The 115,343-nt window shown below is 69.4% G+C and carries 61 protein-coding genes and 1 tRNA gene (2 of these 62 cut by a window edge); 34 read left to right on the forward strand and 28 right to left on the reverse strand.

What is annotated here, in order from left to right; genetic code table 11:
• The 4 genes from F8M74_RS01470 to nadC all read left to right on the forward strand — a co-directional run.
• Positions 1 to 88: the end of a chemotaxis protein CheW gene (locus F8M74_RS01470; protein ID WP_141252811.1), read on the forward strand. The gene continues 728 nt to the left of window position 1, outside the view; 88 of the gene's 816 nt are visible here — the last part of the coding sequence; its start codon lies off the left edge, out of view; the stop codon is at positions 86 to 88.
• A 116-nt stretch (positions 89 to 204) separates the two neighbouring features.
• A complete protein-coding gene (gene romR / locus F8M74_RS01475) occupies positions 205 to 1,467 on the forward strand; it encodes a motility regulator RomR (RefSeq protein ID WP_141252810.1) in 1,263 nt (420 codons plus the stop codon).
• Between the two features lie 64 nt (positions 1,468 to 1,531).
• Positions 1,532 to 5,356, forward strand: a complete 3,825-nt coding sequence (locus F8M74_RS01480) for a valine--tRNA ligase (RefSeq protein WP_141252809.1) — start codon at positions 1,532 to 1,534, stop codon at positions 5,354 to 5,356.
• An 11-nt stretch (positions 5,357 to 5,367) separates the two neighbouring features.
• Positions 5,368 to 6,252 (forward strand): carboxylating nicotinate-nucleotide diphosphorylase, encoded by an 885-nt coding sequence (gene nadC / locus F8M74_RS01485; protein WP_141252808.1) that lies wholly within the window; start codon positions 5,368 to 5,370, stop codon positions 6,250 to 6,252.
• A gap of 153 nt (positions 6,253 to 6,405) precedes the next feature.
• Here nadC and F8M74_RS01490 read toward each other — a convergent pair whose 3' ends face one another.
• Positions 6,406 to 8,019, reverse strand: a complete 1,614-nt coding sequence (locus tag F8M74_RS01490) for an alkaline phosphatase family protein (protein ID WP_171410131.1) — start codon at positions 8,017 to 8,019, stop codon at positions 6,406 to 6,408.
• A gap of 98 nt (positions 8,020 to 8,117) precedes the next feature.
• On the opposite strand from F8M74_RS01490, the gene F8M74_RS01495 reads away from it, so the two are divergent.
• The 4 genes from F8M74_RS01495 to F8M74_RS01510 all read left to right on the forward strand — a co-directional run bounded on the left by F8M74_RS01495 (position 8,118) and on the right by F8M74_RS01510 (position 10,599).
• Positions 8,118 to 8,546 carry a thioesterase family protein gene (locus F8M74_RS01495; RefSeq protein WP_140798907.1) on the forward strand — a complete coding sequence of 143 codons (429 nt, stop codon included), beginning with the start codon at positions 8,118 to 8,120 and terminating at the stop codon, positions 8,544 to 8,546.
• 31 nt (positions 8,547 to 8,577) lie between these two features.
• Complete coding sequence (gene glpX, locus F8M74_RS01500; RefSeq protein ID WP_011554453.1) at positions 8,578 to 9,543, forward strand: class II fructose-bisphosphatase; 966 nt, start codon at positions 8,578 to 8,580, stop codon at positions 9,541 to 9,543.
• Between the two features lie 41 nt (positions 9,544 to 9,584).
• A complete protein-coding gene (locus F8M74_RS01505) occupies positions 9,585 to 10,010 on the forward strand; it encodes a type II toxin-antitoxin system RatA family toxin (RefSeq protein WP_141252806.1) in 426 nt (141 codons plus the stop codon).
• A gap of 412 nt (positions 10,011 to 10,422) precedes the next feature.
• Entirely contained in the window at positions 10,423 to 10,599 is a 177-nt protein-coding gene (locus F8M74_RS01510; RefSeq protein WP_002639449.1) for a hypothetical protein, read from the forward strand.
• A 99-nt stretch (positions 10,600 to 10,698) separates the two neighbouring features.
• Here the strand turns inward: F8M74_RS01510 and F8M74_RS01515 are convergent, their stop codons facing one another.
• Complete coding sequence (locus F8M74_RS01515) at positions 10,699 to 11,769, reverse strand: ADP-ribosylglycohydrolase family protein (RefSeq protein ID WP_171410132.1); 1,071 nt, start codon at positions 11,767 to 11,769, stop codon at positions 10,699 to 10,701.
• A gap of 79 nt (positions 11,770 to 11,848) precedes the next feature.
• On the opposite strand from F8M74_RS01515, the gene eno reads away from it, so the two are divergent.
• From eno to F8M74_RS01540, 5 genes are read left to right on the forward strand one after another with little or no spacing between them, the layout of a single operon-like run.
• Positions 11,849 to 13,147 (forward strand): phosphopyruvate hydratase, encoded by a 1,299-nt coding sequence (gene eno / locus F8M74_RS01520; RefSeq protein ID WP_011554450.1) that lies wholly within the window; start codon positions 11,849 to 11,851, stop codon positions 13,145 to 13,147.
• Positions 13,148 to 13,151: 4 nt separating this feature from the next.
• On the forward strand, positions 13,152 to 13,940 hold the full coding sequence (surE, locus tag F8M74_RS01525) for a 5'/3'-nucleotidase SurE (protein WP_141252805.1): 789 nt from the start codon (positions 13,152 to 13,154) through the stop codon (positions 13,938 to 13,940).
• A gap of 2 nt (positions 13,941 to 13,942) precedes the next feature.
• Entirely contained in the window at positions 13,943 to 14,878 is a 936-nt protein-coding gene (locus tag F8M74_RS01530) for a M23 family metallopeptidase (RefSeq protein WP_141252804.1), read from the forward strand.
• 30 nt (positions 14,879 to 14,908) lie between these two features.
• Entirely contained in the window at positions 14,909 to 16,030 is a 1,122-nt protein-coding gene (locus F8M74_RS01535; protein ID WP_141252803.1) for a hypothetical protein, read from the forward strand.
• Between the two features lie 15 nt (positions 16,031 to 16,045).
• Positions 16,046 to 17,188 (forward strand): lipopolysaccharide assembly protein LapB, encoded by a 1,143-nt coding sequence (locus F8M74_RS01540; protein WP_141252802.1) that lies wholly within the window; start codon positions 16,046 to 16,048, stop codon positions 17,186 to 17,188.
• Between the two features lie 43 nt (positions 17,189 to 17,231).
• On the opposite strand, the gene lexA is transcribed toward F8M74_RS01540, so the two are convergent.
• Positions 17,232 to 17,900: a transcriptional repressor LexA gene (gene lexA / locus F8M74_RS01545; RefSeq protein WP_090490846.1), complete on the reverse strand. Its 669-nt coding sequence runs from the start codon at positions 17,898 to 17,900 to the stop codon at positions 17,232 to 17,234.
• Between the two features lie 196 nt (positions 17,901 to 18,096).
• Between lexA and F8M74_RS01550 the strand changes: the two genes are divergently transcribed.
• The 7 genes from F8M74_RS01550 to F8M74_RS01580 all read left to right on the forward strand — a co-directional run bounded on the left by F8M74_RS01550 (position 18,097) and on the right by F8M74_RS01580 (position 34,816).
• Entirely contained in the window at positions 18,097 to 21,426 is a 3,330-nt protein-coding gene (locus tag F8M74_RS01550) for a response regulator (RefSeq protein ID WP_141252801.1), read from the forward strand.
• Positions 21,423 to 23,270: a sensor histidine kinase gene (locus tag F8M74_RS01555; RefSeq protein WP_141252800.1), complete on the forward strand. Its 1,848-nt coding sequence runs from the start codon at positions 21,423 to 21,425 to the stop codon at positions 23,268 to 23,270. Before F8M74_RS01550 ends, F8M74_RS01555 begins: the two co-directional genes overlap by 4 nt.
• A 40-nt stretch (positions 23,271 to 23,310) precedes the next feature.
• On the forward strand, positions 23,311 to 24,273 hold the full coding sequence (locus F8M74_RS01560) for a FecR domain-containing protein (RefSeq protein ID WP_141252799.1): 963 nt from the start codon (positions 23,311 to 23,313) through the stop codon (positions 24,271 to 24,273).
• A 248-nt stretch (positions 24,274 to 24,521) separates the two neighbouring features.
• The gene (locus F8M74_RS01565; protein ID WP_216619745.1) at positions 24,522 to 26,183 is read left to right on the forward strand and encodes a hypothetical protein; all 1,662 of its coding nucleotides are present in this window, start codon (positions 24,522 to 24,524) and stop codon (positions 26,181 to 26,183) included.
• Between the two features lie 36 nt (positions 26,184 to 26,219).
• Positions 26,220 to 28,121, forward strand: coding sequence for a hypothetical protein (locus tag F8M74_RS01570; RefSeq protein WP_141252798.1), 1,902 nt, complete (start codon positions 26,220 to 26,222; stop codon positions 28,119 to 28,121).
• Positions 28,118 to 31,714 (forward strand): flagellar motor protein, encoded by a 3,597-nt coding sequence (locus F8M74_RS01575; RefSeq protein WP_141252797.1) that lies wholly within the window; start codon positions 28,118 to 28,120, stop codon positions 31,712 to 31,714. Before F8M74_RS01570 ends, F8M74_RS01575 begins: the two co-directional genes overlap by 4 nt.
• Before the next feature lie 9 nt (positions 31,715 to 31,723).
• A complete protein-coding gene (locus F8M74_RS01580) occupies positions 31,724 to 34,816 on the forward strand; it encodes an MYXO-CTERM sorting domain-containing protein (RefSeq protein WP_141252796.1) in 3,093 nt (1,030 codons plus the stop codon).
• An 8-nt stretch (positions 34,817 to 34,824) separates the two neighbouring features.
• On the opposite strand, the gene F8M74_RS01585 is transcribed toward F8M74_RS01580, so the two are convergent.
• Positions 34,825 to 36,213, reverse strand: coding sequence for a response regulator (locus tag F8M74_RS01585; RefSeq protein ID WP_141252824.1), 1,389 nt, complete (start codon positions 36,211 to 36,213; stop codon positions 34,825 to 34,827).
• Positions 36,214 to 36,225: 12 nt separating this feature from the next.
• On the opposite strand from F8M74_RS01585, the gene F8M74_RS01590 reads away from it, so the two are divergent.
• Both F8M74_RS01590 and F8M74_RS01595 read left to right on the forward strand, forming a co-directional pair.
• Positions 36,226 to 36,612, forward strand: a complete 387-nt coding sequence (locus F8M74_RS01590) for a VOC family protein (protein ID WP_141252795.1) — start codon at positions 36,226 to 36,228, stop codon at positions 36,610 to 36,612.
• A gap of 65 nt (positions 36,613 to 36,677) precedes the next feature.
• Positions 36,678 to 37,961: a general secretion pathway protein GspE gene (locus tag F8M74_RS01595; RefSeq protein WP_141252794.1), complete on the forward strand. Its 1,284-nt coding sequence runs from the start codon at positions 36,678 to 36,680 to the stop codon at positions 37,959 to 37,961.
• A 27-nt stretch (positions 37,962 to 37,988) separates the two neighbouring features.
• On the opposite strand, the gene F8M74_RS01600 is transcribed toward F8M74_RS01595, so the two are convergent.
• From F8M74_RS01600 to F8M74_RS01610, 3 genes are all read right to left on the reverse strand, one after another.
• Positions 37,989 to 39,248, reverse strand: a complete 1,260-nt coding sequence (locus tag F8M74_RS01600) for a trans-acting enoyl reductase family protein (RefSeq protein WP_141252793.1) — start codon at positions 39,246 to 39,248, stop codon at positions 37,989 to 37,991.
• An 84-nt stretch (positions 39,249 to 39,332) separates the two neighbouring features.
• On the reverse strand, positions 39,333 to 41,525 hold the full coding sequence (locus F8M74_RS01605) for a PEGA domain-containing protein (RefSeq protein ID WP_141252792.1): 2,193 nt from the start codon (positions 41,523 to 41,525) through the stop codon (positions 39,333 to 39,335).
• Between the two features lie 68 nt (positions 41,526 to 41,593).
• Positions 41,594 to 42,940 (reverse strand): trypsin-like peptidase domain-containing protein, encoded by a 1,347-nt coding sequence (locus tag F8M74_RS01610; RefSeq protein WP_141252791.1) that lies wholly within the window; start codon positions 42,938 to 42,940, stop codon positions 41,594 to 41,596.
• A gap of 243 nt (positions 42,941 to 43,183) precedes the next feature.
• On the opposite strand from F8M74_RS01610, the gene F8M74_RS01615 reads away from it, so the two are divergent.
• Entirely contained in the window at positions 43,184 to 44,179 is a 996-nt protein-coding gene (locus F8M74_RS01615) for a response regulator (RefSeq protein ID WP_141252790.1), read from the forward strand.
• 43 nt (positions 44,180 to 44,222) lie between these two features.
• Here F8M74_RS01615 and speB read toward each other — a convergent pair whose 3' ends face one another.
• The 3 genes from speB to F8M74_RS01630 are packed head-to-tail and all read right to left on the reverse strand — an operon-like array spanning position 44,223 to position 47,427.
• A complete protein-coding gene (speB, locus tag F8M74_RS01620) occupies positions 44,223 to 45,260 on the reverse strand; it encodes an agmatinase (RefSeq protein ID WP_141252789.1) in 1,038 nt (345 codons plus the stop codon).
• Positions 45,261 to 45,303: 43 nt separating this feature from the next.
• Positions 45,304 to 46,407: an ankyrin repeat domain-containing protein gene (locus F8M74_RS01625; RefSeq protein ID WP_141252788.1), complete on the reverse strand. Its 1,104-nt coding sequence runs from the start codon at positions 46,405 to 46,407 to the stop codon at positions 45,304 to 45,306.
• 30 nt (positions 46,408 to 46,437) lie between these two features.
• The gene (locus F8M74_RS01630; RefSeq protein WP_141252787.1) at positions 46,438 to 47,427 is read right to left on the reverse strand and encodes an NAD(P)H-quinone oxidoreductase; all 990 of its coding nucleotides are present in this window, start codon (positions 47,425 to 47,427) and stop codon (positions 46,438 to 46,440) included.
• An 82-nt stretch (positions 47,428 to 47,509) separates the two neighbouring features.
• Here F8M74_RS01630 and F8M74_RS01635 point away from each other — a divergent pair, with 82 nt between their 5' ends.
• The 3 genes from F8M74_RS01635 to F8M74_RS01645 are packed head-to-tail and all read left to right on the forward strand — an operon-like array spanning position 47,510 to position 49,532.
• On the forward strand, positions 47,510 to 47,719 hold the full coding sequence (locus F8M74_RS01635; protein ID WP_141252786.1) for a DNA gyrase inhibitor YacG: 210 nt from the start codon (positions 47,510 to 47,512) through the stop codon (positions 47,717 to 47,719).
• Positions 47,716 to 48,447 carry a tyrosine-protein phosphatase gene (locus F8M74_RS01640; RefSeq protein ID WP_141252785.1) on the forward strand — a complete coding sequence of 244 codons (732 nt, stop codon included), beginning with the start codon at positions 47,716 to 47,718 and terminating at the stop codon, positions 48,445 to 48,447. Before F8M74_RS01635 ends, F8M74_RS01640 begins: the two co-directional genes overlap by 4 nt.
• Positions 48,448 to 48,464: 17 nt before the next feature.
• Positions 48,465 to 49,532, forward strand: coding sequence for a lysylphosphatidylglycerol synthase transmembrane domain-containing protein (locus tag F8M74_RS01645; protein WP_011554425.1), 1,068 nt, complete (start codon positions 48,465 to 48,467; stop codon positions 49,530 to 49,532).
• Between the two features lie 46 nt (positions 49,533 to 49,578).
• Here F8M74_RS01645 and F8M74_RS01650 read toward each other — a convergent pair whose 3' ends face one another.
• From F8M74_RS01650 to F8M74_RS01660, 3 genes are all read right to left on the reverse strand, one after another.
• Positions 49,579 to 50,070, reverse strand: coding sequence for a hypothetical protein (locus tag F8M74_RS01650; RefSeq protein ID WP_141252784.1), 492 nt, complete (start codon positions 50,068 to 50,070; stop codon positions 49,579 to 49,581).
• A gap of 87 nt (positions 50,071 to 50,157) precedes the next feature.
• Positions 50,158 to 50,331 (reverse strand): hypothetical protein, encoded by a 174-nt coding sequence (locus F8M74_RS01655; protein WP_163884310.1) that lies wholly within the window; start codon positions 50,329 to 50,331, stop codon positions 50,158 to 50,160.
• Positions 50,328 to 50,585: a ribbon-helix-helix domain-containing protein gene (locus F8M74_RS01660; protein ID WP_141252783.1), complete on the reverse strand. Its 258-nt coding sequence runs from the start codon at positions 50,583 to 50,585 to the stop codon at positions 50,328 to 50,330. Before F8M74_RS01660 ends, F8M74_RS01655 begins: the two co-directional genes overlap by 4 nt.
• 381 nt (positions 50,586 to 50,966) lie before the next feature.
• Between F8M74_RS01660 and F8M74_RS01665 the strand changes: the two genes are divergently transcribed.
• The 3 genes from F8M74_RS01665 (at position 50,967) to F8M74_RS01675 (ending at position 52,735) form a co-directional block, all read left to right on the forward strand.
• Positions 50,967 to 51,539 (forward strand): TMEM165/GDT1 family protein, encoded by a 573-nt coding sequence (locus F8M74_RS01665; protein WP_140793004.1) that lies wholly within the window; start codon positions 50,967 to 50,969, stop codon positions 51,537 to 51,539.
• Positions 51,540 to 51,658: 119 nt separating this feature from the next.
• Positions 51,659 to 52,189, forward strand: coding sequence for a hypothetical protein (locus F8M74_RS01670; RefSeq protein WP_141252782.1), 531 nt, complete (start codon positions 51,659 to 51,661; stop codon positions 52,187 to 52,189).
• Positions 52,190 to 52,300: 111 nt separating this feature from the next.
• Positions 52,301 to 52,735: a VOC family protein gene (locus tag F8M74_RS01675; RefSeq protein WP_228559505.1), complete on the forward strand. Its 435-nt coding sequence runs from the start codon at positions 52,301 to 52,303 to the stop codon at positions 52,733 to 52,735.
• Positions 52,736 to 52,757: 22 nt separating this feature from the next.
• On the opposite strand, the gene F8M74_RS01680 is transcribed toward F8M74_RS01675, so the two are convergent.
• A complete protein-coding gene (locus F8M74_RS01680) occupies positions 52,758 to 53,582 on the reverse strand; it encodes an aspartyl/asparaginyl beta-hydroxylase domain-containing protein (protein ID WP_141252781.1) in 825 nt (274 codons plus the stop codon).
• Between the two features lie 205 nt (positions 53,583 to 53,787).
• Between F8M74_RS01680 and F8M74_RS01685 the strand changes: the two genes are divergently transcribed.
• Together F8M74_RS01685 and F8M74_RS01690 are read left to right on the forward strand one after the other, a co-directional pair.
• Positions 53,788 to 55,149 (forward strand): MFS transporter, encoded by a 1,362-nt coding sequence (locus F8M74_RS01685; RefSeq protein WP_228559503.1) that lies wholly within the window; start codon positions 53,788 to 53,790, stop codon positions 55,147 to 55,149.
• Positions 55,146 to 55,949 (forward strand): GNAT family N-acetyltransferase, encoded by an 804-nt coding sequence (locus tag F8M74_RS01690; protein WP_011554416.1) that lies wholly within the window; start codon positions 55,146 to 55,148, stop codon positions 55,947 to 55,949. The genes F8M74_RS01685 and F8M74_RS01690 overlap by 4 nt, the downstream gene beginning before the upstream one ends.
• 35 nt (positions 55,950 to 55,984) lie before the next feature.
• On the opposite strand, the gene F8M74_RS01695 is transcribed toward F8M74_RS01690, so the two are convergent.
• The 5 genes from F8M74_RS01695 to F8M74_RS01715 form a co-directional block, all read right to left on the reverse strand.
• Complete coding sequence (locus F8M74_RS01695) at positions 55,985 to 56,620, reverse strand: cephalosporin hydroxylase family protein (protein ID WP_141252780.1); 636 nt, start codon at positions 56,618 to 56,620, stop codon at positions 55,985 to 55,987.
• Positions 56,617 to 64,125 carry a non-ribosomal peptide synthetase/type I polyketide synthase gene (locus F8M74_RS01700; protein ID WP_141252779.1) on the reverse strand — a complete coding sequence of 2,503 codons (7,509 nt, stop codon included), beginning with the start codon at positions 64,123 to 64,125 and terminating at the stop codon, positions 56,617 to 56,619. Before F8M74_RS01700 ends, F8M74_RS01695 begins: the two co-directional genes overlap by 4 nt.
• On the reverse strand, positions 64,118 to 75,790 hold the full coding sequence (locus F8M74_RS01705; protein WP_240462274.1) for a non-ribosomal peptide synthetase: 11,673 nt from the start codon (positions 75,788 to 75,790) through the stop codon (positions 64,118 to 64,120). The genes F8M74_RS01700 and F8M74_RS01705 overlap by 8 nt, the downstream gene beginning before the upstream one ends.
• A gap of 102 nt (positions 75,791 to 75,892) precedes the next feature.
• Positions 75,893 to 77,293, reverse strand: coding sequence for a hypothetical protein (locus F8M74_RS01710; RefSeq protein ID WP_141252777.1), 1,401 nt, complete (start codon positions 77,291 to 77,293; stop codon positions 75,893 to 75,895).
• A 27-nt stretch (positions 77,294 to 77,320) separates the two neighbouring features.
• The gene (locus F8M74_RS01715) at positions 77,321 to 78,562 is read right to left on the reverse strand and encodes a 50S ribosomal protein L11 methyltransferase (RefSeq protein WP_228559501.1); all 1,242 of its coding nucleotides are present in this window, start codon (positions 78,560 to 78,562) and stop codon (positions 77,321 to 77,323) included.
• 315 nt (positions 78,563 to 78,877) lie between these two features.
• Here F8M74_RS01715 and F8M74_RS01720 point away from each other — a divergent pair, with 315 nt between their 5' ends.
• Positions 78,878 to 79,765 carry a cupin-like domain-containing protein gene (locus tag F8M74_RS01720; protein WP_141252775.1) on the forward strand — a complete coding sequence of 296 codons (888 nt, stop codon included), beginning with the start codon at positions 78,878 to 78,880 and terminating at the stop codon, positions 79,763 to 79,765.
• 71 nt (positions 79,766 to 79,836) lie between these two features.
• On the opposite strand, the gene F8M74_RS01725 is transcribed toward F8M74_RS01720, so the two are convergent.
• Positions 79,837 to 80,913, reverse strand: coding sequence for a CmcI family methyltransferase (locus F8M74_RS01725; RefSeq protein WP_228559499.1), 1,077 nt, complete (start codon positions 80,911 to 80,913; stop codon positions 79,837 to 79,839).
• 86 nt (positions 80,914 to 80,999) lie between these two features.
• Here F8M74_RS01725 and F8M74_RS01730 point away from each other — a divergent pair, with 86 nt between their 5' ends.
• Positions 81,000 to 81,866: a cupin-like domain-containing protein gene (locus F8M74_RS01730; RefSeq protein WP_141252774.1), complete on the forward strand. Its 867-nt coding sequence runs from the start codon at positions 81,000 to 81,002 to the stop codon at positions 81,864 to 81,866.
• A gap of 65 nt (positions 81,867 to 81,931) precedes the next feature.
• Here the strand turns inward: F8M74_RS01730 and F8M74_RS01735 are convergent.
• Both F8M74_RS01735 and F8M74_RS01740 read right to left on the reverse strand, forming a co-directional pair.
• Positions 81,932 to 82,005: transfer RNA gene (locus F8M74_RS01735), tRNA-Ile, on the reverse strand.
• A 440-nt stretch (positions 82,006 to 82,445) separates the two neighbouring features.
• Positions 82,446 to 84,200, reverse strand: coding sequence for a hypothetical protein (locus F8M74_RS01740; protein ID WP_228559497.1), 1,755 nt, complete (start codon positions 84,198 to 84,200; stop codon positions 82,446 to 82,448).
• Positions 84,201 to 84,546: 346 nt separating this feature from the next.
• Between F8M74_RS01740 and F8M74_RS01745 the strand changes: the two genes are divergently transcribed.
• On the forward strand, positions 84,547 to 84,876 hold the full coding sequence (locus tag F8M74_RS01745; protein ID WP_140798873.1) for a YnfA family protein: 330 nt from the start codon (positions 84,547 to 84,549) through the stop codon (positions 84,874 to 84,876).
• A gap of 34 nt (positions 84,877 to 84,910) precedes the next feature.
• Here the strand turns inward: F8M74_RS01745 and F8M74_RS01750 are convergent, their stop codons facing one another.
• From F8M74_RS01750 to F8M74_RS01775, 6 genes are all read right to left on the reverse strand, one after another.
• Entirely contained in the window at positions 84,911 to 86,656 is a 1,746-nt protein-coding gene (locus F8M74_RS01750) for a fatty acyl-AMP ligase (protein ID WP_141252773.1), read from the reverse strand.
• 39 nt (positions 86,657 to 86,695) lie between these two features.
• Entirely contained in the window at positions 86,696 to 88,024 is a 1,329-nt protein-coding gene (locus F8M74_RS01755) for an MFS transporter (protein WP_141252772.1), read from the reverse strand.
• Positions 88,021 to 92,181 (reverse strand): amino acid adenylation domain-containing protein, encoded by a 4,161-nt coding sequence (locus F8M74_RS01760; RefSeq protein WP_141252771.1) that lies wholly within the window; start codon positions 92,179 to 92,181, stop codon positions 88,021 to 88,023. Before F8M74_RS01760 ends, F8M74_RS01755 begins: the two co-directional genes overlap by 4 nt.
• On the reverse strand, positions 92,174 to 106,414 hold the full coding sequence (locus F8M74_RS01765) for a non-ribosomal peptide synthase/polyketide synthase (protein ID WP_141252770.1): 14,241 nt from the start codon (positions 106,412 to 106,414) through the stop codon (positions 92,174 to 92,176). The genes F8M74_RS01760 and F8M74_RS01765 overlap by 8 nt, the downstream gene beginning before the upstream one ends.
• Before the next feature lie 92 nt (positions 106,415 to 106,506).
• Positions 106,507 to 109,953, reverse strand: a complete 3,447-nt coding sequence (locus F8M74_RS01770; RefSeq protein ID WP_141252769.1) for a non-ribosomal peptide synthetase — start codon at positions 109,951 to 109,953, stop codon at positions 106,507 to 106,509.
• Positions 109,950 to 115,343 carry the 3' portion of a non-ribosomal peptide synthetase/type I polyketide synthase gene (locus tag F8M74_RS01775; RefSeq protein ID WP_228559495.1) on the reverse strand. 2,805 nt of this gene lie beyond the right edge of the window, so 5,394 of the gene's 8,199 nt are visible here — the last part of the coding sequence; the start codon falls outside the window, past its right edge — the gene reads right to left on this strand; the stop codon is at positions 109,950 to 109,952. Before F8M74_RS01775 ends, F8M74_RS01770 begins: the two co-directional genes overlap by 4 nt.

Below are 115,343 nucleotides of genomic sequence, written 5' to 3' on the forward strand. Positions count from 1 at the left end.
CGAGCCGGACGACACCGCGGGGAGCTTCCGTGCTCCCGGGTTGAGCGAGCCTGTGGCGTTCCTGGACCTGCAACGCATGTTTTCTTGATCGTCCCAGAGGGCAACTCGTAAGCTGCCCCACTTGTCAGACTGCCGCGAGTCAACCCTCGCGGCGGGAATCACCAACGAATTCAGGGGAGTGGATGCTCCCCGAGGCCCGAACCGATGCCCAAGAATCTGCTGGTCGCCGATGACTCGCTCACCATCCGCAAGGTGATCGGGATGATCTTCGCGACCGAGGACTTTCAGGTGACCGCGGTGGACAACGGGCTGGACGCAATCTCCCGCACCCGCGAGCTGCGTCCGGACGTCGTCCTCGCGGACGTCATGATGCCGGGCAAGAGCGGCTATGAGGTCTGCGAGGCGCTGAAGAACGACCCGGCCACCCAGGGCATCCCTGTGGTGCTGCTGGCCGGCACGTTCGAGGCGTTCGACGAGAACCGCGCTCGCGCCGCCCGCGCCGATGACCACGTCACCAAGCCCTTCGAGAGCCAGGTGCTGCTCGACAAGGTGAAGGCGCTGGTCGGCCAGAAGTCCAACACGATGCCCGCGTCTGCCGCCACGCAGGTGCGCCACGCGGCTCCTCAGCCCGCCGCGGCGCCCGCGCCCGTCGCCGCCGCTGCTCCGCCGGGGGCCCGTCCCGCGCCTCCGCCGGGGGCTCGTCCGGGTGTTCCTCCGGGGCCGGGCGTGCCGCGTCCGCCGGGTGCGGGTGTGCCGCCGCCGGGTGCGCGTCCTCCGGGACCTGGGATGCCGCCGGGCATGGCGCGTCCTCCGGGACCTGGCATGCCGCCACCGGGTGCGCCGGGCGCGCCGCGTCCTCCGGGACCTGGGATGCCGCCGGGCATGGCGCGTCCTCCGGGGCCTGGGATGCCGCCGGGCGCACGTCCTCCGGGGCCTGGGATGCCGCCGGGCGCCCGTCCGGGTGTGCCGCCTCCGCCGGGTGGTCCCGCGCCGGGCCTTCCGCCGCGTCCGGGAATGCCGCCGGGCGCCGTGGCGCGTCCGGGCGTGCCGCCTCCGCCGGGTGGTCCCGCGCCGGGTGGCTTCGCGCATCCGCCGGTTGGCGCGCCGCAGCCTCCTCCCGGGGCGGCGCCGCAGCCCGCCGCGCGGGGCAGGGATCCGTTCGGTCTGGGTGCGCCCGCGCCCGCCGCGGCCCAGCCGTCCATCAGCATCGAGGACTCGCTGCCCGACCAGGGTGACGCGGAGGAGATCTCGTTGGACATCGTCACCCCCGCGCCCGTCGCGGCCAGGCCGGCGAGCGCGCGTGCGCCTGCCGCGGATGGGGGCGAGGCCCTGCTGCGCGAGGCGCTTTCGAAGGCTTCCCGCGAGGTCATCGAGAAGATTGCCTGGGAGGTGGTACCGCAGCTGGCGGAGACCATCATCCGTGAGGAGCTCGAGCGGCTCATCAAGGACCGAGAGACCCAGCACTGAGGCGCCTGGCGCCGTAACCTCCTGACCTTTTGCCGGCCCCGGTCTCCGGGGCCGGCCGTTTTCAATGACCGATACCACTGAACTTTCGAAGGCCTACGAGCCCACCGAGGTCGAGGCTCGCCGCTACGCGTTCTGGCTGGAGCGCAACTACTTCCGCGCCGAGGCGCCTTCCGACAAGCCGCCGTTCTCCATGGTGCTGCCGCCGCCCAACGTCACGGGCAGCCTGCACATCGGTCATGCGCTGACGGCCACCATCCAGGACATCCTCATCCGCTGGAAGCGGATGAGCGGCTTCAACGCCCTGTGGCTCCCAGGTACGGACCACGCCGGCATCGCCACTCAGATGGTGGTGGAGCGGGAGCTGAAGCAGACGGAGGGCAAGAGCCGCCACGACCTGGGCCGCGAGGCCTTCCTCGAGCGCGTCTGGGAGTGGAAGGGCAAGTTCGGCGCTCGTATCGGCGAGCAGCATCGCTACCTGGGCGCGTCCCTGGACTGGAGCCGCGAGCGCTTCACCATGGACGAGCAGTCCTCCGCCGCGGTGCGCGAGGTCTTTGTCCGGCTGTACGAAGAGGGCCTGATGTACCGGGCCCAGAAGCTCATCAACTGGTGTCCTTCGTGCCACACGGCGCTCAGCGACCTGGAAGTGGAACACCAGGAGAAGAACGGCTCCATCTGGCACATCCGCTACCCGGTGAAGGACACCGACCGCACGCTCACCGTGGCCACCACGCGCCCGGAGACCATGCTGGGCGACACCGCCGTGGCCGTCCATCCGGAGGACGAGCGCTACCAGGACCTGATTGGCAAGCACGTGGTGCTGCCGCTCAGCGGTCGCGAGATTCCCATCATCGCGGACGCCGAACTGGTGGATCCGAAGTTCGGCACCGGCGTGGTGAAGGTCACGCCCGCGCACGACTTCAACGACTACCAGACGGGCCTGCGTCACAAGTTGCCGATGCTGTCCATCTTGGACGAATCGGCCCGGATGACGAAGGAGACCGGCAAGTACGCCGGTATGGACCGCTTCGAGGCGCGCAAGCAGGTGCTGGCGGACCTCCAGGAGCAGGGCCTGCTGGAGAAGGAGGAGCCGCACAAGCTGTCCGTCGGCACGTGCCAGCGCAGCACCACGGTGGTGGAGCCGCGCCTGTCGCCGCAGTGGTTCGTGAAGATTGAACCGCTGGCAAAGCCGGCCATCGAGGCGGTGGAGCAGGGCCGCACGAAGTTCGTCCCCGAGTCATGGACGAACACCTACTTCCACTGGATGCGCAACATCCACGACTGGTGTGTCAGCCGCCAGCTCTGGTGGGGCCACCAGATTCCCGCGTACTACTGCACCGCGTGCAGCCCTCGGTTGGGGGACGACACCGACCTGCCGCTGGATTCCGCGACGGTGAAGGTGGGCGGCGTGGACTTCGCGCGCGCGGAGCCGATTGTCGCGCGTGAGCAGCCCTCGTCCTGCCCGAAGTGCGGCGGCGCCACGTTCATCCAGGACCCGGACGTGCTGGACACGTGGTTCTCGTCCGCGCTGTGGCCCTTCTCCACGCTGGGCTGGCCGCGCAACACGCCGGACCTCCAGACGTTCTACCCGACGTCCGTCATGGAGACGGGCCACGACATCATCTTCTTCTGGGTCGCCCGGATGATGATGATGGGCCTGCACTTCATGGGGGATGTGCCCTTCCGCACCGTGTACCTGCACGCGATGGTGCGCGACGAGAAGGGCGAGAAGATGTCGAAGACGAAGAAGAACGTCATCGACCCCTTGGACGTCATCCTCGGCGCCCCCGCGGACAAGCTTGAGCCGACGCTCAGGAACAAGTTCCCGCAGGGCATGCCTGCCTTCGGCGCGGACGCGCTGCGCTTCACGCTCGCGTCGCTCACCCAGCAGGGCCGGGACATCAAGCTGTCCATGGACCGGATGGCTGGCTACAAGGCCTTCTGCAACAAGCTGTGGAACGCCAGCCGCTTCGCCCTGATGAACATGGGCGAGTTCGCGCTGGATGAGCGTCCGCTGAAGGAGCGTCCGTTGACGCTGGCGGACCGCTGGATTCTCTCGCGGCTCCAGCGCGCCACCACCGAGGCCCGCGCCTCGCTGGAGACGTACGGCTTCGCCGAGGCCGCGTCCACGCTGTACCAGTTCCTGTGGGCCGAGTTCTGCGACTGGTACATCGAGCTGGCCAAGGGCTCGCTCTACGGCACCGATGAGCAGGCGAAGGACTCCGCGCGCGCGGTGCTGGTGTACTCGCTGGATCGCATCCTGCGGCTGCTCCACCCGTTCATGCCGTTCATTACCGAGGAGATCTGGCAGAAGCTGCCGATGTCCCGGTCGGTGGACAGCATCATGATCGCGTCGTACCCGGAGCCCGACGCGGACCTGGTGGACGAGGCCGCCGAGGCGGAGATGGCCCCGGTCATCGCCTCCATCGAGGGCCTGCGCACCATCCGCGGCGAGAGCAACCTGTCGCCCGCGACGAAGGTGAAGGCGGTGGTGCAGAGCCCGGACGCTCGCACGCGCGAACTGCTGGAGCGCTGGCGCGCGTACCTGATGCCGCTGGCCGGCCTGTCCGACGTGGAGATTGGCGCGCCCGGCACCAAGCCGCCGCAGGCCGCCGCCTTCGTGGGCACGAACCTGGAAATCTACGTGCCGCTGGCGGGTCTCATCGACCTGGACGCGGAACGCGACCGCCTCCGCAAGGAGATTGCGCGCACCGAGCAGGAGGCCGCCGGTGTGCTGCGCAAGCTGGAGAACCCCAACTTCGTGGCCAAGGCGCCCCCGGACGTGGTCGAGAAGGACCGCGCCCGCGTGGAGGAGTTGAAGGAGCGCAAGGCCAAGCTTCAGGACCATCTGCAGCGCATTGCCCCGGAGCCCGCCATGCCCGCAGCGCCGCCGTCCGAGAGCAGCAAGCCGACCGAAAGCGTTGAGCCGACCGAGGCAGACATCGCGACCGAAGCCGACGTCGCGACCGAGCCCATCACACCGCCCGAGAGCCCTGCTCCATTAGAGACGCCGCCTCCAGCCGAGGGAGGCGCTGAATACGAGACGCTCGCCGAGTCCACCGAGGAGGAGGAGGCTGCCGCCGCTCCGGCCGAGGTGAAGGCCGCGCCGGATGCGGAAGCCGAGGGGAACGTCGACCTGGCGGAGGAGTTGAAGGACGAGCTCGAGGCCGTGGGCGGCGTGCCCGAAGCCGCGGACCCCCAGGTGCAGGAGGCTCTGGAGAAGCTGCGCGCGGGGACGAAGGAAGGCCTGTCTCCGGCCGACCATCATGACCTCGGCGTTGCGTATATGAGCATGGGCCTCGTCGACGACGCGATGCGGGAGTTCAACACGGCGCGCGCCGGTGGCGACGCCCGTGAGGTGCCCGCCGCCGAGCAGACAGTGGCCTCCACCGCGAAGGCCGTGGTGAAGGCCACCCTGGCCGCCGTGAAGAAGGCGTCGTCCATCGCGAAGGATACGGTGGTGGAGGCTGTCTCCGCTTCCGGCGAGGACGAGGAGCCTGCCGCTCCGGCGAAGGCGCGTCCCGCGAAGAAGGCCGCGGGCAAGAAGGCGCCTGCCGCCGCGAAGAAGGCGCCGGCCCAGAAGGCCGCGGGCGCGAAGGGCGCTGCCAAGAAGGCCGCTGCGAAGAAGGCTCCGGCGAAGAAGGCTCCGGCCAAGGCTGCTTCGAAGAAGTCCGCCGCGAAGAAGGCGCCTGCCAAGGGCGCGGCGAAGAAGGCCGCTGCGAAGAAGGCTCCGGCCAAGGTCGCCGCGAAGAAGGCTGCCACGAAGAAGGGGGCCGCGAAGAAGATCGCTGCCGCCAGCAAGAAGCCGGTGAAGAAGGCGGCGGGCCGGAAGGCTCCCGCGAAGAAGGGCACCGGGGCGAAACCCAAGGCGCGGGCAAAGGCCCGGCGGTAGCAGGAGGAGACGTGCAGCAGCAGGATTACCTCGACCGGCTCATCGCGCTCGCACTCGATGAGGACCTGGGGGCGGCGGGTGACGTCACCTCGCAGGCCCTCATCCCTCCTGACTACGAGGGCAGCGCGGAACTGGTCGCCAAGGAGCAGTTGGTGCTCGCGGGACTGGATGCCTTCGTCCGTGTCTTCAAGACGGTCGACCCGCACGTCGAGGTGGAGCTGTTGCGCCGCGACGGTCAGGAGATCAAACCGAAGATGGTCGCCGCGCGGTGTCACGGGCGGATGCGCTCGCTGCTCGCGGCGGAGCGCACCGCGCTCAACATCGTGCAGCGGGCCGCGGGCATCGCGACGCTGGCGCAGCAGGCCGTCACGTCCGTGCGTGGCTCCAATCTGCGCGTCCTGGACACGCGGAAGACGCCGCCGGGAATGCGCACGGTGGCCAAGGAGGCCGTCCGCATGGGCGGTGCCTCCAACCACCGCTTCGGCCTCTTCGACGGCGTCCTCATCAAGGACAACCACATCGCCGCCGTGGGTGGTTCCATCGCGGAGGCGCTGCGCCGTGCGAAGCTCAACGGGCCTCGGCTGACGAAGGTCGAAATCGAGGTCACCAACCTCAAGCAGCTCGCGGAGGCCATCGAGCACGGTGCCGACGTGGTGATGCTCGACAACATGGACGACGCGCAGATTCGCGAGGCCGTGAAGCTGGCGGCGGGCCGCGTGCCGCTCGAGGTGTCTGGCGGCGTCACGCTGGACCGGCTGCCGCGGTTGGCGAAGCTGGGCATCGACTTCGTGTCCATGGGCGCGCTGACGCACTCCGCGCGGGCCATGGACCTGTCGTTGGAAATCACCGCCGCGGCGAAGCGGCCCGCGCGCAGCAAGCAGCCGAAGCCGGCGTAGCGCGCGTACACGGAGGCGCTCCTGGCTCCAGCGCCTCCGCGTCGAAGGGCGTCCCGGCATCCCGCCTGGACGCGCGGAGCCTTTCCTTCACGGAGCGCGGACAGCAGCGGACGGCGCCGTCAGAGCGCGCGTCCGCCACGCTGACGCGTTCGCTCACTTGCCCGTGAGGACCTCCGAGCGGGGCTTGCCCTCCGCCGAAGCGGGCATGCCCATCTCCATCAGCGCCGACAGGGTGGGGGCGAAGTCCACGGGGTCGATCTCCTCCAGGTACGTGCCCGGCTTCACGCCCTTGCCCGCGAAGAGGACGGGCACTTGTGAATCATAGGAATGCGGCGTGCCGTGGCTGGTGCCGGTGGGGATGTAGTGGAGCATGTGGAAGGGCCGGAGCATGAAGAGCACGTCGCCGCTGCGCCCGGGGTAGTAGCTTTTGCGCATGAGCGTCAGGTAGCCCTCGGTGTCCGGCGCGGTGAACAGGTCATCATTGGCCACGGCCGTGATGACCGACGGGTGCTTCGTCAGCCATGCCGCCGCCGCGCGCCGCACCGCCGCGTCCACCGCGCCCCCCTGCTGCGTCTTGCCGCCCAGGTACACGTCCAGCTGTTCGAGCGTGGCCGTCACGTCGCCGCCGAACTGCTGACGCAGCGCCTGCGTCAGGCTCTCCGCCAGCTCCGCCGAGCTCACCCGCTTCGCGGGAAGCCCCTTGGCGGCCCACTGCTCCGGCATCGCCGCGCCGCCGTGGTCCGCGGACAGCGCGATGACCAGGTTGCCGCGTCCACCCGCCGCGCGCTCGGCCGCGGCGATGAGGTTGCCCATCGCCTTGTCCAGCCGTAGCAGCGTGTCCTGCATCTCCCACGAGTAGGGCCCGTACTCATGGAACACCAGGTCCGTGCCGCTGAAGCTCACGGCCAGCAGATCGGGCACGTCGTCCTGGCCCAGTCCCTCGCCGGCGAGGGCCGCCTTGGCCGCCTCCACCAGCAGGTCATGCGAGTCGGGTGAGAGGGCGAACGCCTGGTAGAAGGCCGGGCCCGGCGACGGCAGCCCGCCGTCCAGCGGATGGGGGAAGGTGCGGCCCAGGCCGTAGACGTCCGCCTCAGCGAGGCCTTCGTCCTCGCCCACGTACTCCGCGGCGGGCCGCATCAGCTCCCACTTCTTGCCGAAGGATGCGTCCGGCAGCTTCCGCGCGTTCAGCGCCTTCAGCCACGCCGGGAATTCCTTCGTGTACCAGGTGCCGGTGACGAACTTCCCCTCGCCCTTGTCGAACCACCACGCCTGTCCCGCACGCCCGGCCAGGGCGATGGACGCGTGGGGTTTGATGGACAACGCCACCGCCTTGCCGCGCTCCTGCGTCGTCACGCGCAGCCGGTCCGCCAGCGTCTCCACCATGAGGTGGGCGGGGCCGGAGTCCTGGCCCGGTTTCAGCGGCACCTCCAGCACCGGGTGGGCCGCGTCCGCGAAGGCCATCACGCGCTTCATCGTCGAGCGGTCCACCCACCGATTGTCCACGATGCCGTGCCGCCAGGGGTTGGCGCCCGTGGAGAGGGTGGCGTGGCCGGGCGCGGTGCGGCATTCGGCGTAGCCGTAGCGCGCATAAGGAAAGTACGCGCCCTGGTTGATCAGCTGGTGCAGGCCGCCCTTCAGGCGCGGACGGTTGCGCAACAACACGTCGCTGCCGAGCGCGTCCACGCTGATGACGAGCGTAAGCCTGGGAGGTCGGGCAAAAGCGGGCAGGGTGGCCAGCGCCACGGCGAGGGAAAGTGCGCGAATCATTGGGATGAGAACCATCTCCGCCGGGATGGTGAGAAGCAACCAACAACGCGTGTCACTGCTTGGACGCCGCACATCGCGCTGTTAGGGTCGCTCGATTCATGGTCGAGGCCCGTCTTCGCGTCATCTACGGCGACACTGATCAGATGGGTGTCGTCTACTACGCGAATTACTTCCGCTATTTCGAGTTCGCGCGCAGTGAGTACTTCCGCGCCCGGGGTGGCAGCTACGCCGAGTTGGAGCGCTCTGGTGCCCTGCTACCCGTGGCCGAGGCGAGCTGCCAATACAAGGCATCCGCGCGCTACGACGATCTGTTGGTCATCCAAACCACCGTGAGCGAGTTGCGCCGCGCGTCCATCGTGTTCACCTACGCGCTGTTTCGTGACGGTGCGCCACGCACGCTGCTCTGCACCGGCATGACCCGTCACGCCTGCGTGGGGCGGGACGGCAAGCCGACGCGGCTGCCGGACTCCCTCATCCGGCTGCTCGAAACGACCGAGCCTTCCCCGGGCTCTTCCACTTCCACCTGAACCCTTTCCGGCATACGCAAGGAGCACACACATGGATCGCAACCTGGCAATGGAGGTCGTGCGCGTCACCGAGATGGCGGCCATCGCCTCCGCACGACTGATGGGCCGCGGCAACAAGGACGAGTCGGATCAGGCCGCCGTGGACGCCATGCGCCGCGCCTTCGACGCGCTGCAGATTGATGGCACCGTCGTCATCGGCGAGGGCGAGCGCGACGAGGCGCCCATGCTCTACATCGGCGAGAAGGTGGGCAAGCGTGGCGAGGGTGCGCCCGAGGTGGACATCGCCCTGGACCCGCTGGAGGGCACCAATCTGTGTGCCTACGGCCGTCCGGGTTCCATCGCCGTGGTGGCCATGGCGGGCAAGGGCGGGCTGCTCAACGCCCCCGACACGTACATGGAGAAGATGGCCGTGGGCCCGCGCGCCCGGGGCGCCATCGACCTGCGCAAGACGCCCACGGAGAACCTCCGCTCCATCGCGGAGAAGATGAAGGTCTATGTGGAAGACCTCACCGTGGTGGTGCTGGACCGCGAGCGTCACACCGACCTCATCAAGGAGATTCGCGCGGCGGGCGCCCGCATCCGGCTCATCGAGGACGGTGACGTGGCCGGCGCCATCGCCACGTGTTTCGAGGACACGGGCGTGGAGGTGCTGATGGGCATCGGCGGCGCGCCCGAGGGCGTCATCGCCGCGGCGGCCATTCGCGCCACCGGCGGTGACATGCAGGGCCGGCTCGTTCCCCGCAACCAGGGCGAAATCGACCGCGCCAGGTCGATGGGCATCACCGACATCTCGAAAATCTACACCGCCGAGGAGCTGGCCAAGGGCGAGGTCATGTTCGCCGCCTCCGGCGTCACCACCGGCGACTTCCTCAAGGGCGTGCGCTTCTTCGGCGGCGGCTGCGAGACGCACTCCGTCGTCATGCGCAGCAAGACGGGCACCGTCCGCTTCATCCAGTCGGTGCACAAGTTCGACAAGAAGCCGGGGTACGCTTTCTAGGCCGCAGCTCCCACCCTGACTTACGCCCCCTGGAGACACCCATGCCTGGCGCCTCGCGAACCATCATCGTCAACGCCCCCATCGAGAAGGTCTTCGACGTCATCACCCAGTACGAGCGGTACCCAGAGTTCCTTTCCGAGGTGAAGGGCATCCGGACCGAGAACCGCAAGGGCAACACGGTGGACGTCCACTACAAGGTGGATGTGGTGAAGACCATCAGCTACTCCATCCACGTCACGGAGGAGCGGCCCACCCGCATGTCCTGGTCCTACATCAAGGGCGAGTTCATGAAGGACAACCAGGGCAGCTGGGTCCTGGAGCCCGCGGGCGAGGGCAAGACGAAGGCCACCTACACCGTGGAGATGGCCCTGGGCGCGCTGGTGCCCAAGAGCGTCGTCTCCGCGCTGGTGGAGACCTCGTTGCCGAAGATGCTGGACGCCTTCAAGCGCCGCTTCGAGGCGCCCTGAATTACGCCTCCGGGCGGCTTCTTGGCGGGCGACTCCACCATCGCCCGCCGGCCGCCAGGAGTCTTCGGAGACCCGGATGCTCCGCGCGTCGCAGCAGGCGGGCGGCCGAGGCCGAATCGAAGGGGCTTGCGACGCCGGATACGAGGAGTATGCCCATGGGACGGTCCGCTTGCGGGCCGCTCCGAGGGCATTAAAATGAACACCATCCCGACGGATTTTCGGCCTCCACGACATTTCTGCCCTGGGTGCCCTGGCCCGGGTGTCGGGTGGCAGACGAGCAACCGTGCGAGATGGCTGCAACGTACCCAGCGCGGAACCGGGGTTCTTAATTTGCATCTGATATTGGTGGAAATGGTATTGGGGCGGGATGGGCGTACATCGGGGTACGTAGGCTGAGGGAGACGGAAGACCCATGCTCGACGCCTTCATCATTGAAGAAATCAAGCGCCGTGAGCGCCGCCGTGAGGAGCATGACAGGCCGGTGGTGGAGCTTCCGCTCCCCGTGCCGGATGATCGCCCGCGTCGCCGCACGGAGACCGAAGACGACAAGCCCCAGCGGGGCGTAGTGGTCATCGACCTGCTGTCCTGACCCTGGCGAGCGGCCTGACGGCCGCGCCAGTGTGTCCCCGAGCCCGCGGTGGCGGTCCTTCCCAGGACGGCCCCGCGGGCTTCGCGCATCCAGGAGCCCTCAGGCGTTGCTCAGGGCCAGCAGGTGCCGGGGGTGATAGACATCCCACAGCGGCCCCTTGACGGTGCTCAGGGCCTCCAGGACTTGCTTTCGCCACTCCTCGGGCAGGGCCTGCTCGCCATGGAAGGCGCCCACGAGCGCGCCGGTGATGGTGGCGTGGGCCTCCGTATCGCCGCCCCGGTGGACGACGTCCAGGAGCGCGGCCTCGGCGCTGGGCGCGTGGAGCAGCTCCCAGAAGGCCAGCCGAAAGGCGACGCGCACCGCGTGCAGGGGGCGGTGGAGGTGCAGCTCCGGCCCGTACAGCATCGGGTCCTCTTGCTGGGCGATGGCCAGGTCCTCCCGTAGGAGCGACGCGGCGAAGGACACCTCCTGCACGTAATCACTGGCGGAACGCCCGAGCGCCGCGCCGGCCAACAGCAGGCCCGACTCCGCGGCGGGGATGAGGTCGGCGGCCTTGAGGCCCGCGCCATGGGTGACGGCATGGCCAATGGCCGCGTTGAAGGCCGCGCAGGCGAGCTGGCAGCGCGGGTCGAAGTGGGTGAGGGCGGAGTCCTCCAGCGAGGCCTGGGTGAGCGCGTGGGCGTCACCCGCCAGATACACGCCCAGCGGCGCCGCGCGGGCCAGGCTCCCCGGGTCCGCGGGCTTCCGGTACGCACGCAGCCACACGCGCTTGCCCGCGCCCAGGGGCGGGAATCCCGACGTCTGGCAGTCCTCGAAGACCTCCTTCATGGGCTCGCTAACGTCGAAGGCGTGGGGCTGCCAGGCGCGGTAACGACGCAGTGCGTCCGCGGCATCGTAACGCTTCATGGCCCGGAGGCTGTGGCCCAGGCAGGCCGCGAGTTGGACCTCTTCTGTCACCTGGCCGCGGCGCAACTCATGCGGACCTCCGCCCATCAGCTTCATGTAGGGCCCCTCCGCCTGCTTGGGAAAGGGAACGGCCATGAAGGGCCGGTGCGCGGTGGGGACGGACAGGGCATTGCCCACGGCCATGCCGAGCAGCGCGCCGCGGCGCCGTTGAGCGAGCAATGGGTCAGGCCCCTTCAAGGCGGGGCGGCGTTGGGGCGGAGGCATTCGACGGGTGGACACTGTAGCAGCGCGGGCCGCGAGCACGCTTGCCCGACCCGGAGGGCTCTTCTAGAAACGGCAGCCTATGACCGAGATTTCTCAGATTCTGGCGCGCGAAGTGCTCGACTCCCGTGGCAACCCCACCGTGGAGGCGGAGGTCCAGCTTGCCGGGGGCGCTCGTGGCCGCGCCGCGGTGCCGTCCGGTGCGTCCACCGGTGAGCATGAGGCCATCGAGCTGCGCGACGGCGACAAGCATCGCTACCTGGGCAAGGGCGTGCAGAAGGCCGTGAAGAACGTGGTCGACGTGCTCGCGCCCGCGCTGGTGGGCATGGACGCGGCGGATCAGTTCGCGGTGGACCAGCGGATGCTGGAGCTGGACGGCACCGCCACCAAGGGCAAGCTGGGCGCCAACGCCATCCTCGCGGTGTCCATGGCGGCCGCTCGCGCCGCGGCGGACGCGCACGGGCTGCCGCTGTACCGCTACGTGGGCGGCGTGCAGGCGCGCACCCTGCCGGTGCCGCTGATGAACATCCTCAATGGCGGCGCGCACGCGGACACCCGCGTGGACGTGCAGGAGTTCATGGTGGTGCCCGCCGGTGCGTCCTCCTTCGCGGAGGGCCTGCGCTGGGGCGCCGAGGTGTTCCACGCGCTGAAGAAGATTCTCAAGGGCCGCAAGCTGGCCACGGGCGTGGGCGACGAGGGCGGCTACGCCCCGGACCTGCCGGCGAACGAAGAGGCGCTGAAGCTCATCATGGAGGCCATCGACCAGGCGGGCTTCAAGGCCGGTGAGCAGCTCTTCCTGGCCCTGGACGTGGCGGCCAGCGAGTTCTTCGACAAGGGCAGCAAGAAGTACAAGCTGAAGGGCGAGGGCAAGGAGTACGACTCGACCGGCCTGCTCGAGTACTACCGGGGCCTCTCGGAGCGCTACCCCATCATCTCCATCGAAGACGGCATGGCGGAGGATGACTGGGAGGGCTGGAAGAAGCTCACCGACGCGCTGGGTTCGCGCATGCAACTGGTGGGTGACGACCTCTTCGTCACCAACGTGGAGCGCCTGGGCCGCGGCATCGAGACGGGCACGGCCAACTCCATTCTGGTGAAGGTGAACCAGATTGGCACCCTGACGGAGACGTTCGATGCCGTGCGCATGGCGCACCGCGCCGGCTACACGTCCGTCATGAGCCACCGCTCCGGCGAGACGGAGGACACCACCATCGCCGACCTGGCCGTGGCGCTGGACTGCGGGCAGATCAAGACGGGTTCCGCGTCCCGCTCCGACCGCGTGGCCAAGTACAACCAGTTGCTGCGCATCGAAGGCGAGCTGGGGGCCGCGGCCCGCTACGCTGGCAAGTCGGTGTTCCGCGCCCTGAACCAGAAGAAGTGAGCCCGTGAGCAACAAGTCCAAGCGCATCCTGGTTTCCAACGACGACGGCTATTTCTCCGAGGGGCTTCAGGCGCTGGTCGAGGCCGTGAGCCCCCTGGGGGAGGTGTGGGTGGTGGCTCCCGACCGGGAGCAGAGCGCCGCCTCCCACGCCATCTCCCTGCACCGGCCGCTGCGCATCAAGGAGGTGCGGGAGCGGTGGTTCGCCGTCGACGGAACCCCCGCGGACTGCGCTTATCTGGCGATCAACCATCTCCTGAAGGATGATCGCCCGGTACTCATGGTTTCCGGCATCAACCACGGCGCGAACCTGGCCGAAGACATCATGTACTCCGGCACGGTGGCCGCGGCGATGGAGGGTGCGCTCCTGGGCGTGCCCGCCATTGCCTTCAGCCTGGTGGCTCGGCGGAACTTCGACTTCGCGCCGGCGGCCCGGTTCGCCCGTTCGCTGGTGTCCAGCGCCCTGTCGCGTCCTCTCCCGCCGCGGATGCTCCTCAACGTGAACATCCCTGGGGGCGTGGAGCCGGAGGGCTACGTCATCACCCGCCAGGGCCGTCACTCGTACGGCTTCGAGGTGGTGGAGAACGAAGACCCTCGTGGCCGGAAGTACTACTGGATTGGCGGTAGCGACTACCAGCACGAGGACATCCCGGGCAGCGACTGCAATGCCGTGTTCCGGGACAAGCGCGTCTCCGTCACTCCGCTGCACTTCGAGCTGACGGACCATGGCCGGCTTCCGGACCTCTCCGGGTGGCAGGTCGATGGCTTCAACCGGCATGAACCGGACGGTGCCTAGCGTTGGCGCCGTGCGTGTCCAGCCGAGCGCGTGGGGCGCTCCGGGTGTTCCTCCTGGCCGTGCTGCTGAGCGGCTGCGTGGGCACCCGGGCATCCTCCGTCGCCGGGCCGGACACCGGGTTGGACGCCGTTTCGCGTGAGGGCGAGACGGCGGAAGTCGCCGACGCGGCGGAGCGGACCACGCCGCTGCCGTTCAATTTGCGGGGCGTCCACGCCGAACCGGAGTTGGTGGCCGTGCTCCACCGCGTGGCACCGGGCGAGACGATGTACCGCATCTCCCGCACCTACGGCCTCACGGTGGAGGAGCTGGGCGCGGCCAACGGCATCAAGGCGCCGTGGGCGTTGGCGGTGGGGCAGGAACTCACCATCCCCGGTGTCGAGCGCGGCGTGCCCGTGCGGGCCCTGGCGGAGGCGGACCCGGAGCCGGTACGGACCTCTACGTCGGCTGGGGGGCGGCGCAGCGTGCCGACCGTGGGTCGCCGTGAGGAGCCCCCGTCGCGCAGCCGGACCCTGTCGCGTCCGGCGAGCGCCACGGGCCGGCCGCGTGTGGCCACGCAGGGGCAGCTCGACTGGCCTCTGAGAGGCGTCTTGTACGGCCGCTTCGGGAAGAAGGGGAAGGAGCCGCACGACGGCATCGACCTGGCTGCGCCCTCCGGGACGCCCGTGAAGACGGCGCAGGAAGGCACGGTGCTCTACGCGGGCGAGCAGCGTGGCTACGGCAACATCGTCATCGTCGAGCACACGAACAAGCTGATCACCCTGTACGCGCACAACCGCGACCTGCGCGTGCGCACCGGGCAGAAGGTGCGCCGCGAGCAGGTGATTGCCACCGTCGGCGAGTCGGGCCGGACGTCCGGGCCCCATCTGCACTTCGAGGTGCGCCTGGACGGAAAGCCGGTGGACCCGCTCGACTTTCTGGGGCCGATGCCCTCCTCGTAGGCGAGGCGGCGGGGCAGGGCGCTACGTTGTGTGACGTCTGGGCCTCGGTGCCGGGCCCGGGTGAAGGTAGAGTGCCGGCCCGTGTCGCGCTTCGTGTCCTGGTGGCTCTCCTGTTTCGTCTTGCTGGCTTCGGCGGCGCATGCCCAGGCGCCAGCCCCTGTGTCACAGGCCGCCGCGGTCCAGGCGAGCACGACGGATGCGGCCGGGCCCGTCGTCGTGGCGGTGCTGATGCTGGAGGCCAACGAGGCGGGCCGCGACGCGGCGCCGGGCGTCACCTCGCTCATCACCTCGCGGCTGGCGGAGTCGCCGCGGCTGCGAGTCCTCTCGCAGTGGGACGTCGAGGCCGCCCTGGACGACGAGCGCCAGCAGCGACTCCAGGGCCTCAAGACGTGCGACCGGGGAGACTGCCTCCAGGAGCTGGTGGCCCTCACCGGCGCTCGCTACGTCGTGGCCGGCCGCCTGGACCGTTTCGGCGACCAGTACCTGCTCACCGCCAACCTGTTGGACGCCGCGGGCGGGCGGATCCTGGCCCGGCCTCGCGCGGAGGCCCCGGAAGCGGAGGACCTGCTGCGCACCGCGAAGGCGGTCTCCGACCAGCTCTTCGCCGCGCTCGCCCCGCCGGAGGAGTCCGTGGCGGCCCGCCCGCTGCTGGGGGGCTCTTCGCGCACGGGGGGCGGAGGCCTGCTGCTGGGCCTGCGCGTCAACAACAACTTCATCGAGAAGCTCTCCAGCGTGAACCCAGGTGGCGACATCGAGGTGGGCTACTGGTTCCACCCCGAATGGGTCGGCTTCCTCCAGGTGGGCTTCAGCTACGTGCGCTCCACGCAGGACGGCGTGCGCAGCGGCCTCAACGTGCTGCCCAGCGTCGTGGGCGCGCGCCACTACCACAACGTGGAGAAGTCCCTGCGGCCCTACTGGGGTTTCGGCCTGGGCGTGCAGCTGTCCTTCGGTGACTTCGGTATCTTCCAGTCCACCGGCCCGCTGCCCACCGTCGTGGGCTTCGCGGGCCTGGAGTACCTCATCGCCGGTTCGGTGGGCATCCAGGTCGAGTTGGGCACCAACGTCGCGCAGGCGGTGCTGGGGCTGTCGGAATCGAAGCTGGGAGACGGCCTCAACCTGGACCTCAACGCAGGCATCGCGTACCACTTCTGAGCCTCGGAGCCCCTCATGTTCCCGCGACCGCGCGCCCTCTCCCTGATTGCCCTGCTCGCCCTGACGGGCTGTGACGACGAGACGCCTCGCGTCAAGCCGAAGGACCACGCGGAGGGCCTCTACGTCAAAGGCACCGCCGAGTACCTCCAGGGCCATTTCGACGCCGCCCTGGCCTCCTTCGAGGCCATGAAGCAGATTGCCCCGGACGACCCGCGCCTGCCCGCCGCGCGCGGCGAGGTGTACCTCTCCATGGGCCGGCTGACGGACGCCGCCGCCGCCTTCGAGGCCGCCCTCAAGCTGGAGCCCAAGCGCTCCACCAACTGGAGCCGCCTGGGCTTCATCCAGACGCAGCTGGGCCAGGTGGTCGAAGCCCAGAGCTCGCTGCGCAAGGCCCTGGCCCTCTTCCCTCAGGACTTCAACGCCCTGGAGTCGCTGGGCGACCTGGACCTCAAGAAGGGCGACCACGACGCGGCCGTGCGGCACTTCACGCTCGCGTCCAACGCGGCGCCCTCCCCGGAGCAGAAGTCCGCGCTCATCATGCGCGCGCTGGACGTCCTGTCCTCGAAGCAGCGCTACCCGGAGCTGCTGGCCGCGGCCCAGAAGGCCGTGGATGACGGCATCCACACCGCGGACGTGCTCGCCACCCTCGGGGACGCACTGGTGCGCGCCGGCAATCTCACCGAGGCCGCCAACGCCTACCGCGACGCCGCCAGCCGCTCGCCCAGGGATCCCACACTCTGGGAGCTTGTCGGCGAAATCCAGATGAAGCTGGACAAGCCCGGGGACGCCATCAGCGCGTACAAGGAATCCCTGCGCGTGAAGGACCGCGCCATCGTCCACGTGGCGCTGGCCCGTATCTACCTGGGGATGAAGGACGCCTCGGCCGCGAAGGAGGAGCTGGCCGCGGCGCTAGAGTCCGTGTCCGGCCAGGACATCCGCGAGCTGCGGGAGCTGGCCAGCCTGCTGGCCACCATGGACCGCAAGCCGGACGCGCTGCGCATCCTCGCCAACCTCAGCGCGGAGCAGGACCACGCGAAGGACGCCGAGCTGCACGTCGCCACCGCCCAACTGGCGCGGGAACTCAAGGACACCGGCATCCTGCAGGCAGCCTGCGCGCGGGCGAGCGCGGCTGACGCCACCCTCAAGAAGTGCCCTTGAGCCACGCCCGGGCCAGGAAACGGCCCGGGACGGGTGGGGTGGACTACGGGGTGCGGCCGCCCTGGAGCTTGCGGTACACGCCCACCACCTGACCCAGAATCATCGTGGACCGGAACTCCGCGCGGCTCACGTAGATGGGCTGCATGGTGGCGTTGGCTGGCTGGAAGCGGATGCGGTCCCCTTCCGGGTAGTAGCGCTTCACCGTGGCCTCGTCCTCGATGAGGGCCACCACGATTTCACCCGGCTGGGCGGACGGCGTCTTCTTCACGAAGAGGTAGTCCCCGTCGTGGATGCCGTCGTCAATCATCGACTGCCCCTTCACGCGCAGGGCGAAGACCTCGCGGCCATTCACACCTCCGAGCAGGAAGCTGTCGATCTTGACGGAGTCCTCCATGTTCTCCTGCGCCAGCAGCGGTGCGCCAGCGGCGACCTTGCCCAGCAGGGGAATCTCCACCATGCCCGAGTCCTTGCGCGCCCCCAGGCCGAGCAGCAACCGCGCGCGCTTGGTGGGCACCAGGGAGCGGCTCTGCTGCTCGCCCCGGTTCAGGTAGCCCTTGCGCTCCAGCGCCTTCAGGTGGTCGTTGACACCGTTCGTCGAGCGGATGTCCATGTGCTCCCCGATTTCGCGAATCGTCGGCGGGAAGCCCCGGGTCTCCGTCTCCTTGACGATGAAGCTGAGAATCTCGCGCTGGCGTTCCGTGAGCTCTTCCATGCGCTCCCTCACTCGTCTGCCGTCCTGCCGGGGAGTCGTTCCCCCCAGGCAACAGGCTTTCAGTGTTACTCTCCCTGAACAGACGTGTAGAGTCAACTCGTCCGGTGTCACCCTGCACACTCGCGGTGTGCCCCGTTCCGTCCTGTTTCTCACTTCTTGAGGTGGGGGGACGAACTCGACGTACACTTCGGCCGCTTTGTCCGAGCTCCGCCACACGCTGCTCTTCGTCGACGACGAGGCCGACGTCCTGGACATCCTCACGCGGATGTTCCAGCGCCGGTACCGCGTCCTCACGGCCCGAAGCGGTTCCGCCGCGCTGGAAATCCTGAGAAAGGAGTCGGTGGACGTCCTCATCACCGACCAGCGGATGCCCGAGATGACGGGCATCGAATTGGTGGCCACCGCGCGCGCGGAGGGCTTCGACGTCACCGCGCTGCTGCTCACGGGGTACACCCACCCGGACGACATCATCGCGGCCATCAACCAGGGGCAGGTGTACCGGTACATCACCAAGCCCTGGGACGTGAACGACCTGCTCATCACCGTGAAGAACGCGGTGGAGTACACGCAGCTGCGCAAGGACAAGGAGCGGCTGATTCGCCAGCTCCACCAGCGCGTGGAGGCGCTCTTCGTCCTGTACGAGGTCAGCCGCGCCAGCGCGAATGATCCGGCCAGCTACGACAACATCATCGACCGCGTGCTCATCGCCGTGGCGCGCGTGCTGCCGTACGACTGCGGCGCGGCGCTCATCGCACCGGACGAGGCGCGCAGCGCGACGCTGCGGCTGCGCTGTCACGGCATGGTGGGGGAGAAGGCGCTGCTGGGCGTGAAGGAGTCCATGCTCGGTGCGTACCGCAAGAGCAGCGGCCTCCTGCTGCCCGAGGACCGCGTCATCACGCGCGTGGCGGGCACCACCACCCAGGACGCGGCGGCGCCGTCGGTCTACCCCAGCCAGCTCACGGTGAACCTGGTCGCCGGTGGGCGCCCGGTGGGCATGCTGTCGCTGTTCAGCCAGAAGCCGGACGCCTTCTCCGAGGACGACGGCGTGTTGCTGGACGTGCTCGCCAACCAGACGGCGGACGCCATCCAGTCCCTGCGCTCGGCGGAGGAGGAAGCCCGCCACCGCATGGAGCGGATGGTGGAGTCCATGGCCGATGGCGTGGTCCTCACCGACGAGAAGAACGACATCGTGGTGATGAACCCGGCGGCGCGGCGGCTGTTGCACGCGGGGGAGAACCCCGAGGAGCAGACGACGCGGCTGATGGAGGAGCGCCTGGGCTTCCAGCCCTTCCACCTGGTGCGCGGTTGGGAGTACGGCGGCGGGCAGGTGCTGCGCGAGGAGGTGAAGCTCTTCGACCGGCACGTCCAGACAACGGTGACGCCGGTGACGGACGCGCGGAACACGCTGCGTGGCGTGTGCGTGGTGCTGCGCGACATCACCGAGCAGAAGCGACTGGAGGAGCGCAAGGACGAGTTCGTCTCCATGGTGAGCCACGAGCTGCGCACGCCGCTGACGTCCATCTCCGGCGCGCTGGACCTGGTGCTCAACTTCATGGCCGGCGACATCAACGAGCGGCAGCGCCGCTACCTGTCGCTGGCGCGGGACTCCACGGAGAAGCTCAACGCCATCGTGGACGACCTGCTGGACCTGTCGAAGTTCGCCAAGGGCCGGCTGCGGATGAACTTCGAGGTGTCGTACCTCGACGAGCTCGTCCAGCGCGTGGTGGAGAAGTACGGCCCGGCCTTCGGCGAGAAGCGCGTGATGGTGAAGCCCGTGCTGCCGCGCCATCCGCTGCGCGTCCTGGCGGATCCGAACCGCTTGGACCAGGTGCTCAACAACCTGCTCAACAACGCGGTGAAGTTCACCCCGGAGGGCGGGGAGGTGCGGGTGGAGGTCCACGCCACCTCCAGCCTGCCGGGCTACGTGGTGGTGTCCTGCTGGAACAGCGGAGACTCCATCGCGGAGGAGAGCCTGGAGCGCATCTTCGACCGCTTCGAGCAGGCGCGCACCAAGGCCAACCGCACCGTGCGAGGCACCGGCCTGGGGCTGGCCATCTGCCGCAACATCGTGGAGGCCCACGGAGGCCGGATCTGGTGCGAGCCGTGTACGGACGGCGTGCGCTTCATGGTGGTGCTGCCCACCGAGCCGCCGCCGGAGCTGCGCCGGGGAGACGACGTGGCGGACGCCATCCAGCTCCCGCGCCGGCAGGAGAGCCGGGGCCGGGTGCTGGTCATCGACGGTGAGCCCGAGGTGGCCTTCATCGCGAAGGCGCTGATGACCGGGCGTGGCTACGACGTGCGGCTGGCCTTCGACGCGGAAGACGGCCTGGCCGCCGCGCGCCGGTATGCCCCCGACACGGTGATGGTGTCCGTGCGCCTGCCGGACGTGGACGGGCTGCGGCTGGCGGAAATCCTCCGGCACGACCCGGAGACGCGCCGCGCGCCGCTGCTGGTGTCCTCCGCCTTCGACGAGCGTCAGCGCGCCTTCCGCGCGGGCGCGGATGCCTTCCTGGTGCGCCCGTTGGCGCCGGACAAGCTGCTTGCCACGGTGGACTCGCTGGTGCGCGGCCGCCAGGGCCCGGCGCACGGCCGCGTGCTGGTGGTGGACGACGATGCGAAGATCGCCGCCATCTGCCGCGAGGTGCTGGAGAACATCGGCTTCGACGTGGCGCTGGCGGGCTCCATCGAGGAGGGACGCCGCTCCCTGCGCGAGCGCCGGCCGGACGTCGTGCTGCTGGACGTGACGCTTCCGGATGGCGACGGCTTCGTCTTCCTGGAGGAGATCAAGGCGGAGAGCGCCGGTGGCCACATCTCCGTCATCTTCATCTCCGCCCGCGCGGAGACGTCCTCCAAGGTGCGCGCGCTCAAGCTGGGCGGTGACGACTACCTCACCAAGCCCTTTGACGCGCTGGAGCTGGGGGCGCGCGTGGAGAGCGTGATGCGGCGCAAGGAGCAGGAGCTGTCGGCCTCTCCCACCACGCAACTGCCGGGCTCCACCGCCATCGAGCGCGAGGTGCAGCGTCGGCTCTCCGCGCGCCGCCCCTTCGCCTTCTGCTACCTGGACCTGGACAACCTCAAGGCCTACAACGACTACTACGGCTTCGCGAAGGCGGACGGCGTGGTGCGCCAGACGGGCGACCTGATGCGCGAGGTGTTCGCGCAGGACGGCGCGCCCGGCGACTTCCTGGGCCACGTGGCCGGTGACGACTTCGTCTTCATCACATCGCCGGAGTCGGTGGACCGCATCTGCCAGAAGGCCATTGAGACGTTCGACCGCATCATCCCGCTTTATTACGACCGACAGGACCGGGAGCGCGGCCACATCGAGGCGGAGGACCGCTACGGGGAGAAGCGGCAGTTCCCCATCATGAGCGTGTCCGTGGTGGCAGTGATGACGGACGGAACGCAGGACCATGCGGAGTTGGCGCGGCGCGCCGCGGACATGAAGAAGCGCGCCAAGGCGATTGCGGGCTCCGTCTTCCTGCGCAGTGACCAGGAGCGGGTGGTACGCTCCGTGACCGGATGAGGCTCTACCAGCAACTCGTCCTGTTCATGCTCGCCGCGACGGTGCTTCCTCTGGCCGCGGTCGGCTTCCTGTTGCTTTCGCGCGCCGAGGCAGAGCTGGCCGCCCGAATCGACGCGGAGCAGCGCGCGCAGGCGGTCGCCACCGCCGAGTCCGTGGGCGCCACCATGATGGAGGTGGTGGACGCGCTGGCCCGCTCGGCGGAGCTCATCGACTGGCAGGCCGCGAGCGACGCGGAGACGCAGGGCGCGCTGCGGCTGCTTTACGGCCAGTCTCCCGCGGTGAGCGCGGTGCTGAAGCTGGACTCGGAGGGCCGTCCACTCGGCGCGCCCGTCTTCCGTGCGCAGGCCATCGACGGGCACCCGGCCTTCGCTCCGGAGTCCCTGGACCGGCTGGTGCGCTCCATTCCCGTGCAGACGCTGCGAGGCGGCGGCAAGGGCCAAGCGGCACTGGGCAGCGCGTACGTGCACTCGGACGAGGGGCGCTCGGCGGTCGCCGTGGCGGTGAAGCTGGCGGAAGGCGAGGGCGCGCCTTTCGCTGTCGCGGAGGTCGTGCTCCATCCGCTGGAGACGGTGCTGCGCAGGCGCCTGGGCGAAGGGCTGGGACGCATCGACCTGGTGGACGATGAGCGGCGCGTGCTTGCCAGCACCGCGCCGGAGCGTCGGGGGCAGGCGCTGGCACCGGAGCTGAGCGCGCACCTGTTGGCCCCGGCGCTGCCGCTGACAGCGCTGGTGCGCAGCTTCCGCGTGGAGTCACCGGCCCGGCGGGTCAGCGTGGCGCGCGTGCCCCATGGCATGCGCTTCGACGTGCTGGTGGAAGTGGATGAGTCCACCGCGCTGGCGCCCGTGCACGGCATGCGGCGCACGGTGCTGCTGTCCATTGGCGCCACCTTCCTGGTGCTGCTCGGGCTGGGAGCCCTCTTCACGCGCCGCCTCAACGTGCGGCTGGCGGAGGTGGTGCGCGGCGCGGAGGCCTACGGGCGTGGCGAGCTGGACACGCGCTTGAAGGTCTCCGGCCAGGATGAACTGAGCGAGCTGGCCACCACCTTCAACCGCATGGGCGAGGAGCTGGAGGCGGCGCGTGCCCGGATGCTGCGCTGGAACGACGACTTGCGCGTTCGCGTGGAGGAGGCCACCGCGGACCTGAAGGCGGCCCAGGCGCAGTTGGTGGAGGCGCAGAAGCTTGCCGCGGTGGGGCAGCTCGGCGCGGGCGTGGCGCACGAAATCAACAACCCGCTGGCGGGCATCCTCGGCAACGTGCAGCTGCTGATGCTCGACCGAGGCGCCGCCGACCCGGATTTGGAGTCGCTGCGGAAAATCGAGCAGAGCGCCAAGCGCTGCAAGGAAATCACCCAGAACCTGCTGCGCTTCTCCCAGCAGCGCGAGCGCGCGGAGCTGCGGCCGGTGGACCTCAACGCGGTGGTGCGTGACGCGCTCAGCCTCACGGAGCACCAGCTGCGCGGCGATGGCGTGGCGCTCACCAGCGTGCTGGGAGACGGGCTCGCGCGAGTGCGTGCCGACCCGGGGCACTTGTCGCAGGTGGTGCTGGCGCTGGTGTCCAACGCGCGCACCGCGATGCTGAATTCACCCCAGAAGCGGCTCACCCTGCGCACGGGCGAAGTCGACGGCTTCGGCTTCCTGGAGGTGGAGGACACGGGGAAGGGGATTGCCCCCAACCTCCGCTCCCGCATCTTCGAGCCCTTCTTCACGACGAAGGACGTGTGGTCCAACGTGGGGTTGGGACTCAGCGTGGCCTGGCGTGTGGTGACGGAAGCGGGCGGGAGCATCGAAGTCCGCTCGGAAGTCGAGCAGGGCAGTTGCTTCACCGTGAAGCTGCCGAAGGCGTGAGGGCCCCTTGGGGGGCCTGTGATAGCTAACGAGGCTGCCCATGGCTGATTCCCGCCCATCGCGCCGTCAGGCGCCTTTCTTCATTGGCCTCGTGCTGATTCTCGCGGCGTTGCCAGTGGGGTGGTTCGTCTTCCTGCGCCCGCCACCTCCGCCGCCACTTCCTCCCGCCACGCTTCCCGTCGTCGAGGCGCCCGTGGCGCAGAAGCCGCTGGTGCTGGAGCTCACGCAGGTGTCCGGCAAGGTGGAGGTGCAGAACCCGGACGGCTCATGGCGCGAGGCCACGGTGGGCATGGCGCTGCGCCGGGATGAGCGCGTGCGCACCGATGACGGTTCGTACGCCATGCTGATTGGCGGCGAGGCGGTGGAAGTGCACATGGACCCGGGCACGGAGATTTCCGTGGACGAGCTGACCGAGTCGCTGTCCCGTATCCTTCTCTCGCGCGGTATGGCCACCGCCGTCGTGCGGCCGGGGCAGCGGCACACCTTCGAGGTGAAGGCGGCGAACGCGGACGCCAAGGCCACGTTGCAGCAGGCCGGTGCCTTCACCATGAGCAACAACGGCGACGGCACCGTGGCGGTGGGTACGCGTGAAGGCGAGGTGACGCTGCTCGGTCAGGGCAAGGTCGTCATCGTCCGCGCGGGACAGCAGGCCGTCGTCCGCCCGGGGCAGGCGCCGTCGGAGCCGTCGCCCATCCCCACCAGTCTCCTGCTCAAGGTGGACTGGCCCACCGAGCGCACCCGCCGCGAGCGTGAGCTTGTCGTGCGCGGGCAGACGTCACCGGGCAGCCGCGTGGAAGTGGACGGCGTCAGCGTCAAATCCGATGCGGAGGGAAACTTCCAGCGAAAGGTGGTTCTTCGCGAAGGCCGTAACACCGTCGATGTCCAGGCCTACGGCGTGGGGCGGATGCGACAGAAGGACAGCAAGGACGTCGTCGTCGACACCACGCCGCCGCCGCTCAAGACGGATACCGAGAACATCTGGAATCAGCCGCGCGACGACTGACACAGCAGCCGTGGGTGCGAGCGGGTGTTCGCCTTGACCCACGGCGAGTGGGCTCCCTACACTTCGGGGAGGAGTCATTCCTGTTCAAGGGCAATCCCGGGCGAAAGCCCAGGTGCGCAAAGCCGCGGGGCCTGAAGTCCGGCCGGCCGTGACCGCCGTGGGAAGTCAGCACCGGACAGGTTCCGGGCCCACTGCGCCTTGGGCGGGGCATGGGTCCTCATTTCGGAACCCCCGGGAGGTCCTATCCGATGCTGCGGACACTGGCCCTGAGTTGCTGCCTGTCTTCCCCGCTCGCCTTCGCCTCCACACCGGAGCTCCGCACCCTGACGGGCACCCTGCACGTGGTGGCCGGCGGCCCGGGTGACCAGACGGACCCGCACGTCAGCGGACCGCTGGTGGCCTATACGAACGAGTCCCGCGGCACGAGCGAGATTCGCTACCACGACCTGCGGACCTCCGCGGATGCGGCCATCCCCAATGGGGGCGCGTTCGACTTCGTGTCGGACATCTCGGACGGCACCATCGTCTTCACGCGCGTGAGTACTTCGAGCGCCATCTACACGTTCGACGTGGCCGTGGACGCGGCGCCGCGGGAGCTGGCACCGGAGGCGGGCAGCAGCCGGCGCTCCGCGGTGATTGGCGGCCGCACGGTGGCGTGGCAGGACTTCGGCTACACCGGCGTGACGTCGCAGCCGGAGATTGCCGTGTATGACCTGGACCAGGGCACGCTCACCCGGCTCACGGATGACACGTTTCAGGACCGTGCGCCCGCGGTATCGCCGGATGGCTCGACGGTGGTCTGGGCCAAGTGCGACGAGCAGGGCCTGCGTTGCGACATCTGGCAGGCGCGGCGAAGCGCCTACGGATTCAGCTCACAGGCGCTGACGGGCAGCGAGGGCGAGGAGTCGCAGCCGGACACCAACGGGGACATCGCCGTCTACGCCAGCACGCGGACCCTCGATGGCGTGACGGACCGGGACATCTACTGGAAGCCCCTGAACGGCGGCACGGAGCAGCGGCTGGCGCTGCCGGGCATGGACGCGAATCCCAGCATCAGCGGCTCACTGATTGCCTTCGAACGCAGGGACCCGGTGAAGAACGACTTCGACATCGTGCTCTACGACTTGAGCACCGAGACGCTCTACGCCATCACCGAGACGCCGGAGAACGAGAGCCTCACCGACCTGAGCGTGGATGCGGACGGCACGGTGCGCGTGGTGTGGACCGTCTCGGAGAACGGCGATTTCAACGTCCATGCCTTCACCTTCAAGTTGGATGATGAGCCCGGGTGCAAGCTCGCGGCGGTGGACACGCCGTCCCCCGAGGCGGTCTGCGCGCGGCCCGGTACCTGGCCGCTGCTCGCGGCGCTGGAGGTCGCGCGCACCAGTGGCCAGCCCAACGGCGTGGCGCTCGGGTTCGCGGGCACGGGTGAGGGCGTGTTGTGCGTGGACAACGGCTACAACGGCGAGGACTCCACCGCGGGCTGGGTGTGGATCAACGGCCGCGAGCTGGTGGGCCCGTCTCGGTTCAAGCAGGGTGTTCCGCTGGTGGCCACGCGCGCGCCGCTGGATGGGCACAACTCGCTGGCGGCGCTCATCTCCGGCAAGCCCGGCAGTGCCTTCCGGCTGCGCGTCTATGGTCCCCCCGCCGTGTGTCAGCCCGTGGCGGACACCTCCACGGGAGCCCGCGTCATTCCGGGGCATGCGCTGAAGCCGGTGTCATCTTCGTCCTCGGCGGTGTCGCCGGCGACCTTCGTGCCCGAGGGGCCGGTGCGCGACACAGGGCTTCGGGGCTGTAGCACGGGCGGCGGGCCGTTGACGCTTTCCGGGGTGATCCTGTTGCTGGCGTGCTGGCTGCGTCCGAGCGCGCGGATGCGGAAGGCGCTTCGGCACAGCCACCGCGCCCTGTAGACTGACGCGGCCCTGAACCGGTTTCTCCTCTTCGGATTGTTGCTGCTGTGTGCCCCGGCCTGGGCGGACACGCTCGAGATACTCGGGCCGTCGTCCGCCGTGGCGCCGGATGGATTCCCCGTGGCACTCGTCCGCAAGGATTCGGCGGGCCGTCCGGTTCCGATGGGGAAGCCTTCGGTGCAGGCAGACGGCGCGGAGCTGCGAGAGGACACCGCGGAGCCGCCGCTGCGCACGTTCGTCGTGACGCCGCGTCCGGGCGCGCGTGGCGTCGTGGTCCGCGCGAGCGTGGATGGACTGGCGGCCCAAGCGCGCTACGTGCTGGGGCCACCGGCCGCCGAGGTGCGGCTGGCGCTGGAGCCACCCGCACCCGTGAAGGGCAAGGACACGGAAGCGCGGCTCACCGTCCAGTTGGTCCGGCCGGATGGCACCGCGGATGACAGCGGCGCGCCTCCCGTGGTGCGGGTGAGCGTGGGCCGCGTGGAAGGGCTGGAGCGGACGGGGCCGGGCACGTATCGCGCGCGCTACGTCCTGCCGGACACGCGCTACCCCGAAGTGGCCATCCTGGTGGCCTTCTCCGCGTGGCCCAGTCCGCAGTCGGTGCACGGGGCTTACGGGCGCGTGCTCGTTCCGCTGGCCGCGTCCGTGAATCTGCCGGGAACGACGGAGCCCGACGCCGAGATTGCCATCGACATCGCGGGCCAGACGTTCGGGCCGGCGGTGGCCGGGCATGACGGCCGCTTCCGGGTGCCCATCATCGTGCCGCCCGGACATCGCATCGGGCAGGGGCGGGTGGTGGACAAGGTGGGCAACGTGCGGCGGATGCCCATCGACCTGAAGCTGCCGCCCACCGATGGCCTGGCCTGTGTGCTTCAGCCGCAGCGGCTCCCCTCGGACGGCGTGTCCCAGGCCCGGCTCGTTTGCGCGACGAGTGATGCCATGGGCCAGCCCGTGGACGATGCGCGTGTCACGACGCAGGTCCGCCACGGCACCTTGCGCGGCCCCACGCGCGCGCCGGGAGGGTTGCTGGAGTGGCGCTACACCGCGCCGCGGAAGTTGGTGAGCGACGAGCGCATCGAGGTTGCGTGGCCCCAGCGAGGACCTGGCTCGAGCGAGTCTCCGGCGCTGGAGCTGGTGCAGGGGCCCGTCGCGACGACCCGCCTCGAAGTGGGTGAAGCGCTGGTTCACCACGGGGCTCGCACGCGTGTGGAAGTGACGGCGCGGGATGCCTTCGACCGTCCCCGGCCAGGTGCGACGGTGGAGCTGCGCGCGCCGGTGGGGACCTTCGCTCCGGCGGATGAGCCGCGGCCGGGGACCTTTGTCAGCGCCTGGGCTCCGCCGGCCACGGGTGAAGTGACGGACGTGGACCTGCGTGCCCACGCGTGGGGGCCTTCGGGCAATGAGCCGGCGCGCATCACCGTGTGGCGGGCCGAGGGCGAGCTGTACGCGGGCGTGTCCGACCTGGCGGGTCTTCCGGTGCCGGGGCAGCCGCTGCGTGTGGATGGCCGCGAGGTGACGACGGGCACGGACGGCACGGTGCGCCTGGGGCCCGCGCGTCCGGGAACGCTGGAGATTTCGCACGGCGTGTGGACGGGCCTGACGCGGACGGTTCACGTGTTGGGCTCGGATGGGCCTGTGTTTCCGTTGGAGCGCCCGCTGGTGTCGTCCGCCGCGTCCCAACGCGTGCGACTGGCACCTGAGATTCCGGTGAACGTGCGGCTCATGGTGAGCGGGACTCGGGTGACGTACTGGGTGGAGGATGCGAACGGGCAGGTGCTGACGGGGCGCGAGGTGTTCGTCTCGCTGACGGGTGGTCAGCGAGACGAAGAGCGGGTGGAGGAGGGGCGCACCTCCTTCACCGTGCGAGCGCCGGGACCGGTGAGTGTGTCCGTCGCGGATATTGCCACGGGCGTCACGGCGTTGGCGGAGGTGCGTCCATGATGCGCATGCTGGCCTGCCTGTTCGCCGCCGCGATGCTGGTGCCGCTGAGCACCTGGGCGCAGGCGCTGTCGCAGGACACTCCGTCGCAGGCCTCCACCATCGCGGGCCGGGTGTGCCAGGACGTGGACGGCGATGGGCTGTGCGGCGCGGATGAGCCGGGCCTGCCCGACGTGCGGTTGGTGCTCACCACTGGCCGCGATGTCCGCACGGACGCGCGGGGCCGCTTCCACATCACCGGCGTCGATGCCCGCGTGCCGGATTCGGTGGGTGGGCTGCACCTGCGGCCAGGGCGTCAGCGGTTGAAGGTGGACACGCGCTCGTTGCCGGTCTCCAGCCGGGTCAGCCCGGAGGCGGCGACGGTCGAGGTTCCCTGGGGCGCCGTCGTCCTCCAGGACTTCGCCGTGCGCAGCGTCACGGTGGAAGCCGCGCCCGTGCGGCTCTCCTTTACCAATGCGCCGCCCATGGCGGAGGTCGCGCCAGGGCAGGGCGTCGTGCGCTTCCGTGTCGCAGGACAGGCGTCCGCGGGCGACGCCGTCACCGTGTCGGGTGTGGCAGCCCAGGTGGACGCGAAGGGCGCATGGCAGGCGCAGGTGCCGCTCGTCGCGGGAGAGAACCCACTGTCCATTACCGCCACGGGGGCCCAGGGCACGGTGCGCCTGTACCGCCAGCGCGTGGACGTGGTGCCGCGTGACGGCGGTTGGTTGGTGGCCCCCAGGCCGATGCTGCCCATCGCCACGTTCCAGTTGCCCGCGGGCCGTGACGCGCCCGCAGCCAGTGGCGCCTCCCGCGTGCAGGTCGACGCGCCCGTGGGGACGCGCGTCCGCACGCCCGAGGGCGAAGTCGTGGTGGGGCCCGAAGGCCGTGTGGATGTCCTGGTGGTGCTGTCCCCGGGGCGCAACCAGGTGCCCGTGCGGCTGTCGTTGCCGGATGCTCCGCCTCGTGACGAGACGCTGGAGATTGCCGCCGCGGTACGTCCCTTCGCGGTGGGCCTGCTGGACCTGGAGGCCACCTATGCGCCGCGAAATGGTGACGTGCAGTTGCGGGGACGAGGCTCTGCTCACGCGGAGCTCCGGCTGGGCGCGGTGGACCTGGTGGGCGAGTTGGACTTGCGCGACACGGATGGCCGCACGCTGAACGGTGCGAGCCTGCCGGACTGGCTCCGCCCGCGCATGCCGGAGCGCTTCGACCGCGCCGCCGACCCGGACCTCGCGCCCGCGGAGTGGGGTGACGACTCGGTGTCACTGACGCCCAATGCCTCGGAGGCACGTCTTCGGTTTGAGGCGCGCCACGCGGAGCACGGCCGCGCGGGCCTGGGCACCTACCGCGCGCAGCTTCACGACCGTGAAGTGGGCCGTTATCACCGTCCGCTTTTCGGCCCCTACGCGGAGGTTCATGCCGGCGAGGAGGCGGCGCGCGTGGGCGTGAAGGCGTTTGGCGGGAGCCTGACGGACCCGGTGCGGCAGGTGTCCGCGGTGCCCGCGCACGAGGAGCTGCGCGCCACGGGCGGAAGCCTTTACTACCTGGGCGCGGCATCGGTGGCGGAGGGCTCTGAGTTGGTGCGCGTGGAGTTGCGGGATGGCGTCACCGGCCTGCCGCTGGGCGAGCGGCACCTCATTCGCGGCATCGACTACGACATCGACTACTTCGCCGGCCGCATCCTCCTGGCGCGTCCGCTCTCCTTCCTCGCGGGCGAAGCCTGGCTGCGGACCAGCGCGCCCACGGAGTCACCAGAGCCGGTGCTGGTGGTGGACTACGCCGCGCTGCGCATCGCGGACGCGGGCGACACGGCGGGCGGTGAGGTGTGGGGCGAGTGGCGCGGCTCGCGGCTGGGACTGGGCGCGGTACGCGAGGGCCGGGAGGGACGGCCGTACACACTCTACACGGGACGCGCGAGCACGGCGCTCGGTGGTTACCGCATGGCGGCGGAAGTAGCGTCCAGCCGTGGTACCGCCGTGGATGCTTCGTTCTTCGGCGTCTCGGATGACGGTGGTCTCAGCTTCATCCGCCCCCGACCGGACATAGGCACCGGCGCGGAGGCCGTGAGTCTCCAGCTCTCAGGCCCCGGGCTTCACGGCGAGGGCACGGTGGACGCGGCGTTCCGCCTGCGCGGGCGGGGCTTCTCCGATGGCGCACACACCGAGGCGGCGCGCTTCCGGCAGTCGTCACTCCGTGTGAGCCAGCCGCTGGGCCGGCTCCGGTTGACGTTGCTGGCGGACGAGCGGCGCTCGGCCGATCCGCGTGAGCCGTTCGTGGACAGCCCGTTCTCCGCTCGCGTCCTGGCCGCGGGTGTTGGTTGGGAAGAGGCACGGTGGGGCGTGCGTGCGGAGGTCCGTGACTCGCGGTTGAACGCGGCGCGGGTGGCGGGCGTGGGGCCCACGCTCTTCGGTGGTCGCACCTCCGCGGGCGTGGCGGGCTCGCTGCGGGTGTTCGAGCGTCTTCAGCTTCGCGCAGCGCACCGTCAGGCCCTGGCCCTGCATGGCGAAGGGCCCGGACGCTTCGACGACACCTTCACGTCCGCGGGCGTGGATGTCGAGGTGGACCGGACCACGCGCGCTGGGGTGTTCGGAGGCTGGGGACCGGAGCTGGGCCCCCGGGCGTGGGCCAACGTCGAGTCGCGGCGGGGGCAGGACGTGTTCTACGGCGGTTACTCCGTCGACGTGGACGGCCCTGACTTCGGCGCGGGACGGACGCTGACGGGCGCCCGCACGGAGCTGCCGGAGAGTGGCACCGCGCTCTTCGTGGAGGATGTGGGTTCGCACGACGCGACGGCCGTGCGGCTGGCTCGCGCCGTGGGCTTCCAGCAGCAGGTGACGGGCGGTTTCAGCGTGGGCGCGCGCTACGAGCGCGGCGTGCGCAGCCTGTTGGACGTGGACAGCCCGCTGCGGCGCGAGGCGGGCGGTGTCTTCGGGCAGTTCGTCCTGGCGCGTTTGCGGCTGGACGGGCGTGTGGAGCTTCGCCGGGAGGAGGGCACGCCGGAGCGAGGCGCGGCCACCGCGGTGGACCGTCTGCAAGCGGTGGTGACACTGGCCGCGCAGGCGCAGTTGCTGGAGGACGTGACGGCCTCCGGGCGGGTGGACTTCGCGCGCACCGTCAACGCGGACGTACTGGAGACGCGGCTGGTGGAAGGCTACGCCGCGGTGGCGTGGCGGCCGGGGCCCTGGCTGGTGGTGGCGCGTTACGGCATCACCCGCGAGCTGTTGCCCGGCGTCCGGTCCGCCTTTGGCGACCGGGCTTTGCAGACCCTCTCCCTCTTGCCGGCGGTGCGCCTGGGCGACCGGCTCTCCGTGGCGGCGGGCCTGCATGCGGGGCACACCCGGGCGGAGGACTCGGGGCGTTGGGTGTGGACGGGCACCATCCGTCCCGCGGTGCGAATCGTGGGCGGTCTGGAGCTGGGGGCAGAGCTGGCACGGCGAACGGCGTCTCCCGAAGGCGAGCGGCTGACCGCGCTCCGTGCGGAAGTCGCCTATCGGGTCGATGAACGGCTGCGCTTGGCCACCGGGTACACACTTCTGGGCTTCAGCGGCTTGGGTTTGTCCCCCGACTCGTCGGACAATCAGGACCGGCTCTACCTGCGAGCCGAAGTGGCCTACTAGGAGCAAGCCGTGCGTCCCCTCGTCATCATCAGCCTCTGCCTGGGTGTGGCCACCGCGGCACGCGCCGAATGGGACGTGACGGAGGTGCCGGGCATCGCCCGCACGGTGGACGTCTTCGCTCCGGGCAGCTACTCGGTGAGCACCTCGACGCAGACGGAGCTGTACGAGAACGGCGTCCAGTCCGTTGTCTTCCTGCACAGCGACGTCTTCGGCACGTTCCTGTCTCCGATGGGCTGCTTCGCCGTCGTCGTGCGCCCGGGTGACGTCATCAGTCACCAGAACTGCCGTGCGGCTGGAAACATCATCCCCCCGGACCCGGTCAACACCGTGGTGGGCATCCGGCGGGCGAAGCACACCCCGTCTGGTACGGGCTATGCCTCGGTGGGTCTCTCCGACGGTGGGCTCTCACTGCTGACGGCGTCAGCGGGGCTCGCAGGCCCCACGCCCTGGACGCAGCTGAGTGCCGGTGCGGGCCTCCTGTCCTCCACGGACGTGCTGGGCGTGGTGGAGACATCGGATGGCGCGCCCCATGCGCTCTTCAGTGTCACCGGTGTCACCCGGACGGAGTTCCTCTGGTACACGCGGGACAGGCGCCAGGCGCAGATGGTCGTGCCGCCGGTGCTGACCAGCCAGTCCCCGCGCACGGTGGACCTCTTCGCCGGAAGTGGGCCGCATCCCATCGCGTTGTTCGGCAACTCAGACGGCCTGTTCCGCGGACAGCTGGACCCGGCCGGGACGACCTTCTCCACCGTGATGTTGCCCGACAGCATGCCTGTCAGCATCACCTCAGTGGACGTGAACACGGGCAACGGCAGCGTCCATGGCGAGGGCTTCGGCCTCGCGGTGGGCGTGGGCACCAACGGGGAGCCTGTGGTGCTGGGGGCCGTGCCCGCGAGCAGCGCGGACAACGCGGGGACTCAGTGGCGGTTCCACCCGGCCTTCGAGGGCTCGGCGCTTCCGGGCGCTTCGCAGGCGACGCCGCTCGAGGTGTCGTGCATCGGCTCCTCGTTCTGCCTGTTCATCCTGGACCAGCCGGGCTTCAACGTCGTGACGTACTTCAACGCCCACGCTCCCGTGCTGGACGTGGGGCCCTCGCCCATCGTGGTGAACGAAACGGGGACGGCGACGGCCCGGTTCTCCGCCACCGACGCCGACTTCGATGCGGTGCGCGTGTCGGTGGATGCATCGTCAGCGCCGGGCGCCGACCTGGTTGGCGTCAACATCGTCGAGCACCCCGACCAGCTCGACGTGACGCTCGTTTCGCAGCGGCCCGTCTGCAAGGACGAAGAGGGGCTCCTGCGGGTCTACGCCTCGGACGGGCTCGCGTCCCACGACGTGCAGGCCACGGTGGCCTACCGGGTGGTGAACACCGAAGGGCCCGCGCAGCCCACGGTGTTGCCCTCACGGGAGTCGACCACCGCGTCGGGAGCGTCGCGGGTGTTCACCGCGCAGCCGGCGAGCGAGGCCTGTCCGGCGGTGCGCTACGTCTGGTCTCCCGTCTCAGGACAGTCGGGCGCACCGCTGCTCTCCACCGATGGCGGCGCCCAGGCGACCTTCACGCCGCCGGAGGTGCTGTGCCAGGAGTCGGGTACCAGCTACGCGTACGAGGTCCGTGGCGTGGATGAAGGCGGCCTGACGTCCAGCTCCGCCGCCACCTTCACCGTGGACGTCGCGCCCTGGGGCCGGCCGCTGGTGCCCTTCGCCTCGGGCTGGGAGCGGACGCTCACGTCGGGCCCAGGGGCCAGCGTGGACGTGGTCCCCGATGCGCTGCACACCTGCGAGGGGACGTCCGGATTGCCGACCGTGGACACGGAGTGGCGGCTGAGCGCTTCCGGTTCGGGCATTCCCGACGGTGTTACTGTGAGGACCGCGGACGGAACGGCCGTCACGTTGCACTCGCCGGTGTCGAGCGAGCGCCTGCGCGTCGAGGCCGCGGAGTGCGCGCACGGGACGCTGGCCCTCACCGCCAGGAATCGCATTCCCGTCACCGGCGGTGGCACGCAGGACAGCGCTGACGCCGAGCTCCGCGTTCGGGTGGAACCTTCCCTGGAGGACGTGGCCACGGGCAGCCTGGAGCTGGGCGTGGTGCCGTCGGGCGAAGGGCACGTGGACATCGCCCTGGACACGTCGCTGAACTGCGTGGACGCGCGCACGCTGAAGGCGCGGATGTTCCTGGAGACACTGGGCGGCGAGGCACTGGATTCGGCGGTGGTGCCGGTACCCGGGACGTGGCGCCCCGCGCTCCCGCGCTCCTGCACCGTCGAGTCCTACCGCGTGCGCGGCGAGCTCTTCGACGACAGTGAGGGGCCGGTGCGAGAGGGCGGCCGTGCCCAGGCGGAGATTCCCAACCAGCCCCTGCCGGCGCGGCTGGGAGCGCTCGAAGCCGGGGCGCTGGTGGCACGCTGTGGCGAAGGCGCGAGCGCCACGCTGACGCAGACGATTCCGGCCAATGCCTGCGGCGACGTAGCCATCTCCTGGTCCCAGGTGGCGGGGCCCGCGCTGTCAGAGGTTTCCCTGGCGGGTCCGAGCGTCATGGTGAGCACGCAAGAGACAGGGCTGGAGGCGCTGGTGGGCCAGGCCATCACCCTGCGCGTCCTCGCCGACGCGGGCGGCAGCAACACCGCGACCACGGATTACGTGCTGCCGATTACCTCCGAGCGCTTCGTGGACGTGCGCCACGCGATGGAGTCGCCCACGGCGTCGGAGAAGGGGCTGGTGGGCGTGGTGGTGGAGCTGCGCAACACCTCCGAGTGCGAGGTCGGCGGCCTCCACTACCTGGAGAATGTGGACGGGCTGGAGTGGGTGCCCGGCAGCGTGAAGCTGGACGGCGTCGCGGTGGAGGCGCAGGCGGTGGACGGTGGCTTCCGTGTGGAGGACATCCGGCTGCCCGCGCAGGGCACGCAGACGCTGACGTACGTGGGCCGCTCGCCGCTGCTGTCCACGCCGCGGCTTGGCGGGGAGATGACCCTCAACGGCGTGCCCGTTTCGGGAGATGCCTCGGTGCCGCCTCCGACGTCGGGATGCGGCTGCTCCGGAGGTGGTTCGGGCGCGGCCGTCTTCGGGCTGGCGGCGCTGGCGCGGGTGCTGCGCCGCCGGAAGTAGGGCGGCGGTTACAGCCCGAAGCTGATGCGGTGACGGCGGCTCGGCGTGTCGGGCCGGTCCTCCAGTACACCGAGGAGCTCCAGTCCCCGCAGCGTGGCCAGCGTCTGCCGCTCCGGCAGGTCGGTGAGGGCGAGCAGGTCCTCCACCGTCTTGCTGCCGTCCGCATACGCCAGCACCAGGGCCTGGGCCCCTTCGAGCTTCAGCTCGTGCAGGCCGTAGGGCGCATCGGCGGTGGGGAACAGCCGGCGCGAGCGCGGCATGTGCCGACGCAGCGTCACCAGCGTCTCCGTCTTCGCCACGCCCTCCAGCACCAGGTCACCGGGGAAGACGGACAGCTTCACCAGGTCCGTGCGGCGGGGGCGCATGGCACTGAAGCCGTAGCCGCCTTCCTTCCACGTGAAGGTGGACCAGATGATCTCCTTCACCTGCTCCACCAGCAGCTGCTCTCGTTGGGCTGCGTCCATCAGGCCCATTCGCAGCATGGCCTCGCCGGTGCGCAGGCCGTGCTCCTTCGCGAACGCGGTGACCTCGGCGAGCCGGACCTCGGGCAGCACGCCCTGGCGGATGCAGAAGCGGCCGAAGCGCTCGGCGGCGAGGTTGGACGCGGCGTACACGACGCGGCCGGACTCGAAGTAGACGACCTTGAGCACCTGGCCCTGCTGAAGCTTCAGCTCGCCGTGGTGGCGGGCCTCGTAATAGGCGTTGAGCAGCCGCGCGACGGTGGCGTCCCCCAGGACGCCGCCCAGGGACCAGTCGGGCAGCGCGCGCTTGGGCGGCGGCGGAGTCGAAGGCGCGGTGCTTTCGCTCCAGACCTGCTCGCGCCTGCCGAAGGGCAGGGGGAGGGCGTGCTCCGCGTCCGCGGGCTCTGGCAACGGGTCCGTACTGGGGACGACCTGCAGGGGCTCGGCGGCGTCGCCGGGCTCAGGGGGGAACTCTTCCAGCACGATGAGGTCCTCGGCATCGAGCAGCTCGTCCAGCAGCACGCTCTCCGCGATGGGCGGGGGAGCGCGGGGGGGAGGTGCGACGCCACCGGCCTGCTCCAGGGCCTCCATGACGGTGATGAGCTCGAACGGCTTCTCGAAGAAGGTCCGGGCGCCGTGGACCTGCACGGCCTCCTGGGCGAAACGGTCCCCTTTGTACACACCGCTGACGGCGATGGCGGGGATGCCATGGGCACGCAGCGCGGCCAGCACCTCGCTGCCCCGGATGTCCGGGAGCAGCAGGTCCACCAGGGCCGCGTCCCAGTGTTGTCCGGGGCCGAGCGACTCCAGCGCGGCCTCGCCGGTGGCCGCGGCCTTCGCGTCGTGTCCCCGGCTTTGCGCCAGGGCGACGATGAGGGAGGCCAGCTCGTGGTTGTCTTCGACGATGAGCAGTCGCGCCATGGGCGCGCAGACCATAGCATCCGCGTCATGGACGTTCAGGGCTTCCACCACGTGGCCATCCAGGCGCGTGACATCGAGTGTGTCACGGGCTTCTACAGAGACCTGCTGGGCTTTCCGGAGTTGGCCCGCCATCTCCGCCCGGATGGCTCCCTGCGGAGCATCTGGGTGGGCGTGCCCGGGGGCGGCTTCCTGGCCATCGAGGCGGCGGGCGGCGAGCCAGTCGCCACGCCGTTCCGCCACGAGGCGCCGGGCCTCCTGCTGCTGGCGTTCCGGATTCCGAAGGCCGCACGGGCGGGCGTGGTCGACACCTTCACCCGCGCGGGTGTGCCGCTGGAGCACGAGACGCGGTGGTCGGTGTACGTCCGGGACCCCGAAGGCAACCGCGTGGCGCTCAGTCATCACCCGGAGGACTAGACGCACCGTCCCACGGGTGCGGGTGTGCTTGCGGAGCGGGACGGGGCACGGCTACAAGCGGCCCCATGCGCCTGGGTGAGCAGCTCCTGAAGGATGGTCTCGTTACCGCCGAGGGACTCGAAGAAGCGCTCGAGGCCCAGGTGGTGCATGGCGGGCGGCTGGGAACGAACCTGGTGGAGCTGGGCCTGCTGTCGGAGGTGGACCTGGCGAAGGCGCTGGGGAAGGTCCACAACAGCGCGTTCGCGTCCGGGGAGATGGTTCCGGACCCCAAGGCGATGGAGCTGGTCTCCTCGAACCATGCGGACGACAAGGAGTACCTGCCCATGCGGGTGGACGCGACGCGGCTGAGCATCGCCGTCGTGAACCCGCACGACTTCACGACGTTGGACGCGATTGCCTTCAAGACGGGCAAGCGCGTGGTGCCGGTGGTCATCCCCGAGTTCCGGATGAACCAGCTGCTGCGCCGTTACTGCAAGGCGTTCCGGCCGCTGCGCGCCATCGACATGAACGCGGTGCGGCCTCGTCCCTCGGCGGGCTCGCAGGCCGAGCTGGCCAAGGCCGCGGAGACGCCGCCAGATTTGATGAGCGAGGAGGAGTTCCAGTCCGTCTACGCCTCCGCCCTGCGCGGTGGCGCCGACTACGACGGGGACATGGGCGAGGAGGAAATCATCACCGGCGTGGAGGTGCTGGAGGCCGCGCCCGTGCCTCCGCCCGCGACTGTCCGGCCGCAGGTGCCCGTGGCTCCGCCGCCGCCACCTCAGGCCATCGTCGTCCCACCGCAGATGGTTCAGCCCCCGGCGCCCGAGCTGGGCGGCATGCCACCGCCTGTGCAGGTGCCGCGCGCACCGGAGCCGCCGCCGACGCCGCTGACCTTCGCGGAAGCGCAGGCGGAGCTGGCGCGCAGCTCGGACCGCGAGGACGTGGCGCACACGGTGCTGCGCTTCGCGCTGGGCAAGTGGAAGCGGAACCTGCTGCTGTCGGTGCAGGGCAGCCTCGTGACGGGCTGGCACGGCATGGGGGCGGGGGTTCGCGACGCGGTGGTGCGCCGCATCGGCGTGCCGCTGCGGGAGCAGAGCACCTTCCGGCTCGTGCGGGACACGCGCTCGCACTACATCGGGCCCGTCCGCCGTGATGCGGCCATGGGCGTGTTCTACAAGCTGCTGGGGGACGGGTTCCCGAAGACGGCCGTCATCCTCCCGCTGCTGGTGCGCGGCAAGGTCGTGCACTTGCTCTACGTGGACAACGGCCCGGACCAGCTCACTCCGCCCGACGTGGGCGAGCTGCTCATCCTCTCGCAGAGCGTGGGCCGCTCGTACGAGGCGATGATGCGGCGCCGCAAGAGCGCGTAGGACGTCGCGCGCTCGCGGCGGAATGGCTCAGGTGGACAGCTCCTCCACCTGGAACGTCATGCCCGCGCGGCGCAGCCGCTCCACCAGTCGCATGCCCATGGCGGAGGCCGGCGTGAGCACGCCGCCCGTCGTCGGATTGTCGTCGAAGGCGAGGCACAGCGCGGACTCGGCGAGCATCCGTGAGGTGGCCGCGTAGCCCGGGTCTCCCTGCGCCGCCACCTTGCCCTTCAGCCGCACCTGCTTGCCCGTGCGGGGTGAGGTGCCTTCGCCGCGAAGCTGCGCGACGAAGAAGCCTTTCTCCCGGGCCTCCGGAGACGGGCCTTCACCCGGCGCGGGCAGGACCTTCTTCTCCAGCCGCGTGCGCAGGGGCTTCACCTGCATCGCGGCGACAAGGCCTCCCAGGCCCGCGGTGACGCCCGTGGCGCGCAGCAGGCCCTTGGGCCCGGCGCCGTAGCTGGCGACCTCCGCGTACCGGAAGTTCTCTCCCCACGGGTGACCGAGCAGCGCGTTGCTGCGCCGGACGACACGCGTGTTTACGGTCGCCATGAAGAACGGGCCGGTCCACTGGCCCAGCTCCTGGCTGTAGTGGACGCCCAGCTCGTCCTTGGACTCGGGCCGCCAGCGGCCTGGGACGGGGTCCAGCGCATGCGGGTGGGCCATGATTCGCCGCACCGAACGGTCCGTCGAAGCTTCCTCCAGGACCTGCACCATGCTGGCCGCCGTGCCGCCACTGGCTCCGCCACGCATGGGGCCCATGTAGAGGCGAACGGCGTCCAGGTGGCCGCCGTGGCGCTCCCGCATGTGCTCCTGCATCATCCACACGCCCAGGTCCGACGGAATCGAGTCGAAGCCACAGGTGTGGACGATGCGTGCGCCGCTCTGCCGCGCCTGCTCGTGGTGGGCGTCAATCATCCGCCGCATCCACTGCACTTCACCCGTCAGGTCGCAGTAGCTGACGCCGGCCCGAACGCACGCTGCGACGAGCTCGCTGCCGTAACGTGCGTAGGGGCCCACCGTGGTGCAGACCACGCGGGTGCGAGGGACCAGGGCATCGAGCGACGCGGCGTCGCGTGCATCCGCGACGAGCAGCGGTAGCTCCGCGAAGGAGGGCGCAATCGCCGCCAGCCCCTGCCGAACCTTCTCCAGCTTGCCGAGGTCGCGTCCCGCCAGGGCCCACCGTGCGCGGTGGCTGTCCTGGGTCCTGGCGAGATATTCGGCGACCAGGCGCCCGGTGAAGCCGGTGGCGCCCCAGGCGATGATGTCGAACTCCGTGGCGGAGGTGTTCATGGGCGCGCGAGTCTGGTCGCGCCCCGAAGGCACCGCAACCGCGGCGTGAAACGAGTGTTCACGTCGCGGAAATTGCCACGCCGGTTACTCCTCTTCGGGCTTCTCGAAGTTGACGTCGAAGGTGACGCGCTGGCCCGGCTCCACCTTGAACGTCTTCTGCCACCGGGAGCTGTTCACGATGACCAGGAGCTGGTGCGTGCCTTCGTACAGGTCCAGTTCCTCGATGGGCGCGGCACCGATGAGCCGGCCATCCACCGTGACGATGGCGCCCTCCGGGGCGCGTACGTTCGCGAATCCTTTGTTGAGGAAGATCTGCTGCGAGGAACGGCCACCCGCCGGCACGGTGATGACCCGTGTCGTCTGGATGCCGAGCACCGGGTTGCTGAGCGTCAGCACGTGACGGCCCGCGGGCACGGCCGCGGAGACCGGCGTGCGGCCCAGGTACTGGCCAGGAATCGAGACCTCCACGCGCGGGTCCACGGTGACGTCCAGCGTGCCCATGGGAATGCCGGCGTCCACCGGGCCCGCATCCCGCGTCACGCCGGCGTCGACGGGCAGGGCGTCGGTGACGCCCGCGTCCTCGAGCTCGGACTCGATGTTGGAGGGCAGCCGGCTGAGCACGACGGCCCCCGCGCCCACCGTGAGCGCCAGACCGACGCCCACGAAGGCCATCCAGGTGCGTGACGGCTTCTGCGCGGCGGGAGGCGTCGTGGGGGCCGCGTGTGCGCCCGTGCCCATCGGACCGGTGGGCACAGCGGCTCCTGCTGAGGCCCCCGTGCCCGTGGCGCCGGGATGAGCCTGAGTGCCCGCGCCGGACTGATGCTGTGCGCCCGCGCTGGCCTGAGTCTGTGCACCTGAATGAGCCTGCGCGCCCGCGCCGGCCGGAGCCTGTGCGCCAGCCTGCGCCTGACCACCGGCTCCGGAGTGGGTCTGTGCGCCTGCGCTGGTCTGCGACGCGCCACCCGCACCCGCTTGAGCCTGTGCCCCAGCCTGCGCCTGGCCACCTGCACCAGCCTGAGTCTGTGCGCCCGTGCCAGCTTGCGCGTGGGCACCCGCGGACCCAGAGCCGGTGCCTGCACCTGATGCCGTCTGCGCGCTGCCACCAGCGGCAGAGCCACTGCCTGCCTGCACACCCGCACCAGACTGCCCCGTGCTGCCCGCAGCCGATTCCGCCTGCGCGTTGCCACCGGCCGACGAGCCACTTCCAGCCTGCGCACCCGAACCATCGGACGAGCCCGACGCATGCAACTGTCCCGGCAACTCCGGCCACTTCGCGGGCATCAAGCCCGGGGGCAGGGCGCCGCGTGCGAGGAACTCCGCCACGGCGGGCGGAGAGATGCCAGCCTTCTGCATCACCTCGGCGATGCCCGCTTCAATCACCCGCCGCCGCGTCGCGCGAGCCTCGCTCTCGGGCGGAAAGTACTTCGACAGGAACTCCGAGAACTCCGCATGAGTGGGCAGCGAGCCGACGGCCTCGACCACTGCCTCGCGGAACGCGAGCGCCGTCGGATACCGCTCCTTGGCCCGTTTCGCCGTCGCCCGGCGCAGCACCGCGTCCAACTTCAGCGGCACGTCCTGCGCCATGGGCGGCAGCGAGCGCGTGAGCACGGCCTTGTCCGGGTCCGCCGCATCCTTGAAGGGAATCTTCCCGGAGAGGCACTCGTGCAGCACGAGTCCCAGGAGGAACACGTCCGACTGGACGTTGACCGCCTCGCGTCCACCGAGGAGCTGCTCGGGCGCGCTGTACAAACGCCGGTTCTTCACGCGCTTGCCACCGCGCTCACGCGGAGCCACGCCGAGCGCGCCATACCCCGTCACCTTCGTCAGACCGCCGAAGGAGATCATCAGCGTCTCGGGCCGGACGTCACCGTGCACGAAGGGCGTGCCGTCGTCGTTACCAGCGACGTGCGCGTAGTGCAGACCCACGGCGGCATCCGCCACGACGAGCGCCGCGAAGTGCGGCGGCAGGCGGGGGTGGGCCTCCAGCAGGCGACGCAGGGGCTCGCCGTCGGCGAACTCGGTGACACGGGCCAGTCCGCCATCCTGCTCGGCCAGGGCGTGGACACGGAGGATGTGCGGATGCTCGAAGACGAGCGCGCGAGCCGTCTCGCGACGCAGGGTCGCCGTCAGCTCGGGGTTCTGCACGACATCTTGCGGTGCCCAGATGAGCACCACGGGACGGGGAGACGCGCCGTCCTCCAGGGCGAGTCCGAGGAAGGCACGTGAGCCTTCCCCGGCCAGCAGGGGACCAAGGGATTGGTAACGGACGGAACTCATGACACCGCATGTTAGTGCGAGTCACGCGGGTCCTGAAATACGGGGAGCCCGTCGCCCTTTCCCGACAGCTACAGCCGGTAACCTGCTTCCTGCTCGAAGGGCAGCGTCACGTGGTAGCCGTAGCGCCCACGCCGGACGAGCAACAACACGCTACGTCCCCGTCGCGCGGTGAGCAGGGCCTCCCGGAAGGCGTCGTTCGTCGTCACGGGCTGGTTGTTCACACGGAGGATGATGTCTCCGGGCTCCAGCCCGATGTCCGCCGCCGCCGAGCCTTGACGCACGCCGGACACGGCCAGGCCACCGCGAATCTCCTTCACGCGGAGTCCCAGCCGCTCCCACGCCAGTCCCTCGACCATGCGAGCGGGGAACTCCACCGGCGTCACCTGGACGGTGCGCAGGCCGCCTTCGCGGAAGAGCACCACCGGGAAGGCGGAGCGGGCGGGGTAGCCGCGCACGCGGGTGTCGAAGTCCTCGGCGTCCTGGATGCGCGAGCCGCCCAGCTCCGCCACCACGTCCCCGCGCTTCACGCCAGCCTCTGCGGCCGGACTCCCAGCCTCCACCGCCGTCACCAGCGCGCCATAGGCCCGGTCCCACCCGAGCTGCCGGGCGACGCGGACAGGCAGGTCGGCCGTATCGATGCCCACCCACGCCGGGCGCACCTTCCCGAAGCGGGTCAGCTCGTCGACGATGCGGCGCACCTTGTCGGCCGGAATCGCGAAGCCGATGCCCTGCGCGCCGCCGCCGAAGATGGCGGTGTTGATTCCGATGATTTCCCCATCCACGTTGAGCAGCGGGCCGCCCGAGTTGCCCGGGTTGATGGCGGCGTCCGTCTGCACGAAGTCGTTGTAGACGCGGTTGTCGGCGCGGAAGGTGCGGCCCACCGCGGAGACGACGCCCGCGGTGACTGTCTTGCTGAGGCCGAACGGGCTGCCAATGGCGACCACCGTCTCGCCAATCATCAGGTCGGAGCTGGTGCCCAGCTTCGCGATGGGGAGGGCCTCCTTGGCATTGACCTTGAGCACCGCCAGGTCATTCGCCGCGTCGCTGCCGATGACCTCCGCGTCGAACGAGCGGCCATCCGCCAGGATGACGTGGATGGCGGACGCGCCCCGGATGACGTGGTCATTGGTGACGATGATGCCGCTGGCGTCGATGATGGCGCCGCTGCCCAGGCCGGAGATTCTCTGACGCTCCGGCTCCGCGCCCATGCCACCGAAGAACTCCTCCAGGGGAGAACGGCGTCCACGGAAGCGCGACTCCACCTCCTGCTCGGTGCCGATGTAGACGACGGCGGGGGAGACCTTCTGCACGACCTCGACGATGGCGTCACGCCGCCGCGCCATGTCCGCGTTCGCCGTGCCCGAGGTCAGCAGGGCCACCACCAGCAGGCTCCACCTCATGACTGCGTGCTTCATTCCAACCCTCCGTGCACCGCCAGGGATTGTCGGGCGAAGGACATTCTGACTGTTGGGAAGGCCGCAGCCTACCCGGGCCCCCTGGATGCGGTGTCTCGCTCTTCATAAACCACTCCGGTCATCCATGAACGGATGCATCTCTGGGATGCACGTCCTCTCGGGGTGCCAGTACACCGTGGGAGTGGATTGTTATCCTGGCGGCGCGCAAGCAGTCGCGGCGTGCCGAGGCGAGGGAGTGGGAGCATGAGTCTCGTCCTGGTCGCGGACGATGAGCCAGCGGTGTTGGAGGTTCTCAGTCAAGTCGTGGAGGACCTGGGCCACGACGTCTTGAGAGCACGGGATGGCGAGGAGGCGCTCGGCCTGGCGCGTGCCCGGCATCCTCAACTGGTGGTGACGGACCACATGATGCCGCGGCTGAGCGGCGTGGAGCTCTGCCGCCGGATGAAGCAGGAGGCACAGCTCAAGGACGTGCCCGTCATCCTCCTCAGCGCGGTGCTACCCCAGGGCGCGCCGGAGGCGTTCGCCTTCCTCCACAAGCCCTTTGAAATCACCGACTTCGAATCGGTCATCCACAAATCGCTGGCCGCCTCGCCGGAGCCCCGGATGGCACGCGCGGCGTCCCCCTTGGGCGCACTGGGGCAGTGGGTGGCGCAGACGCTCCAGGGCCCGCTCGAAACGGCCCGCGAGCAGCTTCGCCGGCTGGAATGCACGCCCTCCGTGGACCGCGTGGCGCTGGACACGCTGGCCGCGCAGCTCCAGTCCATGGAAGCCGTGGGCCGTCACCTGCGCGAGCTGGCGTGGCTGTCCTCGGGCGAGGCGACGCTGAAGCGAATCGACACGGACGTGGGCCAGTACCTGCGCGACGCGGTGGCGGCCCATGGCGCACACGTCACGTTGGATGCACCCGAGGAGCCAGTCCACGCGCAGGTGGACCCGCCGCGCATCCGGCAGGTGTTCGACGTGCTGCTGGCGAACGCGGTCCGGCAGGGGGACGCGGAGGTGGCGCTCGAGGTCTCTCGGACGCAGCTCACGGTGCGCGTGAAGGATGTGGGGCCGGGGCTGGCCGCGGAGGCGCTGGCCCACCTCTTCACGCCCTTCCAGACGGATGCGAAGGGCGTCTGCGGACCGGAGCTGTACGTGGCCTCGGAGCTGGTGCGCCTGCAAGGGGGCGCGCTGTCCGTCCAGTCACGACCCGGCGAGGGCTCCACGTTCAGCCTGATGCTGCCGCGGAGCTCCTGACGCGCGATGGCATCCCTTCAGGGGCGCTTCGTGTGACGAGACGTCAGGCCTGCTGCGACTTCAGCATCCAGCCAATCATCTTGTACAGAAGCCGGGCGCCGACGTTTCCGTCCCACTCGCCGCCCTCGGGGTCGGGGGCCACCTCGGTGAGGTCGAAGCCCACGATGGTACGCCCGGAGCGGACCACGCCGGCGATGAGGGCCACGGCCTCGGCGAAGGACAGTCCGCCGGGCACCGGGGTGCCCGTGTGGGGGCAGAGCACGGGGTCCAGCCCGTCGATGTCGAAGGACAGGTAGACCTGCTTCGGGAGCAGGGCGACCATCTCATCCACCTGCCGGTTCCAGGGCACGCCGTCGAAGCGCTTGTTCTGGAGCGTTGCGTCGAAGAAGCCGTGCACGCGGCCGTTGGAGTCCGCGATGTACTGGTGCTCCTCCGCGCTCATGTCGCGCAGGCCCACCTGGACCAGCGTCTTCACGCCGGGGATGCGTTCCGCGACGTTGTACATGATGGACGCGTGGGACCAGGTGAAGCCCTCGTAGGCCACGCGCAGGTCGGCGTGCGCGTCCAGGTGCAGCACGCCCATGCCAGGGTACTTCTCCGCGTGCGCGCGGATGATGCCGTAGGAGATGGAGTGGTCACCGCCCACCGCGGCGACGCGCTTGCCCTGGTCCAACCAGTGCTTGGTGGTGCGGTAGACGTGCTCGTTCATCTGGTCGCAGAGAACATTCACGTCCTGCGCGGCCTGAATCAGCGCGGCCTCGCCGGAGTGGATGCCACCGGCCTCGATGACGACCTGGGCGCGCTCCTTGGCGCGGGTGTTCCAGTCGCGCAGCTCCTGGGGCTCGGGGAGCATGGCGATGCCACGCTCGTAGGGACGACCCGTCTCCACGTCGAAGAGGTCGACCTGCCGGCTGGCTTCCAGGACGGCGGCCGGCCCCTCGGACGTGCCACCGCCGTAACTGGTGGTGGCCTCAAAGGGAACGGGGATGAGGACGACGTGCGCCTCTTCCGGGGAGTGGGGGAGGCCGAACACGCCGGAGTCCGGCTGGGCGGCGGCGCTGGGGTCGAAGTGGGTAGCCATGGCGGCGCAGGATAAAGGCCCGGTGTCGGGGCGCAATGGTCTGTTACTTCTCGATGCGTTCCTTGACGTCGAAACGCCCGGCCAGCACCTGATGTTTCTCAATCACCAGCCGGTCCGCCGTCAGCACGCCCCGGACGTCCAGGCTGTAGTCGTTGTAGTAGGCGTCCACGACAGAGGCCTTGAGGTTCCCTCCGATGATGACGGGGCCCTCGGTCTGGAGGGTGTCGCATTCGAAGTCGCCGCCCACGAAGAGCTGGCACCCCTGGACGTTGGACGCCTTGCCCTTCACCGTCAGGTTCCCCGTCACCAGGAGCGACAGCACCTTCAGGGGGCCTTCCACCACCAGGTCGCCGTGGTGGACGAAGGGGTTCTTGGACACCTTCTTGAGCGTCTTGCTCGCGGGGGCCCGCGTGGAGACCTGCCGGATGAGGTCGATGGTGGCGAAGACGAGCGGGGCGTTCGTGTTGCCCTGCTCTGAGATGCCCGCGTAGAGCTGGTCGATGGTGACCGAGTACTCCTCGACGAAGACGCTCTCCATGAACGCGCGGAGCTGCTCCCACGTCTTGGGGTTGACCCCCGCGGGCGCATCCCCTGACAGATATTGGGTGACGCGCTCCTCGGAGAGCTCCTTCACCTTCTTGGGCGGAGGGCCTCGCTGGTCCTTGGTCTTTTTCAGGAGCTCCACGAGGAGGGGGCCCACGTTCTTGCTGTGCCGCGAGGCTCGGGCGGCGGAGAGCACCGACTTTCCCCCCTCCGTCTTCAGCCGAGGGGCGATGCCCTGCTCGATGAAGAACCGCACGACGCGGTCAGCGCCGAACTCCGCGGCCCGGTGAATCGGGAACTCGTAGTTCGAACCCGCCCGGATGTCGGCGCCGTACTCCATGAGCAACTGGATGATTTCGACGTTGTTCTGGGGGACGGCGATCATCATCGGCGAGTGCCCGTTGATGGTCTTGAAGTCCAGGCTGACGCCGCTGGCGAGCAGTGCCCGGATTTGAGTCACCACCTCGGCGTTCTTGCGCTCCGCCTTGGCCAGGCTCTGCCGGTACTCGGCCTCTGGCATTTCGACCCGGTGGTAGGTCTGGATGTAGTGGAGGTCGTCGATCTGCCGGATGAGCTCTTCGAGTTCTCGCTGCTGCTCCGTCATCGAATCCGTTCCTTCAGTGCGCGATGCGGCTCACGCCCACCGCACCACCAGCTTGCCCACCGAATCATTGCTCGCCATGCGCTCCAGCGCCTGCTGGATGTCCGCGCGCGGCACCACCGCGTCTACCACGGGCCGCAGCGCCCCCGAGCGGAACAGCGGCAACAGATGCCGTTCCGCGCTCTGCGCCAGCGCGATCTTCTCTTCCAGCGGACGGCTGCGCAGCACGGTGCCGGTGACACGCAGCCGCTTTGTCAGCACCGTGCCCAGGTTCACCTCGGTGGCCGCGCCCGCCACCAGCCCCACCAGGATCAGCCGCCCCCGGGGCGCCAGGGCGTTCAGCGTCTCCGGCACGTAGCTGCCGCCCACCAGGTCCAGGCACAGGTCCGCGCCCCGGCCGCCTGTCTCCTCGCGCACCGCGTCCGCGAAGCGCGGCGGCTTGGTGTCACACAGCACCGTGCGAGCCACGCCCCAGTCGGCCGCGCGGGCCAGCTTCGCCGCGTTGCGGCCCGTGCCCACCACGCGCGCGCCCATGGCCTGGCAGATGAGCGCCGCCGCCGAGCCCACGCCACTGGCCACCGCGTGGACGAGCACCGTCTCGCCGGGCTTGAGCTCGCCCTGGAGCACCAGCGCATCGAACGCGGTGAGGTACGCCTCTGGGATGGCCGCCGCGTCGGCGAAGTCCATGCCGTCGGGGATGGGCATCGCCTCTCGCTCGTGAGTGACGAGCAGCTCCGACCACGCGCCCCCGCCCACCAGTCCCATGACGCGGTCGCCGGGCTGGAAGCGCCGTGCGCGCGGGCCCACGGCCACCACCTCGCCCGCGTACTCCAGGCCTGGAATGTCCGGTGGCACGTCCGGCGGGGCGGGGTAGTGACCACGAAGCTGCAGAAGGTCCGCTCGGTTGAGCGCGGACGCCCGCACCCGGACCAGAACCTCCTCGGGGCCTGGGACGGGCTCGGGGCGTTCTTCCTCGGCGAGGACCTCGGGGCCTCCCGGACGGGTGATGCGAAGGACCTTCATGGCAGGCGCCTCCCATGGAATGGCGGGCACGAAACATCCTGGCTCGCGAGAGCGTCAACGCTTATCTAGAACTCCGTCCATCATGAGCACCCTGACGTGTCCCATCTGCCAGAAGCCCGTTCCCCCGCGCGGGGAGAACGCTGCTTTCCCCTTCTGTTCCAAGCGCTGCCGCGCCGTGGACCTCGGCCGGTGGCTCGGCGAGGAGTACCGCGTCCCTGACCGGCAGGCGGATGAGCAGGAAGACGAGCTGCCCGCCGACAGCCACCCGTCACGCCAGCACGGCGACGCATGAGCGGCTTCGTCGACCTGCACTGCCATCTGCTGCCCGGCGTGGATGACGGGGCACGCACGCTGGAAGACGCGCTGGAGATGGCGCGTGCGCTGGTCGACCTTGGTTTCTCCACCGTCGCACCCAGTCCTCACGCGCGCCCCGAGTACGCCCCCGTGGAGGTGGTGGACGTGCGCCGTGCGGAGCTGGCGGAGGCCCTGGAGCGCGAGCGCATCCCCCTGGCGTTGGGGCGCAACGCGGAGAACGTGCTCGACGATGCCTTCCTGCGAGGCCTCAGCACGCCCCAGGCCCGAAAGTTGGGCCCGGGCCGCTACGTGCTCGTGGAGTTGCCCTACACCGCGCCCGTCCCCGCGCTGCCGGACATCCTCTTTCGCATCCGCACCAAGGGCGTGGTGCCGCTGCTGGCGCATCCCGAGCGCTGCCTGGAGTTCGAGCGGAAGGGCCGCGCCGCGGAGGCCGTGCGAGCCGGGGCACTGTTGCAACTGGATATCGGTGCGCTCATCGGCCGCTATGGCGGCACGGCGAAGAAGCTGTCCCGCGCCTTCCTGGACGACGGGCTCTATGCGGTGGGCGCCACGGACCTGCATGGGCCCGTGGGGGCCCGGGATTGGGTGGGACGCTCGCTGGCGGAGCTGAGGAGCAGGGCAGGGGAGGCGAGCTTCGCCCGTCTCATGAGGGACAATCCCGCGATTTTGTTGGCCGGGGAGTCACTGGAGTCCGACCCTGACTGACGGTATACCCGGCCGCTGTGAAACGTGCCGTCAAACTCCTGGCCAGCCTCCTGGTCACCTTCCTCTTCATGTGGTGGGCCTTCCGGGACACGGATTGGGCGACGCAACTGGCCAGCCTGAAGTCGGCCAACTACGCGTGGCTGGTGCCGTACTTCGGCTGCCTGTTGGCCATCCACGTCTTCCGCACCCTGCGCTGGGGCTGCCTGCTGTCGGGCCTGGAGCAGGTCCCGTTCCGAAAGCTGAATGAGGCGTCCGGCATCGGCTTCATGATGCTGCTGGTGCTGCCCTTCCGCTTGGGCGAGTTTGCGCGGCCCTTCCTCATCGCGCAGCGCAGTGGCATCCGCCGCAGCGCGGCCATGACGTCCGTGGTGCTGGAGCGCATCGTGGACGGCCTCTTCGTGGCGGCGATGCTGCGAGCGCTGCTCTTCTTCGTGCCCACGGAGACGCCGGAGATTCGCTACGTCAAGCTGGGCTCGTGGCTGATGTTCGCGGTGTTCGGCGGCGGTCTGGCGTTCCTCCTCTTCGGTCTCTGGCAGCAGCAGCGCACGGTGAATCTGGTGCGCGCCACGGTGGGCCGGCTGGCGCCGCAGGTGGCGGACAAGGTGGCGGACATCGTCGACACCTTCGTGGGCGCCATGCGGCAGCTGCCGAAGGGGCGGCAGGTCGCGCTCTTCTTCCTCTACACGGCGCTGTATTGGGGCGTGAATGGCGCGGGGATGTCCATGCTGGCCAACGCCTTCGACTGCTCGGGCGCGGCGCCCGGCACCGTCTGCGAGCCCATGGACCTGACGCTCTTCCAGGCCTACGTCGTGCTGGGCGTGCTGGTGGTGGGGCTGATGATTCCGGCGGCGCCGGGGATGATGGGCACCTTCCAGGCGGCGACGAAGGTAGGTCTGAGCCTCTTTCTTCCGGCCGCCGCGGTGAATGCCAGCGGGCTGGCCTACGCCAACGTCATGTGGCTGAGCCAGACGGTGCAGCAGGTGGGCCTGGGCCTCATCCTGCTGTCCATGGGGCACCTGTCGTTCAAGGACATCGCCGGCAAGCTGGATGACAAGGACGGCGAGGCGGCGGCACCTTCCGCCTGACACCGGGGCCGCATCCCGGCCCCGGGTGCCGTGTCGATGCGGCTTCCTACGGCGTGGGCGTCGACGCCTGCTCTGTCTCCGCCGGAGCGGCTTCCGTCTTCGCGGGGGCGGTGTCGCCGCTCTTGCCCGTCACCACGCCCTTCACCTTCTCCATGGCGGCCTTCGGGTCGATGTTGCCCTTGAGGGTGCCGAACGGAGTGTCGATGACCTGCTCCCGCTTCTCCGAGGAGGCGTAGCCCTCTGGCGCGCACAGGGCCTTCGAGGTGTCACGCACGGAGACGACGGGGGTGTTGATGGTGGTGGAGTCCTCGGACGTGGCCTTGGCGACGAGCTTGTCGTCGCGCATCAGCACGCAGCGGTCCTCGCCGTAGTACCAGGCCGTGGAGCTGTCCGGGAACTCCTGCGCGCGCGTGGGCCCTGAGCCCATGGCATCGACGACTTGATGGGACGACATGCCCGGGTAGAGCTTGTCGAAGCCGGAGGTGGCACAGCCGGCGGCGGCGAGCGCGAGCGCGGCGCTGACAATTGGGAGACGCATGGGGTGTGGGGCTCCTTCCGAAAAGGAATCGCGGAGCCTACCCCGGCGTCACGTCCGGCCTCCATGTGGGGGGCCGGACGCAGCGTGTCAGAGTTCCTGATCCAACCAGCGGACAATGGCCTCGCGAATCGAGGCCGGCCGCTCGGCGTCCAGGCGGGTGCGAAGCAAGCGGGCCGCGTCGGCGTCGCGCAGCATTGAATCGGGCATCAGCTCACGCGTGCGAGGAAGGGATGCGCGGGACGCGACTGCGGCAGAGCTCATGACTGGCCTTCCTCCTTGGGCGCGCCACGGCCGTACTTGCCGAGCAGGTCATCCACGGCCTCGCGCAGGTACTCGCTCTGGTGGATGCGGGTCCGCCGCGCCAGCTCGCGCAGCTTCTGGACCTGCTCCTCGGGGACCAGGACGTGGGTGGAGACGATGTCGCCGTCCGGGCCTCGGACGTCGACAGACACTTCCGTGGCCGCCGGGGACGACGGAGCCTCGGGGCTCAGGGGACTGGCGCTTCCATCCTGCATCGGACTTCCTCCGGGCGTGGCTGCTACAGGCCGCTACCTGCCTGTCCGCGGCATTAGGCGGGCGGACGGGCACGCCGTCAAAAAATGCGCCGGGGGCCAGGGGCTCGAGCCGTGCCGCAGCTCGCGTTGACAGAGCGGTATCGCGCTGCTACTTCGCCGCTTGCCTTAGGGGAGTAGTTCACGCCAGCGGCGCTGGCGGCGGGAAGCTCGACACACTGGCTGGAAACGGCCCGGGCCCCCACCTCGTGATGTTCGCGAGACGAACGAGACCTTCGGACAGGGATTGTCGTTTCTTCCTGGCCGAGGTCCGTCGTGTGCGCGTGCTGCCCTGGCGTCTCCCACGAATCTGAACCCCGGCCCTGTGGTTGCGAGGGAGTCGTCATGTTGGAAGCGCTCGTGGGTTCGTTCGTGTTGGTGGCCGCCAGTGAGATGGGGGACAAGACGCAGTTGCTCGCGTTCTCCCTGGCCACGCGGTTTCGCAAGCCGTGGCATGTGCTGGCGGGCATCTTCGTCGCCACCGTCGCCAATCACGCGCTGGCGTCCAGCGTGGGCAGCTGGGTGTCCACGCACGTGCCGGCGAAGTGGATGGCGCTGCTCCTGGCGGTGCTCTTCATCGGCTTCGGTTTGTGGACGCTCAAGCCGGACACGCTGGATGAAGACGGCGGCAAGCCGCCGCGCTTCGGCGCCTTCCTCACCACGGTGGTGCTCTTCTTCCTCGCGGAGATGGGGGACAAGACGCAGCTGGCCACCATGGCCGTGGCCGCGCGTTATCAGGCGCCCCTCACGGTGACGCTGGGCACCACGGCCGGGATGATGCTGTCGGACGGCCTGGCTGTGTTCCTGGGGGACCGGCTCGCCGGGCGGGTGCAGATGAGTTGGGTGCGATGGGCCGCCGCCAGCCTCTTCTTCATCTTCGGCGCCCTGTCGCTGTGGACGGCGCTCCGGATGTCCTGATGGCTGGGACGCGCAGTGCGAATGAGTCGATGTGACGGAGAAGTGTATTGCGCTTCATCACGGGAAAAGCTCCCATGTGAGAGGTCCGGGTTGACCCGGACCTTTCTTCAGGAGCTGGAATGCGTTCCCCCATTCGTTTCTCCGCGATGATTCTGATGAGCGCCCTCATGGGCGTGGGTTGCAACGGTGCCCAGCCGCAGGACCCGGCGGCCGAGGCCGAGGTGATTGCCGAGACGGCGGAAGTGAAGCAGGGCGCCGTGGGCGACGTGGTGCTGCGCTGTGACGAGTTCCAGGGCGGCACGCACCTGGAGGTCGTCCAGACGGCGACCGGCTTCGAGGCCGCGTACGTCTCCGAGGAGTACGACCCCTGGGATTGTCGCTGCACGTACACGAAGCGCGAGATTCTGGGGCAGTACAACCAGTGCCGCCGGTCCACGGTGGACCCGCGCATCATGAACTGCTTCCGCGTCGAGCCGAGCGGCTCGGTGGGCAAGGTGGTGCTGTCGACCACGCGCGTGCAGAAGACCCAGATGGTCATCGGCAGCAGCACGACGGTGAACTACAGCGAGCTGAGCGTCGCGGCCATCAACCAGGACCCGGGCCAGACGCCGCGCCGTGACTACGTCTTCCCGCTGAGCGACTGCCAGTAGTCGGTACCCGGGCCGGGGTGGCGGGTGTGCCCCGGCCCTTTCTCCAGGGGGCGATGATTTCGGGCCGCGAGGGACGTCTCATCCTCAGGAACCCCTTCCCTGGAGGTCGTCGTGGCAGCGCATGATTCGTTGAAGGCCCGTGAACCGGGCGGTCCCCATGTCATCGTGAGTCTCCCGACGCGAGACTTGGCGAGGGCCTTTCGGTTCTACCGGCAGGGGCTCGGCTTCGCCCTCATGGCCGAGACGGAGGGCGACGCGATGCCCGAGCCCGTCCACTTCCGGCTCAACGCGGGCGTCAGCCTGATGCTCATCCCCACGGGCGGGTTCGGCTGGGTGGCGGGCGGCAACCGGGTGGCGGAGCCGGGCGTCTCCGAGTGCATCCTGGGCCTGTCGCTGGAGACGGAGGCCCAGGTGGACGCGCTCATTGCCCGGGCGCGGGAGGCGGGGGCGGAGGTCCCGGCCCCACCGGGGAAGCAGCCCTGGGGGTACTCGGGGACGTTCAAGGACCCGGACGGCCACGTGTGGATGCTGGACGTGGCGGGCTGAGGGCGGGGCTTCCGGCCAGGCCTCAGTGCTCGAAGATTCGGCCATTCGTCGACCAGGGAGGGGTGTATCCCTGGTTGATGAACTGCCCCATCACCCGGCCGAGCGCGGTGATGGCCTCTCGCTCGATGGCGGTGAGGCCGGGGTGCCAGATGTCGAGCAGCAGGCAGACCCGAGGCCGGTCGCTGTTGTTCCACACCTCGTGCAGGAAGGTGTCGTCGAAGAACAGGGACTCGCCCTCCACCCATTCGCGCGTCTCACCGTCTACCCGGATCCGGCAGTCGGGCGGAACGATGAGCGGCAGGTGGCACGTGAGCTTCAGGTTCATCGTGTCGTGGTGCGGCGGAATCTTCGTTCCCGGGCCGATCACGGAGAAGAAGAAGGCGCCGCTCGGGCTGAACTGAGGGTAGAGCGTCTCCATCAAGGCCGCGCTGCGGGGGCAGGCCTCGCAATTCGTCTCGTTCCGCATGCCCTCCTTGAGCAGATAGAGCGACCCCCAGTCCTGCCGGTCGAGGGTGGGGAAGCGGCCCGGCATCTGCTCTTCGTAGGCCAGCAGTTCGCCCTGGTGCGCGCGCGTCAGGAATTCCTCGCGCAGCATCGGCGTGGCTTCTTTCAGGAGGCGGGCCAGGGATTCGAGCGAGGGGTACTCGGAGGCCGAGTACCAGCCGCGCGTGCCCAGACCCGGGAAGTAGAACAATGACGGGCGTTGCAGCGCCGGCAGCGGTGGGAGGGGCTGTCGCCCCGTGTTGATGAGCAGGGTTTCTTCCACACGCGCGAGCGCCTCACCCGCATGGGTTCGACGGAAGGGAATCATGGCCGCGTCGAGCGCTTCGATGATGGGATTGGACATGGGGTGCCGTGGAGAATTCTGTGTGGGTTGAATTCTTGAGAGGAAATTCCTGGGCGGTCTGGGGTGTCTTGCTATTCAGGTCGGGGTGGCTTCTATTGTCGTGGCTCTAGGTGGGGTGGAGTGTTTGTTTTGTCATTGAAGCGGGTGGTGTAATGGTTGTCAATGCAAGGGCTTGTCATGGCCGTCAAAGTGTCCAGCGGTGCCTGTGAGTTCTCCTGACGCCCCCGCCCATGCCGGGGAGGCCCTCGGCCGGGGAGACCCGGCCCTGGCATTGGCAGCCCTGCCCGGGGGGCCGCCCGCCGGCTTCGTGAGCCGGCCCTTCTGGCTGTTCTGGTTCTTCGAGAACATCTCCGTCGCCGGCCGATGGATGATGGAGATTGCGGGCGGTTGGCTGGTGGCCCGGCTCGCGGATTCGGCGGCGCAGGTCGCGTCATTAATCAGCATCGCCAGCATTCCGGTGCTGGTGAGCATGGCCTGGGCGGGGCAGGTGGCGGATCGCTACGACCGGCGGCGGACGGTCCTGCTGACGGAGGTCCTGGCGTGTGTCCTCGCGGTGGTCAGCGCCATCATGGTGCACGCGGAGCTCGCCACGCTGCTGGCCGTGGCGGTGTGGTTCGTCCTACACGGGGTGGTGGATGCCTTCAACCGGCCCGCGAAGCAGGCGCTGTCCGCGGAGCTCGTCGAGCGCCATCAGCTTTCGAACGCGGTCGCGATGCTGGGCATGTCGGGGTTCTTGGGACGCCTGGTCGGGCCCGCGCTGGCCGCCGCCATCCTGACGGTCGGGCCCCTCAGCCTGGTCTTCTTCGCGGACGCGGTCTCCTATCTCCCCTTGGTGGTGCTGCTGGTGGTGCTGCGTCCGCGGCCACGCTTGGATTCACCCCCACCACCTCCCCCGGAGGTGGCGCCGCGTGCGGCTCCAGCCCTGGGGGCGGCGCTGCGATTCGCGTGGGCGCGTCCACGGATGCGCGCCACGTTCGGCGCGGTGGGATTGATTGCCGTGTGCGCGCTGCCATTCCAGAACGTCTTCCTCCCGCTCTTCGTGAAGGATGCACTGCGAGGTTCGGCACGGGACCTGGCGCTGGTGCTGACGGGGGCGGGCTTTGGCTCGTTGCTGGGCTATGTCTCGCTTCTGAGGGGCCGCTCCAGCATGGGGCCAGGGCTGGCGGTGACCGCGCCCAGGTGGGCCGGCATGCGGCTCGTGTGCGCCCCCTTGGTGGTGGGACTGGCGCAGGTGGGCCTCTCCTATTCGACCTCGCCGCTGGGGGCCGCGGTCATGCTGGCCATCAGCTCCTTCGGCATCGCCACCCTGGCCGGGCTGACACTGATGTTCATCCAGCTCACGTGTCCCCAGGACCTCCAGGGGCGGCTGTTGGGCCTTCACAACATCCTGTTCGCGGTCGTCCCTCCCGCGGGCATCGTCATGGGCATGTTGACCCACTATGTCGAGCTGCGCGTCAGCATGCGCTTCTTCGGGCTGCTGTTCGCCGGGGTTTCGACGGCGTGGTTGCTGCTCGCGCGGATTGGATCCGCGGACCTCACGAGGGCGGAAGGAAACGGTGTCGTATGAGTGCCTCCAGTTCTTCAGACATCCTGGCGCGGTTCGAGAAACTCGTCCGGCGGCGCGCGGTGTCCTCCGACCCCGCGTGGCGCATGGAGAGCGGGGAGGGCTTCCTCCGGGCCCTCGGGCCTTCGCCATCCCCTTTTGACAATTCCCTGTGTTGGGCCCACACGGATGAAGAGAACGTGGAGGCGGTCATCGCGGCACAGATGGCGTATTTCCGCTCATTGGGGCGCGCCTTCATGTGGAAGGTCTACACCCAGGACAGCCCCAGTGATTTGGAGACGCGTCTACTCCGAGCAGGGTTCGAGGTTCAGGCGCACGTGACGCTGGTCGTGCTCGACACGGCCCGCTCGCAGCCCGCGACCGCGCTTCCTCCGGGCGTCGAAATCCGGCGCGTGGACGACGCCACCGGGCTCGCGGCGGCCATGAAGGTGCAAGAGGTCGTCTGGAGTCAGGACTGCCAATGGTTGCACGACGCATTGAAGGAGGAGCTGCGGACGCAGCCGGACACGCTGAGCATCTTCGTGGGGTGGTCGGAAGGACGGCCCGTGTGCTCCAGTTGGATTCGCATCGAGGAGGGGGCGCCCTTCGCCAGTCTTTGGGGCGGCTCGGTCCTCCCGGACTTCCGGGGCAGGGGCTTCTACCGCGCCATGGTGGCGGCGCGGGCCGAGGTGGCGCGTCAACGCGACATCGCGCACCTCTATGTCGAGGCGGGCGACATGAGCCGGCCCATCCTCGAGCGCCTCGGCTTCCAGGCGCTCTCCCAGGTGGCCAAGTGCATCTACCGTCCGCCTGGCGTCGCGTGAGGCGAAGCTCGCCCAGGCGCCGCACGGGGTGAGACCTAGCGGATTCGTTTCAAGAAACCGCCGGGGTTGCTGGTGAAGAGGAGTTTCTCCCGGCTGCTGTCCCGCTCGAAATCGGGCGCTGTCGGGAGGAACGCCTCGACGGCCTCCATGGGCCCGCGCTCCACCTGGAACGTGTGCAGAGGGTGGCCGATGTTCGTGTCCTCCACGATGAGGTACTGCCCTGGCGACACCAGCGGGCTGTATAGGCGCAGCTCCTGGAGCACGTGCTCGGCGCTGTGGTCCGAGTCGAGCACCACCATCGTTCGGGTTCCGGGAGCGATGCGGCCGCGGACACGCTCGAGGATTTCCGGCGCGACCGAGGACCCCTGCATGTATTCGATGCGGTGGTGCCGGGGCACGGTCTCCCGTTGCTCGAGGTCGATGCTGATGACCTGACCGTGGCCCAGGAGGTCACACAGGTGCGCGAAATAGAGCGCGGAGCCCCCGAACATCGTTCCCGTTTCGATGATGAGGTCCGGGCGCGTCTCATGGAGGATCTCCTGGTAGATCCACAGGTCATGCGGCACCTTCCGGATGGGGACTCCCATCCACCGCTCGCCTCCGCCGTGGTACTCCCGCGTGACAAGCGCTCCGAAATACAACGCATGGAAGTCGTCGATGATCTGCTTCATGGCGTCGTGTTCCTTTCACTGCGCGATTCGGCGAGGTGTCGCACTCCTGCCAGGTAGGTGGCGGCGAGCCGTTCCACGGTGGACGGCTCGTGCAATTCGTTGCTGTACCGCCATTCGAACTGCAGCAGGCCGTCCACCACGGCGGCGATGAGCTGAAACACATGGCTCCGCCGGGCGGATGGGTCCCGGTCGGTGCCGGTCGACTCACGGGCGAGCCGGAACGCAGGGTTCTCCGTCAGCATTCGTTGGCTCATGTAATCGAAGCTCACCTCGGCGCCTGGCAGTGCACCCAGCCTCCGCGCCAGCCCCTCCGTGCCGTTCATGTAGCGCAGCAATCCGTGGCCCAGGCCCTGGCCGGGCAGTTGGCGCAGTGAGCTGGCCACCCACTCGAGCGCCTGGGACAGTCCGCTGGCGCCGACGACATCCAGCCGGACAGGGACGTCCGCCGCCATGCAGCCCGCGGTGCGCGTGGGTTCGAGCCCCTCCAGCTCCGCGCGTCCGTGCCGCCCCAGGTCGACGCGCAGGGCGGCGCCCCCCATCCATTGAGAGAGCGTGTGCGCCAGCGGTGTCAGCAAGACGGCTTCCAGACCGCTTCGCGTCGCGGAGGCGTGCTGAAGCAGCCGCTGGGTCTCATCCTCGCGCAAGCTCATGCGCACGGAGCGCATCGAACCCTCTGAGTTGGTGCCTGGATGGTCGTGCGGGAGCCGCCCGCACGCGCCTACGAGCTGACTCAGCCATGCCGTTGCCTCCTGCTCCAACCGGGGCGTGTGGGCGAGCGCGTGCAGGTGTTCGGCCCACGCCCTGAACGAGACCGGGGCTGGAGGCCGCTGGATCGACTGCCCCTCAAGGATTTGACGGTAGGCCTCCTGAAGCTCGTCGGTGAGCAGGGCCCAGGTCACGCCATCGGCGATGAGGAAATGGAAGATGAACAGCAGCCTTCCAGGTCGGTGGGCACCGAGGTCGAAGGCCGCCACGCGGAACAGCGGGCCGTCTGTCAGCGTCAGGCTTCGTTGGAGGGCCTGCGCGGCGGATTCGATGGCCGGAGGTAGCGCGGTGTCGGGGACGGAGGACAGGTCCACGCGCGAGAAGGGGGGCGTCGCGGCGCTTCCCGCGTCGAACTGCTTCCAGCCGCTTTCGTGCCGCACGAAGCGGAGCCGGAGCGCATCGTGACGCGCGAGCAGCAAGCGAAGCGCCTCCTGGAACGCCTCTGTCTGGAGTGGCTCGTGCACCTCGAGGAGCAGCGAGCGGTTCCAATGGTGCGGCGCGGGCACGTCCGACTCCAGGAAGCGCCGCTGGGAAGGTGTCAACGGGATGGGCCCTCCCACTGCAGTGGGTGCCGGTGGTTCGGGTTGGTCGCCGATGATCTCGGAGAGCTGGGCGATGGTTTGATGGAGGAGGAGCTGGCGCGCGGTGAGCCGCAATCCCGCATCGTTCGCTCGCGCGACGACCCGGATGGCCAGGAGGGAGTCACCGCCGAGTTCGAAGAAGTTGTCGTGGATCCCAACCTCGCGCCGCTTGAGCACCTCCGTCCAGACCCGGACCAGCGTCTCCTCGGTGGCGTTGCGAGGCGGGGGACGCGGTGCGTGGAGCGCCTCGGAGGCCTGCCAGCCGGACACCGCGCGGCGATCCACCTTGCCGCTGGGAAGACGTGGCAAGGACTCCCGCATCACGATGCGCGCGGGAATCTGGCTGGAGGGCAGCGTCGCCCCGAGGCGCAGGCGCAACGTCGCCTCTGCCAATCCCTGGACGGCGGGGACCACGTGCGCTTCCAGGTGGCCGTCGCCCGCGGGTGCTTGCCGATGCAGCACCACCGCTTCTCGGACCTCCGCGAGCTGTTCGAGCGCGCACTCCACTTCGCCCAGCTCGATTCGAAAGCCCCGGACCTTCACCTGGTGGTCCCTGCGGCCGAGGAACTCCACATCACCATCAGGCAACAGCCGCGCGAGGTCTCCGGTCCGGTACATCCGTGCGCCTTCCCTTCCACTGAAGGGGTCGGGCACGAACGCCGCCGCCGTGAGCGCGGGCTGGGCCAGATATCCACGCGCGAGGCCCGCGCCGCCGATGAACAGTTCTCCCGGCGCGCCCGCGGGAACGGGGTGCCCGGATGCGTCGAGGATGTACAGACAACCTCCCGCCAGCGGCCGGCCAATGGGGACCCGGCTGGCCTCCACACGCGCCGTGGGTTCGCACACCGTGGCGGTGATGGTGGCTTCGGTGGGGCCGTACGCGTTGAGCCAGCGGATGTGGGAGGGAACACGCTCGCGCCAGCGCGCCAGCCGCTCGGGAGACGGTGCCTGGCTTCCCGTCACCAGCAGGCGCACCGAAGGCGGAATCGCGACCGGAAGCCGGGGCAGCTCCTCCACCCATTCATGCCAGTACGGCGCTGGGATGTTCACCACGGTGACCGTGGCCTGCTCGAGCAGCGCCAGGAACTCGGCCACGGGTGGGGCTGCTCCGGGAGGGGAGAGCACCACCGTCGCGCCTGATGCCAGCGTGGGGAAGAGTTCCTCCGCGGCGACGTCGACACTGAGCGTGGCGAAGTGCAACACCCGGTCCTCGGGACCCAGGCCGTATCGCTGCTGCACGGCCAGCAGATGGTTCATCAGGGCGCCATGGGGCACGACGACGCCCTTGGGGCGGCCGGTGGAGCCCGAGGTGTGAAGCACGTAAGCCGCGTTCTCCGGGCACATGTCGACGTCCAGGGGGACCGCCGGTTCGAGCGCGGCCTGGGCTCGCAGGACGTCGAGCTGGATGACGCGGGCCGGTGTACCGGATACGCCTGCCGCGAGCCCGGTTTGGACGAGCACCACCGGCGCCTCGACGCTTTCGATGAGCGACAGCAGCCGCTCGCGGGGCGCGGTGGAGTCCAGGGGAACGTAGGCCGCTCCGGCCTTGAGCACGCCGAGCATGGCGACAATCGCGTCGACGGAGCGCTCCGCACACAGGGCGACTCGCGTCTCGGGGCCCACACCCGCCGTGCGCAGCACCCGCGCCACCTGGGTCGCCCGGCGGTCGAGCTCTCCGTAGCCGAGCACCTCCCCCGGTGCCATCAACGCGAGGCGCTCCGGGTGGATCCGTGACTGCCGTGCGATGAACTGATGCACGCCAGGAAAGGGAGCGGCGGGCGCGGGGGACGTGGTGGCCGCCGCGAGCAACGCCTGCCACTGCCTGCCTTGGGGCCGCGTCAACGCGGTGAACTCGCGTTCCGGTGTGGCCGTCAGGCGCTCCAGCGCCTGTTCCAGGGCGTGGGCGAGCCGCGCCACCGTGGTTGGCTCGAAGAGTTCCGCGTTGTACTCCAGCGCGCCCGAGTAGCCCTCGTGCGTGGGCCTCAGCCAGAGCGTCAGGTCGAACTGAGTGGTCCGGGTGCCTCGCTCGATGGGTTCCAATCCCAGATTGTCGACGGTGTGCGCGCCGCCCGTCTCCTCTTGGAGCGAGAACATCACCTGGAAGAGCGGGGTGCGGCTCGCGTCGCGCTCGGGGTTGATCGCCTCCACGAGCTTCTCGAAAGGGAGGTCCGCATGCGCATACGCGCCCAGCGCCGCCTCGCGGACTCTCGCGAGCAGCTCCTGTCCGGTGGGGGTTCCCGTGAGGTCGGTTCGAATCACCACGGTGTTGACCAGGAGGCCCACCAGGCCCTCCAGCTTCGCGTGGGTCCGCCCCGCGATGGGCGTGCCAATCGCGAACTCCCGTTGTCCACTGAAGCAGCCGAGCACCGCGCTGAAGGCCGTCAGCAACACCATGTAGGGTGTGGCCCCGTGGCGCCGCGCCATGGATTCCACCGCTTCTGACACGGGACGCGGCAGCGCCACCGCATGGGTCCCCGCGCGGAAGTTCGGTACGGCGGGGCGAGGCCGATCCGTGGGCAGCTCCAGCAAGGGAAGGCCAGCCAGCCGCTGCTTCCAGTAGGTGAGCAGCGTTTCCAGCACCGGCCCCTGGAGCAGGTCCCGCTGCCAGTGCGCGTAGTCGGCGTACTGGATGGGCAGCTCCGGCAGGTCCGCGTCGTGGCCGCGCCGCAGCGCCGTGTAGAGGGCGGCAAGCTCCCGGGTGAGCACCCGCAGGGAGCCGCCGTCCGCGATGATGTGGTGTAGCGTCACCGAGAGCACGTGCTCATCGGGCGCCAGCCGCGCGAGGGCAACGCGCATCAGCGGGCCCCGGGCGAGGTCGAACGGCTGCTCCGCTTCCTCGGACAACAATTGCTCCAGCGCCGCTTCACGGTCGCTCACGGGGAGTGTGTCGAGCGCGAGCGTGCGCACCGTCACCGGGGCGCTCGTGAGGACCTCCTGAAAGGGGCGTCCCTCGGTGGCGGGGAATCGTGTCCGGAGCGCCTCATGGCGCCGTACCAGCTGCTGGAAGCTCTCCTGGAGGGCCGGGACATCGAGGGGGCCACGCAGGCGCAGGGCCTGTGGCAGGTGGTAGGCGCTGGTTCCCGGCGTGAGCTGCTCCAGGGTCCAGAGCCGCTGCTGCGCGAACGACAGGTCCCGCATTCCCTCCCGAGGCATGCGCCGCGGGATGTCCTCGCGGTTCGTCGTGGGCTCCAGCGCTTCGATGCGGGCCGCGATGTCGGCCACCGTGGGTGACTCGAACAGCTTCCCCACCGGGAGCGTGACGCCGAACTCCTCCTGGAGCCTCGAGACGATGCGCGTCGCGAGCAGGGAGTGGCCTCCCAGTTCGAAAAAGCTGTCGTGCCGCCCGATGGGCGAGAAGCCCAGGCTCTCCTCCCATATCCCCGCGACCCGGCGTTCGATCACGGTGCCCGGTGCCACGAAGGGCGTGGCGATGCCCGGGCGCTCGTGTCTCGCCAGGGGCGCAACGGAGGCCGCTTCGGCGGTGGTGGCTTGCCGCGCAGCGGCCTGGACGCCCAGCAGGTAATGCTGACGCTCGAAGGGATAGGCGGGCAGGGGCACGCGGTGGCGGCGGCCTCCGGCGTGAAAGCCGTCCCAGTTCACCTCCACGCCCGCGACCCAGAGTCGTCCCAAGGCCTGCTGGACGAACGTCGTGTCGGAGCCTTCCTCCTTGGGGGGCCGCAATGAGCAGACCGCGACGCTTCCGGCCGGGCGGTCCGGGTGGCGGAGCGCGAGGGTGGTCAGGGTTCGTCCAGGGCCGGTCTCGAGCAGATGCGGAGCGTGCCTTTCGAACAGACACTTCAGGCCGTCGCTGAAGCGCACCGGCTCGCGCAGATGGCGCACCCAGTAGCCGGGGTCGGTGGCCTCGGCGGCGGAAATCCAACGGCCGGTGAGGTTGGAGACGAAGGGCGTTCTCGGGGCACGGAGCGGGACGTCCGCGAGCCGGGCGGCGAACGGCGCGAGCGCGGGCTCCATCATCGCGGAGTGGAACGCGTGGGAGGTATGCAGCCACGTGCAGGTGTGCCCGCGGTCCTCGAGGGTCTGCTCCAGCCGTTGGACCTCTTCGCGAGGACCGGCCGCCACGCACAGCGAGGGCCCGTTGATGGCCGCCAACGACAGCCGCCCGCCCAGCAGCGGCTGCAAGGTGTCGGCGGGGAGCGGAACGCTGAGCATCGAGCCTGGAGGCAGCTGCTGGACGAGCCGGCCCCGGTCTGCGACGACGGCCAGCGCGTCCTCGAGGGAGAACACGCCCGCGAGGCAGGCGGCGACGTACTCACCGACGCTGTGCCCCAGCATCATCGCGGGGCGGATACCCCAGGACTCCCAAAGCTGGGCCAAGGCGAACTCGACCGCGAAGAGGGCGGGCTGGGTGAACGCGGTTCGCCGTAGCAAGGCTTCGGCCTCTTCCCGCCGCGCCTCGGACGGGTGGAGGAGTTGCCGCACATCGAGGTCCAGATGGGGAAGGAGCAGCCGGGCGCAGCGGTCCAGGGCCTGGCGGAACACGGGCTCCTGCTCGTGGAGTTCGCGCCCCATGTTTACGTACTGAGCGCCCTGGCCAGGGAAAAGGAAGGCCACGGTCTGCTCGCCGTCAGCGGCGCTGCCGGAAGACACCTCGCGCGGCCGATGTCCGCGCAGCGCGGCGAGCGCGTCGTCCCGGCCGCGGCACGTCAGGACTCGGCGGTGCGTGAAGGCGCGCCGTCCGACCTGGAGGGTGAAGGCCGCATCGGCCAGTGGAAGTTCGGGGTGGGCCTCCAGGTGCCGGGCCAGCCGGTCCGACATCGCGTCGAGCGCCGAAGGTGTGCGCGCCGCCAGTACGAGGAGCTGGGTGTCTCGCGAGGGGCCGCTCGGCTCGACCGGGGGCGCTTCCTCCAGCACCACGTGCGCGTTGGTGCCGCCGATGCCGAACGAGCTGACCCCCGCGCGGCGTGGCGTCTCCCGCGCCGGCCACGCGGTCAACCGGGTGGTCACATGGAACGGCGAACGCGAGAAGTCGAGCTGGGGATTGGGGTGCTCGAAGTCCAGGCTGGGCGGCAGTTGCTTGTGCTCGAGCGCGAGCGTGGTCTTGATGAGCCCCGCCACGCCCGCCGCGGCGTCGAGGTGGCCGATGCTGGCCTTCACGGACCCGAGCGCGCAGGCGCCGGAGAGCGCGTCTTCACCGAAGGCCTGGACCAGCGCCGTGAACTCGATGGGGTCTCCCATCGCAGTGCCCGTGCCGTGCGCCTCCACGTAGTCGATGGTGCGGGCCTCCACCCCCGCCATCCGGTGGGCCATGGCGATGACCTCCGCTTGTCCCTGGATGCTAGGGGCGGTGTATCCCACCTTCTGGCGGCCGTCGTTGTTGATGGCGGTGCCGCGGATGACCGCGCGGATGTGCGCGCCTTCGGCCAGCGCATCCTCCAGCCGCATGAGCACCACCAGCCCCACGCCGCTGCCTTCCACCGTCCCCTGCGCCCGGGCATCGAAGGCCCGGCAATGCCCGTCGGGCGAGAAGATGCCTCCCTCTTGATACAGGTAGCCGCCCACCTCCCGGGCCCGCGCGGACACGCCTCCCGCCAGCGCCATGTCGCATTGGCCCGCGAGCAGGTGCAGGCACGCGAGGTGCGTGGCGACCAGCGACGTGGAGCAGGCGGTCTGAACGCTCACGCTGGGGCCGCGCAGGTCCAGTTTGTAGGAGAGACGCGTCGACAGGAAGTCGCTCAGATTGCCAATGGCCAATTGGAGCAGGCCCTCGGGCAGGGCCGCGCCACCGCGCAGGGCGTCCAGCAGGTACGTGCTCATGCTGGCGCCCGCGAAGACGCCAATCCTCCCCGGGTAGCGCCGCGAGTCGTAACCCGCGTCCTCCAGCGCTTCCCAGGCACTCTCCAGGAACAGACGGTGCTGCGGGTCCGTGAGCTCCGCCTCGCGGGCGTTGAAGTCGAAGAACGCCGCGTCGAACATCGCGGTGTCCTCCAGCGCGCCGCGCGCCTTCACGTACCGGGGGTGATGCACGTGCTCGGCCAGCAGGTGGGCCGCGAGCAGCTCCGCGTCGGTGAACGTGGAGATGCCGCGCACGCCCGCTCGCAGGTTCTCCCAGAAGGCCTCGATGTCGCGGGCCTTGGGGAAGCGGCCCGCGAGCCCGACGATGGCGATGCCGTCGGGGACGGACTCCCGCGTGTCACTCATCGCCTTTGACCCTCTTCGCCAGGCGCTTGAGCCGGCCCAGGCCTTCCTTCTGCCGCTGGGTTTGCGCCTCCAGGGCCAGGGCCGGGGCCTCGGGCATCGCCGACAGGTGCCGCGCCAGGGCGCCCACGGTCGGGTGGGTGAAGATGTCGAGCAGCGTCACCGTGCGCTGGAGCTTCTCCGTCAGCCGCGCCTGGATGCGCGCGGCGAGCAGGGAGTTGCCCCCCAGGTCGAAGAAATTCTCGTCGCGGCCCACCACGTCGAGGCGCAAATCCTGGCGCCAGACCTCGGCGATGTCGATTTCGAGCTGCCCCGTGGGTGCGATGTACGCGGGGCGCTGCTCGGCCAGGGATGACGAAGGCTGCGGAAGCGCCTGCCGGTCCACCTTGCCGCTGGCGTTGAGGGGGAGGGCCTCCAGGGGCACGAAGGCCGAGGGCACCATGTACTCCGGCAGCCGTTCCCGGAGAAACGCGCGGACGTGTGCCACCAGCGCCTGGAGGTTCTCGAGTGGGGTGTCCCGCTGGGACGGAACGAGGTACGCGACCAGTCTCGCGGCGTCGTCATCCTGGGCTCTCGCCACGACCGCGGCCTCTCGGAGGGCGGGGTGCTCCCGGAGCACGGCTTCGACCTCGCCCAGCTCGATGCGGTAGCCGCGAATCTTCACCTGCTGATCGAGGCGGCCGAGGAACTCGAGGACGCCGCCCGGCTGATACCGGCATGCGTCGCCCGTCCGGTAGAGCCTGGCGCCCGGGCGGGACGAGAACGGATTCGGAATGAAGCGTTCCGCCGTGAGCTCCGGCCGGTGGAGGTAGCCGCGCGAGACGCCCTCTCCGCCAATGAGCAGCTCGCCCGCGGCGCCCATGGGCACGGGCGTGCCGTGCGCGTCCACGATGTACACCTCGGTGTTGCTCACGGGCCGGCCGATGGGGACGGTGGGGCCGCTCGCCTCCACCGCGTGGGTGGTGGACCAGATGGTCGTCTCGGTGGGGCCATAGATGTTCAACAGCCGCCCGGTGAGCCGGGTGCGCAACTCCGCCGCCAGCGCGGGCGTCAGGGCTTCACCGCCGAGCACCAGTACCCGGAGCCGTGCCAACGCGCGGGCCATCCCAGGGGATTGGAGCAGGAGTGAGGCGCGCGACGGTGTGCACTGGAGGTGGGTGATGGCGTGGTGCTCGATCTGCTCGGCCACCGAACGGCGGGCGTGACGTTCCTCGGGGTGAATCACCAGGTGGAAGCCGCGCGTCAGGGTCCACACCAGCTCGACTCCGGAGATGTCGAAGGTGTAGGGCGTGACGGCAAGCCAGGTGCCCGCGGGCCGCGCCTCAATCCGTTCGTCGAGCGTGACGAAGTGATTCACCAGGTTGCCGTGGTCCACCATGACGCCCTTGGGCCGGCCCGTGGAGCCAGAGGTGTAGAGGACGTAGGCGAGGTTTCGCGGCGCCACGCCTCGCGTCAGCGGAGGGAGCGGGTGCTCGGGGGCGTCCTCGACGAGGAGCGTTGGGACCGCGCGAACCGGCAGGTTCGGCGCCAGCTCACGCCGGGTCACCACGGCCGCCGGGTGGGCTTCCTGCAACACGGCTTCCAACCGCGCCTTGGGGTGGGCGGGATCGAGCGGCACGTAGGCGCCGCCCGCCTTCAGGACGCCCAGCATCGCCACCACCATCTCCAGCGAGCGGTCCAACACGATGGCGACACGCGCGTCGGGCCCCACGCCCACGGACTGGAGACGCCGGGCCAGCAGGGTGGCCTGTTCGTCCAACTGGCGGTAGGTGAGGGAGCGCTCCTCGAAGGTGACGGCCGGTGCGTCGGGCGTGTGCGAGGCCTGGGTCTCCACGAGGTGGTGGACGCAGGTGTCTTCGGGCAGGGGATCCCGGGTGGCGTTCCAATCCACCAGCACGCGCTCGCGCTCGGCGGGGGAGAGCAGGCAGACGCGCTCGTGGCGCTCCTGGGGCTGGGCCGCCATGGCGTCCAGTACGCGCGCGTAGCACTCCGCCAGCCAGGGTACGCGGCCAGCGTCCAGCCTCCGTGGGTCATGGTGCAATGAGAGCTGGAGCTCGGAAGTCACCGGATCGACGCCGAACATGGCGGCCAGCGGCAGGTCCAGGCGCTCAATGGAGCGGACCGGGCTGACGAGCCGCACGCCCTCGATGCCCAGCAGGCCCTGGTACACATGGAAGTGCACGAAGTTGAAGAGGACCTCGAACGGCGGTTGTCCGCTGCGCGGGTGTTGCAGCCGGCTCAGGGGGTAGCGCCGGTGGGGCAGCAGGCGCCGCTCGGTGGCGAACGTCTCGCGGACCAGGTCGACCCAGGTGCCGCCGCCCAAGCGCTGCCGGAAGGCGACGCTGTTGAGGAAGAGGCCCAGGGTTCGCTCGCCGTCGCGCACCTCGGGGCGCCCGTTGCTGACCAGGCCCGTCACCACGTCGGTGGTGCCACAGACGGCGCCGAGGACGCGGAGGTGGGCCGCCAGCAGCACGCTCTTGAGGGGGACGGCGGCCAGACGCGCGAGCCGCTGGAGCCCGGCGTGCGTCGACGCGGCCAGGGGCACGGGATGTTGGGAGAGCCCCCGTGCTGGCGCGTCGGGCGGGGGCGGCAAGGTTCGGGTGACGGACGTCACCTCCATTCCGTCCAACTGCTGCGCCCAGAACTGTTGGACCGCTGGGGACTGGAGTGTCTCTCGCTCCATCGCGATGAACTCGCGGAAGGGGAGCGCCGGTGCTGTCCGCTCCGGACACCTGTCACCGCGCAGGGTGACGAAGTCCGCGAGCAGCTCGGTGAAGAAGGTGGCCACGCTCCAGCCGTCCAGGATGGCGTGGTGGAAGGTGGCGCTGAGCTGCACGGTGGTGGACGTGCGCAGGTGGAGTGTGACTCGCATCAACGGCGCGCGGCTCCAGTCGAAGGGCCGCGCGCGGTCTTCCTCAAGCCACGCTTCGAGGTGCGCATCCTGCTCCTCGGTGGAGAGGTGCCGCAGGTCGTGAACCGCCAGCACGGGCTCCACCTGGCGGTGGACGAACTGGAGTGGCTCCGAGTAGCGCGTCAGCTCGAACGAGGTCCTGAGCGCGGTGTGCCGCGCGAACACTTGCTGGAGGGCCGCCTGGAAGACGGGCACGTCCAGGTCCAGCTCCAGGTGGAAGCTGAAGGCGTCGTGGTAGAGCGCCGCGGCCGTGTCGAGCTGGCTCTGGAAGAGCATTCCGCCCTGGAGCGCGGCCAGGGGATACGCGTCTTCGATGTGCGCGGGGAGCCGTTCGCGGTCCACGAGGCGGACGAGGTCGAATGGCGCGGTGGGCGCGGTGGGCCCCTCGGTGGTGTTCCCCGCGCGCAGGGCCTCCGCCACGGCCTGGAGCGTCCGGTTCTCCAGGAGCATCGCCACGGACAGCTTTAGGCCGCGCTCCGCGGCCCGGGCCACGAACTGGATGGCGCGGATGGAATCCCCGCCCGCGTCGAAGAAGCTGTCGTGGAGGCTTGGCGTGTCGACGCCCAGGACCTCGGACCACACGCCCGCCAGCACCTCCTCGTCGGCGGTGCGGGGGGCGACGTAGCGCTCGGAGGCCGCACGCTCCGGGCCCGTGGGCGCGGGGAGCGCGCGTCGGTCCACCTTGCCGTTCGCCGTCAGGGGAAAGGCCGCGAGCGTCACGAAGGCGGAGGGCACCATGAAGACGGGCAGCCGCGCCTGGAGGTAGCGCCGCAGGTCCTCCGCTGGCGGGAGTTCCCGGGACGGCCTGGCGACGAGGTAGGCGACGAGTTGCTTCTCTCCGGGGCCGTCCTCCCGGGCCATGACCCGCGCTTCGTGCACGGTGGGATGGAGCGCGAGGGCCGCCTCGATTTCCCCTGGCTCAATCCGGAAGCCGCGGAGCTTGACCTGTTCATCCACGCGCCCGAGGAATTCGACCCGCCCATCCGGCAGGACGTGGCACCGGTCCCCCGTGCGGTACAGGCGTGCGCCCGGCACGGGGCTGAACGGGTCTGGGATGAAACGCTGCGCCGTCAGCGCGGGGTCGTTGAGGTAGCCGAGCGCGAGACCGTCACCGCCCGCGCACAGCTCGCCAGGCGCGCCCACGGGAACCGGCTCCAGTGCCGCGTTGAGCACATGAATGCGCGTGTTGGAGATGGGGCGGCCAATGGGCACGGCGTTCACGAGCGGCTCGTCCGGCGACACGGTGTGGCAGCAGGTGAAGGTGGTGTTTTCAGTGGGGCCGTAGCCGTTGATGACCCGGCAGCCCGGGTACCGCTCCACCACGCGTCGCACGTGCGCGGGGGAGAGCACGTCGCCTCCCGCGAGGAGCTGTCGCACGGACGCCAGGGACTCGAGCGCGTGGTCCACCACCTGATGGAACAGGCCCGCGGTGAGCCACACGGTGGTCACTCCTTGGCGGGCGATGAAGCTTCCCAACTCTTCGAGCGACGGCGTGGTGGGGGGATGGATGGCGAGGCGGGCGCCGTTGAGCAGGGCCCCCCAGACCTCGAAGGTGGACGCATCGAAGGCGAGCGGCGCGAACTGGAGCAGCGTCTCGTCCGGCCCCAGGTGGACGTAGTGGGTGTTCCGGACCAGGCGGACGACGGCTCGCTGTGGGACGGCCACGCCCTTGGGCTTGCCGGTGGAGCCGGACGTGTAGAGCACATAGGCCTCGTGCTCCGCGTTGCAGACGGGGGTGGGATTCGCCGTGGGGCGGGCCGCCAGCGCCGCTGCGTCCTCGTCCAGGCTCACCACGGGAATCCACTGGACGGGCAGCTCGTCCGCCAGACCCGAACGGGTGACGAGCGCCGCCATGCGCGCATCCTGGACGAGGAAACCCAGTCGCTCGGGGGGGAACGTCGGGTCCAGCGGCAGGTAGGCGCCGCCGGCCTTGAGGATGCCGAGCAGGGCCACCACCATGTCCAACGAGCGTTCGAGGCACAGCCCTACCCGGGCTCCTGCGCTCACGCCGAGCGCCCGCAGGTGGTGCGCGACCTGGTTGGCCCGCTGGTTCAGCGCGCCATAGGTGAGCTGGTGGTGCTCGCACGTCAACGCCACCGCGTCCGGAGTCGCCGCGGCGTGGGCTTCGAACAACGCCTGAATCGTGGCGTCGCGGGGGTATCCGGTGGCCGTGTCGTTCCAGCGGGCGAGGAGTTCCTGCTCCGCCGGCAGCAGGAGCGGGAGCGTGGCGATGGGGCGGGCCAATGAGGACGGCACGCTCCGCGCGGCGAGCAGGAAATGCTCCCACAGCCGAACGATGGTCGCGTCGTCGAAGAGGTCGGTGTTGTACTCGGCCCGGGCCCACAGGCCTTCGGGGCCCGGGCTGAAGTCGAGCAGCAGGTCCCAGCGGGCCGTCTCGCCACCCTCCACGTCCATCACGTGGGTGTGGAGGCTCTGCAGCGTGAGCAGCGGCGGCGGCGCGTTCTGGAGGACCAGCTTCACCTGGAACAGGGGCGCGTACCCCGCGTCCCGTTCGGACTTGAGGGCACGGACCAGCCGTTCGAAGGGCACGTCCTGATGCTCGTACGCATCGAGCGTCACCTGGCGCAGGCGCGCGAGCAGCTCACGGACGGTGGGGTTCGCGGACAGGTCCGCGCGCAAGACCAACTGGTTGGTGAAGAAGCCAATCAGCCCTTCGACCTCCGGCGGGTTGCGGTGGGCCACGTCCGTTCCCACCACGATGTCGTCCTGTCCCGAATAGCGATGGAGGACGAGGTTGTAGACGCCGAGCAGGACCATGAAGAGGGTGACGCCCTCCGCTCGGCCGAGCGCCTCGAGCTGCTCCACCAGCGGTTGGGGAAGCAGGAAGCGGCGGCTGCGCCCCTGGTGACGCTGTACCGTAGGCCGGGGCCGGTCCGTGCGGAGCTGGAGTCGGGGGAGCGCATCCAACCGCTGCTCCCAGTATCGCAGCTGGCGCTCGAGCTCGCCGCTCTCCAGCCAGCGGCGTTGCCAGAGCGCGTAGTCGCTGTACTGCACCGGGAGCTCCGGCAGGCCGGATGGCTCGCCACGGGTAAAGGCGCCGTAGAGCTGGCTTACCTCGCGCGCGAACACGCCCATGGACCAGCCGTCCGAGGCGCTGTGGTGCAGGGTCAGCAGGAGGATGTGGTGCGTGTCCTCCAACTGGAGCAGCCGCGCGCGGAGGAGCGGGCCCTGGTCGAGGTCGAAGGGAAGCGCGGCCTCTTCACGGGCCAGTGCTTCGGCCCTGGGTTCCCGCTGTTCTTCTGGCATGGCCCGCAGGTCCACGCGGGGCATCGTCAGGGGCTCCGCCGGCAGCACCACCTGCACGGGCTCGGCGCCGGCTTCGACACGTGGCACGGTGCGCAGGGCTTCGTGCCGCCGCACGACGTCGCCCAGGGCGCGCTCCAGCGCCGGCACATCGAGCGTGCCCTTCAGCCGCACCGCGCTGGGCATGTTGTAGATGGCGGTGGGGCCCGTCATCTGGGCGAACAGCCACAGCCGCTCCTGGGCGAAGGACAGGGGCGCGGGGCCCGGCTCGGAGCGACGGTGCAGGGGGGGCGGCTTGGGGCCTCCACTCCGGCAGGACTGGAGCCGCTCCGCCAAAGCGGCCACGGTGGGGGCCGCGAAGAAGGTGTGAAGCGGCACTTCCACGCCCAGGATGGCGCGAAGCCGGGCGACGACCCGGGTGGCCAGCAGTGAGTGGCCTCCCAGTTGGAAGAAGTCATCGTTCGCGCCAATGCGCTCGCGCTTGAGGACGTCACTCCAGATGCGGGCCACCGTCAGCTCGGTGGGCGTGCGGGGGGCCATCCATTCCAGCCCGTTGTCCGAGGACTCCACCTGGACGGACGCGAGCGCGAGGCGATCCCGCTTGCCACTGGGGCCGAGCGGCAGTTCATCGAGGATGCCGATGCGGGACGGCACCATGAACCCAGGGAGCCTTTCGGCCAGGAAGTCCCGGAGCGTTGCTGGCGTGGGGGCGTGGCCCAGGTGCGAGATGAACGCCACCAATTGGACGTCGTCCCCCACTGCCGTGCGCGCCAGCACCACCGCCTGCTGGACCGCCGGGTGCTGCTCCAGCGTGGCTTCGATTTCGCCCAGCTCGATTCGATGGCCACGCACCTTCACCTGGTGGTCCAGCCGGCCCAGGTACTCGAGGCTGCCGTCCGGGAGCACGCGAGCGCGGTCACCCGTCCGGTACATGCGCATGCCTTCCTCGCGCGCGAAGCCATCCGGCACGAAGCGCTCCGCGGTCAAATCCGGGCGGCCCAGGTACCCACGGCCCACCTGCACGCCGCCGATGTAGAGCTCTCCTGGAACGCCCACGGGCAGGGGCGCGAGCCGCGTGTCGAGGACGTACAACGCGGTATTGGCCACGGGCTGGCCAATGGGCACGGTGCGGGAGGGAAGCGAGCGGTGGCAGTCCCATGCGGACACGTCCACCGCGGCCTCGGTGGGGCCGTACAGGTTGTAGAGCCGTGTCTCCGGCAGCCGCGCCACGAAGTGGTCGCGCAGCTCCGGCGAGAGCGCCTCACCGCTGCTGAACACGCGGCGCAGGCTCGCGCACTGCTCCACCGCGGGCTCCGCGAGGAAGGCCTGCATCATGGAGGGAACGAAGTGCGCCGTGGTGATGGCCTCGTCCTGGATGAGCTGCTTCAAATAGGCGGGGTCCTGGTGTCCTCCAGGCCGCGCCAGCACCAGCCGCGCTCCGGTCATCAGCGGCCAGAAGAACTCCCAGACGGAGACATCGAAGCTGAGCGGCGTCTTCTGCAGGACGCGGTCGTCCGCGCTCAAGCCGTACTCCGACTGCATCCAGAGCAGGCGATTGCGGACGCCCGCATGGGTGTTCATGGCCCCCTTGGGCCGCCCCGTGGACCCGGAGGTGTAGATGACGTAGGCGAGTGACTCGCTCCAGGATGCGGAGCGGCGCGGGGATTCCGCGTGCTGGAAGGGCGCGCGCTCGTCCGCGTCCACGAACACGCGCGTGACAGCGGCCTCCGTGAACACCTTCGCCAGCCGCTGCTGCGTGAGGAGCACCCGGACCGCCGCGTCGCGCAGCATGAAGTCCAGACGCTCCTGGGGATAGCTGGGGTCCAAGGGGACGTAGGCTCCGCCCGCCTTGAGCACGCCCAGCAAGGACACCACGAGTTCGAGTGAGCGCTCCAGGCACACGCCCACGCGGTGCTCCGGGCCGACGCCGAGCCCGCGCAGGTGGTGCGCGAGCTGGTTGGCGCGGCGGTCCAGCTCGCCGTAGGTGAGCGTCTCCGACTCGAAGCACAGCGCGACCGCCTCGGGTGTCCGGGCCGCCTGGGCTTCGAAGAGGCCGTGCAGCGTGAGTGGCGCCTCGTAGACGTGCGCCGTCGCGTTCCAGTCCAGGAACTGGGCGCGTTCCTCCTCCGTGAGCAGCGGCACCTGGTCGATGGGCAGGGTGGGCGCGGTGGTGACGGCTTCCAGCAAGACACGCAGGTGCCCGAGCATTCTGTCGATGGTGCCGGCCTTGAAGAGGGCGGTGTCGTACTCCATGGACGCGCAGAGCCCCTCGCGCGTCTCCGCAAGCGCGAGGCTGAGGTCGAACTGAGCGCTGCCCCGGTTCAGGGGCCAGGCCTCCAGGTCAAGCTCGCCCAGCGAGACCACGACTCCGGCTTCATCCAGCGCGAGCGCTTCCAGCCCGAGGTCCGCGCCCACGTGGGATTTCTGAAGCACCAGCATCGCCTGGAAGATGGGGGAGCGGGCTGGATCGCGTTTGGGCTGGAGTTGCTCCACCAGGGCGGGGAAAGGGATGTCCTGATGCTCGAGCGCACCGAGCACCGTGGCGCGCACCTGCTGGAGGAAGGTGTCGAAGCGCAGGCCCGGGGTGAATCGGGCTCGGAGGGGCAGGGGGTTGGTGAAATACCCGACCAGGCCCGAAAGCCGGGCGCGGGTGCGTCCCGAGGCGGGCGAACCGATGATGAGGTCGTCCTGGCCGGTGTAGCGGTGCAGCAGCGCCTGGAACGCGGCGACCAGCACCGTGTAGAGCGTGGTCTCGTGTTCGCGCGCCAGGTCGCGCAGCCGCCCGGTGAGCGCCGGCGTGAGCCGCAGCCCGCGTGAGGCTCCCTGGAAGCGCTGCTGGGGCGGCCGTGTCGCGTCCGTGGGCAGCTCCAGCACGGGCAGCTTCCCCGCGAGCTGCTGCTTCCAGAAAGCCCAGCCCGGCGCGCTGGAACTCGCCGCCAGCGCCTCGCGTTGCCAGCGTGCGTGGTCCATGGGCGTGAGTGGGAGCGGTGGCAACACGGCGGGGCGGCCGCGCAGCGCCGCCGCGTACAGCGCGCCCAGCTCGCCGGCCATGACCGCCAGGGACCAGAAGTCGGTCACCGCATGGTGCAGGGTCAGCAACAGGATGGGATTCGCATCCAAGCGGGTCCACAGGTGGACCCGGAACAGAGGGGCTTGGCCCAGATCGAAGGGGCGCTCCGCTTCGGCGGTGACGCGTTCCCGAAGCCACGCCTCATCGTGTCCGGACGCGTCCTCGACCCGCAGCGGCACTTCCACGGGAGACATCACTTCCTGCCGCGGTTGTCCCGCTTCGGAGGTGATGCGAATGCGCAGTGCGGGGTGCCGCTCCATCAATGCGTGCAGCGCCTGTCGCAGGGCGGCGACATCCAACGCGGAGCGGACGCGAACCGCGCGCGCCACATGGTAGGCGGCGCTGGTGGGCGCCAGCGCATGCAGGAACCACAGCGCCTGCTGACCGTATGAGAGCGGCAGTGGGCCCGTGAGCGGCGCGGGTCCGGGGTTGGGCTCGGACGCGGGCGTGGCCTCCGTTAGTCTGCGGGCGAGCGCATCGAGGCTCTCACCCTGGAGCAGGGCTGAGAGGGGGAGGACGATGCCCAGCTCACGCTCGAGCTCCGAGTGCAGCTCCAAACTCTGCAGTGAATCCAGACCGTAGCGGGTGAGTGGCGCTTGGGTGTCCAGCGACGCCGGGCTCACGCGGAGCAGGGCCGCGACCCGGGCCCGGAGCCACGCGGGCGTGCCGGGCGGGTGGAGGGCCTCGGCGACCTGTTCGGACGGCGCCTCCTGCGCGGCTGGGTTGCGCCACGCACCGATCAGCTCGAGCGTTCCGTCCAGGAAGCCCGCGCGGCAGGCGTGGCGCTGAATCTTGCCGCTGGACGTCTTGGGAAGCGCCCCCGCCTTGAGCAGGAGCACCGCGTGGACACCGAGCTGGTGGTGTTCGGCGATGGCCTGCTGGACGCTCGTGGCCACCTCGTCGGGCGAAGCCTCCTGGCGGGCGGAGACCTCGAACGCCACGGCCAGGCGCTCTTCTCCGTCCACATCCACGGAGAACGCGGCACTGCATCCGGGGCGGATCGCGGGGTGGCTCTGCTCGGTGGTCTGTTCGAGGTCCTGGGGATAGTGGTTCCGGCCACGGATGATGATGAGGTCCTTGGCCCGGCCCGTGACGAAGAGCTGGCCGTCACGGAGGAAGCCCAGGTCCCCGGTGCGCAGGAAGGGCCCTTCGCCTCGCGCCAGCCGGGCCTGGAACACCCGCTCCGTCTCCTCGGGGCGTCCCCAATAGCCCTGGGCCACGCTGGGCCCGGACATCCAAATCTCCCCCACCTCTCCGTCGGCCTGGAGCGTGCGCGCCTGGGGATCCACCACCACGAGCGACTGGGTGGGAAGCTGGGTGCCGCTGCTGACGAGCGTCACCGTGTCCTGCCCGGTGCCCTCGTCCCGGGGGGCGCCCTGGCCGTGCTGGAGTGCCCGCGCGTCGAAGTGGCCCGTCCGCACCGGCTCCGCCTTGACGCCGCCCGCGGCGATCAACGTGGCCTCGGCCAGCCCGTAACACGGATAGAAGAACTCGGGCCGGAAGCCCGCGGGTTCGAAGGCGCGGGCGAAGCGGGCCAGCGTCTCGGGCCGGATGGGTTCGGCGCCACAGAACGCCACCTGCCACGTGCGCAGGTCCAACTGCTCGCGCTCCTCCGGGCGGGTCTTCCGCACGCAGAGGTCGAAGGCGAAGTTGGGACCGCCCGCGCAGGTGCCGCGGTGCCGCTCGATGGCTTGGAGCCAACTCAGCGGCCGTTGCAGGAAGGTGATGGGGGACAGCAGCACGCCGTGAAAGCCGTTGTAGAGCGGCTGGAGGATGCCGCCGATGAGCCCCATGTCGTGATAGGGCGGCAGCCAGTTCACCGCTACGGACCCCTCGCGGAGCTCCATGCCCAGGCCAATCAGGTGCGAGTTGTGCACCAAGTTGCCGTGCGTGAGCATGACCCCCTTGGGCGTGCCGGTGGACCCGGAGGTGTACTGGAGGAAGGCCAGCGTCTGCCCCGTGACTTCGGGTTCTCGCCAGCCGTCCTCGCAGCCCGCCTCCAGGAGGTCGGTGGCCAGCCAGCGGCGGTCCCTCAGCTGCGACGCCTGCTCTTCCAGCGAGTCGACCAGCGAGAGAATCATCTCGGTGGTGAGCACGATGGACGCCCGGGCATCGGTGAGGATCGCCTGGAGCCGCGGCAGTGAGCGGTTGAGGCGGCTGATGTCGGGCGGGTAGGCCGGAACGGCGATGACGTTGGCGTAGAGGCAGCCCAGGAAGGCGGCCACGTAGTCCAGCCCCGGAGGGTAGAGGAGGATGGCCCGCTCGCCCGCCGCATCCATCCGCTGAAGGGAGGCCGCGATGGCGCGCGCGCGACGGTCCAACTCCCGGTACGTGATGCGCGTCTCGTCCGATGCGTCGTCGCCCACGAACGTATAGGCGATGGCGTCGGGCTGAGTGCTCGCGCGGTGACGCAGGCAATGCAAGAGGGTGGGACTCCAGGGGGCTTCTTCCCTCGCGCTCGCGAGCAGCATCGGCGGAGACCTCCGGCAAAGATGGCTGGGCAGGAATCAGGTGGACTGCGGATGTCAGAGCACCAGCGTGTCGGCGCCGTGGCGGAGCACGGTTCTCTGGGCGCCGCTCTGGATGTCGAGTCTGAAGAACTCGGAGGCGAAGTCGCGCAACTTCGGACCAAAGGCCTCCATTACGTCCGTGTTACCCAACTGAAGCGTCGCTCCGTCGCGGCCGAGCGCATGTTCGATTCGCCCCTGCAGGCGCTCGAAGATGGCCAGGTTGGCGCGTTCGAGGCGCAGATACTCTGTCAGGGCCTCGGCGAAGGGACGCAGCGCGGGGCCGGCGGGGCGGGCCTTCTCCAGCAGGGCCATCACCCGCGCGGGGGTGTCCTCGGGGAAGGTCAGGGCCTCGAGCTCGCGGGTCTGCGCGCCCAGGCCCTGGCCGGAGATGGCGTGCTGCTCCTGGTCCAACTCCGCCCGGAAGCGCTCCAGGTCCCGGACGGTGCGCTCGCGGACCTCCTGCTCCGCGGCGGCGACTTCCCGGGCCAGCGAGCTGACCTGCTCCTCCGTCCTGCGCTGATAGGCCTCCAGCGCCGCGGCGAGCTCGCCCGGCCCCGGCTCTCCCGCGCGCGGTTGGGACAGCTGCCTGGACAGCTCGTGGGCGAGCGAGGTGGCCCGGACGCCGAACAGGTACTTCTGCGCGTCCAACCCCATCAGCAGGTTGCCGTACTCGAGGAAGGGGCGGCTCACCAGCGCACTGACAGGGCCCGGGTCGGCCTGGGGCGGGAGCTGGCCGGAGATGAGGACCCGGAAGGAGTCCTCGATGAGCCCGCGCGGCCCCGCGCACACCGAGTTCATCCCGATGAAGAGCTCGTTCGCGTCGGTGAACTCGTAGAGCACCGCCGGGTCGAGCGCCTCCATCTGGTCGTACAGGCCCGCGGAGATGATGATCAACACCTGCAGGTGGGCCACGCGGTTGATGCCCAGGAGCATGCGGTAGAGGATGGCCGTCACCGCGGGCAGGTGGCCGTCCTGGAGCGGAAGCTGCCCGCGCCGCAGCAGGTACGCGGAGAGGGCGACCCCCAGCCGGCTGAACTTCCACAGGTCGACCATGGTGATGGGGCCGTCGAGCGGGCGCTGCGCCTGTTTCAGGTACGCGTTGCGAAGGACGGCCAGCCCGCCCACCACCGCGGGCCAGTGCTGATTGAACTGGCGCAGCGAGGAGACATTCATGGGATGGGCGTGCTTGCGGCGGCTGCCCGCGTAAGGACATTCCCGCATCTCCATGGGCACGCCGGCCTGGACGTGGGAGGGCGCCATCTCCTCTCCCAAGGGGCGTCCCTCGTCGTCCTTGTAAGGCAGCAGGGCGCCCATCAACGACGCCCAGTAGAACTCCGGCGCCTCGTGGGCCTTGGGGCCGAAATAGCCGGAGGCATACAGGGCATCGACAGCGCTCAGGTCGCGAAGCTGGCTCATCGGAACGGCTCCTGGTGGATGCGTCGGTTACTTCGGTAGGACCTTCAGTTTCTGGCGGCCCGCCACGGTGAGCAGGCTGGAGGTGAGCGTGATTTCGTCACCCGCGTTCACCGAGAGGGCCCGCGGCAGGTCCCTCACCGCCCAGCCCCAGTGCGTCCGGGGCGAGAAGGGAGAGGTGGACAGCACCAACCGGTCGTCCAGGTGGGCCCTGAAGAACATCAGGAGTGAGCCCAGCCGCCCGCCGGCCCGTATCTTCAGGGATGACAGCGTCTCGCCCGCCGTCTGCGCCTCCAGGTCACCCGCCAGGTCAATGGTGCGCACCACGCACTCCTCCGAAAGAATGGCTTGCTCGAAGAAGCCCACGCGGAAGTCATTGGCCCGGCGGGGGAACGTGGCGTCGTCATTGATTTCATCCGCCTGTTCCAGCACGTGCAGGTAGGGCGAGAAGTCGAGGCCATACATCCCGGAGAACTCACGCGCTTCCAACCTGGCGCGGTGGGCGATGGAGGGAACGAACTCCGGCTCCACCCCAACGCAACAGACTTCTATTTTGTGAGGAATCAAGGTGCCCTGGCCCGGGCGGAGGAAGCGTCTCCTTGCGTCATCGATGTATGGGATGACGTTTTCGAAGAAGGGGTCGATGCCCAGGATTTCGTGGACGATGACATCCACGGGTTCGGGGAGTTGGACGTCCTTGCTGTTGCCAGTCAACAGCGTGACGCGGTCCTCCATGCCATTGGCCCGGAACATCATCCGTGCGAGCGCGGCCACCTCGCTCTCTTCCAATGCATAGACATGGCGCGCGCCGCCCTGCGCGGCGAACATCGAGAGGATGCCGGTGCCACAGCCGAGGTCCGCGACCACCTTGTCCCGGACGTGGGGCAGGATGGCGGAGCGGTACGCCATCACCCGTACTGAATCCCTCAGCATCCAATGGTGCAGCGCGAATGACGCGAAGCCGGTCGACGCCGGCACATAGCCGCTGTCCTCGGCGCGGTAGTCGGCGCGCACGGGGGTGAGGATGTTGTTTCCCCTGAGCCGCTCGACGGCTTGTGCGAAGGCTTCCGGGCTGAGCGACCGCTCCTGCCGCACGGTATGGAGCGCGGCTTCTTGCGTTCGTGCGTGGCTGAAGGCTCGCAGGATCGCGAGGTCGTCTTCCTCGAGAACGCAGGGGGAACGGGAAACCGAATTGGCCGCGACGAGCTGGCCCGCTCCGTCGAGCTGGATGAAGACGGAGCGGGAAACGATATAGGCGGTGTTTGAAGGCACGTCGCTCCCCAGGCGAACCGCGGCGCGCCCTCGAGGGCAGCGGCCGCGAATGGTTATGTGCTTGGGAGGCATTACTATCTGCTTTCCTTTTCAATGCAAGCGCTGTTGGTGGATGCGTTTGCGTTGTAAAGCGGCTGCCGCGCTGGAATGGAATATGTTTGCGTGGTGCGTTGTTTGTTGCCGGTGTCTCTTCGCGGCGTGTGCGCGGGGTTGAAGTTTCTGGCGCTGGAGGAACGCGGCTCCGGGGGCGCTGATGGACATTGGCTGCGGTGTCGTGACAATGATTGTTAGAGTCCGGCTTCCGTTGGGAGAGGTATGAACACCAAGCACCCCATTGCCATTGAGCGGATTTCCAGTCCCACGCCCGCCTTCTTCCGTGAGCACTATCTGGAGAAGCGCCGCCCGGTGGTGCTCACCGGAGTGGTCAGCCACTGGCCGGCTGTGACGCGTTGGAGCGCGGACTCTTTCAAGCAACGGTTTGGAGACCACCGCGTCGTCGTCGAGCGAAGCAGGGCCTCGGTGCCGTCGAACGATCCCCTCGAGTTCCTGCGCAACCGCTACTACGAAGAGGCCCGGCTTGGAGACACCATTGCTCGGATGGTGTCTGGCGAACATCCGCCAGGGGCGTACTACGTGACGTATGCCAACATCTTCGATGCGGCCCCCGAACTGCTCGGGGACTTCGAATCACCGCCGCAAACCTGGGGCATCCCGCCGCATTACCCTCGAGCGCTTCAAGACCGGCTGACCTTGCGTCCCGGCTTCTGGCTCGGGCCCGCGGGGACCGTGTCCGCGGTGCATTTCGATCGGCAGGAGAACTTCAATGCCCAGATCTCCGGGCGCAAGAAGTGGACGCTGTACTCGCCCCAGGATTCGCGCCACCTGTATTACCCGGCGCTCGACATGCCCACCGTCATCTTCAGCCCCGTGGACATTGAGGCGCCGGATGCACGAAGGTTTCCGCGCTTCGCGGAGGCGCAGCCCTACGAGACAATTCTCGAGCCTGGCGAGCTGCTGTTCATCCCCGCGGGCTGGTGGCACCATGTCCGGACGCTGGAGCTGTCCATTTCGCTGAACTTCTGGTGGTGGACGCTCGCCTCGGTGGGCACCACGGCCCGGGTGAACTACCACTTCGCGCGCAAGCAGTTGCTGCGCATCCTGGGCCGCCAGGGGGCGACGGCGGCCTCCATGCCGGTGGGTTGATGAATCCTGGCGGGCGGGGCCGCGCTGCCTTGGCGGGGCACCGCGGGCCCCTCCTTCAAACGGGGTGGTGTTCAGACTCGCTTGAAAATGGCATCCATGGCGCAGCTTGCGTTGTAGCCGAAGAAATCGGTGTAGAAGGTATCGACCCGGTAGGCCTCGCGGTGGTGCCAGAGAAACCTGCCGAGTTGGTCTTCGACGAGCGACTCTTCGCCTGACACGCGTCCGCTTTCGGGGTCCTCCACGATGACGTAGTCGCCCGGCCGGAGGTATTCGTGGAGGTACGTCAGGATTCCGTCGACGTTGACATGGGCGTCTTCGATGAAAAGCCAGGGGTGAGGTGCTGCTCTCAGCAGTTCCGGCGTGAAGACCTTCTGAATCTTGCGGCTGTCCCCCTGCATGAAGCTGACCCGCGGATGAGAGACGTCTGGCTTCACCAGGTCATATGTGTGGATATGGCAGTCGAGTTCCAGCGCTGTGAGCTGGTCTGCCAGCCAGAGGGCGCCGCCACCATTCGCGCTTCCGCTTTCGAAGATCGTGCGCGGCCGCAGGTCCGACAGCAGGCGTGGATAGAGCGCCAGGTCGTACACCGTCTTGAACAGGGGGATGCCTCGCCATCGCATGCAATCGGAGACGCCCTGGCTCAGCGCGAAGACGGTGTCGGGGACGTCCCGGCCGAGCAGGGGGGGGCGTTCGAAGTAGTCCACGAGTCTGCCCTGGACCCTGCGGCGCAGGTGCGCATGGAACATCTCCATCATGCGCACGGTCTGATCGTCCGGAGGCGCGACCTGCTCGGTCGCCGCGCGCTGTAGCAGGGGAAGCAGCGTCTTCATCACCGTGTTTCCCAGATAGGTGTTGACCCCGGAGTAGGTGTGGTCCCGTTGGACGTCCGCGATGAAGCGCCGCACCTCTTCCTGGAGGCGGGCGCCTCCCGGCATGGGCGGCTGCTGGAAACAGCCCACCGTGTGTCCGGGGCCATGGCTTTCGAGCCAACGGCCGGCGGGTTGCTTTTTGATGCAGGCTTCGCACGAATCCATGGCGCATTCAAAGCAGTGGAACCGCGGAGCGTCGTCCAATCGTTTTCCACAGTGATTGCATAAGAATGCTGCCAGTGATGCGAAGCCCACGCTCCTCGGGTCAGCAGCCTTCATGGTATGTCCTTTCAAGGCCAGGCAGGGCGCGCGGCGCCAGCCGGGAGTCTGGTGAATACCTTCTCTTATCTCATAGGCGCATTGCCATGCAGAATGCCTCCAACGGTATTGAGCGCATCGACAATCCGACTCCTGAGGAGTTCTATCGGGAATTCGTTTCGAAAGGCCGGCCCGTCATCCTCACGGGAATCGCATCCACATGGCCCGCCTGTGGCCGGTGGACGCCACGCTTCTTCGCGGACAGGTTTGGAGACACGCCCGTGCAGGTGGAGGTCCAGCGCCGTCAGGACCCGACGCTGCACTGGGGGGAGAAGGAGGTGCTCCAGACGACGCTGGCCCGGTATGTGGAACTGCTGTCGTCGGAAAGCCCGAAGTACTATTTGAACTTCGCTTCGGTGATGGCGCAGTTGCCCGAACTGCATCGGGATGTCGGCTCGTTGGATGCCTACCAGGTCCATCACCGGCCCTACCCCGAGCGGGTGCGCCGTAAGCTCCGGCTGTCACCCATCTTCTGGTTCGGCCCGGCGGGCGCCTTCACGTCGCTGCATCGCGACCCTTCCGACAACCTGCTGGTGCAGGTGCTGGGGCGCAAGCGGTTGACGCTCTTCGCGCCGGAGGACACGCCCAACCTCTACGCGCCGTGGCATGAGAACTGTTCGAGCGGGCGCTGCCTGGGGGGATACAGCCCGGTCAACGTCGCGCAGCCGGACCTGGAGCGCTTCCCGCGCCTGAGCCGTGCGCGCGGGGTGGACGTCCTCCTGGGCCCTGGGGAGATCCTCTTCATCCCCATCCACTGGTGGCACTACGTGTCGTCCGTGGACGTGTCGATTTCGGTCTCGTACTGGTGGTTCCACCGGCTGTCCCAGTGGCACTGGTCGACCGCGGCCTGGGTGCCCCTGCGCTCCACGCTGGAGTGCCAGGTGCGCCAGTGGTGGCGCGCGCGGGCCGCCTGAGGTCCGGAGCAGGGCGCAGCAAACGAAAAGCCCCTGGAATCTCAACGATTCCAGGGGCTTCTGTGTGGCCAGGGTCAGACTTGAACTGACTACCTGCGGATTATGAGACCGCCGCTCTAACCAGGTGAGCTACCTGGCCGTAAGTGGGATGCAACCTACGGCTTTTACTGCGGAACTTCCACTGCCTTCCTACCTGCTCGCCCGCTGTCCGTGCAACAGCTTTGGCAACGGGGCGGGTACTTCGCGCTTCGGGGCGGCTCTATACCACATGACGGGCGGAGGGCAACGGGAACGACACGGCCAACCTTCGCGGGGCCAGATCTCGGTCCCGAGCGATCTGCTCGCCAGACGTGGAAATGGGTTTTCTTCCTGACAGGGCGCCTCGATCCCACAGGAAATGCAAGGTGACTTTGGGGTCGATTGAGGCGCGGCATGCGTGGCGCGCGGTCGCCACAGCCGGGGGGCTCCAGCAACAATCAACGTACCCTCCACCAGATGTGCGTGGCGGGATTGGGCATCACGCGCTGCATCCTGGCCGTCTTGGAAGACGAACTGCGACAGGGACAGCTCGAAGTGCTCCTACCGGAACGGTGGCTCAGGCTGTTTCGCGAACCACTGCTTCGCGTTCAGCAGGTGCAGGTCCTGTCCGCCGGGTTTGAATTCGATTCCACCGGTGAGGGCGCCCAGGGTCGCCAGGAGCGCGCCCTGCAGCTCTCCGCCTGCGAGGTCCAGGTGTCCTCGCAGGGAGAAGCCCTCTCCGTCCGCCTGCAGTTCGCGCAACTGGAGCCCGCCCTCGTCAATCTGCACCCGGCCCGTCACCGTGACGTCCCGGACGTTGAGCAGGGACGTCAGGAAGCGCGGCAGATTCTTGGCGGACGTGAGCAGTGCGGCGACGGGCTGTGTGTCCGTGAGCTTGCTGGCGAAGCGCGCCGACAGCACTGTCGGAGACAGGGACAGTCGGGCCTGGGGCAGGGTGAAGACGCCGCTCCAAGCGCGGATGGGCACGGGGCCATTCGTGGACACATTCGTCAGCCGGAGCGTCGTCCCCGTCAGTGTCAGGGACTTCGTGTCCCACGACATGTTCCGGGCGTCCACATCCGCCTCGGCACGCAACAGAACCTTGACGCTTCCCATGCGTCCAGAGACGAGGTCGGAGTCCACGCTCAGCCGCAGCGAGTCCTGAGCCTTCGCGGACTTCGACCGCTCCCGGCTCTGCACCGTCATGAACCCCGAGTCGATTTCCATCGTCCGCGCCAGCCAGGGATTGAGCATCCTCAAGTCCAGCGGCCGGCTCCTGGCCACGCGGAGGTCCGGCTCCAGCTCCCAGTCCGACTGCTCCGCGCTGCGCCGCGCGATGACAGTGAGGGTGATTTCAGGGACCTCTGCACCCGTGCCCTCGGGACCGGACACCCGCACGGGCGCGAAGGTGAGCGTTGCGGTCCCTTTCCGCGTGTCCGGGCTCTCCGAAGCCAGCGAGGCCTTGAGTGCCCAGGGCGCACGCGCTCGGATGGGACCGGCCCGCACGTTCAACTCCTGGCCCTGGACGTCAATGCGGCTGTCATCGGCCAGCCCGCCGTCTTTGAGGTGGAGGTCCAGGTCCACCTTGCCTTCGCCCCCTTTCAGGGAGACGGCGTTGTTCGACCCCAGGTGCTCGTTCAGCCAGTCCAGTGGGAGCAGTTCCATCTGGCTCGTCACCTGTGCGCTGAGCGCCCGTGAGAGGTCCCAGCCCTCGTCGTCCGTGAAGGGGACCTCGAGCTGTGCCTTGGCTTCCAGGCGCTCCAGCCGGGTGACGGGCTTCCGGTCGAACTCGATGGCCCCGGAGACCACTCGAATCGAGGGCGTCTCGACGTGGATGCGCTCGCGGCCTTTGATGTCCAGCGAGCCTTGCACGTCCAGGTTCCCCACGAAGCGGACCCGGCCGAAGTCCAACTCGCGAACCTCGTGGACCGTTACGTCGGCCAGTTGGATGACCCACGGGCGGTAGTCCGGGCCCGGTGGCGGTTCCATCTCGATGCCGAATGACGGTTCAATCCGGAAGCGCGCGCCATGCCCGTCGATGCGCTGCACGTCCACGCGTTTGCGCAGCAGGGCGGTCAGCGACACGTTGGCGTCCAACGCGTCCATGTTCACCTGCCACCACTGGTTTTGATTCTGCTGGGTCAGCGTGAAGTCACGAAGGTGGAGCTGTCCGAAGGGCCAGAGCCACCAGGCGCGCTTCCAGGCGAGCTCGGTCCGGCTGGTGGACCGGCGCATGATGGCCTGGACGGCGCCCATGTTGAGCGCCACGTTGATGGAGACCTCCAGCACGATGAGTGCGCCCAGGGTCCACGCCACTGCTCGCGGCCACCGTTTCCTGCGAGGGGCTGCGTCCTGGACGTCTGGCGGCGGGATGAGCGTCATGTCGCGGGTACCCGGTGGGATGTCCAGGGGGGAGCGGCGTGGGCCGTTCCCGGACGGCGCGGGTGCTGTTTCCCGCCGCCCTCCGGATGCCTCAGTCGCCGTGCGCATACAAGGCGCCAGCAGGCCTGAGCGTCCGATTCGCTCCCGGAGTGTCCGCGGGTGAGCCGATGCCAGAGGCCAGGTTCTGGATTGGGAAGGGCGGGGGATTGGTGGAAGGCTCGGCGCATGGACTCGGACACGCGGCAGCACCTCGACCGCGCTTCACGAAAGGTTCCTCGCCGTGCATCTGCTGTACGCCTTCGGGCTCTTCGTCGTTACCGCGGTGGCCGAGGTGGTGGGCTGCTATCTGCCCTACCTCTGGCTCCGTCAGGGGAAGTCGCCCCTGCTCCTCGTACCCGCGGCGGGGAGCCTCGCCGTCTTCGCGTGGCTGCTGACGCTTCACCCGACGGGCGCGGCTCGCACCTATGCGGCCTACGGCGGGGTGTACATCGCCGTGGCGCTCGTCTGGCTATGGCTCGTGGAAGGGGAGCGGCCCACGACGTGGGACCTCGTGGGCGCGCTCGTCGCCATCCTGGGAATGGCCATCATCGTGCTCGGCCCTCGCAGGTAGCGAGGGACTGCTTCATCACGCCGCACGGGACAGACTACACGGCCCAGCGCTGGAGGCTGCCCTCCACGTACTTCGCCCGGCAGGCGCGCCGCTGGACCTTGCCGCTGGACGTCTTGAGGACCTCGCCCTGCTGGAGCAGGACAACCTCGTGGACGTCCACCGAGTGCGCGGCGGCCACGGCCTGCCGGATGGTCTTCTGGAGCGCGCTCGCGTCCAGGGCCTGGGCGCCATCGCCCTGTTCAGAGGGCGCGAAGCGGGCGCTGACCTCCACCAGCACCACCAGCCGCTCGCCCTCCGGATGGTCGACGGAGAACGCCACCGAGCAGCCAGGACGCAGTGCCGGGTGCTGGCTCTCGGCCGTCAGCTCGAGGTCCTGCGGGTAGTGGTTCCGGCCGTCGATGATGATGAGGTCCTTGATGCGGCCGGTGACATACAACTCGCCGTCAATCATGAAGCCCAGGTCACCGGTACGCAGGAAGGGACCTTCCTCGCTGCCCTGGATGCGCGCCTGGAAGGTCTCCGCGTTCGTCTCCTCGCGTCCCCAGTAGCCGTGAGTGACGTGGGGACCGGCCGTCCAGATTTCGCCCACCTCGCCCGGTGCGCACGCCACCAGCGTCTCTGGATTCACGATGCGGATGAGGCTGTCACCCCAGCTCCGCCCGGAGCTGACGAGCGTCCGCGCGGACGGGCCCGGCGGGGCAGCCACGGCGCGGTTCTGCTCGAGCGCCGCCGCATCCAGGGTGAGGTGGCGTGGCAGCTCGGAGGTGATGCCTCCCGACACGAAGAGCGTCGCCTCCGCGAGCCCATAGCAGGGATAGAAGGCCTCTCGGCGGAAGCCGGCGGGCGCGAAGGTGTCCGCGAACTCCGCCAGCGTCTCCGCCCGCACGGGCTCCGCGCCATTGAAGGCGACACGCCACGAACTCAGGTCCAGCGAAGCGAGCTGCTCCGGCTTCACCTTTCGCGTGCAGAGCGCGTAGGCGAAGTTGGGCCCGCCGCTCGTCGTCGCACGGTACTTCGTGATGGTGTTCAGCCAGCGGATGGGGCGCTGCAGGAAGGACCACGGAGACATCACGACGGAGTGCGTGCCCATGTACATTGGCTGGAGCACCGTGCCGATGAGCCCCATGTCGTGGTACAGCGGCAGCCAACCGCACACCGATGAATGGTCGTCGTGGCTGAAGCCCTGCCGGATCATCTCCTCGTTGGACATCAGGTTCCGGTGCAGCACCATCACGCCCTTGGGCGTCGACGTGGAGCCTGACGTGTACTGGAGGAAGGCCAGCGTGTCGCCGGTGATGGCGGGGCGCTTCCAGCCGTCCTCCAGCCCTTCCTCCAGTGCGTCCGTGGCAATCCACTGGATGTCCCGCAGCACGGGGTAGGCGTCGGCCAGCGCGTTCACGCTCTCCAGGATTTCGCGCGTGGTGAGCGCGAAGCGCGGCTTCGCATCCTGGAGGATGGAGAGGATGCGCGTGACGGCCTGGAGCTGCGCGGGAGGATAGGCTGGCACCGCGGCCACGCCCGCGTACAGGCTGCCGAAGAACGCCGCGATGTAGTCGAGCCCCGGTGGATACAGCAGCAGCGCTCGCTCGCCAGCGCCCTTGTGCTCCTGCAGCGCCGCGGCAATGGCGCGGGCCTGGCGATCCAACTCGCCATAGGTCCACGTGGTCGCCTGGCCTTCACCATCCTGGAGGAACGTATAGGCGCGGGCCTCGGTCTGGTTCGAGGCGCGCCAGCGCAGCAGGTCGGTCAGGGTCTGCACGGAACGGCTGGGACTCGGCATGGCGGGTCTCCTTGGGAAGTCGTGGGAAGAGGGGAGGGTTCAGGGGCTCGCCGCGGGTTCGACGGAAGGCGCGGCCTGAGGGGGGGCCTCCAGCTCACGCAGCGGGCGGTAGAGCGTGGACAGCAGCGTCATGAGGACCGCCAGCACGCCCGCGATGAGGAACATCAAGGCGATGCCGCGGCCCGGGCCCTCGCCGACGAACGCACCCAGCAGGGGGACGAGCTTTCCTCCCGAGGCCATGGCGGGTTCGAAAACGTGGTCCGCCAGCGGCCCGGCGATCGTGTACGCCAGCGGCAACATGGCCCCGGTGATGGTGCTGGTGAAAGCGAAGACACGGCCGCGCAGCGCCAGGGGCACGATGCGCTGGAGGAGGGTCTGGCTGGAGCCGTTGATGATGGGGAGGCCGAAGAAGAACGCGAAGGCGACACCGGCCAGCACGGGAACGGAGGTGGCCAGCCCGACGCAGATGAGCGCGAGTCCACAGGTGAGCTGGAACCCGAGCAAGCCATTCACCAGTCGCTTGGGGCCGCCCCAGGCGCTGATGACCAAGCTGCCCGCCAACATGCCCACGCCACCCGCGGTGGTGAGCGCGCCCAGGGTGCGCACGTCCGCGAAGGACAGGACCAGCGGGGTGACGAGGACCTCGACCGTGCCGGTCAGGAAGTTGCTGGCCGCGAGGAAGCCAATGAGCGCCAGGAGTCCTGGGGTGGCGCGCAGGTATGCACCGCCAGCCCGAATCGACTCGAGCAGCGGCACCCTCTCTTCGCCGGACGACGACACGAGGTGCTCCCGGGGGATTCGCGCCAGGAGCAGGGGCAGCGCGCCGAGCACGAGCGTCGTCGCGTCGATGAGCAGGATGCCCTTGAGTTCAATGAGCTCCATCAGGGTGGCGCTCAACATGGGGGCCACCAGTTGGGAGAACGCGAGCCCGACCTGCACCAATCCGTTGGCCCGCCCCAGATGCTGCGGTGGCACCACCGTGGAGACGAGCACGGCGAAGGCCGGCTGCTGGAACGCGCTGGCCGTCGACACCACGGCGGTCGTGACGTAGGCGTGCCAGGGTTGGAGCAAGCCATTGAACAGCAACAGCGCCAGCACGAGGCTCGACAGTCCGGCGGCCGCGTCGCTGAGCACCAGCACCCAGCGGCGGTTCCAGCGGTCCACGAGCGCTCCGGCCACCGGCCCGAGCAGGATGGCGGGCAGCGTCGCGGAGAGCATGACCAGCGCGTACTGCGTCACGTCGCCCGTCGTCTTGTACGTCCAGACGCCGAGCGCGAAGCTCGTCAGCCCCGAGCCCAGCAGTGACAGGACCTGTCCCAGCCAGATGACGACGGCGGACTTCATGGGGAAGGACGGCGCCGCCGTCATCGAATGGCTCCGGCCCGGACGAGGCCCTGGCGCACGAGCTCCGCCAGCACCTGGACGTGCGGCGCGGCCAGCATCGTCATGTGGTCTCCTGGCACCGTCACGGGCGTGACGGCCGTGGAGGCGTGGCGGCCCCAGCCCCAGCTCGGGTCGTCCGCGAAGGACTCGGGGACGATGCCGTCTTCCTCGTGCCGCTCCTGGGCCCGGAAGAGGGCGACGGGAATGGGGAGCGTGTCCCGGGGGACGTAATCAATCTCGTACGCGGCCTTGTAGACGTCGATGAACCCTTGGACCTGCTGGCTGTCCGCGCCGTCGGGGAGGAGTCCCGCCTGGACCAGCCTGCGCGTCAGGTGCTCGCGGCGCGCTTCGGCAGACAGCGGGCGGAGTGCCTCGGCGGAGATGCCCAGGTCCACGCCGTAGAGGCGGCCCGCCGTGCTCGCGACGGAGGCCATCCAGTCCGCGTCGTCGAATGGGGGCGCCTCGCTCGGCGGGGCCTCGTTCACCGGGACGGTGGTGTTGAGGATGCCCAGGAAGGCAATCGACTCGCCCTGCTTCCGGAGCTGCTGCGCCATCTCGAAGGCGACCCAGCTACCGAAGGAGTGGCCCAGCAGGTGGTATGGCCCCTGCGGTTGCACGTGCTTGAGCGCTTCGATGTAGCACGCGGCCATCTCCTCAACGGAGTGGTGCGGCTCCGCGCGTCCATCCAGCCCGCGTGCCTGGAAGGCATGCACCGGTAGGGTGGGGCCCAGTGCCTGGGCCAGATCGCGAAGGTAGACGGCGTTTCCACCGGCGCCCGGGACGCAGAACAGGGCGGGGCGGTTGGATCCCGGCTGGAGCGTCACCAGTGGCGACCATGGCGCGGGCGACGTCTCTTCGTGAAGCGCCTTGGCGAGCTGCTCCAGCGCGGGGTTCTGGAAGAGGACCGACAGCGGAAGGGCGCGGCCGAATTGCTCACGGATTCGCACCATCAGCCGGACGGCCAGCAGTGAATGGCCGCCCTGGTCGAAGAAGTTGTCGTGCACGCCGATGGGGCGCACTGCCAGCAGCTCCTCCCAGATGGCCGCGAGCCGGGTCTCCACCTCGTCGCGCGGAGCGACGAAGCCGTCCTGCGCGTCGCGGCGGACGCTCTCTGGCGCGGGCAGGGCCTTGCGGTCCACCTTGCCGTTGGGGGTGAGCGGGAAGGCGGCCAGGATGACGAAGGCCGCGGGCACCATGTACGGCGGCAGGTGCTTCTTGAGGTGCTGCCGCAAGTCATCGGCCGTGGCCATGTCTGGCGTCGTGAGCGTGAGGTAGGCGACGAGCTGCTTGTTGCCAGCGTCCTCGTGGACGAGCAGCTCCACGGCCTGGACCGCGGAGTGCTCCAGCAGCTTCGCCTTGATTTCATCCAGTTCGATGCGGTGGCCGCGAATCTTCACCTGCGTGTCGTTGCGGCCGATGAAGGCGAGGGTGCCGTCCTCCGTGTAGCGGGCCAGGTCGCCCGTGCGGTACAGGCGGGCGCCCGGTGTGGCACTGAAGGGATTGGGCACGAAGCGCTCGGCGGTCAGGTTCGACTGGCCCCAGTAGCCACGCGCGAGCCCGTCGCCGCCCACGAAGAGTTCTCCCGGAATGCCGATGGGCACCGGCTGCATCGCGCTGTCCAGCAGGTACATCTGGGTGTTGGCGAAGGGCCGGCCAATGGGGACGATCTGCTCGCTGGGCGTGGGCTCGGGCTGTTCGAAGTACGTGCTGTCGATGGTGGCTTCGCTCAGGCCGTAGGAACTCACCAGCCGCGTGTCCGGTCCGCATAGGCCGCGGAGCTGGTGGTACTCGCGCATATCCCAGGTGTCCGAGCCGACGATGAGCAGGCGCATGAAGTCCAGCCGGAGGTCGTGCTCCTGGAGGTACCCCATCAGCAGCCGGACCACGGCGGGGACGAACTCGCCGCTGTCCACCTGCTCTCGCTGCATCAAGCTGTAGAGCTTTTCGGGCTCGAGCAGCCATTCACGCGGGCACAGGACCAGCGTCTTCCCTGAGCCGAGCGCCCGGGCGAGGTCGCCGGAGAACACGTCGAAGGAGAAGCTCGCCATCTGGAGGTGGGCGCGCAGCTCGGGCAGCCGGTAGTCGCGCTCCCAGGCGAGGTAGGCGTTGGCGAAGCTCCGGTGCGAAATCATCACGCCCTTGGGGCGGCCCGTGGAACCTGACGTGTAGACGACGTAGGCGAGGTGCTCCGGGCTCGCGCCGCCCTCGGGCGTCGTCGTGGGCATCGCGGTGATGGCGTCCGCGTCCGAGTCGATGGCCACCACGGGTAGCCGCGGCGCGGACAGGAGGGACGCCAGTCCCTGGCGGGTGATGAGCACCGCGGGCCGGCTGTCCGCGAGCATCAGAGCCGTCCGCTCCGGGGGATAAGACGGGTCCAGAGGTACGTAGGCGCCGCCCGCCTTGAGCACGGCGAGCACCGCGACGACCATGTCCACGGAGCGGTCCAGGAAGACGCCGGTGATTCGCTCGGGCCCCACGCCCACGGAGCGCAGGTGGTGCGCCAGTTGGTTGGCCTTCGCGTTCAGCTGTGCGTAGGTGAGCCGGCGTTCGGGGTCGGTGACGGCGATGGCGTCGGGTGTGCGCGCTGCGTGCGCCTCGATGAGGTGATGGATGCACGTGCCCGGTGGCACGTCGAGCCGGGCCTGGTTCCAGTCGCGCAGGATGCGCTGACGCTCATTCGCCGGAAGCACCGGCAGCTCGATGAGCCGCTGTGCCGGGTTCGCGGCGATGCCCGCGAGCAGTGTCTGGAAGTGGGCGACCATCCGCTCGACGGTGGAGGCGTCGAAGAGGTCTCGGTTGTACTCCCAGATGCCTTGAAGGCCGCCGGCCTCCTCGGAGAACCACAGCGTCAGGTCGAACTGCGCGAAGGCTTCACCGGAGACGCTGAAGGATTCCATGCGCAGCGCGCCCAGCTCGGCTGGGGGCGTGGGCGTGTTCTGGAGCACCAGCATCACCTGGAAGAAGGGGGAGTGGCTGGTGTCGCGCGACGGCGCCAGCTCCTCCAGCAGCTTCTCGAAGGGAATGTCCTGGTGCCCGTAAGCCCCCAGCGTCACATCCACCACGCGCCGCAGTAGCTCCCGGAAGGTGGGATTGCCTTCGAGCCCCGTGCGCATGACGAGCGTGTTGAGGAAGAAGCCGATGAGCGGTTCCACCTCCGTCCGGTTCCGGTTCGCGATGTACGTGCCGACGCTGATGCGCGGCTCGCGCGTGTAGCGGTGGAGCAGCGCCTGGAGCGCCGCCAGCAGCACCATGTAGAGCGACGCCTTCTCCTGAGTCCCCAGCGTCTTCAACTGCTGGGCTACGTCAGGGGCGACCTGGAAGCTCCGCTTGCCACCCGCGTAGGTGCGCACGCGCGGGCGCGGCCTGTCGGTGGGCAACTTGAGCGCGCTGTCGCTCCCTTCGAGATGCTGGCGCCAGTAGTCGAGCTGCGACGCCAGCACGTCGCCCTGCATCCATTGCTGCTGCCACGCCGCGAAGTCCGCGTACTGGAGCGGGAGCTCCGGCAGCGGTGACGGCTTGTCCTGAGAGAAGGCGGCATAAAGCGCCGTCAGTTCCTGGACGAAGATGCCGGTGGACCAGCCGTCCGACACGATGTGGTGCACGACGAGCAGGAGGACGTGGTCCTCGTCGTCCATGCGCACCAGCCTCGCGTGGAGCAGCGGCCCCGCCGCGAGGTCGAAGGACGTCCCCGCGAGCTGAAGCGCCAGATCCTCGCACAGGGGCTCGCGCTGGGTGCCTGGCAGGTAGCTCAGGTCCAGCACGCCCAGCGACAGCATCAGCTCCGGGAGGATGCGCTGCTGGGGGTCGCCGTCCTTCGCGACGAAGGTCGTGCGCAGTACCTCGTGGCGCCGGATGACCTCGTTCAGCGCACGCTCCAGGGAGGGGACGTGGAGCGGCCCGGTGAGGCGCACGAACTCCGGGATGTTGTAGGCGGGCGTCCCGGGCTCGAACTGGTCCAGGAACCAGAGCCGGCGTTGCGGGAAGGAGAGAGGAAGCGGCTGCTCCCGAGAGACGCGCGGGATGCCGGGCGTGCGTGCCTCTTCCTTCGGCGCGGCGACCACGTTCTGCTGTCGCAGCTTCTTGAGCACCGCCTCGCGCTTCTCCGGGGAGAGGCCCGCGAGCTTCTTGAGCAGGTCACTCATTCGTCCCCTCCAGGAGCTTCTCCAGGTCCGCGTCCGAAAGGTCGCCGACTTCCTCCATGGCGGAGGCCAGCGCGGCTTCGTCCACGCCTTCCAACTGCGCGAGCACCACCTGCTCGGCCATCCCCGCGATGGTGGGGTGCTCGAAGAGGGCGCGCAGCGGCAGCGTCACCTGGAACATCGCGTTGGTGCGCGAGATGATCTGCGTGGCCAGCAGCGAGTGCCCGCCCACGTCGAAGAAGTCGTCCGTGACGCCTAGCGACGACTGGCCCAGCACGTCCTTCCAGAGCGTGAGCAGGCTCGACTCCGTCTCCGAACGCGGTTCGACGAGCCGCTGCTCGCCCGTGCGCTGAGTTGCGTCCGGCGCAGGGAAGGCCTTGCGGTCCACCTTGCCGTTCGGGCTGAGGGGGATGGCCTCCAGGCGCACGAAGACGGCCGGCACCATGTAGTCGGGCAGTCTCTCTCTCAGGTGGTCGCGGAGCACCGCCGTGTCGCGGATGTCCGGGCCCACCACGTAGGCGACGAGGCGGCGGGGTGTCCCCGGGTCCTCGCGCAGCAGAACCACCGCGCCCTGGACGGCCGGGTGCTTGCCGAGCGCGGACTCGATTTCGCCCAACTCGACGCGGAAGCCGCGCAGCTTCACCTGCGTGTCCGCCCGGCCGAGGAACTCCAGGTCGCCTCCCAGCAGGTACCGCGCCCGGTCTCCCGTGCGGTAGAGCCGCGCACCAGGCTCGGTGGCGAACGGGTCGGGGACGAAGCGCTCCGCGGTCAGGTCGGGGCGGTGGCAGTAGCCGCGCGCCACGCCCTCGCCGCCGATGAAGAGCTCGCCCGCGATGCCGGCCGGCACCGGCTGTTGGTGCGTGTCCAGCACGTAGAGCCGGTTGTTGGCGAAGGGACGGCCAATGGGGACCAGCTGCGTGTCGCCGGGGCCCAGGTCGCCGCTTTCGAACCACGTGCTGTCAATGGTCGCCTCGCTGACGCCATACGAGTTGATGAGCCGCGTGTCGTCGCCGATGACGGCCTGGAGCCGGTGGTACTCGTTCACGTACCAGGCGTCGGAGCCGGCCACGAGCACGCGCATGAAGTCCAGCGACTGGCCCGTCTCCTCCAGGTGCTGGAGCAGTCCGCGCAGCACGGCCGGGACGAACTCGGCGCAGTCCACGGCATGTTCCTTCATCAGCGCGAGCAGGCGGGGCGGTTCGAGCAGCCACTCACGCGGGCAGAGCACCAGCTTGCCGCCCGAGCACAGGGCTCGGGACAGGTCTCCCGCGAACACGTCGAAGGAGAAGCTCGCCATCTGCAGGTGGCTGCGGCAGTGCTCCCGCAGCCCGTAGCTCCGCTCCCAGCCGAGGTACGCATTGGTCCAGCTCCGGTGGGAGATCATCACGCCCTTGGGCGTGCCCGTGGAGCCGGAGGTGAAGACGACGTACGCCAGACCGTCCAGCGTGGTGAGCCGCGTGGGGGCCTGGGTGGGCAGCGCGGCGCGGGCTGGTGCCTCCGTGTCCAGCAGGTAGAGCGACACCTCCGGGTTGACGAAGGTCTCCACCAGGGACTGCTGGGTGAGCAGCAGGGAGAGCCGGGCTTCCGTGGCCATGCGCGCCAGTCGCTCGGCCGGGTAGGTGGGATCGAGCGGGACGTAGGCTCCGCCCGCCTTGAGGATGCCCAGCAGTGCCACCAGCAACTCCGGCGTCCGCTCCAGGCACACGCCCACCAGCACCTCGGAGCCAATGCCCCGGGAGCGCAGGTGGTGCGCGAGCTGGTTCGCCTTCGCTTCGAGCTGGCCGTACGTGAGCGAGCCCGCATCCGGCGCGACCACGGCGACCGCGTCCGGCGTCCGCTGGGCCTGTGCCTCGAAGAGTTCGTGGAGGCACGCGCCCAGTCCAGGCACGTGCGTGTCGTTCCAGTCGAACAGCACCTCGCGACGGGCCTCCTGCGTGAGCAGCGACAGCTCCCACAGGTGCTTGTCCTCCGCGTCGAGGATTCCTACCAGGACCGTCTGGAGCTGCTCCAGCAGCCGCTCCATGGCCTCCGCGCCGAGGCGCGGAGACTCGAAGTCCAGGTTCAGCATCAGCTGCTTGTCCGCATGGGCGGAGAGCGTCAGCGGATAGTTGGTGCGCTCCTGGGCGATGACATCGCGCACCTCCAGCGCGCCCGCGCCCTGCCGCACCGAGTCCTCCACGGGGTAGTTCTCGAAGACGACGAGGCTCTCGAAGAGCGGGGTGCCACGCGGAACGGGGCTCCAGCCCTGGACCTTCACCAGCGGCGCGTACTCGAATGGAGCCCGTTCCACCTGCCACGCCTGGAGCGCCTTCAGCCAGTCCACCACCTTGCTCTGGGCCGGCAGCGACACGCGGGCCGGCAGCGTGTTGATGAACAGGCCCACCATCTGCTCCACGCCCGGCAGCTCCGGCGGTCGGCCCGCGACGGTGACGCCGAAGACGACGTCGTCCTGGCCCGCGTGACGTCCGAGCACCAGGGCCCAGGCCGCCTGGACCAGCGTGCTGAGCGTCACCTGGTGCCGCCGCGATAAGGCACGGAGCTGCTCCGTCACGTCGGCGGACAGGTGGACCTTGCGCTCGCCCATGACCTGCGCAGCGGTGCGCGCCTGGCCTCCCGTTTCACCGGGGAGGGGCGTGGGTTCGCCGAAGCCTCGCAGTGCCTGCTTCCACCATGCCTCCGCCTGCGAAATCTCCCGGCTCTGGAGCCAGGCGATGTAGTCGCGGAACACCGGCGGCTGCTCCAGACGCACCGGCTGCTGACGGAGCTGCGCGTCGTAGATGGCCAGCATTTCGTTGAGGACGCGGCCCACGCTCCAACCATCGAGCAGCAAGTGGTGGAAGCTCCACACCACGCGCCACGTCCGAACGCCCAGGCGCAGGACACCCACGCGCATCAGCGGCGCCTGCTTCAAGTTGAAGCCTCGCGCCCGGTCCGCGTCCATCCAGGCCGACAGCCGGGTCTGCTGCTCCGGCTCGGACAGGTGGCTCCAGTCCTGCTCCTCCCACGGCAGCACGGACTTGCGGTTCACGAGTTGGAGCGGCGCTTCCAGTTCCTCACCCACGAAGCTGGTGCGGAGGATGGGGTAGCGCGCCATCACCTGCTGCCAGGCCTCGCGCAGCGCCTCGCGGTTGAGGTCCGCGTCCAACGTCCACGCCGCGCGCTCGAAGTACATCCCCGAGTCCGGGTCGAGCATGGCGTGGAAGAGCATGCCCTGCTGCATGGGAGACAGCGGGTAGAGGTCCTCCATCTCCGGGTGTGACTGCATCAGGCCGTTCAGCGTGGCCTGCGTCACCTTCGCCAGCGGGAAGTCCACGGGGGAGAACCTCGCCGCGTCCTCGCCGCGTCGCTGGTCCACCAGGGCCCGGAGCGCGTGGACGTAGCCTTGCGCCAGTGCACCCACGGTGGTGCGCTGGTGCAGCGCCTCGCTGTAGGTGAAGGACACCTCCAGCTTGCCGCCCAGGACGTGTGCATTCACCTCCAGCACCTGCCGCCGCTGGCCGAGCGCACCCTGCTGCGCGCCGAAGGGCTCGTCCGCGGGCGCCAGCAGCGACGAGGTGGGCAGGGCCGAGTCGAGCTGGCCCAGGTAGTTGAAGGCCACCGGCGCTTCCGGCTGCGCACGGAGCTGCGCGCCTCGCGCGTCCTGGCGCAGGTAACGCACCAGCCCGTAGCCCAGGCCCTTGCGCGGCACCTGCCGCAGGGAATCACGCACGGCGCGGAGTTCGTCACCCACGCTGCCATCTCGGGGCAGCTCCAGCGTCACCGGGTAGGCGCTGGTAAACCAGCCCACGGTGCGGCTCAGGTCCACGTCGTCGAACAGGTCCTCTCGGCCGTGGCCTTCCAGTTGGACACGCAGCCGGCGCTGTCCCGTCCAGGTGGAGAGTGCCTGCGCGAGCGCCGTCAGCAGCACCTCGTCGATGCGGGCACGCCAGGCCGTCGGCACCTCCTGAAGCAGGAGCCGGGTCTCCTCGGCCTCCAACGCCACCGTCAACGTGCGCGCGGACGCCAATGAGTTGTCGCCGTCGGTGGTGTCAACGGGGAGCGGCGCCGTGTCTTCACCCTGGCTCAGCCAGTAGTCGGCCTCGTGCTCCAGCTCCGTGCTGGCCGCGAAGGACTCCAAGCGGCGAGCCCACGCTTGGAAGGACGTCGTCTTCGGCGGCAGCGCCACCGGCTGCCCCTGGCTGAGCTGCTGGCACGCCGTCTCCAGGTCCATGAGCAGCACGCGCCAGGACACGGCATCCACCGCGAGGTGGTGGATGCCGAGCAGCAACCGGTCGCCACGCTGCGGACCCAGGTGGAAGCGCACGGCCGCCACCAGCGGAGCCTCCTCCAGCCGGAAGCCCGCCTGGGCACGCAGGCCTTCTTCCTCCAATGCGGCGCGCTGCGCGGCCTCGTCCAGTCCGGACAGGTCCACCTCCCGCAGCGTCACGGTGTGGTCGATCCCCAGGCTCTCCTGACGCCAGCCATCGGTGGTCCGTTCGAAGCGCAGGCGGAGCGCGTCGTGGTGCGCGACCAGGGCCCGCAGCGCGTCCTGGAGAACGGATGCGGCGACGGGCTGACGCAGTCCCAGCAGCAGCGACTGGTTGTAGTGATGGAGGTGCGGGAGCTGCCACTCGAAGAACCAGTGCTGGATGGGCGTGAGCGGGACGGCGCCCGTCACTGGTCCCTGCTCGCTCTCCACGACCTGGGCCTGACCCACGTGGGGGGCCAAGGCGGCGATGGTCTGGTACTGGAAGAACTGACGGGGGCTGATGTGAAGCCCGGCCTCCAGCGCCCGCGCGATGACCTGGATGCTGATGATGGAGTCGCCACCCAGCTCGAAGAAGTTGTCGTGGATGCTGACGCGCTCGCGGGACAGCACCGTCGCCCAGATGTCCGCCAGCGTCTGCTCCACCGGGTTGCGGGGCGCGACGTGGACGTGCTCGCGCTTCACCTGCTCCTGCACCAGCGAGGGCAGGGCCTTGCGGTCCACCTTGCCGCTGGGAGTCAGCGGCATGGCCTTCAGCATGATGAAGGCAGACGGCACCATGTACTCGGGCAGACGTGACTCCAGGGCCCGGCGCAGGGCGTCCTGTTCGGGCGGCTGCTCCACATCGTCAGCGACGACGTAGGCCACCAGTTGCTTGCGGCCCGGTGCCTCCTCCCGCACCAGCACCGCGGCGTCCTGCACCTCCGGGTGCTCGGCCAGCGCCGCTTCGATTTCGCCCAGCTCGATGCGGAAGCCACGTAGCTTCACCTGGTGGTCCAGGCGGTCCAGGAACTCCAGTCGCCCTTCGGCCAGCCAGCGCACCCGGTCTCCCGTTCGGTACAGCCGTCCTCCGGGCTCCACCGCGAACGGGTCCGGCACGAAGCGCTCGGCGCTCAGGTCCGGCCGGCCCAGGTAACCGCGAGCGACGCCCGCGCCGCCGATGAACAGCTCACCCGGTACGCCCACGGGCACCGGCTGCATCTGGCCATCCAGCACGTAGAGCCGGACGTTGGCCCACGCACGGCCGATGCCCAGCCGGTCGGGGTCCACGGCTTCGTCCACCGATGCGCAGATGGTCGCCTCGGTGGGGCCGTACGCGTTGATGAAGCGGCAGGACTTCAGCCACCGGCGCGCCAGCTCCGGCGAGCAGGCCTCGCCCGCGGAGACGACGGACTCCAGCTTCGGCAACGTCTCCGGCTCCAACTGCGCCAGCACCGACGGCGTCAGCGTGACGCCTGTTATCTCCTGCGCGGTCAACAGGCCCTGGAGCGGCGCGCCGGGCATGATGGCGTCCCGGGGAGCAAGGCAGAGCTGCGCGCCCGCGAGCAGCGTGGAGAACACCTCGCACACCGACGCATCGAAGCCGAAGGCGGCGAACTGAAGCACGCGGCTCTTCTCGTGGACGCGGTGGGCCTGGATGGCGGCCAGCGCCGTGTTGCACAGGCCCCGGTGCGTCAGCAGCGTGCCCTTGGGGCGACCCGTCGAGCCCGACGTGAAGATGATGTACGCGAGGTTGTCCTCGGACATCTCCACCGCGAGCGGCGTCTGCGGTTGGCTGGCGATGAGCGGCCAGTCCGTGTCCAGGCAGACCAGCAACCCGAGCGCGGGAAGCTCATCCGCCAGGTGCTCCTGCGTGACGAGCACCGGGATGGCCGCGTCGCGCATCATCAGCGTCAGCCGCTCTACGGGGTACGACGGGTCCAGCGGCAGCCACGCGCCGCCGGCCTTGAGGATGCCAAGGATGCCCACCACCAGCTCCAGCGAGCGGTCCACGCACAGGCCCACGCGGACCTCGGGGCCCACGCCGGACGCCTTCAGGTGCCAAGCGAGCTGGTTCGCCCGCGCGTCCAACTCGCGGTAGGTGAGCTGCTGTCCCTCGAAGGACACAGCCACCGCGTCTGGCGTCCGCGCCGCCTGTTGCTCGAAGACGTGATGCACGCAGAGGCCCGGGCTTCGGGGCGTGGCAGTGTCGTTCCATGCCAGCAGCGACTGCTGCCGCTCCGCCTGGGACAGCAGCGGGAGGCGGGAGACGCGCTCGTCTGGCACGGCCATGGCGCCCAGGAGCAGCTCACGCAGGTTACCCATCATCCGGTCGATGGTGGCCGCGTCGAACAGGTCGGTGCTGTACTCGCACAGACACTCCAGGCCCTGCTCGGTCTCCGTGGCCACCCACGTCATGTCGAACTTGGCGGCGCCGGTGGTGCTGGTCTCCTCGCGCAGCGTCAGCCCGTCCAGGTGGAGGTCGGAGGATGGTGCGTTCTGGAGGATGAGCTTCACCTGGAACAGCGGCGAGTAGCTGAGGTCGCGCTCCGGGTTGAGCGCCTTTACCAACTCCTCAAAGGGGAGGTCCTGGTGAGCGTAGGCATCGAGCGCCACCCGCCGCGTCTGTGCCAGCATGGCCCGGAAGCTGGGGTCCCCACTCAGGTCGCCGCGCATGACGAGCTGGTTGACGAAGAAGCCAATGAGCCCTTCGGTGCCGGAGCGGTTGCGGTTGGCGATGTCCGTGCCAACGACGATGTCCGTCTCGCCGGTGTACCGGTGCAGCAGCGCCTGGAAGGCGGCCATCACCGCCATGAACGGGGTGACGCTCTCCTTCCGGCAGAGCGCTTGCAACGCCTTGGCCGCGTCCACGGGCAGCAGCACGCCCTGGTGCGTGGCGCCGCGGAAGCTCTGCACGGGCGGCCGTGGACGGTCGGTGGGGAGGTCCAGGTTGGGCGGAGCCCCGGCGAGCCGCTGCTTCCAGTAGTCGAGCTGCCGTTCCAGCACGGGGCCTGACAGCCATTCCCGTTGCCACCGCGCGTAGTCCGCATACTGGACGGGCAGGGCGGCCAGCGGCGGCGGCTGGCCCGTGGACAGGGCGCCGTAGAGCTCGGCGACCTCGCGGACCAGTACGGACAGCGACCAACCGTCGGCGATGATGTGGTGCAGGGTCAGCAGCAGCAGGTGTTCCTGGTCATCCAACTGGATGAGCCCCATCCGGCAGAGCGGGCCGCGAGTCAGGTCGAAGGGACGGCGGGCATCTTCGTCGGACAGGCGTCGCGCTTCGGCTTCACGTCGCTCGGGTGGGAGGCCGCGCAGGTCGACAGTCTCCACCTTCGGTGCCGCGGGCGGGTGGATGACCTGGACGGGCGTCTGGCCATTCATCCGGAACGTCGTGCGCAGCGACTCGTGGCGGCGGATGAGCGCCTCCAGGCAGCGCTGCACGGTGTCCGGGTCCAACGCGCCCGTCAGCCGGATGACGGCGGGCATGTTGTAGAAGGGGCTGTCCGGCTCCATCTGGTACAGGAACCAGAGCCGCTGCTGCGCGAAGGACAGGGGCAGCTCGCCGTCGCGAGAGGAGGGCTGGAGCGGTGGGGGCGGTGCTTCACCGGCCTGCTGGGCCTGGAGCACCTGGACGCGCTCCGACAGCGTGGCGATGGTAGGCGCCTCGAAGAGCGCGGCGATGGGCAGCTCCACGCCGAAGGCCTCGCGAATCCGCGACACCACGCGCGTGGCCAGCAGCGAGTGGCCGCCCAGGTCGAAGAAGTGGTCGTGGATGCCAGTCTGGGTCGTGCGCAGCACGTCCGACCAGATGCTGGCCATCAACTCCTCGGTGCCGTTTCGCGGCGTCGCGCGGGACTCGGAGGAGAGCATGCCGTCGGGGACGGGCAGGGCCTTGCGGTCCACCTTGCCATTGGCCGTGAGTGGCAGGGCCTCCAGCGCGACCAGGGCGGCGGGCACCATGTGCTCGGGCAGCCGCTGCTGGAGGAAGGCGCGCACGCCGGCCGTATCCGCTGCCGTGTCTGCGTGCGGGATGACGTAGGCGGCCAGCCGCTGGTCCCCAGGGACGTCTTCGCGCACGATGACGACTGTGTCCCGCACGGACGCGTGCTGGCGGATGGTGGCTTCGATTTCGCCCAGCTCGATGCGATAGCCGCGCAGCTTCACCTGTCCATCGCGGCGTCCGAGGAACTCCAGCGTGCCGTCCGACAGGAAGCGAGCCTGGTCCCCCGTGCGGTAGAGGCGCTGTCCCGGACTCTGACCGAACGGGTCCGGCACGAAGCGCTCGGCCGTGAGGGCGGGGCGGCCCAGGTAGCCGCGCGCCACGCCGGTGCCTCCGATGTAGAGCTCGCCTGAGACACCCACGGGCACTGGTTGCATGCGCGCGTCCAGGACGTAGAGCGCCGTGTTGGCGATGGGCCGGCCGATGGGGACGATGCCGTCGGGCAACTCACACACGCTGACGTCATGGGTGGAGCAACCGACCACCGTCTCCGTGGGGCCGTACTCGTTGATGAGCCGGACCTGGGGCGCGTGCTTCCGCCAGAAGGCGACGGTGGAGGGCGGCAAGGCCTCGCCACCCACGACGAAGGTGCCAGTCAGCTTCGACAGTGCCTCCGGCGTCATCAGCCCGGACAGCACCTGGAGGTGAGCCGGCGTGAGCTTGACCAGGTCATGCCCTGTCGGCTGCTGGAGCGCGAGCGCGAGCGCTTCCACCTCCCGCCCCGACGGCACCAGGTGAACGGCTCCCCCCGCGAGCAGCGGCGTGAGGAGGCTGGTGATGGTGGCGTCGAACGCGATGGACGTGTGGACCAGCGAGCCCTGGCCCGGCTTCACCGCGTAGGCGTCCTGGGCCCACGTCAGGTAGTTGAGCAGCCCTCGCTGCGTGAGCAACGTGCCCTTGGGCAGACCCGTGGAGCCCGAGGTGTAGATGACGTACGCGAGGGAGTCCCCAGAGGCGGTCGAAATCGGTGCCTCTGTCGGCAACGTCGCCAGCCGGATCGCTTCCTGTTCCACCAGGAGCCGAGGAACGCTGGCGCCCGTGAACGTGGCCTCTTGCGTCTTCGTGGTGAGCAGCACCACGGCGCGCGAATCGGACAGCATGTAGGCCAGGCGCTCGGCGGGGTAGCTCGGGTCCAGCGGCAGGTAGGCCGCGCCGGCCTTGAGCGTTGCCAGGAGGCTGGTGACCAACTCGACGGAGCGGTCCATGCCGAGCGCCACCACGCGCTCCGGGCTCGCGCCCAACGACAGCAGATGATGCGCGAGCTGGTTGGCGCGCGTGTCCAGCTCCCGGTACGTCAGCGTCCGTTCGCCATCGACCACGGCGAGCGCATCCGGCGTGGCGGCGGCGCGAGCCTCGAAGCGGGAGAGGAACGTGGGCTCCATGGGCAGCGCGGCGGCGGTGTCGTTCCACTCCACCAGCATCCGGCGCTGCACGTCGGCGGGCAGCGGACTGGAAGTGTGGTGCGGGGCCTCGGCCTCGAAGGCCAGCGCGTGGAGGACGCGCGCGAAGCACGCGCCAATCTGCTCCACCTGGGCGTGGTCCAGCTCGACGGCGTTGTAGTCCAGCTCCAGCGTGAGCTCCTGCGTGTGAGGCTCGGTCTGGAAGTGGACGGCGAGGGTGACGTTGGTGCCCTCGGAGCGGATGGTGCTCAGCGCCTCCAGCTCCGCGAGCGTGCCCGCGATGTCGTGGAGGACGTGGAAGTGCATGTAGTTGAACATGACTTCGTAGAGCGTCTCGCGGCCCCACTGCCGCTGAATCTCCGCCATGGGGTAACGGCGGTACGGGTAGAGCGCGCGCTCCGCGTCGAAGGCTGCGCGGACCAGCGACAGCCAGCTGCCCGGGGCCAGCTTCAGGCGGAAGGGCACCGTGTTGAGGAAGATGCCGCGCAGCTTCGAGCCATCGCCTTCCTCGGGGCGGCTGTTGACGCCCGTGCCGGTGATGACGTCCTCCTGGCCGCTCAGCACGCTCATCACCTTGAGGTGCGACGCGAGCAGGATACTCTTGAATGGCACGCCCGCGGTCCGCGTCAGGGCATTCAGGCCTTCGCCCACTTCGGGGGAGATGGGCACCTTCACCGTGGCGATGCGCGGCTCACCCTCCGCCAGTGGACGGCGCCAGCGCGGCACGCGCATGACGTGTCCGTCCTCCAGCAGCTCGCGCCAGTAGCGTTGGTGGTCCTCGGACGCGAGGGCCTGCCGCTCCATGGCCACGAAGTCGCGGTAGGTGATGCTCAGCGGCTCGAAGCGCGGCGGCTCCTGGTGGTTCACCAGCGCGTAGTAGTGATTGAACATCTCCACCAACGTGGAGTGGAGGCTCCAGCCGTCGATGATGGCGTGGCACTCCGTGAGCGTGAACTGGAAGTCCCGTTCACCACGGATGTGGATGAAGAAGCGCAGCAGCGGAGGGCACGCGAGGTCGAAGTGTTGCTGCTTTTCGTCCTCCAACAGCTTGCGGACATCGGCGTCCTGCGCCTCGGTGGACAGGTGGCGGACGTCGGTGATCTCGACGGAGAGCTGGGCCTCGCGGTGCACCAACTGCAACGGCTCGCTGTACGACGTCATGTCGAACGCCGTCCGCAGCACGGGCTGCCGTGCCGTCACCACCTGCACGGCTTCCACGAAGCGCGCGGCGTCAAACGGCGCCTTCAGGCGCAGATGGAAGCTGTCCGTGTTGTGGTAGATGTTCGAGGTGGGCGCCAGCTCCATGTGGAAGAGCATTCCGGCTTGGATGCGGGCCAGCGGGTAGGCGTCCTCCACGCTTTTGGGCACCTTCGCCCGGTCCTCGGCGGAGATGAGGCTGAAGGGCTCGGTGCGCGGGAAGACCTCACGCGCGGGCTCCGCCTTCCCGGCGGCCTCCGCCAGCTCCGCCACCGTCTGGTGCTGGAAGAGCTGCTGCAACGAGAAGCGGATGTCCTGCTTCTGCGCCAGCGTGAGCACCTGGATGCTCAGGATGGAGTCGCCTCCCAGCGCGAAGAAGTTGTCATGGATGCCCACGCGCGGGACTTCCAGCACCTGCGCCCAGATGGCACAGAGGGCTTCCTCCGCCTTCGTCCGGGGCGCGACGTACGGGTCGGCCAGGTTCGCGCGGGCGCCCTCGGGCTCCGGCAGGGCCTTGCGGTCCACCTTGCCGTTCGCCGTGAGCGGGAAGCGCTCCATCATCACGAAGGCGCTGGGGACCATGTAGTCCGGCAGCTTGCCGAGCAGATGCTGGCGCAGCTCGTTGACACTGGGCGGAGGCTGTTCGGACGACGCGACGTAGGCCACCAGGGACTTGTTCCCGGGCGAGCCCTCACGCACGAGCACCAGCGCCTCACGCACCGCCGGGTGCAGGCTGAGCACCGTCTGGATTTCGCCCAGCTCGATGCGGAAGCCGCGAATCTTCACCTGGTGGTCGATGCGGCCCAGGTACTCGAGCTGCCCGTCCGCGGTGAAGCGCGCCAGGTCGCCCGTGCGGTAGAGCCGGGCACCGGGCTCGCGGCTGAACGGGTGGGGGACGAAGCGCTCCGCCGTGAGCTGCGGCCGGCCCAGGTAGCCACGTGCCAGGCCCGCGCCACCGACGAAGATTTCACCCGCCACGCCAATGGGCGCCGGCTCCATCCGCGCGTCCAGCACGTAGAGCTGGAGGTCGGGAATCGCGACGCCAATGGGGCTCTGCTGCGTGCGCTCCGCCTCGGCGGCATCCATGGGACGGTAGGTGACGTGCACCGTCGTCTCGGTGATGCCGTACATGTTGATGAGCCGCGGCTGGGTGTCCCCGTGCTTGCGGAACCAGGGCACCAGCGTGGCTGGCTCCAGGGCCTCGCCGCCAAATACGACGTAGCGCAGCGACAGGGGCGGCGCCTCCGCGCCAAGGCGCTCCTCGGCCTGGATGAGCTGACGGAAGGCCGCGGGCGTCTGGTTCAGCACCGTGACGCGCTCATCGCTCAGCAAGCGGAAGAAGGCATCCGGTGAGCGCGAGACGAGGTAGGGCACCACCACCACCCGGCCGCCGTAGAGCAGGGCGCCCCAGAGCTCCCAGACGGAGAAGTCGAAAGCGTACGAGTGGAACAGCGTCCACGCGTCGTTCTCGTTGAAGTGGAACCAGTGCTCCGTCGCCTCGAACAGGCGCATCACGTTGCCGTGCGGAAGCAGGGAGCCCTTGGGCAAGCCGGTGGAGCCCGAGGTGTAGATGACGTACGCAAGCTGCTCCCGCGTCGTCACGAGTCCGGGCGCGTGGGAGGGCTGCCGCGCCAGTTCCTCGGCGGCTTCATCCAGGATGAGCAGCGCCGCGCCTTCGGTGGGCAGGCGGTCGATGAGGGGCCGCTGCGTCACCACCAGCGACATCCGGCTGTCCGACACCATGAAGGACAGACGGTCCGCGGGATAGGTCGGGTCGAGCGGCACGTAGGCGGCTCCCGCCTTCAGGATGCCGAGGATGCCCACCACCGTGGCCAGGGAGCGCTTCACGCAGAGGCCCACCAATCCCTCGGGCTGGACGCCGCGCGCGATCAGCGCATGGGCCAGCTGGTTGGCCCGCCGGTCCAGCTCCGCGTAGGTGAGGCGCTCTCCATCGGCGACCACGGCGATGGCGCCGGGGCGCTGGCGCACTTGGGCCTCGAAGCGGCCGTGCAAGGTGTCCGTGCCCGGGAAGGACCTCCGCGCGGGCCAGACATCGAGGAGCTGGTGCCGCTCGGGTGAGGTGAGCAACGGCAGCGCGTCCAGGCGCAGCTCCGCGTTGGCCGCGACGCCCGCGAGCAGCGTCTGGAAGTGCCCCGAGAAGCGCTCCATGGTCGCGCGGTCGAAGAGGTCACTGTTGTACTCGACGAACCCGCGCAGGCCGTCCGGGGTCTCCTGGAGGTCCAGCGTCACGTCGAACTTCGACGTCCCCGGCTGCAGGTCCATCTGCTGGGTGGTGACGCCGGGCAGGGCCAGCGCCTGGCCCGCCATCCCCTGGAAGTTGAACGCGGCCTGGAACAGCGGCGTGTAGGCCAGGTTGCGGGCGGGCTGCACCGCCTCCACCAGCTTCTCGAACGGGATGTCCTGGTGCGCATAGGCGCCCAGCGTCGCCTCCTGCACGCGCTGGAGCAGCTCGCGGAAGGACGGGTTACCGGACAGGTCCGCGCGCAGCACCAGCGTGTTGACGAAGAAGCCGATGAGGCGCTCCGTCTGGACCCGGTTGCGGCTGTTCTGCGGCGCGCCGACCAGGATGTCCGTCTGGTGCGTGTAGCGCGACAGCAAGGCCTGGAACGCGGCCAGCACCGTCATGAAGAGGGTGGCGTTCTCACGCTGGCCCACCTGCTGGAGCGCCTTCACCAGCGCGGTCGGCAAGTGCAGGGGCAGGGCGTCTCCGCGCTGCGTCTGGACGGCGGGGCGCGGACGGTCCGTGGGGAGCTGCAACACGGGCGCGCCCGCGAGCTGCTGCTTCCAGTACGCCACGTGCGCGTCGAGCGCGCCTTCCGTCGCCATCCACTCGCGCTGCCACTCAGCGTAGTCCGCGTACTGGATGGGCAGCTCGGGCAGCTCCGGCTTTCGCTGGGCGATGAACGCGCCGTAGAGCTGCGTCATCTCGTGGATGAGGATGCCCAGCGACGCCCCGTCCGAGATGATGTGGTGCATCGTCAGCACCAGAACGTGGTCGGTGTCCGCCAGCCGCAGCAGCCGCGTGCGCAGCAGCGGGCCCTTCATCAGGTCGAAGGGCTGGCGAATCTCCTCGGTGGCGAGCCGCCGTGCTTCCGCCTCGCGCCCGTCCCGCGGCAATGACGAAAGGTCGGTGATGGCGAAGGACGCGGTGCCTTCGGGTGCGACGACCTGAACCGGCTGGCCCTCTTCCTGCGCGAAGGTGGTGCGGAGCGATTCGTGCCGTTCCACCAGGACGTCGAAGGCGCGCTGGAGCGCGGCCGTGTCGAGCGTTCCGCCGAGCCGGACCGCGCCAGCGATGTGGTAGCTCGGGTTCTCCGGCTGCATCAGATGGAGGAACCACAGCCGCTGCTGCGCGAAGGAGACGGGGAAGACGAAGGATTCAGCGGTCATGTCTGGGTGAGAACCGGCTGGCGAAGATTTGAGAGCGAGGAACGGGGCAGCGGCGGAACGGGCCACGCCAGTCGTGGCGTGGACCCGGGGCGCTACTCCTTCTTCGAAGAAGTCGAGTCAGGGAGGTTCAGCTCGGCGCGCGTCGCGGCCTGGACGCGGCGGGCCTGCCGGGGCCGGGCCACCAACGGCGGAGGCGCGGCGGGCGCACCGGGCTGCTGGAGTGTCTCCAGGTGCTTCGCCAAGGCGTCGAGCGTGGGGTGCTCGAAGAGGACGCGGAGTGACACGTCCACCTTGCAGGACTCTTGGATGCGCGCCACCACCTGGACGGCCTTCATCGACTGGCCTCCCAGGTCGAAGAAGTTGTCACGCGCGCCGACCTGCTCCACCGCGAGGACGTCGCGCCAGATGGCCGCGAGCTGGACTTCCGTGGGCGTGCGCGGCGCCTCGTAGGCCGCCGAGGCGCGCTGGTTCGCCGATGGCGCGGGGAGCGACTTGCGGTCCAGCTTGCCGTTGGCCGTCCGGGGGAAGGACTCCAGCGTCACGAAGTGGCTCGGCAGCATGTACGCCGGCAGGTGAGAGGCCAGGTGCTGGCGGATCGTCAGCGCCTCGGGGGCGGGCTCGGTGCCGGGGCGCACGTAGGCGACCAGCTCCGCGTGGCCCGACACGTCCCACAGCTTCACTGCGGCTTCCAGGACGGCAGGCACCTGCGCCAGCCGGGCTTCAATCTCTCCCAGCTCGATGCGATAGCCGCGCAACTTCACCTGTCCATCGCCGCGGCCCAGGTACTCCAGCGTGCCGTCTGGCAGCGCGCGCACCAGGTCACCCGTGGCGTAGAGCCGCCCGCCCGGTACCTGTCCGAAGGGGTCCGGCACGAAGCGCTCCGCCGTCAGGTCCGGACGGTGGAGGTAGCCCTGCGCCACGCCGTGTCCGCCGATGTACAGCGCGCCCGTCACGCCCATGGGCACCGGCTGCATGGCCGCGTCCAGCACGTACACCTGCGTGTTGCCAATGGGGCGGCCCAGGGTGATGCGGCGTCCCGGCTCCAGGCGCGTGGTGGTGGACCAGATGGTCGTCTCCGTGGGGCCGTACATGTTCCACAGGGACGCGCCGCGCGAGCACAGCGGCTCGACGAGTTCGGACGGAATCGCCTCTCCACCGCAGAGGAGCTTCAGCGTGGGGCTGCCTTTCCACGCCAGCGTCAGCAGCATCCGCCACGTGGAAGGCGTTGCCTGCATCACCGTGGCGCCACTCTCCACCAGCGCCCGCATCAGCCGGGTGCCATCCACGGCCGTCTCGCTACTGGCGATGACGACGTTGCCGCCCACGGTCAGGGGGAGGAAGAGCTCCAGCACGGAGATGTCGAAGGCCACCGTCGTCACGGCGAACAGCGTGTCCTGGTCGGTCATCCCAGGCGCCCGCTGCATGGACGCCATGAAGTTGACGACCGCTGCGTGCGGCACGGCCACGCCCTTCGGGCGGCCCGTGGAGCCGGACGTGTAGAGCACGTAGGCCAGGTTCGTGCCCGCGAGCGTCACCTGGGGCGGCGTCGTAGGGGCGCCGGAGGCCTCGGCCAGCACCATGCGCTTGCCACGATAGGCGGGGACCTGTGCGGCCAGCTCCGGCTCCGTCAGTAGCAGTGAGACGCCGCTGTCATCCAGGATGTGCGCCAACCGGTCCGGCGGATACAGCGGGTCCAGCGGCACATACGCCGCGCCCGCCTTCAGGATGCCGAGCAAACCCACGAGCAGCTCCACCGAGCGCTCCAGGAAGATGCCCACGCGGTGCCCCGGCTCCACGCCGAGCTGGCGCAGGTGGTTCGCCAGCCGGTTCGCCTGTTCATCCAGCTCCCGGTAGGTCAGGGCGCGCGACTCGAAGCGCACGGCGGTGGCGTCCGGACGGCGCGCGGCCTGCCGTTCGAAGAGGCCGTGGAGGCTGCCGGGCAGGGGTAGGGGCAGGTCGAGCGCGGTGTCGTTCCACTCCCGCAGCAGTCGCAGTCGCTCAGGCCCGGTCAGCAGGGGCAGGTCGCTGACGGACCGGGTGGGGTTCTCCGCGATGGCCGCGAGCAGCGTGAGGAGGTGGCCGGACATCCGCTCGACGGTGGCCGCATCGAACAGGTCGGTGTTGTAGTTCAGCTCGCTGACCAGCCCCTGCGCCGTCTCCGCCATCGACAGGGAGAGGTCGAACTGCGTGGTGCCGCTCTCGAACTCCAGCTGCTCCAGCGTGAGGCCGGACAGCGAGAGGACCTCGGACGGCGTGTTCTGGAGCGTGAACAGCACCTGGAACAGTGGGGAGTAACTCGGGTCACGCGCGGGCTGGAGCGCTTCGACCAGCTGCTCGAAGGGCAGCGTCTGATGCGCGTAGGCGCTTAGCGTGTCCTGACGCACGCGGGCCAGCAGCTCGGAGAACGGGCGCGCGCCGTCCACCTGGAGCCGCAGCGGCAGTGAGTTGACGAAGAGGCCGATGAGGGGCTCCGTCTGGGGCACCCGGTTGGCGATGGGCGTGCCGATGACGAGGTCCTCCTGCCGGCTGCTGCGGGACAGGAGCACGCTGAACGCGGACAGCAGCGTCATGAACAGCGTTGCCTCTGCCTCGCGGCTCCGCTGCTTGAGCCGGGCGGTCAGCTCCGCCGGCACGGTGAAGCGATGGGTCGCACCGTGGAAGCGCTGGTTCGCGGGGCGCGGTCGGTCGGTGGGCAGCTCCAGCAGAGCAGGGGCGCCGGCCAGGTGTTCGCGCCACCAGGAGAGGTGCGGCTGGAGGTCGCCACGGGTGGCGCGTTCCTGCTGCCAGCGCGCGAAGTCACCGTACTGAAGGGTGGGTTCGGGAAGCGGAGAGGGCTCGCTCGTGCTGAACGCTCGGTAGAGCGCCGCCAGTTCGCGGATGAGGACGCCCAGGGACCAACCGTCGCAGGCGACGTGGTGGAGCGTGAGCAGCAGCACGTGCTCGCGTGGGTCCAACCGCAGCAGCGACAACCGCAGGGGCAGGTCTCGTGACAGGTCGAAGGGCCGGCTGGACTCCTCCGTCGCCCACCGCCGGACCTCGGCCTGACGCGCGTCGGCGGGGAGGTGCTGGAGGTCCACCTCGGGCATCGTCACGGACGCGGGCGGCAAGACGCGCTGGAAGGGCTTGCCCTGATGCTGCCCATAGCTCGTGCGCAGCACCTCGTGACGGCGGACGATTTCGTCCAGGCTCCGCTGAAGCGCGGCGATGTCCAGGGCGCCTTCGAGCCGCAGCGCCGCGGGCATGTTGTACGCGCCGCTGGGCCCCTGGAACTGCTCCAGGAACCACATGCGCTGCTGGCCGGACGACAGCGGCAGCGCTCCATCGCGAGGGCCGGCGGGGATGAGGTCCGCGGCACTCTGGAGTGACTGCCCCACCTGTTGGAGGAAGGAGACCAGCTCCTCCTTGCGGGACTTCATCTCTCCGAGCAGGTCGGGTGTCATCACACCCGGCGGGGCGTTGAAGCGCAGGCGCTCGCCTTCCATCCACAGTCGCACGTCGTGCTGGCGCAGCCGGGTCAACAGTCCGTCGATCGTGTTCACAGCTCCCCCTCTTCACGGCTCGCGCCGCTGACGCTGGTGTCCTCGGTTGCACGTGACGCCCACAGGACGGTGTCCACGTGCTCCGCGAGCCCGGCGATGGTCGTCTGCTTGAAGAGCCGCTCCAGCGGCAGCTCCACCTTGAGCGCGTCCCGCAGTCGCGAGGCCACCTGCGTGGCCAGCAGCGAGTCACCGCCCAGTTCGAAGAAGTCGTCGTGGATGCTCACGCGAGGCAGGCGCAGGGCCTTCATCCACACATCCGCCAGGGTCTGCTCGGTGGGCGTGCGCGGTGCGACGAAGGGACGCGTGGGCGCGCTGGCCTCCGGGTCGGGCGCGGGCAGCGCCTTGCGGTCCAGTTTCCCACTGGCCGTCAGAGGCATGGCCTCCATGAGGACGAAGAAGGCGGGGACCATGTAGTCCGGCAACTTCTCCAGCAGGAACTGGCGGAGCGCGGCGGGTGTCACGCTGCCCTGCGCGGAGGGCACCACGTAGGCCACCAGTCGTTTGTCATGTCCGGCCAGCGCGCCCGGCTCCTCGCGGACCGTGACGACCACTTCCTGGACGTGCTCGTGCGCGCTCAGCGCGGACTCGATTTCTCCCAGCTCGATTCGGAAGCCGCGCACCTTCACCTGGTGGTCGCTGCGTCCCAGGAACTCGAGCGTTCCGTCAGGCCGGTAACGGACCAGGTCTCCGGTTCGGTAGAGGCGCGCCGCCGGGTCGTCGCTGAACGGGTCCGGCACGAAGCGCTGCGCGGTGAGCTCCGGGCGGTTGAGGTAACCCGCCGCGACCAGCGGTCCGCCGATGTGCAGCTCGCCCGCCACGCCGATGGGCACGGGCGCGCCATGCCGGTCCAGCACGTAGCAGGGGCGGTTCGACAGCGGCCGGCCGATGGGGACGCGCGGTGCGCTCCAGCCCTTGGGGATGTCGAACGTGGTCGCGGTGATGAGCGTCTCAGTGGGGCCGTAGGCATTGAGCGTGCGCACGTTGCCCAGTGGGCCGTGCTGCCACAGCTCCAGCACCTTGGGCAGCACGGTGTCGCCGCCGATGATGACCAGCCGCAAGTCATGGGCACCGATGGCCGGCGGCGATTCGGCCCAGCTCTGCGTGAGCTGCTGCCAGTACGCCGTGGGGAAGTTCATCACCGACAGCCGCTGTTCGACGACGCGGCGGGCCAGCTCCTCGGGCGTCCAGACCTGGTTGCCGCGCAGGACCAGCGTGGCGCCCGTCATGAACGTCGGGAGAATCTGCTCCAGGGACGCGTCGAAGTTGAACGAGGCGAACTGCAACACGCGGTCGCGCTCGGTCAGCTCGAAGTGGAGCTGCATGTCCTGGAAGTGCACCGCCATCTGGCCGTGGCTGATGACGACGCCCTTGGGCTCACCCGTGGAGCCGGACGTGTAGATGACGTAGGCAGGAGACGTGGCCGTCGCGGTGTTGGGCGGGTTCTCAGTGGGGCGAGACGCCAGCGTGACGGCGTCCGTGTCCAGGTGGACGACCTTCGCGGTGTGCGCGGGCAGCCGCTCCGCGAGGGACTGCTTCGTCACCAGCACGGCCGCGCGCGCGTCGTCCAGCAGGAAGCGCAGCCGCTCCACGGGGTGCGCGGGGTCCAGCGGCACGTAGGCGCCACCGGCCTTGAGGATGGCCAGCAACGTCACCAGCATCTCCGGCGAGCGGTCGATGAAGGCGCCCACCAGCACGCCCGGTCCGACACCCAGGCCGCGCAGGTGGTGCGCGAGCTGGTTCGCGCGCTGGTTGAAGTCGGCGTAGGTGATGCACTGGCCGTCCAGCTCCACCGCGTGCACGCCGGGCCTCGCGGCGGCCTGCTGTTCGATGAACTGGTGAGTGAGCAGATCCTCCCGGTAGCCCACCTGGTTCTGGTTCCACGCCACCAGGACCTTGCGGCGCTCGGCCGGGGTGAGCATCGGCAGGTCGGCGACGCGCGCTTCCGGCTGCTCGAGCGTGCCTGACAGCAGCGTGCGGAAGCCCTGAGCCCAGCGGACCAGCGTCGCCGCTTCGAACAGGTCGGTGTTGTAGTCGAAGTCGAGGACGAGTCCGTCCTCGGCGTCGATGACGTTCAGGCTCAGGTCGAAGGCGGCGTAGCGCACGGGCTGCGGGACGAAGTGCGTCCGAAGGCCGTCCATCTGGAGGTTCCCCAGGGGGCGCTCCAGGTTGAACGTGACGCTGACGAGCGGGGTGTGGCTCGTGCTGCGCGGCAGTCCCAGGCGCTTGATGAGCAGGGCGAAGGGATAGTCCTGGTGCTCATACGCCTCCCAGAGCACTTGCTTGAGGCCCTGGACGTATTCGGAGAACGTCTGCTCGCCTTGAACGTGGCTGGCGATGGGCAGCAGGTGCGAGCAGTAGCCCACCAGCCCCTCGCTGCCCTCCATTCCCCGGCCCGCGGTGGGGATGCCCACCAGGACGTCATCCTGGCCCGTCAGGCGGTGGAGGAACGTGGTGTAGATGGAGAGCAGCAGCATGAAGAGTGTGGACTGCTGCTGCGCCGCCGCCTCCCGCAGGGACTGGGTGGTGGCGCGGTCCAGTCGCAGCGTCTCCCGGGCACCCCGATAGCTGCGGTGCGCGGGGCGGCCATAGTCGATGGGCAGCTCCAGCGCGGGCATCGTCTCCACGCGCCGGCTCAGCCAGAAGCGCTCGTGGGCCGTCTGCTCCTTGGTTCCGGCCTGCTGCTGGAGCCACTGCACGTACTCGCCCCACTGCATCGCGGGTGGAGGCGGGGTGCTCTTGCCTCCCCGCAGCTCGGTGTAGCGCGCGGCAATCTCGCGGACGATGACACCCAGCGACCAGCCGTCCACCGCGACGTGGTGCGCGGTGAGGACGAAGACGTGCTCCTGCGCACCGAGCTTCAGCAGGTTGACGCGGAAGGGCGCACCGCGGTGCAGGTCGAACGGCGTGTTGCTCTCCTGCTCGTACCAGGCGGAGAGGCGCTCGGCCTGATCCGGCGCGGGCAGGGTGGAGAGGTCGTGCAACGTCAGGGAAAGCGCCAGCGAAGCGGCCGCGGTCTGCTGCTCGCCGGACTCGTGGATGTGGATGCGCAGGGCTTCATGCCGGTCGACGACGTGCTGGATGGCGCGTTGGAGCACCTCGGGCTGGAGCACGCCTTCGAGCCGCAGGCTCATTGACAGGTTGTAGGAGATGGAGCCGCCGGCGTTCATCTGGGCGAGCACCCACAGTTGCCGCTGCGCCTCCGTCATCGGCAACGTGCGCGCTTCGACGCGGGTGGGCTCGGGCGGTGTGGTGCGTGGCCAGAATCCGCCCGCGCGCATGTCCGCCACCGTCTCGGTGACGGCGCGGACGATGGTGTCGAGGTCCTCGTCCGAGTGAGCGGTGGAGAGCATGCACGTGCGCCCCTCCCAGATGTAGATGCCGCGCTGGATGAGGTGGCAGAAGAACAGGTCCATCTCCAGCGACTGGTACAGGTAGCTGGTGTTGCCCGCGGCGGAGAAGCGCAGCACCGAGCCGCCGTGGACCGCCTCGATGGGCGCCTGCTCGCGCTGGAAGATGTCGTTGAGACGAGCGACCAGCCCCGCGGCGCGGCGGCTCAGATTCTCCTGGAGCGCGGGCCCCTGAGCCTTGAGGTGGCTCAGCGTGGCCACCGTGGTCGCCATGGTCAGCGGGTGCTTGCAGAACGTGCCCGCGGAGAAGGTCGTCTCGACAGCGGGGTAGGACGCGTCACCGTAGTTCCAGTCGCCTCCGTCGATGCGGTCCACGAATCCGCCGCGGTCCGCGACGGCGCCAATGGCCATGCCGCCACCGAGCACCTTGCCGTAGGTGACCAGGTCCGCCTCGATGCCGTACCACGCCTGAGCGCCACCCGGATGGAGCCGGAAGCCAGTGATGACCTCGTCGAAGATGAGGGGCACGCCTGCTTTACGCGTCATCGTCCGCAACGCCTGGAGGAAGGCCCGTGGCTGGAGATTGGGACGGCGGCTCTGCACGGGTTCGACGAGGACGCCCGCCAGCTCGTGAAGGTGCTCGCGGATGAGCTCCAGCGTGCGGTCCTCGCCGTAGGGCAGCACGAGGACGTCCTCGACGACCTTGGGAGACACGCCCGCCGCCATGGGCAGCGACTGGGGCTCGCCGTTGACCATGCGCCCCACCACCAGCGTGCCATCGGAGTGGCCGTGGTAGGAGCCGGTGAACATCACGACTTTCGTGCGGCCCGTCGCGGCGCGCGCCAGCCGGAGCGCCGTCATCACTGCCTCCGTGCCGGAGTTGCAGAAGGTGACGCGCTTCATCCCGGTCAGCTCGCAGAGCAGCTCCGCGGCTTGCCCGCCCAGGTCCGACTGGGGTCCCAACTCCATGCCTTCCGCCAGACGTTGTTGCAGCGCCTCCATGATGAAGGGCGGGGTGTGACCGAACAGGTGCACCCCGAAGCCCATGGAGAAGTCGATGTACTCGTTGCCGTCCGCGTCCCAGACCCGCGAGCCCTTCGAACGCACGCTGACGATGGGGTAGCAGACCTCCTTCAGCTCGGCGCGGAAGTTCATCAGCCACCGCACGTCGCTCCACTTCGACCGGTAGCGGACGGCTGCTTCCTTCGAGCGCTTCGTGCGCGCGGTGTACTTCGCGATGAGCGCGTCCAGGTGACGCTGCTGTACCGCGGGGAGCTCACGCTCGGGCGTGCCGGACTTGGGCCCCGCGCCAAAGGGTGACGCGCCTCCAGCCTTCGCGGTGTTCGCGGGCACGGCCTTGGGGGCGGGGGCTTCCTGCGCCGCGACGGGAAACTGCTGCGGCGCAGAGGGACGTCCGCCCAGGAGCGCGAGCTGCTGCGCCATGAGCTGCAACTGCTGCTGGATGAGCTGCTCGACGACGCTTCCCGGAGGCGCGGAGAGCGTGTTCGCGGCGGCGGCGGGAGGCGCGCTCATGGGGAGCGGCGCGGGAATACTCGTCGCGGCTGGCGCGGAGCTCAGGGCGAAGCTCGTGGGCAGCGTCTGGTCGAGGTGGCTCGCCAGTGCGTCCAGCGTCGTCAGTTCCTCGAAGAGCTGACGGATGGCCAGCTTCACGCCGAAGCGCTTCTCCACGTTGCGGATGGCGTCCAGCAACACGAGGGAGTCGGCGCCCATCTCCAGGAAGGACATGCGCGGGTCGAGCTTCTCGGGAGGGGCCTGAAGCAGCAAGGCGACGACCGCGCGGAGCTCCGTGAGGATTCGCTCCTTGCGTGACACGACGGGCGCTGCGGCAGAGGTCTGGGTCATCATCGTCGGGCTGTGGGCAGGGGAGGGGAGCGCGGAGTCCAGCAAGTACCTCTGGCGCTCGAAGGGATAGGTGGGCAGCGGGACTCGCCGTCGCGGGTGGTCCGCGTCCACTGCGCTCCATGGGACGGCGACGCCGCGCGTGTGCAGCGCACCGAGGCCGCCGAGCAGCGTCTCCCAGGC

This window comes from Myxococcus sp. CA023, from assembly GCF_010998615.1.
Classification (GTDB): Bacteria; Myxococcota; Myxococcia; order Myxococcales; family Myxococcaceae; genus Myxococcus.

What these genes read in the sequence shown, in the direction of transcription:
- romR (WP_141252810.1), top strand. Translation starts at nt 205, where the DNA reads ATGCCCAAGAATCTGCTGGTCGCCGATGACTCGCTCACCATCCGCAAG.
- F8M74_RS01480 (WP_141252809.1), top strand. Translation starts at nt 1,532, where the DNA reads ATGACCGATACCACTGAACTTTCGAAGGCCTACGAGCCCACCGAGGTC.
- F8M74_RS01490 (WP_171410131.1), bottom strand. Translation starts at nt 8,019, where the DNA reads ATGATTCGCGCACTTTCCCTCGCCGTGGCGCTGGCCACCCTGCCCGCT.
- F8M74_RS01495 (WP_140798907.1), top strand. Translation starts at nt 8,118, where the DNA reads ATGGTCGAGGCCCGTCTTCGCGTCATCTACGGCGACACTGATCAGATG.
- glpX (WP_011554453.1), top strand. Translation starts at nt 8,578, where the DNA reads ATGGATCGCAACCTGGCAATGGAGGTCGTGCGCGTCACCGAGATGGCG.
- F8M74_RS01505 (WP_141252806.1), top strand. Translation starts at nt 9,585, where the DNA reads ATGCCTGGCGCCTCGCGAACCATCATCGTCAACGCCCCCATCGAGAAG.
- F8M74_RS01510 (WP_002639449.1), top strand. Translation starts at nt 10,423, where the DNA reads ATGCTCGACGCCTTCATCATTGAAGAAATCAAGCGCCGTGAGCGCCGC.
- F8M74_RS01515 (WP_171410132.1), bottom strand. Translation starts at nt 11,769, where the DNA reads ATGCCTCCGCCCCAACGCCGCCCCGCCTTGAAGGGGCCTGACCCATTG.
- eno (WP_011554450.1), top strand. Translation starts at nt 11,849, where the DNA reads ATGACCGAGATTTCTCAGATTCTGGCGCGCGAAGTGCTCGACTCCCGT.
- F8M74_RS01540 (WP_141252802.1), top strand. Translation starts at nt 16,046, where the DNA reads ATGTTCCCGCGACCGCGCGCCCTCTCCCTGATTGCCCTGCTCGCCCTG.
- lexA (WP_090490846.1), bottom strand. Translation starts at nt 17,900, where the DNA reads ATGGAAGAGCTCACGGAACGCCAGCGCGAGATTCTCAGCTTCATCGTC.
- F8M74_RS01555 (WP_141252800.1), top strand. Translation starts at nt 21,423, where the DNA reads ATGAGGCTCTACCAGCAACTCGTCCTGTTCATGCTCGCCGCGACGGTG.
- F8M74_RS01560 (WP_141252799.1), top strand. Translation starts at nt 23,311, where the DNA reads ATGGCTGATTCCCGCCCATCGCGCCGTCAGGCGCCTTTCTTCATTGGC.
- F8M74_RS01565 (WP_216619745.1), top strand. Translation starts at nt 24,522, where the DNA reads ATGCTGCGGACACTGGCCCTGAGTTGCTGCCTGTCTTCCCCGCTCGCC.
- F8M74_RS01575 (WP_141252797.1), top strand. Translation starts at nt 28,118, where the DNA reads ATGATGCGCATGCTGGCCTGCCTGTTCGCCGCCGCGATGCTGGTGCCG.
- F8M74_RS01585 (WP_141252824.1), bottom strand. Translation starts at nt 36,213, where the DNA reads ATGGTCTGCGCGCCCATGGCGCGACTGCTCATCGTCGAAGACAACCAC.
- F8M74_RS01590 (WP_141252795.1), top strand. Translation starts at nt 36,226, where the DNA reads ATGGACGTTCAGGGCTTCCACCACGTGGCCATCCAGGCGCGTGACATC.
- F8M74_RS01595 (WP_141252794.1), top strand. Translation starts at nt 36,678, where the DNA reads ATGCGCCTGGGTGAGCAGCTCCTGAAGGATGGTCTCGTTACCGCCGAG.
- F8M74_RS01600 (WP_141252793.1), bottom strand. Translation starts at nt 39,248, where the DNA reads ATGAACACCTCCGCCACGGAGTTCGACATCATCGCCTGGGGCGCCACC.
- F8M74_RS01605 (WP_141252792.1), bottom strand. Translation starts at nt 41,525, where the DNA reads ATGAGTTCCGTCCGTTACCAATCCCTTGGTCCCCTGCTGGCCGGGGAA.
- F8M74_RS01610 (WP_141252791.1), bottom strand. Translation starts at nt 42,940, where the DNA reads ATGAAGCACGCAGTCATGAGGTGGAGCCTGCTGGTGGTGGCCCTGCTG.
- F8M74_RS01615 (WP_141252790.1), top strand. Translation starts at nt 43,184, where the DNA reads ATGAGTCTCGTCCTGGTCGCGGACGATGAGCCAGCGGTGTTGGAGGTT.
- speB (WP_141252789.1), bottom strand. Translation starts at nt 45,260, where the DNA reads ATGGCTACCCACTTCGACCCCAGCGCCGCCGCCCAGCCGGACTCCGGC.
- F8M74_RS01625 (WP_141252788.1), bottom strand. Translation starts at nt 46,407, where the DNA reads ATGACGGAGCAGCAGCGAGAACTCGAAGAGCTCATCCGGCAGATCGAC.
- F8M74_RS01630 (WP_141252787.1), bottom strand. Translation starts at nt 47,427, where the DNA reads ATGAAGGTCCTTCGCATCACCCGTCCGGGAGGCCCCGAGGTCCTCGCC.
- F8M74_RS01635 (WP_141252786.1), top strand. Translation starts at nt 47,510, where the DNA reads ATGAGCACCCTGACGTGTCCCATCTGCCAGAAGCCCGTTCCCCCGCGC.
- F8M74_RS01640 (WP_141252785.1), top strand. Translation starts at nt 47,716, where the DNA reads ATGAGCGGCTTCGTCGACCTGCACTGCCATCTGCTGCCCGGCGTGGAT.
- F8M74_RS01650 (WP_141252784.1), bottom strand. Translation starts at nt 50,070, where the DNA reads ATGCGTCTCCCAATTGTCAGCGCCGCGCTCGCGCTCGCCGCCGCCGGC.
- F8M74_RS01655 (WP_163884310.1), bottom strand. Translation starts at nt 50,331, where the DNA reads ATGAGCTCTGCCGCAGTCGCGTCCCGCGCATCCCTTCCTCGCACGCGT.
- F8M74_RS01660 (WP_141252783.1), bottom strand. Translation starts at nt 50,585, where the DNA reads ATGCAGGATGGAAGCGCCAGTCCCCTGAGCCCCGAGGCTCCGTCGTCC.
- F8M74_RS01665 (WP_140793004.1), top strand. Translation starts at nt 50,967, where the DNA reads ATGTTGGAAGCGCTCGTGGGTTCGTTCGTGTTGGTGGCCGCCAGTGAG.
- F8M74_RS01670 (WP_141252782.1), top strand. Translation starts at nt 51,659, where the DNA reads ATGCGTTCCCCCATTCGTTTCTCCGCGATGATTCTGATGAGCGCCCTC.
- F8M74_RS01680 (WP_141252781.1), bottom strand. Translation starts at nt 53,582, where the DNA reads ATGTCCAATCCCATCATCGAAGCGCTCGACGCGGCCATGATTCCCTTC.
- F8M74_RS01690 (WP_011554416.1), top strand. Translation starts at nt 55,146, where the DNA reads ATGAGTGCCTCCAGTTCTTCAGACATCCTGGCGCGGTTCGAGAAACTC.
- F8M74_RS01695 (WP_141252780.1), bottom strand. Translation starts at nt 56,620, where the DNA reads ATGAAGCAGATCATCGACGACTTCCATGCGTTGTATTTCGGAGCGCTT.
- F8M74_RS01700 (WP_141252779.1), bottom strand. Translation starts at nt 64,125, where the DNA reads ATGAGTGACACGCGGGAGTCCGTCCCCGACGGCATCGCCATCGTCGGG.
- F8M74_RS01710 (WP_141252777.1), bottom strand. Translation starts at nt 77,293, where the DNA reads ATGAGCCAGCTTCGCGACCTGAGCGCTGTCGATGCCCTGTATGCCTCC.
- F8M74_RS01720 (WP_141252775.1), top strand. Translation starts at nt 78,878, where the DNA reads ATGAACACCAAGCACCCCATTGCCATTGAGCGGATTTCCAGTCCCACG.
- F8M74_RS01725 (WP_228559499.1), bottom strand. Translation starts at nt 80,913, where the DNA reads ATGAAGGCTGCTGACCCGAGGAGCGTGGGCTTCGCATCACTGGCAGCA.
- F8M74_RS01730 (WP_141252774.1), top strand. Translation starts at nt 81,000, where the DNA reads ATGCAGAATGCCTCCAACGGTATTGAGCGCATCGACAATCCGACTCCT.
- F8M74_RS01750 (WP_141252773.1), bottom strand. Translation starts at nt 86,656, where the DNA reads ATGCCGAGTCCCAGCCGTTCCGTGCAGACCCTGACCGACCTGCTGCGC.
- F8M74_RS01755 (WP_141252772.1), bottom strand. Translation starts at nt 88,024, where the DNA reads ATGACGGCGGCGCCGTCCTTCCCCATGAAGTCCGCCGTCGTCATCTGG.
- F8M74_RS01760 (WP_141252771.1), bottom strand. Translation starts at nt 92,181, where the DNA reads ATGAGTGACCTGCTCAAGAAGCTCGCGGGCCTCTCCCCGGAGAAGCGC.
- F8M74_RS01765 (WP_141252770.1), bottom strand. Translation starts at nt 106,414, where the DNA reads ATGACCGCTGAATCCTTCGTCTTCCCCGTCTCCTTCGCGCAGCAGCGG.